Origin of the sequence: Nostoc sp. (genome assembly GCF_036917655.1) — a bacterium.
Taxonomy (GTDB): Bacteria; Cyanobacteriota; Cyanobacteriia; order Cyanobacteriales; family Nostocaceae; genus Nostoc.
The window spans coordinates 57,485-163,526 of record NZ_JBALCY010000005.1 but is presented as its reverse complement, the minus strand read 5'-3'; the positions used below and the strand labels follow the sequence as shown (position 1 = coordinate 163,526).

Annotated in this window: 89 protein-coding genes, 2 tRNA genes and 2 pseudogenes (1 of these 93 only partly in view); 53 read left to right on the top strand and 40 right to left on the bottom strand. The window is 42.7% G+C overall.

What is annotated here, in order from left to right; translation table 11 throughout:
- Positions 1-261 precede the first annotated feature (261 nt).
- Positions 262-765, bottom strand: coding sequence for a DUF4385 domain-containing protein (locus tag V7K30_RS04160; protein WP_334997383.1), 504 nt, complete (start codon positions 763-765; stop codon positions 262-264).
- Positions 766-842: 77 nt separating this feature from the next.
- On the opposite strand from V7K30_RS04160, the gene V7K30_RS04155 reads away from it, so the two are divergent.
- The 3 genes from V7K30_RS04155 (at position 843) to V7K30_RS04145 (ending at position 2,281) form a co-directional block, all read left to right on the top strand.
- Positions 843-1,310 carry a VOC family protein gene (locus V7K30_RS04155; protein ID WP_334997381.1) on the top strand — a complete coding sequence of 156 codons (468 nt, stop codon included), beginning with the start codon at positions 843-845 and terminating at the stop codon, positions 1,308-1,310.
- Positions 1,311-1,346: 36 nt separating this feature from the next.
- Positions 1,347-1,925 carry a Uma2 family endonuclease gene (locus V7K30_RS04150; protein WP_334997379.1) on the top strand — a complete coding sequence of 193 codons (579 nt, stop codon included), beginning with the start codon at positions 1,347-1,349 and terminating at the stop codon, positions 1,923-1,925.
- 80 nt (positions 1,926-2,005) lie between these two features.
- Positions 2,006-2,281 (top strand): hypothetical protein, encoded by a 276-nt coding sequence (locus V7K30_RS04145; protein WP_334997398.1) that lies wholly within the window; start codon positions 2,006-2,008, stop codon positions 2,279-2,281.
- Positions 2,282-2,373: 92 nt separating this feature from the next.
- On the opposite strand, the gene V7K30_RS04140 is transcribed toward V7K30_RS04145, so the two are convergent.
- Positions 2,374-3,096, bottom strand: coding sequence for a class I SAM-dependent methyltransferase (locus tag V7K30_RS04140; RefSeq protein ID WP_442941043.1), 723 nt, complete (start codon positions 3,094-3,096; stop codon positions 2,374-2,376).
- 45 nt (positions 3,097-3,141) lie between these two features.
- Here V7K30_RS04140 and V7K30_RS04135 point away from each other — a divergent pair, with 45 nt between their 5' ends.
- Positions 3,142-3,960, top strand: coding sequence for a class I SAM-dependent methyltransferase (locus V7K30_RS04135; protein ID WP_334997375.1), 819 nt, complete (start codon positions 3,142-3,144; stop codon positions 3,958-3,960).
- Between the two features lie 161 nt (positions 3,961-4,121).
- Positions 4,122-6,383 carry a cation:proton antiporter domain-containing protein gene (locus V7K30_RS04130; RefSeq protein WP_334997373.1) on the top strand — a complete coding sequence of 754 codons (2,262 nt, stop codon included), beginning with the start codon at positions 4,122-4,124 and terminating at the stop codon, positions 6,381-6,383.
- A 228-nt stretch (positions 6,384-6,611) separates the two neighbouring features.
- Here the strand turns inward: V7K30_RS04130 and V7K30_RS04125 are convergent, their stop codons facing one another.
- The 7 genes from V7K30_RS04125 to V7K30_RS04095 form a co-directional block, all read right to left on the bottom strand.
- Positions 6,612-6,833: a hypothetical protein gene (locus V7K30_RS04125; RefSeq protein WP_334997371.1), complete on the bottom strand. Its 222-nt coding sequence runs from the start codon at positions 6,831-6,833 to the stop codon at positions 6,612-6,614.
- Between the two features lie 31 nt (positions 6,834-6,864).
- On the bottom strand, positions 6,865-8,301 hold the full coding sequence (locus V7K30_RS04120; RefSeq protein WP_334997396.1) for a TolC family protein: 1,437 nt from the start codon (positions 8,299-8,301) through the stop codon (positions 6,865-6,867).
- A gap of 116 nt (positions 8,302-8,417) precedes the next feature.
- On the bottom strand, positions 8,418-9,089 hold the full coding sequence (locus tag V7K30_RS04115) for an ABC transporter ATP-binding protein (RefSeq protein ID WP_334997369.1): 672 nt from the start codon (positions 9,087-9,089) through the stop codon (positions 8,418-8,420).
- Positions 9,090-9,650: 561 nt separating this feature from the next.
- Positions 9,651-10,931, bottom strand: coding sequence for an ABC transporter permease (locus tag V7K30_RS04110; RefSeq protein WP_442941042.1), 1,281 nt, complete (start codon positions 10,929-10,931; stop codon positions 9,651-9,653).
- Positions 10,932-10,953: 22 nt separating this feature from the next.
- Positions 10,954-12,546, bottom strand: coding sequence for an efflux RND transporter periplasmic adaptor subunit (locus tag V7K30_RS04105; protein WP_334997367.1), 1,593 nt, complete (start codon positions 12,544-12,546; stop codon positions 10,954-10,956).
- A gap of 413 nt (positions 12,547-12,959) precedes the next feature.
- The gene (locus V7K30_RS04100) at positions 12,960-13,610 is read right to left on the bottom strand and encodes a hypothetical protein (protein ID WP_334997365.1); all 651 of its coding nucleotides are present in this window, start codon (positions 13,608-13,610) and stop codon (positions 12,960-12,962) included.
- Between the two features lie 304 nt (positions 13,611-13,914).
- Entirely contained in the window at positions 13,915-14,553 is a 639-nt protein-coding gene (locus tag V7K30_RS04095) for a TetR/AcrR family transcriptional regulator (protein ID WP_334997363.1), read from the bottom strand.
- Positions 14,554-14,698: 145 nt separating this feature from the next.
- On the opposite strand from V7K30_RS04095, the gene V7K30_RS04090 reads away from it, so the two are divergent.
- Positions 14,699-15,586, top strand: a complete 888-nt coding sequence (locus tag V7K30_RS04090) for a tetratricopeptide repeat protein (RefSeq protein WP_334997361.1) — start codon at positions 14,699-14,701, stop codon at positions 15,584-15,586.
- A 248-nt stretch (positions 15,587-15,834) separates the two neighbouring features.
- Here the strand turns inward: V7K30_RS04090 and V7K30_RS04085 are convergent, their stop codons facing one another.
- Positions 15,835-16,239 (bottom strand): response regulator, encoded by a 405-nt coding sequence (locus V7K30_RS04085; RefSeq protein ID WP_334832516.1) that lies wholly within the window; start codon positions 16,237-16,239, stop codon positions 15,835-15,837.
- Positions 16,240-16,702: 463 nt separating this feature from the next.
- Between V7K30_RS04085 and gyrA the strand changes: the two genes are divergently transcribed.
- Both gyrA and V7K30_RS04075 read left to right on the top strand, forming a co-directional pair.
- Positions 16,703-19,258, top strand: coding sequence for a DNA gyrase subunit A (gene gyrA, locus V7K30_RS04080; protein ID WP_334997359.1), 2,556 nt, complete (start codon positions 16,703-16,705; stop codon positions 19,256-19,258).
- Positions 19,259-19,677: 419 nt separating this feature from the next.
- Positions 19,678-19,863 carry a chlorophyll a/b-binding protein gene (locus tag V7K30_RS04075; RefSeq protein WP_300414870.1) on the top strand — a complete coding sequence of 62 codons (186 nt, stop codon included), beginning with the start codon at positions 19,678-19,680 and terminating at the stop codon, positions 19,861-19,863.
- Between the two features lie 138 nt (positions 19,864-20,001).
- Here the strand turns inward: V7K30_RS04075 and rpoD are convergent, their stop codons facing one another.
- From rpoD to gyrB, 4 genes and pseudogenes are all read right to left on the bottom strand, one after another.
- The gene (gene rpoD, locus V7K30_RS04070) at positions 20,002-21,171 is read right to left on the bottom strand and encodes an RNA polymerase sigma factor RpoD (RefSeq protein WP_334945872.1); all 1,170 of its coding nucleotides are present in this window, start codon (positions 21,169-21,171) and stop codon (positions 20,002-20,004) included.
- Between the two features lie 1,508 nt (positions 21,172-22,679).
- A pseudogene (locus V7K30_RS04065) lies at positions 22,680-22,799 on the bottom strand (fasciclin domain-containing protein); the annotation flags it as partial.
- A 53-nt stretch (positions 22,800-22,852) separates the two neighbouring features.
- On the bottom strand, positions 22,853-22,993 hold the full coding sequence (locus V7K30_RS04060; protein ID WP_334997353.1) for a hypothetical protein: 141 nt from the start codon (positions 22,991-22,993) through the stop codon (positions 22,853-22,855).
- A 254-nt stretch (positions 22,994-23,247) separates the two neighbouring features.
- On the bottom strand, positions 23,248-25,185 hold the full coding sequence (gyrB, locus tag V7K30_RS04055; protein WP_334997351.1) for a DNA topoisomerase (ATP-hydrolyzing) subunit B: 1,938 nt from the start codon (positions 25,183-25,185) through the stop codon (positions 23,248-23,250).
- Positions 25,186-25,366: 181 nt separating this feature from the next.
- Here gyrB and miaA point away from each other — a divergent pair, with 181 nt between their 5' ends.
- Complete coding sequence (gene miaA, locus V7K30_RS04050) at positions 25,367-26,281, top strand: tRNA (adenosine(37)-N6)-dimethylallyltransferase MiaA (protein WP_334997392.1); 915 nt, start codon at positions 25,367-25,369, stop codon at positions 26,279-26,281.
- Between the two features lie 56 nt (positions 26,282-26,337).
- Here miaA and V7K30_RS04045 read toward each other — a convergent pair whose 3' ends face one another.
- Positions 26,338-27,066, bottom strand: coding sequence for a Uma2 family endonuclease (locus tag V7K30_RS04045; RefSeq protein ID WP_334997349.1), 729 nt, complete (start codon positions 27,064-27,066; stop codon positions 26,338-26,340).
- Between the two features lie 447 nt (positions 27,067-27,513).
- Here V7K30_RS04045 and glcD point away from each other — a divergent pair, with 447 nt between their 5' ends.
- The 6 genes from glcD (at position 27,514) to V7K30_RS04015 (ending at position 35,556) form a co-directional block, all read left to right on the top strand.
- Entirely contained in the window at positions 27,514-28,986 is a 1,473-nt protein-coding gene (glcD, locus tag V7K30_RS04040) for a glycolate oxidase subunit GlcD (protein WP_334997347.1), read from the top strand.
- 335 nt (positions 28,987-29,321) lie between these two features.
- Positions 29,322-30,560: a glycoside hydrolase family 10 protein gene (locus tag V7K30_RS04035; protein ID WP_334997345.1), complete on the top strand. Its 1,239-nt coding sequence runs from the start codon at positions 29,322-29,324 to the stop codon at positions 30,558-30,560.
- A complete protein-coding gene (locus V7K30_RS04030; protein WP_334997343.1) occupies positions 30,560-31,144 on the top strand; it encodes a hypothetical protein in 585 nt (194 codons plus the stop codon). The genes V7K30_RS04035 and V7K30_RS04030 overlap by 1 nt, the downstream gene beginning before the upstream one ends.
- A 362-nt stretch (positions 31,145-31,506) precedes the next feature.
- Positions 31,507-33,756, top strand: a complete 2,250-nt coding sequence (locus tag V7K30_RS04025; protein WP_334997341.1) for a sensor histidine kinase — start codon at positions 31,507-31,509, stop codon at positions 33,754-33,756.
- Positions 33,757-33,819: 63 nt separating this feature from the next.
- Positions 33,820-33,891, top strand: a tRNA-Lys gene (locus tag V7K30_RS04020).
- A 993-nt stretch (positions 33,892-34,884) separates the two neighbouring features.
- The gene (locus V7K30_RS04015; RefSeq protein WP_334997339.1) at positions 34,885-35,556 is read left to right on the top strand and encodes a hypothetical protein; all 672 of its coding nucleotides are present in this window, start codon (positions 34,885-34,887) and stop codon (positions 35,554-35,556) included.
- A 203-nt stretch (positions 35,557-35,759) separates the two neighbouring features.
- On the opposite strand, the gene V7K30_RS04010 is transcribed toward V7K30_RS04015, so the two are convergent.
- On the bottom strand, positions 35,760-36,179 hold the full coding sequence (locus V7K30_RS04010; protein ID WP_334997337.1) for a hypothetical protein: 420 nt from the start codon (positions 36,177-36,179) through the stop codon (positions 35,760-35,762).
- Between the two features lie 223 nt (positions 36,180-36,402).
- A complete protein-coding gene (cobU, locus tag V7K30_RS04005; protein ID WP_334997335.1) occupies positions 36,403-36,975 on the bottom strand; it encodes a bifunctional adenosylcobinamide kinase/adenosylcobinamide-phosphate guanylyltransferase in 573 nt (190 codons plus the stop codon).
- Between the two features lie 149 nt (positions 36,976-37,124).
- Here cobU and V7K30_RS04000 point away from each other — a divergent pair, with 149 nt between their 5' ends.
- From V7K30_RS04000 to V7K30_RS03975, 6 genes are all read left to right on the top strand, one after another.
- Positions 37,125-37,277, top strand: a complete 153-nt coding sequence (locus V7K30_RS04000) for a hypothetical protein (protein ID WP_334997333.1) — start codon at positions 37,125-37,127, stop codon at positions 37,275-37,277.
- Between the two features lie 104 nt (positions 37,278-37,381).
- The gene (locus tag V7K30_RS03995) at positions 37,382-38,209 is read left to right on the top strand and encodes a hypothetical protein (protein WP_334997331.1); all 828 of its coding nucleotides are present in this window, start codon (positions 37,382-37,384) and stop codon (positions 38,207-38,209) included.
- A gap of 158 nt (positions 38,210-38,367) precedes the next feature.
- Entirely contained in the window at positions 38,368-39,300 is a 933-nt protein-coding gene (locus tag V7K30_RS03990) for a glycosyltransferase (protein ID WP_334997329.1), read from the top strand.
- Positions 39,301-39,323: 23 nt separating this feature from the next.
- On the top strand, positions 39,324-40,280 hold the full coding sequence (locus V7K30_RS03985; protein WP_334997327.1) for a glycosyltransferase family 2 protein: 957 nt from the start codon (positions 39,324-39,326) through the stop codon (positions 40,278-40,280).
- Between the two features lie 81 nt (positions 40,281-40,361).
- The gene (gene hpsU / locus V7K30_RS03980; protein ID WP_334997325.1) at positions 40,362-40,943 is read left to right on the top strand and encodes a hormogonium polysaccharide biosynthesis acetyltransferase HpsU; all 582 of its coding nucleotides are present in this window, start codon (positions 40,362-40,364) and stop codon (positions 40,941-40,943) included.
- A gap of 177 nt (positions 40,944-41,120) precedes the next feature.
- Positions 41,121-41,609, top strand: coding sequence for a hypothetical protein (locus V7K30_RS03975; protein ID WP_334997323.1), 489 nt, complete (start codon positions 41,121-41,123; stop codon positions 41,607-41,609).
- A 147-nt stretch (positions 41,610-41,756) separates the two neighbouring features.
- On the opposite strand, the gene V7K30_RS03970 is transcribed toward V7K30_RS03975, so the two are convergent.
- A complete protein-coding gene (locus tag V7K30_RS03970) occupies positions 41,757-42,155 on the bottom strand; it encodes a nuclear transport factor 2 family protein (RefSeq protein WP_334997322.1) in 399 nt (132 codons plus the stop codon).
- Between the two features lie 171 nt (positions 42,156-42,326).
- On the opposite strand from V7K30_RS03970, the gene V7K30_RS03965 reads away from it, so the two are divergent.
- Entirely contained in the window at positions 42,327-42,782 is a 456-nt protein-coding gene (locus V7K30_RS03965; RefSeq protein WP_334997320.1) for a RidA family protein, read from the top strand.
- On the opposite strand, the gene V7K30_RS03960 is transcribed toward V7K30_RS03965, so the two are convergent.
- Positions 42,779-43,786 (bottom strand): zinc-binding dehydrogenase, encoded by a 1,008-nt coding sequence (locus V7K30_RS03960; RefSeq protein ID WP_334997318.1) that lies wholly within the window; start codon positions 43,784-43,786, stop codon positions 42,779-42,781. The genes V7K30_RS03965 and V7K30_RS03960 overlap by 4 nt on opposite strands.
- 166 nt (positions 43,787-43,952) lie before the next feature.
- Here V7K30_RS03960 and V7K30_RS03955 point away from each other — a divergent pair, with 166 nt between their 5' ends.
- A complete protein-coding gene (locus tag V7K30_RS03955) occupies positions 43,953-44,075 on the top strand; it encodes a hypothetical protein (protein ID WP_334997316.1) in 123 nt (40 codons plus the stop codon).
- A 157-nt stretch (positions 44,076-44,232) separates the two neighbouring features.
- Here the strand turns inward: V7K30_RS03955 and V7K30_RS03950 are convergent, their stop codons facing one another.
- Positions 44,233-44,913, bottom strand: coding sequence for a uracil-DNA glycosylase (locus V7K30_RS03950; RefSeq protein WP_334997314.1), 681 nt, complete (start codon positions 44,911-44,913; stop codon positions 44,233-44,235).
- Between the two features lie 191 nt (positions 44,914-45,104).
- On the opposite strand from V7K30_RS03950, the gene V7K30_RS03945 reads away from it, so the two are divergent.
- Entirely contained in the window at positions 45,105-45,803 is a 699-nt protein-coding gene (locus tag V7K30_RS03945; protein ID WP_334997312.1) for a phosphoribosyltransferase, read from the top strand.
- A 28-nt stretch (positions 45,804-45,831) separates the two neighbouring features.
- Here the strand turns inward: V7K30_RS03945 and V7K30_RS03940 are convergent, their stop codons facing one another.
- From V7K30_RS03940 to V7K30_RS03930, 3 genes and pseudogenes are all read right to left on the bottom strand, one after another.
- A complete protein-coding gene (locus V7K30_RS03940) occupies positions 45,832-46,932 on the bottom strand; it encodes a tetratricopeptide repeat protein (protein ID WP_334997310.1) in 1,101 nt (366 codons plus the stop codon).
- A gap of 232 nt (positions 46,933-47,164) precedes the next feature.
- Positions 47,165-47,440, bottom strand: a pseudogene (locus V7K30_RS03935) (ISKra4 family transposase); the annotation flags it as partial.
- Positions 47,441-47,496: 56 nt separating this feature from the next.
- Positions 47,497-47,703, bottom strand: a complete 207-nt coding sequence (locus tag V7K30_RS03930; protein WP_334997308.1) for a tubulin-like doman-containing protein — start codon at positions 47,701-47,703, stop codon at positions 47,497-47,499.
- Between the two features lie 452 nt (positions 47,704-48,155).
- Between V7K30_RS03930 and V7K30_RS03925 the strand changes: the two genes are divergently transcribed.
- From V7K30_RS03925 to V7K30_RS03915, 3 genes are all read left to right on the top strand, one after another.
- A complete protein-coding gene (locus V7K30_RS03925; RefSeq protein WP_334997306.1) occupies positions 48,156-49,235 on the top strand; it encodes a M4 family metallopeptidase in 1,080 nt (359 codons plus the stop codon).
- 172 nt (positions 49,236-49,407) lie between these two features.
- The gene (locus V7K30_RS03920) at positions 49,408-49,707 is read left to right on the top strand and encodes a protealysin inhibitor emfourin (RefSeq protein WP_334997304.1); all 300 of its coding nucleotides are present in this window, start codon (positions 49,408-49,410) and stop codon (positions 49,705-49,707) included.
- Between the two features lie 58 nt (positions 49,708-49,765).
- On the top strand, positions 49,766-50,590 hold the full coding sequence (locus V7K30_RS03915; protein ID WP_334997301.1) for an alpha/beta fold hydrolase: 825 nt from the start codon (positions 49,766-49,768) through the stop codon (positions 50,588-50,590).
- Positions 50,591-50,594: 4 nt separating this feature from the next.
- Here V7K30_RS03915 and V7K30_RS03910 read toward each other — a convergent pair whose 3' ends face one another.
- Positions 50,595-52,064, bottom strand: coding sequence for an amidohydrolase family protein (locus tag V7K30_RS03910; protein ID WP_334997299.1), 1,470 nt, complete (start codon positions 52,062-52,064; stop codon positions 50,595-50,597).
- 248 nt (positions 52,065-52,312) lie between these two features.
- Here V7K30_RS03910 and V7K30_RS03905 point away from each other — a divergent pair, with 248 nt between their 5' ends.
- Positions 52,313-53,113, top strand: coding sequence for an aspartyl/asparaginyl beta-hydroxylase domain-containing protein (locus V7K30_RS03905; RefSeq protein ID WP_334997297.1), 801 nt, complete (start codon positions 52,313-52,315; stop codon positions 53,111-53,113).
- A gap of 213 nt (positions 53,114-53,326) precedes the next feature.
- Here V7K30_RS03905 and V7K30_RS03900 read toward each other — a convergent pair whose 3' ends face one another.
- Positions 53,327-53,866: an SH3 domain-containing protein gene (locus V7K30_RS03900; RefSeq protein WP_334997295.1), complete on the bottom strand. Its 540-nt coding sequence runs from the start codon at positions 53,864-53,866 to the stop codon at positions 53,327-53,329.
- 288 nt (positions 53,867-54,154) lie between these two features.
- Between V7K30_RS03900 and V7K30_RS03895 the strand changes: the two genes are divergently transcribed.
- Positions 54,155-55,036 carry a TauD/TfdA family dioxygenase gene (locus tag V7K30_RS03895; protein ID WP_334997293.1) on the top strand — a complete coding sequence of 294 codons (882 nt, stop codon included), beginning with the start codon at positions 54,155-54,157 and terminating at the stop codon, positions 55,034-55,036.
- Positions 55,037-55,261: 225 nt separating this feature from the next.
- Here V7K30_RS03895 and V7K30_RS03890 read toward each other — a convergent pair whose 3' ends face one another.
- The 3 genes from V7K30_RS03890 to V7K30_RS03880 form a co-directional block, all read right to left on the bottom strand.
- Positions 55,262-56,770, bottom strand: a complete 1,509-nt coding sequence (locus V7K30_RS03890) for a UbiD family decarboxylase (RefSeq protein ID WP_334997291.1) — start codon at positions 56,768-56,770, stop codon at positions 55,262-55,264.
- A 348-nt stretch (positions 56,771-57,118) separates the two neighbouring features.
- The gene (locus V7K30_RS03885) at positions 57,119-57,334 is read right to left on the bottom strand and encodes a hypothetical protein (RefSeq protein ID WP_334997289.1); all 216 of its coding nucleotides are present in this window, start codon (positions 57,332-57,334) and stop codon (positions 57,119-57,121) included.
- Between the two features lie 292 nt (positions 57,335-57,626).
- Positions 57,627-58,349 carry a carbonic anhydrase gene (locus tag V7K30_RS03880; RefSeq protein WP_334997287.1) on the bottom strand — a complete coding sequence of 241 codons (723 nt, stop codon included), beginning with the start codon at positions 58,347-58,349 and terminating at the stop codon, positions 57,627-57,629.
- A 313-nt stretch (positions 58,350-58,662) separates the two neighbouring features.
- Between V7K30_RS03880 and V7K30_RS03875 the strand changes: the two genes are divergently transcribed.
- Positions 58,663-59,967: a hypothetical protein gene (locus V7K30_RS03875; protein ID WP_334997285.1), complete on the top strand. Its 1,305-nt coding sequence runs from the start codon at positions 58,663-58,665 to the stop codon at positions 59,965-59,967.
- An 872-nt stretch (positions 59,968-60,839) separates the two neighbouring features.
- On the opposite strand, the gene V7K30_RS03870 is transcribed toward V7K30_RS03875, so the two are convergent.
- The 7 genes from V7K30_RS03870 to V7K30_RS03840 all read right to left on the bottom strand — a co-directional run bounded on the left by V7K30_RS03870 (position 60,840) and on the right by V7K30_RS03840 (position 66,275).
- Positions 60,840-61,568, bottom strand: coding sequence for an ABC transporter ATP-binding protein (locus tag V7K30_RS03870; RefSeq protein WP_334997283.1), 729 nt, complete (start codon positions 61,566-61,568; stop codon positions 60,840-60,842).
- 70 nt (positions 61,569-61,638) lie between these two features.
- Positions 61,639-61,863: an indolepyruvate ferredoxin oxidoreductase subunit alpha gene (locus V7K30_RS03865; RefSeq protein WP_334946780.1), complete on the bottom strand. Its 225-nt coding sequence runs from the start codon at positions 61,861-61,863 to the stop codon at positions 61,639-61,641.
- Positions 61,864-62,052: 189 nt separating this feature from the next.
- Positions 62,053-63,264, bottom strand: coding sequence for an ATP phosphoribosyltransferase regulatory subunit (locus V7K30_RS03860; RefSeq protein ID WP_334997281.1), 1,212 nt, complete (start codon positions 63,262-63,264; stop codon positions 62,053-62,055).
- Positions 63,264-64,220, bottom strand: coding sequence for a J domain-containing protein (locus V7K30_RS03855; RefSeq protein ID WP_334997279.1), 957 nt, complete (start codon positions 64,218-64,220; stop codon positions 63,264-63,266). Before V7K30_RS03855 ends, V7K30_RS03860 begins: the two co-directional genes overlap by 1 nt.
- Positions 64,221-64,295: 75 nt before the next feature.
- Entirely contained in the window at positions 64,296-65,108 is an 813-nt protein-coding gene (locus V7K30_RS03850; RefSeq protein ID WP_334997277.1) for an inositol monophosphatase family protein, read from the bottom strand.
- A 227-nt stretch (positions 65,109-65,335) separates the two neighbouring features.
- Entirely contained in the window at positions 65,336-65,917 is a 582-nt protein-coding gene (locus V7K30_RS03845) for a thermonuclease family protein (protein ID WP_334997275.1), read from the bottom strand.
- Positions 65,907-66,275 (bottom strand): 2Fe-2S iron-sulfur cluster-binding protein, encoded by a 369-nt coding sequence (locus V7K30_RS03840; RefSeq protein ID WP_334997273.1) that lies wholly within the window; start codon positions 66,273-66,275, stop codon positions 65,907-65,909. The genes V7K30_RS03845 and V7K30_RS03840 overlap by 11 nt, the downstream gene beginning before the upstream one ends.
- A gap of 107 nt (positions 66,276-66,382) precedes the next feature.
- On the opposite strand from V7K30_RS03840, the gene V7K30_RS03835 reads away from it, so the two are divergent.
- The 3 genes from V7K30_RS03835 (at position 66,383) to V7K30_RS03825 (ending at position 68,194) form a co-directional block, all read left to right on the top strand.
- Positions 66,383-66,467, top strand: a tRNA-Ser gene (locus V7K30_RS03835).
- A gap of 401 nt (positions 66,468-66,868) precedes the next feature.
- Positions 66,869-67,549: a HEAT repeat domain-containing protein gene (locus tag V7K30_RS03830; protein WP_334997271.1), complete on the top strand. Its 681-nt coding sequence runs from the start codon at positions 66,869-66,871 to the stop codon at positions 67,547-67,549.
- Between the two features lie 75 nt (positions 67,550-67,624).
- On the top strand, positions 67,625-68,194 hold the full coding sequence (locus tag V7K30_RS03825; RefSeq protein WP_334997269.1) for a phycobiliprotein lyase: 570 nt from the start codon (positions 67,625-67,627) through the stop codon (positions 68,192-68,194).
- A 198-nt stretch (positions 68,195-68,392) separates the two neighbouring features.
- Here the strand turns inward: V7K30_RS03825 and V7K30_RS03820 are convergent, their stop codons facing one another.
- Positions 68,393-69,913 (bottom strand): site-2 protease family protein, encoded by a 1,521-nt coding sequence (locus tag V7K30_RS03820; RefSeq protein WP_334997390.1) that lies wholly within the window; start codon positions 69,911-69,913, stop codon positions 68,393-68,395.
- A gap of 193 nt (positions 69,914-70,106) precedes the next feature.
- On the opposite strand from V7K30_RS03820, the gene V7K30_RS03815 reads away from it, so the two are divergent.
- From V7K30_RS03815 to V7K30_RS03795, 5 genes are all read left to right on the top strand, one after another.
- Entirely contained in the window at positions 70,107-70,841 is a 735-nt protein-coding gene (locus V7K30_RS03815) for an MBL fold metallo-hydrolase (protein ID WP_334997267.1), read from the top strand.
- 210 nt (positions 70,842-71,051) lie between these two features.
- Positions 71,052-72,431, top strand: a complete 1,380-nt coding sequence (locus V7K30_RS03810) for an amidase (protein WP_334997266.1) — start codon at positions 71,052-71,054, stop codon at positions 72,429-72,431.
- Between the two features lie 193 nt (positions 72,432-72,624).
- A complete protein-coding gene (locus tag V7K30_RS03805; RefSeq protein WP_334997264.1) occupies positions 72,625-78,948 on the top strand; it encodes an ATP-binding sensor histidine kinase in 6,324 nt (2,107 codons plus the stop codon).
- Between the two features lie 75 nt (positions 78,949-79,023).
- Entirely contained in the window at positions 79,024-84,402 is a 5,379-nt protein-coding gene (locus tag V7K30_RS03800; protein WP_334997262.1) for a trifunctional serine/threonine-protein kinase/ATP-binding protein/sensor histidine kinase, read from the top strand.
- 73 nt (positions 84,403-84,475) lie between these two features.
- A complete protein-coding gene (locus V7K30_RS03795) occupies positions 84,476-90,031 on the top strand; it encodes a trifunctional serine/threonine-protein kinase/ATP-binding protein/sensor histidine kinase (RefSeq protein ID WP_334997260.1) in 5,556 nt (1,851 codons plus the stop codon).
- Here the strand turns inward: V7K30_RS03795 and V7K30_RS03790 are convergent.
- Positions 90,003-90,194, bottom strand: coding sequence for a hypothetical protein (locus V7K30_RS03790; protein WP_334997258.1), 192 nt, complete (start codon positions 90,192-90,194; stop codon positions 90,003-90,005). The two genes, V7K30_RS03795 and V7K30_RS03790, sit on opposite strands and share 29 nt — an antisense overlap.
- On the bottom strand, positions 90,191-91,435 hold the full coding sequence (gene ctpA, locus V7K30_RS03785) for a carboxyl-terminal processing protease CtpA (RefSeq protein WP_334997256.1): 1,245 nt from the start codon (positions 91,433-91,435) through the stop codon (positions 90,191-90,193). Before ctpA ends, V7K30_RS03790 begins: the two co-directional genes overlap by 4 nt.
- A 523-nt stretch (positions 91,436-91,958) precedes the next feature.
- Between ctpA and petB the strand changes: the two genes are divergently transcribed.
- Positions 91,959-92,606: a cytochrome b6 gene (petB, locus tag V7K30_RS03780; RefSeq protein ID WP_334997254.1), complete on the top strand. Its 648-nt coding sequence runs from the start codon at positions 91,959-91,961 to the stop codon at positions 92,604-92,606.
- 257 nt (positions 92,607-92,863) lie between these two features.
- The gene (gene petD, locus V7K30_RS03775) at positions 92,864-93,346 is read left to right on the top strand and encodes a cytochrome b6-f complex subunit IV (protein ID WP_334882991.1); all 483 of its coding nucleotides are present in this window, start codon (positions 92,864-92,866) and stop codon (positions 93,344-93,346) included.
- A gap of 162 nt (positions 93,347-93,508) precedes the next feature.
- Here the strand turns inward: petD and V7K30_RS03770 are convergent, their stop codons facing one another.
- Positions 93,509-93,745: a hypothetical protein gene (locus V7K30_RS03770; protein WP_334997252.1), complete on the bottom strand. Its 237-nt coding sequence runs from the start codon at positions 93,743-93,745 to the stop codon at positions 93,509-93,511.
- 254 nt (positions 93,746-93,999) lie between these two features.
- On the opposite strand from V7K30_RS03770, the gene V7K30_RS03765 reads away from it, so the two are divergent.
- The 4 genes from V7K30_RS03765 (at position 94,000) to V7K30_RS03750 (ending at position 97,630) form a co-directional block, all read left to right on the top strand.
- Positions 94,000-94,443, top strand: a complete 444-nt coding sequence (locus V7K30_RS03765; RefSeq protein ID WP_334997250.1) for an ATP-binding protein — start codon at positions 94,000-94,002, stop codon at positions 94,441-94,443.
- A gap of 547 nt (positions 94,444-94,990) precedes the next feature.
- Complete coding sequence (locus V7K30_RS03760) at positions 94,991-95,959, top strand: GDP-mannose 4,6-dehydratase (RefSeq protein ID WP_334997248.1); 969 nt, start codon at positions 94,991-94,993, stop codon at positions 95,957-95,959.
- 52 nt (positions 95,960-96,011) lie between these two features.
- Complete coding sequence (locus V7K30_RS03755; protein WP_334997246.1) at positions 96,012-97,193, top strand: glycosyltransferase family 4 protein; 1,182 nt, start codon at positions 96,012-96,014, stop codon at positions 97,191-97,193.
- Between the two features lie 65 nt (positions 97,194-97,258).
- Positions 97,259-97,630, top strand: a complete 372-nt coding sequence (locus tag V7K30_RS03750; RefSeq protein ID WP_334997244.1) for a hypothetical protein — start codon at positions 97,259-97,261, stop codon at positions 97,628-97,630.
- Between the two features lie 35 nt (positions 97,631-97,665).
- Here the strand turns inward: V7K30_RS03750 and V7K30_RS03745 are convergent, their stop codons facing one another.
- Positions 97,666-98,100 carry a hypothetical protein gene (locus tag V7K30_RS03745; protein ID WP_334997242.1) on the bottom strand — a complete coding sequence of 145 codons (435 nt, stop codon included), beginning with the start codon at positions 98,098-98,100 and terminating at the stop codon, positions 97,666-97,668.
- Between the two features lie 390 nt (positions 98,101-98,490).
- On the opposite strand from V7K30_RS03745, the gene V7K30_RS03740 reads away from it, so the two are divergent.
- From V7K30_RS03740 to V7K30_RS03700, 9 genes are all read left to right on the top strand, one after another.
- The gene (locus V7K30_RS03740) at positions 98,491-98,835 is read left to right on the top strand and encodes a hypothetical protein (RefSeq protein ID WP_334997240.1); all 345 of its coding nucleotides are present in this window, start codon (positions 98,491-98,493) and stop codon (positions 98,833-98,835) included.
- A 189-nt stretch (positions 98,836-99,024) separates the two neighbouring features.
- Positions 99,025-101,181, top strand: coding sequence for a pentapeptide repeat-containing protein (locus V7K30_RS03735; protein ID WP_334997238.1), 2,157 nt, complete (start codon positions 99,025-99,027; stop codon positions 101,179-101,181).
- Positions 101,182-101,316: 135 nt separating this feature from the next.
- On the top strand, positions 101,317-101,808 hold the full coding sequence (locus V7K30_RS03730; protein ID WP_334997236.1) for a hypothetical protein: 492 nt from the start codon (positions 101,317-101,319) through the stop codon (positions 101,806-101,808).
- Positions 101,809-101,952: 144 nt separating this feature from the next.
- Positions 101,953-102,159, top strand: a complete 207-nt coding sequence (locus V7K30_RS03725) for a hypothetical protein (RefSeq protein ID WP_334997388.1) — start codon at positions 101,953-101,955, stop codon at positions 102,157-102,159.
- A gap of 223 nt (positions 102,160-102,382) precedes the next feature.
- Positions 102,383-103,621 (top strand): GNAT family N-acetyltransferase, encoded by a 1,239-nt coding sequence (locus V7K30_RS03720; RefSeq protein WP_334997234.1) that lies wholly within the window; start codon positions 102,383-102,385, stop codon positions 103,619-103,621.
- A 1-nt stretch (position 103,622) separates the two neighbouring features.
- Complete coding sequence (ruvX, locus tag V7K30_RS03715) at positions 103,623-104,099, top strand: Holliday junction resolvase RuvX (protein WP_334997232.1); 477 nt, start codon at positions 103,623-103,625, stop codon at positions 104,097-104,099.
- Positions 104,100-104,240: 141 nt separating this feature from the next.
- Positions 104,241-104,813, top strand: coding sequence for a DUF3727 domain-containing protein (locus V7K30_RS03710; RefSeq protein WP_334997230.1), 573 nt, complete (start codon positions 104,241-104,243; stop codon positions 104,811-104,813).
- A 242-nt stretch (positions 104,814-105,055) separates the two neighbouring features.
- Positions 105,056-105,673 carry a hypothetical protein gene (locus V7K30_RS03705; protein ID WP_334997228.1) on the top strand — a complete coding sequence of 206 codons (618 nt, stop codon included), beginning with the start codon at positions 105,056-105,058 and terminating at the stop codon, positions 105,671-105,673.
- 62 nt (positions 105,674-105,735) lie between these two features.
- On the top strand, positions 105,736-106,042 hold the 5' portion of the coding sequence (locus V7K30_RS03700) for a YqeG family HAD IIIA-type phosphatase (RefSeq protein WP_334997226.1). It continues 233 nt past the right edge of the window; the window shows 307 of its 540 coding nt (coding positions 1-307); its start codon is at positions 105,736-105,738; its stop codon lies beyond the right edge, outside the window.

The window sequence follows — 106,042 nt, the reverse complement described above, 5'->3', positions numbered from 1 at the left end:
ATCAAAGACTCATTCACGAATATCAAAGACTCATTCACGAATATCAAAGACTCATTCACGAATATCAAAGACTCATTCACGAATATCAAAGACTCATTCACGAATATCAAAGACTCGTCAGCGAGTATCAAAGACTCATTCATCCACCTCAGATACTCGCCCTGGCGAATGGAATTCGCAGCTATACAGATAAAACCCACCTCCATGGGTTTCAAATTCCTGAGTCCGCGCAGGCGGACTTAGTTTGTGTAGCCGCGATTTCTAATCGCCAGGTATATTTATTTGCAATGGTGAGATGCTCTCATACATCTGTTTATGTTTGGCTAAAAGCTCTTGATATTTCTCGTTTGTCTTCGCTTCTACCCACTTGGCTTTAAATATTGCTGCTGATTCCGCTTTCACTGAGTCTACTTCATAAGGAAGAATCTCTTTTTTATCACCTGAAGTATCTGAATTTTGTTTATATTTCCTGCCACTCTTATGATTAGCATAACGGCGGGAGCGAGTATAGCCCATTTGGATAAACTTTCGTGCCATATCTGCGCCGACAAAATCATCTTGTTCTAGATATGCAAGAAAAAGCTCGTAAATCTTCTCGCTCGACTCTCTAGCAATATCAGGAGTTTTAAACCGCCAGTAGGGAAGAATTTCTGATTTGTATGGTTCAACCAAAAGTACACCCTGCTCACCCTTGCCAACGCGATAGAGTTCAGGATGTTGGCGAAAATCAATAATTTTAAAGTCTAAAGAATAATCAAATGCCATGCGAAGTGTTTATTATGAATAATAAACTTTAATAAAAAAGTCGAGCTTCTATCTCTGTAGGGAAATTTTATTTTATTATGCTATCTAGCACCCAAACCGTGAACAGTGTCCTTGCTCCGGGCAATCTGCGTAAAGTGCATCACATTGCCCTCAACGTCCAGGATATGCAAGCTTCCCGCTATTTTTATGGCACAATCCTGGGTTTGCATGAACTTACAGGCGACGAAGTACCCGCAACTCTGGTGGAACTTGTCGCATCTGGGAAAGTAGCCAATTTCATTACCCCGGATGGGACGATACTGGATTTATTTGGGGAACCAGAGTTATCACCACCAGATTCCAATCCAGAAAAGACTTTTACTAGAGCCTACCATCTAGCCTTTGACATAGATCAGCAGTTATTCGATCGCGCGGTGACAGTGATCAGAGAAAATAAAATAGCGATCGCACATGGCCCAGTCACTCGTCCTACTGGTAGAGGTGTGTATTTTTACGATCCAGATGGCTTTATGATTGAAATTCGTTGCGATCCAGATGTCCATTAAATAATTATTTGTCAGCAAAAAACCGGAAATACTTCTATGACAGCACTGACATTAAACCTTAATTCAATTCTTAAACTGACAACAGATCAGTTTTATCAGCTGTGTGAAGGAAACCCCGATTTACAACTAGAACGCAATGCCCAAGGAGAATTAATCATAATGCCACCAACGGGAGGAGAAACTGGAAAAAGTAACGTTAATTTAATTCTGCAATTAGCATCATGGAATGAACAAAAGCAACTAGGCGAAGTTTTTGATTCTTCCACTGGATTTACTTTACCAAATGGTGCTGACCGTTCTCCTGATGTTTCGTGGGTAGAAAAATCTCGTTGGGATAGTTTGACTCAAGAAAAAAGAGAAAAATTTATTCCTTTATGTCCTGACTTTGCAGTTGAAATAATGTCGCCATCTGACACTTTGAAAAAAGTTCAAGAAAAAATGCAGGAATATATATCAAATGGTTGTCGTTTAGGTTGGCTGATAAATCGAAAAAAACAGGAAATTGAAATTTATCGTTCTGGACAAGATGTGGAAGTTTTAAAATCACCTCAAACTATTTCTGGAGAAAGTGTTTTACCTGGTTTTGTACTCAGCCTCAAAAAAATTTGGGGATAATAATGTTTAAAAATGCCCGAATGGATAGAACACACGGTAGTTAAAAGGATACTAGTTAATCTACTATGACCGCGAAACTCATGCAAATATTTAAAGTAATCGAAGATGCGATCGCAAAACCGCCAATTCCACACGAACCATACAGGCAATCATTGAAAGCTTGGGCGATGTATTGTTTGCGCGACAAAGGTTTTATAGTCGTTTATGCTCAAAATGCCGACTTTGCTATTGAAAGAAAGGGCGAAGAAAAGCTATATTTTAAAGTTTCAAATAGCCCCGATGATTTAGATGATTCTATTAGCTGGATTGTTTGGGATAGTGCAACCAAAAGCGCCAGTCTCATCCCCAAAAAATAGACTGATATCAAAAAATCTTACTCCCCTTCCCTTGTAGGGAAGGGGAGTATTCAAAGCCTCTCTCATGCAAGGAGACAGGAATGGAAGTGAGGTCAGAGTAAACTAGAAGCGCTAGAATCAGGTTTCTCAAATACCATTAAATGCTGTTGAGGTAACAAGTTTTTAGTTTCCCGCCAAACCAAACCAACAGCTTGCATTTCTTTACGGACTTGCTTTTGAGTCATCTTGTGCAGACGTTTAATCATGATAAAGGGATTTTCACCCCGATACTCAACCAACACCACTCGACCACCTGGTTTAAGTGCTTTGACAATTCCTTGCATCACTTCTTGGGGATACTCAAGTTCATGATAAGCATCCACCATCAACGCCAAATCGACACTTTCAGGTGGTAGATTTGGGTCAGTAAGGGTTGCCAAAACAGGCTCAACATTGGTGACATTTTTCTCTTTTTTGAACAACTCAATGATTTCCAACATTTCTGGCTGAACATCTACAGCCAACACCTTACCTGCTGTTAATAGCGGCGCGATGCGAAAGCTCAAGTAACCTGTACCAGCGCCAATATCCGCCACCAGATCATTAGGTTTCAAATTGAGGACGTTAACTACCTTACTTGGCTGTTCCTCTCCCTCTCGGCTTGGACGTTCTAGCCAGCCAGCGCCCGTATATCCCATAACTTTGGCAATTTCTCGCCCCATGTAATATTTGCCGATCCCATCTGGATTATGGATTATCCGTTGTTCGTAAACTGTGGTGGATGAAGACGCAGCTTGTGCTGTCAGGGTTGGATTCAGCAGCAAGCAACTCAACATCACAACAAGAGTTACTATAAAGTGGAGAAAATTTGACATTTGGTTATGACTGATCAGGATAGTTATAAGCAGCAACTAAGAGAATTTTATGGTAGTAGAACAACTTATGACCATGAGGAAGGTACTCGCCATCCTCTAGAAGCGAAGATTCTACTTGAATTTGTGCCGCTAAATTCGGGACAGAAAATCCTTGATGTGGCGACTGGAACAGGTTTAGTTGCAATACCCGCAGCTGAAAAAGTTGGTTCAGAGGGCTATGTGATTGGGATTGATATGACCCGTGGAATGTTGCATCAAGCAAGACTTAAGATTGCAGCAGCAAGATTACAAAACATCGAGTTGATTGAAGCAGATGCAGAAGATTTCAACTTTAGTGATAGTAGTTTTGATGTTGTCTTTTGCTGTGAGGCAATTGTACTTTTTCCTGATATCCTTGCTACTTTGCAAAAGTGGTATCGCTTCTTGAAAACAGGAGGGTTTGTGGCATTTACCTGTCCTCCCGAAACTGCTTTTATGGCATCTCTTCAGCAAAGGATCTTTGCTAGAGTTTTGGGCGTATCATTACCACATATCCTTCAACCACTTGGAACTCCAGAAAAATGTCGAAATTTGCTCAATCAGGCAGGTTTTAGAGATATCGAAATTAAGATTGAGCCATCAGGACGTTATCGCCCTCTTAGGGATAGCAGATTATCTAGAACAATAATTAATATAAATTTTAAAGGTAATCCCCTGTTGTCAAAATTATCACAAGAACAATTAAATCAGTTGCAAGTTGAGTACAGTACAGAAATTGAGAAACTAGCAACTGCTCAAGGTGTTTGGGAAGACACTACAAAATTCTTTGTTCGCGCTCGAAAATAAGTTGATGAGCAAAGCTTTACTCCTGAACTGACAGCTTCGGGCGATCGCGCATGATAATCTTGCCGTTGATAATGACAGTTTAATCTCCTAGGCCGATGTGGAAGTAAATATTTTCAGGATTTACTTGAACAGCCCCTAAAAATTTATAATCCAACCTTTATATGCAAAACCTGTCCCTGATGTTAATGCCTGTACTCGCTGCACAGAAAGCAGCAGGTGACGGTTTAATTAAACCTCTCGGTCATCATGAGCTGCTGTTGGTGCTGGTGCAACTGTCACTATTGCTTCTCGTAGCGCGGGGATTAGGTGAGTTGATGCGCCGGATTAACCTCCCGCCTGTTGTTGGGGAATTACTAGCAGGTGTGTTGCTTGGCCCTTCTCTATTTGGTTTGCTTCTTCCAGACTTACAGGCGCTCATCTTTCCCAAAAGTCAAAATCAGTCGGATCTACTTTCGGTGATTTCTTGGTTAGGCGTGTTATTTTTGCTGATTGTGACTGGGTTGGAGACGGATCTCAAGCTGATTCTTCGTAAGGGTAAAACGGCTCTGCTGATATCACTGGGCGGAATTATTGTCCCGTTTATCACCGGATTCGGATTGGGCTGGTTATTGCCAGATAGTTTTTTAGCCGATCCAGATAAGCGACTGGTATTCAGTCTGTTTATCGCCACAGCAATGAGTATTTCGGCAGTACCAGTGATTGCTAAGGTGCTGATGGACTTAAACCTGATTCGCCGTGACATAGGTCAAGTCACCTTAGCAGCTGGGATGACTGACGACACCATCGGCTGGATTTTACTTTCTGTGGTTTCAGGTTTAGCTACTAGCGGCAAGTTTGACTTTGGGACAGTTTTTCACTCCGTGAGTGCGGCAGTATTGTTTTTAGCGATCGCTTTCACAATCGGGCGTACCATCGTAGACCAGATTTTGCGCTGGGTTGATGACTACGTTGGCGGAATCTCCGCTAGTATATCAGTTGTGCTAATTCTTTCGCTCTCAGCAGCAGCACTTACCCACGCATTAGGTCTGGAAGCAGCATTAGGTGCTTTCGTGCTGGGGATTCTGGCAGGTCAATCCCGCCGCTTTAGCAATGAAGCTGGACATCTTCTAGAAGTCTTCACAGCAGCCTTTCTAGCGCCAATTTTCTTTGCTTCAGCTGGCTTGAAAGTTAACTTGCTAACCCTGTTAGTCCCCCAGACGTTGATATTTGGCTTGATTGTTCTCGCTGTCGCCTGTATTGGTAAATTTACAGGTGCTTACATTGGTTCTCGCGTCGGCGGCTTGAGTCATTGGGAAGGTTTGGCGATGGGTTCCGGGATGAATGCTCGCGGGGCGATGGAAATTGTCGTTGCCACCATTGGTTTATCTTTGGGAGTGCTGAATCCCCAGATGTACTCGATTATTGTCATGGTAGCGATCGCAACTTCCTTAATGGCTCCACCTCTTTTGCGCTGGTGTTTGTCGAAGGTGGTTATGAGTGAAGAGGAAGCTCGACGTTTGGAACAAGAAGAACAAGATAGCCAAAGCTTTATCAAGCAGATCCAGCGTGTCTTAATACCCACTAGCGGTGGTCCCAACATCCAACTCGCGGCGCAACTAGTGGGTTACATGGCTCACCAAAACTCGATAGAAGTTACATCTCTATATGCCCTGAGTGACAAGCAGCCCCAAAAAAAATCCCGTCGAACGGCAACCCAGGTAAAAGACACCGCCGCCGAGGAAGCTCTGGCTTCTGTTGCTGAAGAAATGCAGCTACCTGCTGATACCATCTTGCAAACAAAAACGGAGTCTGGGCGTAATAAGGCGGAGGTCATTCTGAATGAAGCGAACAAAGGCTATAACTTGATCGTACTGGGAGCTTCTGAACAGATCCGCCCCCAGAAAGCATTGTTCAATTTGCTTGTAGACAAGGTAGTACAAGAAGCGCCTTGTGCAACGATGGTGGTGAAGTCGCACCTACCCCAACCCAAAGGCGAGATATGCAAAATCGCTCAACAACAGCTGAAAAAAATTCTGGTGCCAACGGTTGGGACAGAATATAGCAAAAATGCTGTAGAGATGGCAAGTACGATCGCGGCTCAAACAGGGGCATTAGTGATGATCGTTAACGTGATTAATTTGCCACAGGTTGAGTATATTCTTTACGAACAGCGATCGCTAGCTCCAGTGAAAGAAATTGCCCATGATTTGCTCGAACAGCAAGCAGCAATTGGCCGCAATCTGGGTGCTGATGTCAAAACCTATATTCTGCAAGGAACCAGCCCAGAAAGGGAAATCCTCAAGTTTGCCCAAACCAAAGAAGTTGACCTAATTATTCTCGGAAGTAGTATCCGAATGGTTACAGGTCGCGTTTTCTTCGGTCACAGAGTCGATGCAATTTTGAATAGAGCACATTGCCCAGTAGCGGTAATTACTACGCCATAGTCGTTCTCAGCTTAGATGCATTTAGTTTGCTTGAATATAGCGACACTCACGTAGTTCACCAATCTAAGAATCTAAGCAAACTTTTCTTTAATGATTTGACCTTAGGAACGTGGATTAAATAAAATACAAAACTTTATCCTATCTCACGATCCCTCTCCTTTATAAGGAGAGGGATTGAGGGTGAGGTAAGCCAGGGATATAAATTGGATGTTATTTAATTCTTATTCCTTAGTACAGCATTTCATTAATTCGTAGCAAATTAAATTTTGCAATATCCTGCAATGCCAATGCATCCCAATACAATGTTAATGTGTTCCCCTGCAATGCCAATGCGTCCCGATGCAATGTTAATGCGTCCCTTTGCAATGCCAATGCATCCTGATGCAATGTTAATGCGTCCCTTTGCAATGCCAATGCATCCCGATGCAATGTTAATGCGTTTCTCTGCATTAAAAAACTACATTTTTACACAAAGCTGTACTTAGCGCGAAGCCCTGTAAGTGACTGATATTTGCAAATTAGCTAGAGCGATATTGTAATTCAAAATAGCTGTGACTCGATTACCTTCTGCTGTTGTCAGGTCATTTTCAGCAGCAATCACTTCTGTTTGAGTGCCCACACCAGCTTGAAACCTCAGCCTTGCTAAATTCAGAGCTTCCCTGGCTTGATTTAAAGCCACACCGGAAGTTTGCACATTATTTAAATTCGATTGCAACTGAGAATAGTACTGTTCTACATTAAAGCGAATTTGGTCGCGCTGGCTAGCAAATTGAGTCTCTGCGATCGCAATATTAGCTTTCGATTGAGCCGCACTCGCTCTTGCTGCGCCCCCATCAAACAAAGTTAGACTTCCTTGAATTCCTGCTGAATACCCATCAGTAACGCTGACGCCATCATTATACCGATCTAGCAGGTTGTAGTTGCCTACCAAACTAATTTGCGGCCCTAGCTGTGAAAGTGCCTGTCGTCGCTGTTGCTCGTAAATATTACGTTGTGCCAAATACTGTGGCAATTCTGGACGATTTTGAAACGCTTTGATAATAGTTTCTTCCAGTGTTGGCTGCCAAAGACCCGCTAATTCTACAGGATCTGCGGCAGTGATATCAACTGACTGCGACAAACTTAACAGAGTTGCAAGCTGACGACGGGCAATTAGCTGCTGCGAGATCGCATTAGTTAGGAGTTGTTGGGCATTTGCTAAATTCACCTGAGCTTGCAGCACATCGAAGTGCGTACCCACTCCAGCATCTTCTCTGGCTTGAGTATCCCGCAAACTAGCCTGGGCATTCTCCACAGCAGACCGATTAATTCTTACTTGTTCATCGGCTTGTTGCAAACCGTAGTATTGAGTCGTGGCATTCAACCTAATTGTAAGAGACTGAGTTTCAACATTAAATTCATCCACACGTAGTTGTTCTTCAGCAGCTCGGATAGTTGCCTCTCGATTCCCGGAGGTATAGAGGTTATAATTCAGTTGTGCTGAACCATTGAAAGAACTGCTGCTTTGAGATGAACTGTTGCTAAAACCATTGCCATTATTAGTCACATTACTGCTGATTCCCAGAGTAGGAAATAAGGCAGCTTGAGACTGACGTACGGCTGAACGACTGCGTTCTAGCTGCAATATAGCTACCTGTAAGTCTCGATTGTTGCGTTGTACTAGTTCCAAAGCTTGTGCCAAACTGATTGGCACAGTTTGCTGAATCCTTACTTCCTCCGGTTTGGTAGGAAATTGCAGAGGATTGGGATTGGGGTTGAGATAATCGGGAACCTGTACAGAGCTTGAGGAATTCTGCGGTTTTAGGGGAGTTGCTCCACTTGCTAAAGTTGGAAAAAAAATAGCGATGCCTGACGGCAAGGCTACCGCCAACGCGACGCTAACCCAGGTAGAATGCACGAAGATTAAGCTGAAATTCATAATTGATGTAGTCATTAATCGGGTTTCTTTGAGGATACAATCAAAAGTTTTCATCCTGATTGACCTGACAATGCTTTAAATTTTAAATTCCTCCTCAAGTGGTTGATGTTAACAAATTAACCTACGATCAAGCCATCCTGAACTCGAATAATCCTATTGGTTTGAGCAGCAATATCTGATTCATGGGTGACAATCACAATCGTGATCCCTTGGTCATTAAGTTCTGTCAGCAAACTCATCACCTCACGCGAAGTTTCAGTATCTAAAGCTCCTGTTGGCTCATCTGCCAAAACTAACGCAGGTCGGTTTACCAAAGCGCGAGCGATCGCTACCCGTTGTTGTTGTCCACCAGACAGTTGACTAGGACGGTTAGCTATGCGTTCCGCCAGTCCTACCTTTTCCAAGGCTTCTAATGCCCTTTCACGGCGTTTTGGCTTAGGCAAGTTAGCGTAAACCATTGGTAACATGACGTTTTCTAGTGCTGTCGCCCGTGCCAATAGGTTAAATTGTTGGAAAACAAAACCTATCCTTTGGTTGCGGATATAGGCTAATTCATCATCATCAAAAGTCGTCAAGTTTCTGCCTTCAAAAATATAGTCTCCAGTTGTGGGACGATCCAGACATCCCAAAATATTCATCAGCGTGGATTTACCCGAACCTGACGCACCCATAATCGAGACATATTCCCCTTCCTCAATGGAAAGTTGAATTCCCTTGAGTATTGGAACACTAACTTCTCCCAAGTAGTAAGTTTTAGTAATAGATTCCATCCAAATCATCGTTGGCATATTGATTTTGCCTTAATAAATTATTAGTTGTTAGTTGTTAATTTTTCCGAAATTGATTTACCGTAGGGGCAATTCATGAATTGCCCCTACAGCGTGTAGCTTTGCACAAGTAAGTCGGCGAGAAAAATTCAATGTATATGAAGAAATCTAAATTCTTAGTAGGGGAGCCACTGCGTTCATAGGTGTCAACTTAACCTGAAAACCTGCCTAGAAGCAGCTTTTAGATTATCTCGTTCCCAGTCTCCGACTGGGAATGCCGTTCTAGAGGCTCCGCCTCCCTCGCTGGCGGCAGAGCCGCCAAGAGCAGCATTTCCAGCCAGAGGCTGGAAACGAGGGTTTAAAGGAGTTTTACCTTAAGTTGACACGCATGCACTGCGTTGCGCGGGTTTCCCGCGTTGAAGCAAGTGGCGTTGTATTACGCCGTAGGCTAACGCACCTTGAATCGTTGACGGTGCGTTACGCTGCGCGATAACGCACCCTACATTTAAATTTATTAACATAACTTGAAATATTATCACCGACTTACTTAAGTCCTATTTTAAATTTTCCAGTTTTAATTATTTAGTCGCTTCGTAAAGCGTTGATTGGATCTAATTTAGATGCATTCCGTGCTGGAATCACCCCAGCAATTAAGCCAACGGTTAAAGAGAGTACAAAGCCAGCAATGATCGACAAGAAAGAAATTACAAAGGGAAATTTGAAAATGTTTGCAGCTGCAAAGGCTAATAAAATACCAGTCGCCATCCCAATACATCCGCCGACAATGGAAATCACGATCGCTTCGGCTAAAAATTGATTAAGTATTGCCGAATTGGTGGCTCCTACGGCTTTGCGAATCCCGATTTCTCGCGTCCGCTCAACCACGGAAACTAACATAATATTGGCAATACCAATTCCACCAACCACCAGAGAAATTCCGGCGATCGCTACCACCATTACTGTAAATAAACCCACAATACTAGTGAAGGTACTAACAATATCAGCTTGATTAGTCAGCCGAAAATCATCAGCTTGCGGCGGATAAATGTTGTGACGCAGCCGTAAGAGATTGGTGACTTGAAACTGAGCGGCTTCTAACTGCTCCTGATTCGCGCCTTTGACTAAAATTCCATTTACAGAAACGCCTACCAGGGCATTGTTACCAACCAGTCTCTTCGACATAGTAGTTAGAGGGATGAAAATCTGGTCATCTCGATCCATCGGGCCTTGAGCGCCTTTAGGTTCCATCACTCCAATTACTTCATAAGCCTCTCCCTGAATCCGAATTCGCTCGCCGATCGGATTTACACCCTTTCCAAAGAGTGTGGTTTGGACTGTGGGGCCAAGAATGGCAAACTGTGCAGCAATATCTAGTTCTTCCTGAGTAAAATATCTCCCTTGCTGGGGATGGGTATTTCTGACTTCTGGGTAATTTAAATCTGTGCCATAAATGGTTGTTGAGGTGTTCTGTCCTGCATATACAACTTGGGCGCTGCGTTGAAGATAAGCCGAAACCATCTGGGCTGATGGCGCTTGTGTAGCGATCGCGTTAGCATCTTCCCAAGTCAAGGTGCTGCTAGAACCTACTCCTTGACGGACATTTCCGCTTCTTGCAGCACCCGCTAAGATTTGGATCACATCTGTACCCAATGCTTGTATCTGTTGCTCAACCCCCTTTTGCACTCCCTGACCGACAGAAGTAATCGCAATGACTGAGGAAATCCCAATAATCACGCCCAACATAGTTAGACCCGTGCGTAATTTGTTACTCCACAAAGTCTCTGCCGCCATTGTCAAGATTTCCAGCAACGGTACTGTGCGGGTATTCTTAGCTTTGTAAAAGCCCTTAAATATCTTAAACATAAGGTTTTATTTAAAACTAACTTTAAGGGGAACCACCGCCGGAACGACCACCAGCAGAACCACCACCTGAACGACCGCCACCGCCGCCTCCACCTGCTCCCCCGCCTCCTCCTAGACCAGGAAAAACTCCTCCTCTTGGTGTTGATTGCGGACGTGATCCTGGTGGGAAACTGAGTAATACTCTCTCGTTTCCTGTCAATCCAGACTTAACTTCGGTAAAGTTATTCGCGGTAACGCCAGTCTCGATGCGAGTAAACACAGGTTTGTTATTCTTTCCTGCCACAAACACACCTGTGGCATTTTCTTGCCGCACCACTGAGGCCGTTGGCACTACTAAAACATTTTCAACTTGACCGACTTGAAAATCAACTGCCACATTCATCCCAGACCGCAGTAGCCTTTGAGGGTCCAAAAGTGATACTCTCACTTCAAAACTGGTGACGTTTTGCTCTACTACTGCTTGGGCAGCAATTTGGCGGACTTTACCTTCAAAGGTTTTTCCTGGGTAGGCATCTGCTTGAATCGAGACTTTTTGACCAAGGCGGATTTTGGAAATATTTGTTTCCGCCAAACTTGCGACAACTTCATTTGTTGAAGCTAGAGACAAGATTGAAGAAGAAGAAGAAGAAGCTACTTCACTACTGGCAGTTGTCGGTGTCACGAAAGCGCCTGGATCGGCAAACTTCTTTGTCACCACACCATCAAAAGGGGCGCGAATGATCGTGTCATTGATTTCGGCTTGGATGTTTTGCAGCGAACCACGAGCAGATGTTACCTGGGCACGGGCTGCGTCAATATCTTCTTGGCGTGTTCCGGCTTTCAGAAGTGCCAAAGCTTGCTGTCTCTGCTTCACCACAGCTCTTGCTTGCTGGATGTCTTCTGGACGTGACCCAGCTTTTTGCAACCCCAATGCTTGCTGTACTTCATTTACACTAGCTTGGGCGCTGTCGCGAGTGGCACGGTTTTGGTTAAGGGTCTGAAGGGAAATACCGCCTGCATTATAAAGCTGTTGATTACGAACAAAATCATCTTCTGCTTGGCGAAGGGTGGCTTGAGCGCTTTGCAAGCGTGCCTGTGCTTGGCCAATATCTTGAGAGCGATTACCTGCTTGTACCTTTTGCAGATTCGCTTCGGCTTCGTCTAATACTCCTTGTGCTTGGGCAATATCTTGAGGACGATTACCTGCGATCGCTTTTTGCAAATTCGCCTCGGCTTGTGCCAATTGTCCTTGAGCAGAGGTGAGTTGCCCCCGCAGGTTGGAATCATCCATGTAAGCGACAATCTGTCCTTGTTTGACGAGATCCCCTTCTTTCGCCAGCAGGCTTTTCAGGATGCCGGAATTTTTCGGGCTGAGGTTGATTGACCGCTCAGGCTTCACCGTTCCGTTCGCTGAAACTGTGATTGTTAAACTCTGCCTTTCTACAGGCTTTGTCAGCACCCGGCGACTAGCTTGTTGACGGGAAACAACCGTTACTTGGTAATAAACTGCATAGCCAATTCCACCCAAAAGGCAAAGAGCAATTAGCCAAGAGAGCCAATTACGTCTGACCTTTTTTTTCTTTACCTCTGGAAGCGAAATTGATGAATCTACGGTATTTGGTGTATCAATCTTCATATCCACTTTGTCTAAAAAGAATGGCTACCGAGCTAGTTATTCACGGTTAAAACTATAGCCTGGTAGCCTTATACTGATTTAGTGTTTTCACAAAAAAGAATTCAGGAGCAAAGCCGGAGACGTTTCTGTTGCTCCGGTCAGAAAGAGCCAGTCCGATCTTCTCCCTTGGCGATCTCACCGAATTTTAGATTTTAAATTTTGGATAATGGAAAAGAAAATTCAAACATCGTAAATTTAATGCATTGTCTCTTAGCAAGCGAATTTAAACGTGAGAATAAATCTAAAATCCAAAATCCAAAATTACTTGACAAGCCTCTGACTTTAGGCATGGGGTCAATCTAAAATCTAAAATCTAAAATCCAAAATTGATTGACCTCTTTTTTAGGAGAAGGGGAGACATCAAGGGCGATAGTTTAAAGGTTTATTTGCAGCACCAGTCCACTAGGAAGTCTGAAGTAATCATCATGCACTCTCACTAATCTTCCAGAAGGAACAATTTCCTGATTGGGAAGAAGAATATCTCCATTGGGAAGTCTGAAGTAACCTTGATTACGCAATCTGGCTATGTTCCTAGAAGGAATAATTTGCCCATTGGGATATCTAATGTCACCATTACCAAGTCTGACTACTCTGCCATTGCCTCTGCCGTCGCGGTTCCAATTACCCCGATCGCTAGAGTTTCTAACATCTCCAGTATTGCCTCTGCCGTCGCGGTTCCAATTGCCCCGATCGCTAGAGTTTCTAACATCTCCAGTATTGCCTCTGCCGTCGCGGTTCCAATTACCCCGATCGCTAGAGTTTCTAACATCTCCAGTATTGCCTCTGCCGTCGCGGTTCCAATTGCGATCGCTAGAGTTTCTAACATCTCCAGTATTGGTTCTACCGTCGCGGTTCCAATTGCGATCGCTAGAGTTTCTAACGTCTCCAGTATTGGTTCTGCCGTCGCGATCCCAATTGCGATCGCCTGAAGGCGTCTGGGCATTTGCAGGCGCAGCCAAGAGAGCGGGAACAATGATCAGGGCAGCAGCAGCTAAGACTATTGATACACGGTTTGGTTTCAGCATATAATTGATTCCTTGTTTAGATTAAAGTTCTATTCTGCTTAGATTCGGATTTAGTAATTTAGACAGTTGCTTTTGTTTTGGCATCAAGATGTCTAATATTTACGCTATCGTATAAATTCGTACATTCTAATTATGGCTCAAAAATTCCCAACCGATGTATGACCAAAGTCACTAGTAATTCCAGACTGATGTATGGCCAAAGTCATCAGTTTTTATAATGGTTGCTGGGGAAGGCTAGAAGCGGGTAAATATTTCTAAAAATCTCTTTGCTTCTCCGTGTAAGAGCCTCCCCACGTCAGTTTACTTAATCCTGGCTTGGTGCAATTCCTTGCCAGACAATATCGACTAGATTAAGTACAAATACTGATATTTCCGTGGCAGGATCTCCATAATTTAAGTAAGTTCCTATTCCTGATTCGGCAGTTGGCATACTGACTTGGGACGACATCTGCTCTAAGAAAACGTAATTCATCACCGATCCTACTAAGATATGAGCCACTGTCTGGGGATCGCAAGGGCGAAGGCGATCTTGGTTGATCTCACGCTCTAAGAAAGCAGTCATTACTTTGACATCTAGCATCGGTCTTGACTCTTTACCTCCAAATTCTGGCATCGCATTGCCTCGCGATCGCAGCATCATGATTCGAGGTAATATCTCACGATAGAATTCCATAATCTCAAAGCAGACCTTGATCAGGTTTTCTTTGAGATTGCCTTTCCCACAGAGAGATTCCAACTCGTTTACCCAGAGGGGTTTTTCTGGAATTCCCATCGCCGCAAAAAATAATTCTTCTTTCGTTGAGAATCGCTTGAAAATTGAAGCTTCAGAAATACCAGCCTGTTGAGCAATTTCTAAGGTTGAAGCACCAAATCCTTGTTGTAGGAAAACTTGACGAGCCGCTTCTAAGATTTGCTGATTGGTGATTCTGGGTATACGAGCCATAAATAAGTAAGTGGATACTTATTAATATATTGCCCTTGTGATGGGGATGTCAAGAGCTAATCACGTCAGATTTTGCTACCGTCAAGAGCGGAGATCGTTTAAGCTAGCTGAAAGATTCTTTGATTAGTGGCTTAAAGGCGGTAGTGTGCCTAAATATGTTCGTTTGATTTCTTTTCTAATGGTTTGTAGTTTGTGGAGTATGCCAAAAGCCGCTAACGCGCAGGCATTAATACCCCATACATTGCAACTAGATGCGACAAAGTTAGAGAAGCAGGGGTTGAGCTTGGCACAAGAGGCGGCTCAACTAGCTCAGTTTCAACAGGTTGATTTAGCTTTGCCACGAGCGCGGCTGGCTAGTCAACTGGCTCCTGGGAATGATAAGGTGTGGTTGCTCTTAGGTGGATTGCAACTGCAAACCAAAGATTTTGACGGAGCGATCGCTAGCCTGAAAAAAGCGCAATCTATCAACCCCAAAAATGGTGATATTTTGTTTGCTTTGGGTTCAGCGAATTTTCAGCAGAAAAATTATCAGGCTGCTCTTGTCAATTACCAAGATGGTTTGAAGTTAAAACCCAATGATCCAGAGGGGTTGTTTGATTTGGGGAATGCTTACTTTCTGCTGGGTAAATTGCCAGATGCGATCGCGCAGTACGATAAAGCCGTCTCCCAAGATAAAAAATTCTGGCCGGCGCTCAACAATATTGGCTTAATCAACTACGAACAGGGTAATATCCCCGAAGCGATTAAGCGATGGCAATCTGCTGTAATCCTTGATAAGCAAGCCGCAGAACCTTTATTGGCCTTGGCAGTGGCACTGTATACTAAAGGCGATCGCCAACAAGCACTAACCTTCGGAGAAGCAGCACTCCGCATCGATTCACGCTATGCTAGTTTGGATTTCCTCAAAGAAAATCTCTGGGGCGATCGTCTACTGTCTGATACGAAAAAATTCCTAGAATTACCCCGTATTCAAGCTGCCCTCCAGCAACGAGAAAATTCATCATCAGCCCCTGGAAAACAGCCTACTCAATAGGAGTAGGGAGTGGGGAGTAGGGAGTGGGGAGTAGGGAGTGGGGAGTAGGGGAAAGAGGTGAAAGAGGTAATTTTTCATTTTTCCAACTCTCAACTCCTGATTCCCCATTCCCCATTCCCCATTCCCCACTCCCCACTCCCCTCTTGCCTAACAGCACCTTTTCGTAGTACATATATACTAAATAAATACAGGAACTAGTCGCCCAAAAACATTGGCGGGCGAGTATTCCTGAAATAAGTCGTTAATTCTCAATGGTCGTCTGTGGGTAGAAGTGCGATGATTTGGTCAACAAACTGTTGATGGTCAACAACTGGCTTAGAAATGTAGCCATCAGCACCGCTTTGCTTGAGAAAATTCTCGCGATCGCCTTCCATAGCATGTGCCGTCACCAAAATAACAGGTAATTTTGCTGTTTTTGGATCAGATTTTAACATTTGTGTAATCTTGATTCCATCAACAGACTTACCTTGATAAACACTTCTAGACAGAGAAACATCCATCAAAATCAGGTCTGCTTCTCCTGATTGGGCAATTTTTATGACTTCTTCGACATTTTCAGTGTGTTTCACACCCAAGCCACCACGCTTGGACAAAATTTTGGAAAAAACACGAGCATTAATTAGATCGTCTTCGACAATTAAAACAGTTTTCATGAGAATTTTAGTTATAGAGGTGAGAGGATTCAAGAATTGCAGAATTCAAAATTAACAAATGCAATCATGATCAGAAGGAGTCAGAAGACAGAATTCAGAATTCAGAATACCCCAGCAGTCAAGTCAGGGGTAACAGTCACGGAAAGAATTTTTTCTTCTCCATGATTAAAATCGCTTGCTCTAAACTTCGATTCTCTATCCAGTCCCACAGAATCCAGAATGGATTCTGTCTCCTGAATTCTTCTTCGGTACGTATCATGGCTACTAAGTTTATGTAGATTATAGTCGTCTGCATCCTTTTTAATAGTGAATGTGCATCCTCGTTATCAAGGATGATACTACTGCTTTTTATTCTATGACCATCAAAATTTTGTTATGAATCCTATTTGATCCGTTATGCTGTGGTTGCCGCAGTGTTGAGTTCCATCGGCTTTTGTGTAGTTAAATTTCAGGGAAAAAACTCATGGCAAAACAGTTAAACCTGCTCTCAACGGGACAGGTAATTCCAACAGCCCTGCACACCGAGATGCAACGGTCTTATCTTGAATATGCCATGAGCGTGATTGTCGGGCGAGCGCTACCAGACGTGCGTGATGGCTTAAAACCAGTGCATCGCCGCATTCTCTATGCAATGCACGAACTCGGTTTAGTACCAGATAGACCCTATCGGAAATGTGCCCGTGTAGTGGGTGATGTGTTGGGTAAATACCATCCCCACGGCGACCAATCAGTTTACGATGCCTTAGTGAGGCTGGTGCAGGATTTTTCTAGCCGCTATCCTTTACTAGCAGGACACGGTAACTTTGGCAGCGTCGATAATGACCCGCCAGCAGCGATGCGCTACACAGAAACACGCCTCGCACCCATCAGCCATGAGGGAATGCTGACAGAAATTGGCGAAGAAACTGTGGAATTTGTCGGCAACTTCGATAATTCCCAGCAAGAACCAACGGTGCTACCTGCTCAATTGCCGTTTCTGTTGCTTAATGGCTGTTCTGGTATTGCCGTGGGAATGGCGACGAATGTTCCACCGCACAACTTGGGGGAAATTGTCGATGGGTTAATTGCCTTAATCGACAACCCAGATTTGCCAGATGAAAAATTATTCGAGTTAATTCCAGGGCCAGACTTTCCCACTGGTGGAGAAATAATTGGTCAGGTGGGAATTCGGGAAGCATACACCACAGGTAAAGGTGGGATTCTGCTGCGGGGAGTTGCGACTCTGGAGGAAATTCCAGCTAGCAGGGGAAGCAAGCGACGGACGGCAATTATTATTACAGAATTGCCATATCAAGTGAATAAGGCTGGCTGGATTGAGAAGGTAGCGGACTTAGTAAATCAAGGTCGTTTGCAAGGAATTTCTGATCTTCGGGATGAGAGCGATCGCGAAGGGATGCGAGTGGTAATTGAACTCAAACGCGATACCAATCCCCAAGAAATTCTCCAACATTTATATCACCAAACTGCCTTACAAATGACTTTTGGGGCAATTCTCCTAGCAATAGTGGATGGACAACCCCGCCAGTTAAGTTTGCGTCAAGTGTTGCAGGAGTTTTTGAGTTTCCGAGAACAGACGCTGAACCGTCGCTATAATTACGAGTTGGGTAAGGCTCAAAGTCGCGTGAATTTGGTAGAAGGTTTGCTGAAAGCGTTGTCTAATTTGGATGAGGTAATTAGAATTTTGCGCCAAGCTCCCGATGGCAGTACGGCAAAAATTAACCTTTGTAGCCAACTAGATTTGAGTGAGGAACAAGGAGATGCAATTCTGGCTATGCCGTTGCGCCGCCTCACCAGTTTAGAACAGCAAAATTTGCAGCAGGAATTTGAGCAGATAAGTCAACAAATTAATTTGTTGGAGCAATTACTCAACGATCGCCGGGAATTACTCAAGGCGCTAAAAAAAGATTTGCGATCGCTCAAGCGCAAGTACAACGATCCCCGGCGGACAAAAATCGGAGAGGAGCAAAAATCTAAAGCAGAAGATCACAAGAACAGAGGATCAGAGGATGATGAAGACAATCCAAAATCCAAAATCCAAAATCCAAAATTAGAACAGCCAGCAGAGGCAGCGGTTTTAGAATTTACCCAACGGGGTTATGTCCGCCGCATCCAGCCATCTGGGAGAAAGTCAAAAGGTGAAAATGGTCTGCATGATAATGACTTCATTATTCAAACTGTGTTGACCAACACCGAAAAAGATTTGCTAATACTAAGCGCTAGCGGCAAAGTCTATCCGGTGAATGTGGGAGAAATTCCTCCAACCACTGGACGTTCTCCACGGGGAAAACCTTTGATTACTATGCTCAGTAGTACTGCTCAAGGCGCTCAAGAAGCTGTGGTCAGCCGCTTTTTGCTGCCGGAAAATCTCGAAACTAGGCAGATGATTCTCGTAACAAAACAAGGAAGAATTAAACGTCTGTCTTTGGAAGAATTTACTAACCTGACTCGGCGCGGAATCACGATTTTGAAGCTGAAAGAGGATGATGAATTGTCATTTACCCAGTTCACCGCTCCAGGGGAGCATCTGATTTTAGCTAGTTCCGGTGGGCGACTGTTGCGCTTTGCAATCAATGATCAACAATTACCGATTATGGGTCGCACAGCAATGGGTTTACAAGCATTTCGGTTATTGAAAAATCAGCAAATGGTTGGCTGTGTCACTGTCGGTAAAGATGACCAACTGCTGCTAGTTACTCAAGAAGGATATGCCAAGCGGATGGCTGCGAGTCAGTTGAAAGCGGCTAATCGCGGCGATTTAGGCACGCAAGCGCTGAAATTTGCCAGCAAAACTGACAACTTAGCTGGTATGGTCATAGCGATGCCAACTCTTGGAGACGCTACGCGAACGGCGGGCTACGCCAACGCATCTGGTGAAATAGCTTTAGTGACGAATAAAGAGCGAGTAGTGCGGATACCTGTGGAAACAGTGCCGCTCTTAGGTAAAGATGCCAAAGGTGAAAGCATTCTCCAACTCAACCGCGATGAAAAAATCATCACCGTTGCCGAAGTGCGATCGTAAATTATGTAGGGCTTATCTCGTTCCCAGTCTCAGACTGGGAATGCCTTTTTATGAGGCGGAGCCTCATAAAAAGGCAGCTTAAGTAAGTGTTTTAGATTCTGAATATCTCTATTAATTATCAATAATTTTTAATCGTAAAATAACAAACTCTATGGAAGATAAAGCAATGCAAATAACCAGTTGATAATTAATTTCAATAAGCTTATATTGTCTTTAACGCTATAAATCTAGATAATATTTCTTCTCCCTCAGTAAATCTAACTTCAGGACGATGTTTTAATGTGTATAAATAGCTATCTATATTATTTATGTCAAGGTATGGAAACAAAAGTATAAAAAATGTTGCATTGAAAAAAATATTTGTTATATTAGTTTACATAAGGCAATAAACCTTAACAATTAAATTTGGAGTCCCAACCATGACAAATGTAAGCACAACAAAAGTTACTACTCCCGTAATTGAAGATCGCAACGCTTGGCGTTGGGGCTTTACCCCACAAGCAGAAATTTGGAACGGTCGCTTGGCAATGATTGGCTTTTCAGCAGCCATTTTGGTTGAGCTTTTTTCTGGTCAAGGCTTCCTACATTTTTGGGGTATCCTGTAAGTTTTTATATCTAAGATGACCTATAAATAAAAAAACCTGGAGTGCTAATTCACTACCAGGTTTTTTATTTTTTGTCATTAGTCAGTTGTCATTTGTCCTTTGTTTATTTACTAATGACCAATGACCAATGACTAATAACTACCGAATATATTCCTTGAGAACGCTGTTACGATTTGGGTGTCGTAACTTGCGGAGTGCTTTCGCCTCAATTTGACGAATCCGTTCGCGGGTAACGTTGAAAATCTGTCCGATTTCCTCAAGGGTCTTCATCCGACCATCATCCAAGCCGTAACGCAGTCTAAGAACATCCCGTTCACGAGGACTGAGACTATCGAGGACTTTTTCGAGGTCTTCGCGCAGAAGATTTTTGGAAACTTGGTCTTCTGGTGTCTCACCATCGGATTCAATAAAATCGCCCAATCGAGAATCTTCTTCTTTACCAATGGGCGTTTCTAGTGAAATAGGTAGCTGGGCGGATTTAGCAATAAATCGCAACTTCTCAATGGTCATTTCCATGCGAGTAGCGATTTCTTCTTCAGTGGGTTTGCGACCCATTTCTTGAGATAGCAGCTTGGTAGTTTTCTTAATCCGAGAGATGGTTTCGTAAAGGTGAACTGGAAGGCGAATCGTGCGGGATTGATCGGCGATCGCGCGGGTAATTGCTTGACGAATCCACCATGTAGCGTATGTAGAGAACTTATAGCCTTTTTCGTGGTCAAACTTTTCAGCCGCACGAATCAAACCGAGACTGCCTTCCTGAATTAAGTCTTGGAACGACAAACCACGATTCATGTACTTCTTCGCAATTGAAACCACAAGACGAAGGTTAGATTGCACCATCTTGTCTTTGGCCCTGCGACCAACATGGAGGCGATAACGAAAGGCTGGTAGTGGCAGTTGTACTGCTTCTGCCCATTCACTATCACGAGGATCGCGATCCAACTGCTCTGAGAGTCTTTCCCGCACCCTCTCTAATTCCAGCAAATCGGCGATTTTCCGCGCCAATTCAATTTCTTCGTCTGCCCGCAACAGCCGAATTCTACCAATTTCTTGCAAGTAAAGCCGAATTGAATCTTCGGTATAGTGCTTTTTCTTGCTTTGTGTCCGACGACGCGATTTAGCGGCTTTTCCAGACTTTGCGTCGTCCTCATCAGTCTGAGGCTCTAAAAATTCCTCGTCACCTTCATCGATGATCAGCAAGTCCTCTTCATCGTCTATTAAGAGTTCTTCTAACTCGAGCTCAGGCTGATTCATTATTTCTAGGTCAGGCTGATATATGCTTTCGAGTACGTTGTTAGCCTGGTTCATGCCGCGTTCCTCATGCTCCTTGCAGAATCAATTACTCAAGATGTGTTTACTGCTCTTTTAAACGAGCTAGTTGTCAACCGAAAATAAGCTTTTTGGCAGATTTGCCAGAGATATTTTCGGACGTTTTACACCTCCGGTCGGAGGGTTTTACTTTAGTTTAAGCGATTACTAAAAGTGACTTGCTCACCTTAGTAAATGTTATATGTGTTGCTATCACATTTTGCTTTCAACTAACTGGTCAAAAAAAAGACTCGCCTTTATCAAAAAATTTGCCACTCTATACAAACAGATTCAGACTGTTGGCAGATTTTCCTATAAAGACTCTTCCGATTGTAGCCTGTTTCACAGAAATTGCACTCTTTTTGTGTATTAATCATGAACTCCCACAGCAACTGTTAGCCACCATTACCAAAAAGACATTAAAAACGGGAGTTATACCCTGAAAATTTTTCTCTACTTTTCGGAATAGCAGTGACGCTCTTATTACATTACGAAGTAAGTACGCTTGCTTTTGCCGAATTTCATGTATTTTACACAACCTTAATTACTTAGAAAGAGTGCATTGTATGTTAACTCAGACGATTAGTCTTAATCTACCCATTTTTACATTTCCTTCATAAATTACGCATTCCTTAGACTAAAGCAGGTCTTGACCTTGGGTAAATACAACAAGGGTGATGGTGCTTGCCTTAAAGGAGTTAGCCTTCTGCGTACTAATTACCTTAACTGAGGAGTTGAGGCTGTGGCAGAATCGATCTGATAGCAGACCGATTTAGGTTTAACTAATTTGGCCTTATTCACACGTTAGCGCACTGTGGCGATTTCAGCCCTATGAAACTTGACAAACTCTTCTTATTGTATACAAGGATATTTTAATCAATTCAAAAACAATTTGCCCTGCGAACTTGCCAATGTAGTCATATTTAAGGCAAAAGTTCATTAGATATATACGATACAATAGCGATCGCCACGGCAGTTCATGAAGATATTAACAAGTTTGCTGCCTGATGGTGTCTGCTTCCAGTAGGCATTACCTCGAATAAAGAGAAGCCAGGAGATTGCCTGATAATTTGGTTACAAAGGGGACTTGCGTAAGTATTTTGTAAAGTTCAATACTTTTATTTCGGTAAGTTTTTGTCATCTTATTATGAGAAATCCTCAAGATACTTATTAATTACTGTTTGATAGATGATATTTAGTTATTTGGTTAAAGCATAACAAATGTGTTTCTAGCTGGTGGGCAAAATTAATTCGCCAGTCAGTGCAAAGAATATTATCTTAACTAAATTTCCAATAAGGTTGGTAGTTTTGCTAACAATAAAATATTGAATTTTTGTAAAATATTGACAATAAGCAAATTATATGATTGTCGCTAACTGAAAAATTTAGAATTTTTGTAGTTATGTAGCACTGACCTACCACTTGTGTGGTAAGCCAACCTAAATTTTTTTAATTGATTGTTAACATCAAGTTCAAAGTCAGGGTGGCTTTCAAACTTACCCCTAGTTTGGTAAAGCAGAGAAAGCGGCGTCACTAGGTGCAAATACTGTGTAAGGGCCTGGTTCCGCCAATTGTTCAGTTAAGCCTGCGGCTTGCACTGCTAGGATGAGAGTTTTAAACTGTCCTATGACTAGCTGCTGATTTTGCCAGTTCTGCTAAATTTTGGGTGGCAATTGTGCTACTAGGAGTTGGCGTGACGCGAGGGACAGTTGCTGTAGGAGTTTCGTGTAGTAGGTTGAGCGCAGGCAGACAGAGCAACCAAGCTACCTATGCCAACAATATTAAACAATACTTTTTCTACTATGCCTTTACTCGCTTTCATAGCTTTGTGTAGAATTCAGTTAAATAGGGAATTATTGACAATAGTTAATAAATTTATGGATATAGTCACTCATCTAACGACATCCTTTATAGGATGAAAAATATTAATCCAAAAGATTTATAAATTTCTTAGTTGGTCATCAGCCAAAAGAGGTATTTTATATAGCAATTTTGGATATAAAAAAGGTAATGGGTGAAAACGTATTACCCATTACCTATATCACAAATTATTGGATTACTGTCAGGGAATTGATATTAGATATCTAAATCGGTGAAATTGAGTTTAGAACCATAGGTTTCGATGAATTCTCGTCTGGGTGCGACCCGATCGCCCATTAAAATTGTGAAAATGCGATCGGCTTCTGCGGCATCCTCAATTTCGACTTGCTTCATTTTGCGGGTTTCTGGGTTCATGGTGGTGTCCCAGAGTTGTTGTGGCATCATTTCACCCAAACCTTTGAAGCGTTGGATGGTATAGTTGGCGTTAGCAGGAAATTTGGCGATTACTTGATTTTTTTCGCGATCGCTATAGCAGTACTCATGATTACGTCCCCGTTCTACCTTAAACAGTGGGGGACAAGCAATATAAATAAAGCCTTGTTCGATGAGCGCTCGCTGATATCGATAGAAGAATGTTAACAACAAAGTCCGAATGTGCGCTCCATCTACGTCAGCGTCCGTCATAATGACTATCCGGTGATAGCGCAGCTGAGTGGAATCGAATTCATCACCTTTAACACCTAAACCAAGTGCTGTAATTAACGATTGAACTTCGTTATTTTTATAGATTTTGGCGTCGTCGGTTTTTTCAATGTTGAGAATTTTACCACGTAGAGGCAAGATCGCTTGAGTGCGGCGATCGCGTCCTTGTTTTGCACTCCCACCTGCGGAATCGCCTTCCACGATAAATATCTCAGATTCGCTGGGGTCACGAGAACTACAATCTGCCAATTTACCAGGTAGTGGCGAAGATTCCAGTACCGATTTGCGTCGAACTAATTCCCGCGCATGACGGGCTGCTTCTGCGGCTTTGAAAGCTTGGATAGCTTTATCTAAAATTGAATCTGCTATGGCAGGATGAAATTCTAGATACTCGGTGAGGACTTCTCCCACCAAAGAATCAACAATTCCCCGCACTTCGGTATTACCGAGTTTAGTCTTGGTTTGTCCTTCAAATTCTGGGTCAGGGACTTTAACGGAAATTACGGCAGTCAGACCTTCGCGGACGTGTTCGCCACTGAGATTAGGTTCATTCTCTTTAATTTTATTGCGCTTGCGGGCGATCGCATTTAATGTCCGAGTCAGAACCGCCTTCAATCCTTCTAAGTGCGTACCACCATCCACGGTGCGAATATTGTTAGCAAAACCCAGCACATTGTCTGTGTAAGCATCAGTACACCATTGCAAGGAAACTTCCACTTGTACGTTGTTGCGTTCCCCCTGCACATAAATAATTTCTTCATGCAGGGGTTGCTTCTCACGGTTCATGTAGGCGATATATTCTTTAATACCACCCCTGTACTCGTAGGATTCTACCTTGGGCGTATCGCTTTTTAGTAATTCTAAACGGTGGTCAGTAAAGGTAATTTTGACACCTGCATTCAGATACGCCAATTCCCGTAGGCGACCTGATAAAGTGATGTAATCAAACTCAATGCTAACAGTGAATATTTGGGTATCTGGTTTAAAAGTAACAGAAGTTCCGGTTCTAGCTTCTTTGTAAGGCTTGACTTGCAGTTCAGTAACTGGGATACCCCGTTCATAGCGCTGGATATGAACTTTTTTATCTCGCCAAACTGTAACTTCTACAACCTCAGATAGGGCATTAACAACAGAAATACCAACCCCGTGCAATCCTCCAGAAACTTTGTAGCCACCGCCGCCAAACTTACCACCGGCGTGCAGTACCGTCATCACGGTTTCCAAAGCCGATTTCCCGGTGCGCGAGTGAGTATCGATGGGAATACCGCGACCATCATCTGTTACAGTCACCGAACCATCAGCGTTGATATCCACCTCTATATGAGTGCAATAACCCGCCAAAGCCTCATCAACTGAATTGTCTACCACCTCGTAAACTAAATGGTGGAGTCCTCGCGGCCCAGTGGTACCGATGTACATTCCTGGTCTTTTGCGGACGGCTTCCAGACCTTCCAGAACTTGAATCTGATCGGCACTGTAACTGCTCGTCATGTAAACTCTCCTGATGCGTGGGGTTGAAGTCGCCGAAAGGCAAACAAAAGTAAAAACACTCCAAAATTGTAACACAAAAGCCTTGCTGGCGTCTGTAGGGCATTTTCAAGAGAAGTTTATACTGGGGTTGCAGTACCGTGGAAGAGGGGAAGATGAGCGGGATAAGGGATATGGGCAAGAAATGACTAAATTAATTGTGATTTGTGGGGCGACGGCAACGGGAAAGTCGAGTTTAGCTTTGACTTTAGCGATTCGGTTGGGTTTTGTAATTCTCAGTGCTGATTCTCGTCAAGTTTACCGTGAGTTTGATATTGGGACAGCGAAACCAACTGTGGCTGAACAAAAATTGGTGCCACACTATTTAATAGATATCTGCGATCCAACAGACACAATGACGGTAGCAGACTATCAACAACAAGCACAAGCCTTAATTAATTCTCCCCTATCTCCCTCATCTCTCCCACTTCTAATGGTTGGTGGCACTGGTTTATACATCCGTTCCATTGTCCAAGGCATGAGAATTCCTAGAGTCGCACCGCAAATAGAATTGCGATCGCAACTTGAATCTCTCGGTCAGCCTCAACTCTACGCAATGTTACAACAAGTTGACCCTGTTGCAGCACAAAAAATTCATCCTAATGATTCAGTACGAACTTTAAGAGGATTAGAGGTATATTATGTTACTGGATATCCCATTTCAGAACAACAAGGGGAGAATCCACCAAATTATCCAATTTTGCAAATAGGTTTGGATTGCGATGTTGAAAAGTTGAGGAATCGGATTAAACAGCGGACTGAGCAAATGATAGCAAATGGTTTAGTTGCTGAGGTGGAGTATCTTTGTCAAAAATATGGCGCTAATTTGTCTTTGTTGAATACTTTGGGCTATCAAGAAATCAAGCAATATTTGGCTGGGGATATTTCCTTAGATGAAGCGAAAGAATTAATAATTTTGCATACGCGGCAATTTGCCAAACGACAACGCACTTGGTTTCGAGGCTATCCCAAAATTGAGTGGTTTGATGCCGAGAATCCTGAGTTATTAGAGAAGGTTTCGCATCGGATAAATGAGTTCATAAGTTGCACAAATAGGTGAGAATTTTTTGCTCATGTAAAGACGTAAAAAAACTTTGCGTCTTTACAGCGAGTCTTCTAGAGAGTGTCGGGATCTACACCCATAGCCCGTAGCCTATCTGCTAGTAATTGGGTGCGTTGTTCGGCTTGTTCAGCACGTTGTCGTTCCTGCTCGGCACGTTGTCGTTCTTGTTCAGCACGTTCATCTCCAGTCAGCAAAACATTACCATCTTGGTAGCACCAGCGTAACCAATGATCCTGTCTGCCTTCAAATTCACCTTCCCACGAAGTTACACCTAAACCAACTTGTTCTAACCAATTTTCTGAAGTTTCAAAGTAGCGTGTTCCTCTAAGTTCATAAACACGCAGTACTTTTTCTCTTAACTGCTGATTTGGGTCATATACGATGTAGTAACTAGCCCGCATATGTTCATAAATTTGCAGCTTTTTGCCCAGTTCATCACCTTCTTTATTAGAGACAATTTCGAGTACAACTTCTGGAGGTTTGCCAAAACGCCAAACCATATAACAACGATTTTGTTTTTCCCACCAATTTTCAGGTACTTGAACATCGAAGCTAAGAAAAACATCAGGTACAATGGGGGGCTGAAGGTCTGTGTAGTAAATGCCCACATTAGCTTCAGCTAAAAAAGTCTGGCTTTGTAGAGAACTGTAAAGAGAACTCACTAAAAGGCGTTGTTGTTTAGCAGATGCAAAATTATCCACAGGTGTATCATTTTCAGTGACTAGCTGGTTGGCATCTGGGACATAGTAATCATCATCATTGATTAGAACTTGCTGAACCATGATTTGATCAAGTCTTTGAGAGCGTTATTTCTAGATTAGTTGATTCAAGCTAAGAGGGTGCAAAATAGCTTTATCTATTGTAATTGAAAGTTTGCTTAACTCATATCTCAGTTTAAATTGTATAAAGTTTCATTTAAGAGGTAGGACAGGAATCGCAATTAACATAATATCTTCAGTAGATAATGTGCTTTTACTCCTTTAGTATAACTAGTACGAGCGCCTGATATTATTTGTAGTAAAATAGCCCATTTTGTAGAGTGTGTTTACAATTAATCAAGTAGCCCTAAATCTTGCAACAATGGGTTGTATCCATTCCATCAAGCCTGCAATCCGCCATGACACACACAGTCGTTAGAGTAATCCAAGCCTATATTCAAGCCATTGAGCAGAAGAAGTAATTTCAATTTTAAGCAACTTGTAAACATCTACCTTGAACTTTAAACAACTATGCTTACCCAAGATAAAAAGCAACGCAACTGGAAACCCATTATCAAAGCATTCGAGGCTGTCCTTGGTAAAAATGGTGTGGTGCAACGCCGTGAAGAACTCATTACCTATGAATGCGATGGTTTAACTGGTTATCGTCAACGTCCGGCTGTGGTGGTGTTACCCAGAACTACAGAACAAGTTGCAGAAGTTGTGAAGATATGCAACCAATACTCTATACCCTTCATAGCACGCGGTTCTGGCACTGGTCTATCTGGCGGGGCTTTGCCAGTGATAGACTCTGTTTTAATTGTCACTTCCTTAATGCGGCAAATCCTTAGCATTGATTTAGAAAATCAACGGGCAATTGTGCAACCAGGAGTGATTAATAGTTGGGTAACACAAGCCGTTAGTGGTGCTGGTTTTTACTATGCTCCTGACCCCTCCAGTCAAATTATCTGCTCTATTGGGGGCAACATTGCCGAAAATTCTGGTGGCGTACATTGCCTCAAATATGGCGTCACCACTAACCACGTTTTGGGATTAAAAATTGTCACGCCAGAAGGGGAAATTATTGATTTAGGCGGACAAATTCCCGAAATGCCTGGTTATGATTTAACAGGTGTGTTTGTTGGTTCTGAAGGCACTTTAGGAATCGCCACAGAAATTACTTTGCGAATTCTCAAAAGTCCAGAATCAATTTGTGTGCTGTTGGCAGATTTTACTAGCATTGAAGCTGCGGGAGCAACTGTTTCTGACATCATCAGCGCTGGAATTATTCCTGCTGGGATGGAAATGATGGATAACTTCAGCATCAATGCAGTTGAAGATGTTGTAGCAACTAATTGTTATCCCCGCGATGCTACTGCTATTTTACTAATAGAAATTGACGGTTTAGAAGTGGAAGTTGCAGGAAATAAGCAGCGAGTTACCGAAATTTGTAAAAAGAATGGGGCGCGTAATGTAACTTCTGCTACTGACCCAGAAACCCGATTGAAATTATGGAAAGGACGCAAAGCTGCTTTTGCTGCCGCTGGGCATTTAAGTCCAGATTATTATGTACAAGATGGTGTAATTCCTCGGACTCAGTTGCCTTATGTTCTGCACGAAATTGAGACATTAAGTAAACAATACGGTTATCGTGTTGCTAATGTATTTCATGCTGGCGATGGCAATCTCCATCCGCTAATTCTTTATGATAATTCTGTGCATGGAGCATTAGAGCAAGTAGAAGAAATGGGTGGAAAAATTCTCAAACTTTGTGTCCAAGTCGGTGGTAGTATTTCTGGCGAACATGGCATCGGTGAAGAGAAAAAGTGCTATATGCCACAGATGTTTAGCCAAATTGATTTAGAAACTATGCAATGGGTGCGGCAAGTTTTTAATCCTAAAGGGTTAGCAAATCCTGAAAAGATATTCCCGACACCACGAACTTGTGGAGAGGCAGCAAATGCATCGGCTATCAAGCAATTTGAAGGTGTGGAAAGATTTTAATTTTCTGCAAAGGTGCATTTGCAGTTACTCTCGTTCCCTGGCTCTGCCAGGGAATGCACTTATATGAGGCTCTGCCTCAAGTTAGTATAGGAGGCGGAGCCTCATTGCCTGCATTCCCAGCCGGAGACTGGGAACGAGAACTTGCGAACGTGGGAAACTACGCACATCATGGCCTCTTATATTTCAGAGAATTAAAAATAGTGAGAATAGTCTGCTAAGGCACATTTATTAATTTATACTTGGGCTTAAAATCATCATTTCTTTACATCATCCGGAGGATTAGAACTTTATTTTGTAGTTATATATATTCCGATCGCACTAGGTCACACTTACAAATGAATCGGGTTGCTCGCCGTTATGTTTATTACTTGCTGTGTTTGGGATTAGTAGTCACTTTAACAGTTTTTTCATCCTCTTCACTCCCAGTTTATTCCCAAAAAACAAGTCCTTTAACTACGGAAATTCGCGGCGTTTGGCTCACTAATGTTGCTAGTGGTGTACTATTTGTCCCTTGGGGTATTGACCGTGCTATAAATCAATTATCGGCTCTCAACTTTAATACAATTTATCCTGTAGTTTGGAACCGAGGACATACTTTTTATAAGAGTGCTGTAGCTAAAATGACTACAGGCTCGGATACTCAACCTTTGCTCAACTTCATGCACGGTGGACAGGATGTTTTAGCAAAGATAGTGACACTTGCCAAAAAGAAAGATTTGAGAGTCATCCCCTGGTTTGAATATGGGTTCATGACGCCGCATTATTCACAATTAGCAAGGCGTTATCCCGACTGGTTAACAATTGGCCAAGAAGGTATAAACTCTATCCAAGATGCCCCACCGGAAGAAATCAATAATGTTTTGGTAAGTAAACTGGCTTGGTTGAATCCCTTACATCCGCAAGTGCAAGAGTTTATTCAAGAGCTAATTTTGGAAGTAGTCAGAGATTACGATGTGGATGGTATTCAACTTGACGATCATTTTGGGATGCCTGTACAGTTTGGCTACGATCGCTTCACTATTGAACTCTACCAGCAAGAACATCAAGGCAAAAGTCCCCCTATCGACCCTTTTAACTCAGAATGGATGCGTTGGCGAGCAGACAAAATTACTGATTTCATGGCAGAAATCTATCAAGCTGTCAAGGCGGTTAAACCCAAAGTCAAAATATCTTTGTCTCCTAACTATCAAGCTTTTGCCTACAAATACTATTTGCAAGATTGGGAAAATTGGGTAAAAAAAGGTCTAGTCAATGAGTTAATTTTGCAGATATATCGAAATGACAAAAACTCTTTTATCAGTCAACTGGAACAACCATCTGTGAAATTGGCTCAAAGTCTAATTCCTGTAGGAATTGGTATATCAACGGGAACGGTGCGTCATCCTGTGAAAATGCCACAGATTAGACAACAGGTTCAGGTAGTGCGCGATCGCCATTTTGATGGGATCTCCTTTTTCTACTGGGAGAGTCTGTGGGGTTACATCGTACCGGAATCACCCCAACAGCGACGCAAAGCTTTTTTTGAGATGTTTAATGCTAAAACTGTCAGACTATTACAAACAAAGAAACTTTGATGCCATTCGCGCCTGCAAATACTAGATTTGGCTTTACATTGCTGTGGACTTTAGCTACTTTTGGCGGTTTTTTATTGAGTTTACTCTTAATTGAAGTCGGCGAAAAGCCCGATATTGGCGTAGTAGAAGCAGCTATCGGCGGATTGGCGATCGCACTTCCTCAAGGTTGTCTTCTTAAAGAACCTATATTTTGTATTAGGTGGATTTTGTCAAGTCTTTTGGGTTGGAGTGTGATCACCGCTATCGGTATTGGTGCCGTGGGTTGGATTGTCCCTAGCACTCACATTCTTCCGCTGAGAATCCTGTCTGGGGTGATTTATGGAGCGCTTGGCGGCTTGGGGATTGGATTGGCACAATGGTTGGCAATTTCCCAGCCTATGGCGTGGCGATGGATATTTGTCTCTTCGGTAAGTTGGGCTGTTGCTGTCCCCGTGGGTTCTGCTGTAGGGATGATCTTGCGCCACTTGACGCAGTTATTCTTCGGCGAAGTCATGGGATTAGCTATCACTTGGCTGCTAGTTGGTATCCTCACCGGAATGAATGCTCATAAATTGCGATGCCTGCGGCGGGCTACGCCTACGTAACTTCCCACTCCCCTGCTCCTTTCCTCGGAATATTAAACAAAAACTTATTAAGAATTATAAAATTAATTGATGTATACTAATTGTTGCACTTAGATATATGCAAACATCTTAAAAAACTGTTAAAAATAAATTTTAGTAAGTTTGCCCTAACCTGCAAATGTATTTTCGCCTTCAAAAAGCAGGATTTGTTAAGCTGACTCCTATTAGCTTTGCTAGATTTCTGATCAGAAGTAGAGAAAGATCCAAATTTCGATGAGCAACAGCTGACAAGACTTTGCTATAGGCGCTAAAGTGCATCTACTACAAGCATAACTACAAGAGAGCGCCTAGAAGAGTCAGTAATACCAGAAAGGGACTCTCGCATGAATATAAATCCAGCAGAATCAACTATGAAGTTGACAAAATTATCGCCTCCTCAGATTCTCTTCGGCACAAGAGTAGATGATAAAAGTAGTAGTGAGCAATTTCTACTGAGCATGTACGATTCTGTGCAGGCATCAATATTTGTAGTAGATGTTCTAGAGGATGGAGATTTTCAGTATGTGGCACTTAATCCCACTCATGAGCGGTGGATAGGCATTCGCTCAGATGATCTTCGGGGCAAAAAACCAGAGGATATTCTCTCTGCCATCGATGCTGCTAGGGTGCGTCAGCATTATACTGACTGTGTGCTATTTGGCGAAACTATTTCTTACGAACAATGTTTGCAATTCCAAGGAATTCCTACTTGGTGGAGTACGACTCTCACCCCATTAAGGGATACTAACTCTAGGATTTATCGACTGATTGGTACTAGTAGCAATATCACCCCTGTTAAGCAAGCAGAAGAAGCAGTCGGACTCCAGGTTGAACGAGAGCAACTGCTAGAAGCGATCGCCGGAAGAATTCACCAATCTGTAGAATTAGAGACAATTCTACATCAGACAACAAAACAACTTCGGCAGTTTTTGAATTGCGATCGCGTCCTAATTTATCGCTTCCAGGCTGATGGCAGTGGAGTAATCATTGCCGAATCAAGTGTGGCTGCCGGTGATCCACTGTTGGGAAAAAATATCACCGATCCCTGCTTCAGTGGCAAACATCGAGAACACTACGGGCGAGGTTGCATTCAAGTTGTCGAAGATATTTATGCAGCCGGGTTGCATCCTTGCCATATAGATTTTCTGGCATCTTTGCAGATCAGAGCCAATCTAGTCGTGCCAATTTTCAAAGAGCAAGATATGTGGGGGCTATTGATTGCCCAGCATTGCCATGAATCGCGTCAATGGCAGCAAACAGAAACTGACTTACTCAAACAGTTGGCAGCTCAAATCGGCATTGCTGTCCAACAGGCAGAACTTCGTCAGCAACTCAAGGATCTCAAAGCAAACTTGGAGTTGCAAAAACAGAAGCACATCAATCAGTTGCAGCAGGTGCGAAACTTTGAAGCCTTGGTGCGACGGATGACAGAACAAATCCGTGACAGTCTAGATGAAACTCAGGTGTTGCAGACAGTGACTCAGGAATTAGCAGAGTTACTGAACCTTGATCGTTGCCAAATCGAACTCTATAGCAACAGCGAAACCCTGGTTACTATTACCTACGAATACAGCACGAACCTACCCCAGTGTAAAGGATTGACCAGACAGATTGCAGACCGTCTTGAAGTTTATCAGCCGCTGTTGCAAAAACAACCTTTGCAATTTTTGGAAATTGTGCCTGGATGGCAACCAAAGTTGTTGGTTATGTCCCAGATGGCTTGTCCAATTTTCGATACTCAAGGGCTTTTGGGAAATATTTGGTTGACAAGACCATCACAAGAGGCTTTTGATGAATTTGAAATTGACCTAGTGCAGCAAGTTGCAAATGAATGTGCGATCGCTATTCGTCAAGCTCAACTTTACCAACAAACCCAGGCACAGGTAAAAGAATTAGAAAAACGCGATCGGCTCAAAAACCAATTTCTCCGAAACCTGTCCCAAGAACTACGAACACCAATAACTAGCATTAGCCTTGCAGTCCAAACCCTCGAAAGTGTCCTCGCACCAGAAGAAATATTAGATATAGAAATAGTTCCACAACTCTTGCAGATTCTGCATAACGAGTGTGCGCGAGAAAGCAAGTTAATTAACGATCTACTGACACTCACATATCTCGAAGCCGAACCCGATCCCCCAACTTTGATTGCCATTGACTTACAAAGCTGGCTTCACCCCATTGTCGAGTCTTTTCGGGATCTCACTAACTGCCAGCGACAGCAGTTAAACCTGAGTATTGATCATGCACTCCCACCTTTAGAGACAGATATCACAGATATGGAGAGGATTATCACCGAACTCCTCAACCATGTCTGCAAATATACCCCAGCAGGTGAGTCCGTCACAGTCTCTGCTCACCTGATAGCAGACGTAGTAGAGCTTAACATTAGCAATTCTGGACTAGAGCTTACCAGCAACGAACTGTCACGGATTTTTGAGCCTTTCTATCACCTTTCCAAACATGATCCTTGGAAACATAGCGGCACTGGACTGGAATTGGCATTAGTGCAGAAAATGGTCAAACATTTAGGCGGCTCAATTTATGTAGAGAGTGGAGCCGGTCAAACCACCTTCACCCTCAATTTTCCCATTTAATTCCTTTTTTGGGCGCGGCACTAGCAAATCTGTCAGAAGTTGTGCTATGATTGTTATTGGTGTGGGTGACTAGCTCAACGGTAGAGCAGTAGACTCTTAATCTATTGGTTGCGGGTTCAAATCCCTCGTCACCCACCTTTTCAGCCCGACAAATTTATCCTTGACTAATTCTTGCCTAATTGAAGCAAACGCTATCCTCTGAAACTCTTGTTCATCAAGGATAAACAGCACTAAAGCTTTTACTAATTTAGATAAAAACGCTTACCGCCCAGTGGTATGTCTAGCGTGTCCATTCGACGCTTAAAATGTTCAGATTCCACTTTGTTGGATCAGAAAACATTTCTAAGCCTTGATTTTACTCAGAGTTACCCACTAACTACCATACCCTTGCTTAAGGTAAATTCTTGATTAATTTCGTTAATTGCTTTATTACAAGCTATTACAGACTTTTTATAGTTATACTTCTCAAATGCTACTCAAAAGCAGCATTTTAAATCTGATTTTGAGCAATTGCAACGTGTGATGGCGCTACTTATTTACTAAGTTAATCGTCATTCATTTTTCCAGAATGATTCGTTTGTAGTAAGCGTCTCCAGCCGTGCTTTTATGCAACTTAAATGCTCATTAGCTTACTCAAAGTCTGTCACCAGTTCCCGGTAATTAGCGGACATCTCTTCAACTAGTGGTTTAAGAAGTACAGGCAATCGGGTAATGAGTGGATTGATAGGGATCTTTCTTCCCGCGCCCCCCTTCGCAGGGCTATCCATAAAGCTGTTATCAAGTAAGCAAGTAAATAAGCAATACATGGTAACAGGTTTATTGCAGATATAATTTTTGTAATCCAAAAATTCCCGTTGAGCCGTGGTAGCCACTACGCCTATGGGGGTTGAGTGCATGTTAAGTGTAAAAAATTACATTAACCGTACTCTTAATACTTAAGAATAGTCATTAACTTTAGCTAAATTTTAAATTAATTCAGCTAAACTACTCTAGGTTTTTGGAAAAGCTTTAGCTTATAAAACATATTAGTAGGAATTGCGTTGAGTCGGGATAAATGTAAGAATGGATTCACATTTTCTTCATTTAATTTTTACCCATAATTTTTTTCGATTTTCAGGAGTTAAAACCATGCAGAAGCTAAGATTACGGTCATTCTTTTACTCAGGAATTTTATTGTTAAGTACAAGTATCCCAAGTACAGCACAATTCCAACCGTTGCTGATTTTTAATGCTCCACCAACGCCAGTTAATGGTAATGGCTATGATACAACTTTTGAAATAATGGCAGATGATTTTTCATTTCCCCAAAATGTTACCTTACAAAAAGTTAGTTTTTGGACGACTGACCAAAACAATTTAAGCGGATGGGATGGTAGTCTTAAATACTACATCTTTTCTGACGTAAATGGTAAACCTAGTTCGGTTCCTTTATACCAGGCAAATGTTTTCAATATAAGTGTGAAAAATACTGGTAAAAAAGTTCTACAGACATTTACAGAAAATCAATTTAGTTTCACTTTTCCTACTCCAGTTAAATTAAAGGGTAATACAAAATATTGGTTAGGTATTCATTTGAATAATACTTATGTTCTAAAAAATATCTTTTGGGAAACTACGGATCAAGCTTTTGGCATACCATCATATGCTGCTTATCAAGGAAATTTGAATAATTGGATGCTTAATTATAATAATAGCAATCTAGCATTTAAAATCAACGCTATCCCTCTTAATGAAAGGGTAGTGCTGAGGAGAAAATCTGCTAGCAGTAGTCAGAGATTCTTGGTTTTCTCAACTAAATAAAACTTGTCAGCAACCAATTTAATCATCACCCATTCGCGAACGCTAGATGTTATAAAAGTCATTAAGCGCCGCTATAGTGACGTTTAGTTCTGCGCCCCTAACACAGCCATAAAAAAACCTGTGGTGAGACTAAAAACCACTACAGGAGAAATTAAAATAATCAAATAATTAGAAAAAACTTGTCAGATTTACAAATTGTTTGTTTATGCAATATTATCCACAAGCCGATCGCGAATTGTTTGGAGTTGATCTTGAGTGTTAATTGGCTCTCGCGGTGCTGGTAATTCGGTATTAGGCCAGTTAGGTAAATCATTGCAGGGGCATAACAACGCCGGCATCCCGACGTTTCGCTTGGCTACTGGCATACTACATCGGCTGCAAGGTAGCATCTCCCATGCTGATGTCAACAGTTCAGCAATGGTTTCATGTGTACCCTCCAGGTAACAATCACCCGATTCCGGTGAGATAATTTTCTGCCAGCACTCTTCAAATTCTTCACTATAGCGATCGCCATTTAGCACCGACTGGGGCAAAAAGCTTGCCTTACCGTTGCCCGTAATCACTTTCTTACCCAACTGAAACCAGTAGGCAAGGTATCCTCTAACTTCTTGTTTGGTTGCCATATTACAATTTTAGATTTTAGATTTTAGATTTTAGATTTTAGATTTTAGATTTTGGATTAATTTAAATTAATAGACCTCTTGCAAAAGTCCCAAACACCCCAGCTTTAATCCCCTCCTCGCTTGCGGGGAACTCGGGGCCCCCTCTGGGGATTAGGGGCAGGGAGACAAAGCGTAGCTTTGGCGGGGTGGGGTTCAAATTTATTGATTTATGCAAGAAGTCTAATTAAGAATCTTGATTCCTCACTTCTCCTTCCCGTCTATTTGGCAATGGCGAACCAAGGACGCCCAGATTGAGAACATGACCACCAGTAACTAAATAAACAGTTTCGCTGAGTACACCTAGCTGGCGCACTAAAGAACCCAGGCGATCGCGGAATGTCCTCCCAAGGGGATAAGCTGGTACTACACCCCAACCCGTTTCTTCTGCGACAAACACCATATCAGCAGCAACCAAATCCACTGTCTCTAACAACTCTGCAAGGATGTTTTCCCAGCTAGATTCATCCTGTTCCAAGAGATTAGCAACCCAAGTTCCTAAAGAATCAACTAAAAGGCAGGTATAGGGTTTGGCATCGGCGAGGGTAGCAGACAGTTCCACAGGTACAGATAGAGTTACCCAGTCTTGGGGACGACGTTGTTGATGTTCTAAAATGCGTTGATGCCACTCTTGGTCATCTAGATTATCAGTGGCTGTTGCGACGTAAACAACTGCTTTTCCTGACTGCATAGCTAAAGTCTCCGCCCATTCACTTTTACCAGATCGGGCTGGCCCTGTTACTAAAATGATTTTACCCAAAGTTGTTTTCTGAGTATTTTAACTCTGAGTATTTTAACAATATGCCTACGGTTGTAATTTATCACCGCAGTTTTTTCCTTCATCCTTCATGGGTGAGATTTTTGGTTTCAAATAACTTTTAAGGGATAAAATTAGCACCAGCATCATTGATGCCACAACTGGCAAAAGCCGAAAATCCCAACAACCCCATTCTTACTCCTATCTGGCTGGAAGAATACCTAAGTTTTTTTAACGAACCGCCTTTCCAACTCTTGGAGAGGCTGCGCCAACGGAACGTTACGCGAACCTCTCTAGTCTCGTAGAGAAGGACGCCAAGCAGGGAAAAGAAGAAGAAATAGGTAATCTGATCGCGGGAACGGAGTAATTATTCAATACCACTGGGGACAGTAAACTTTAGGATGTCTTTATGAACGCAGGCTTAAAACGCATTGAAGCAACTCTACACGATTTAGGGAATCGCGGCACTGCCTCTGCCGCTGAAACAGCTGATTCGACGACAAAACGGCCTTTCTCTTTTAGAATCAGCGTCGGAGCCAACGAACCCACAGAAAGTACACAAACTCCATCTTCTCAGGATGGGCAACTAAATACACAAGGACAAACAGTTGACTTGGGCGTAGATACTGAGAGTGATTATCCTCATGAGCAAAATTTCTTTCCTCACCATGACTCTGTGCAGACCTTTCAAGCAGAAGAGAATGGTAGTAAAACACCCAGCCTACCCAAGTTAAAAACTCCAAGCTTTAGTAGCCATCGCCACGGTGCTAATCCAGCATTGGCGATGAATCTATTGCAAGAAATTCAGGAAACAGTCGCCGGTTGGCAAATAGAATTGCAAAATATTTTGAAGCAAATTCAGGATATTTACTTAGAAGGCCCAATTGTCAATGGCTGGTTAGAATCCAATCCCCAAGAACCAGAACCGGCAGGAACCGCAACCCTGCGCCATGCAGAAGTTGACCGCTTGATGAACTACGTAGAAGAAATTTGCGCCACTGGTGGGAAAGTATCTTATCAATCATCTATTACTGGCTACCGCCTCTGTGGTGTGGACGATACTGGTAAAGTCTGGTCGCGGCCATGTCCATCAGATCAGGTTCCCAATGTTAGCATGGCGATCGCGCGTTACCAAAAGTTACGTCAACTGTTGGGGCGGAAGCAATCTTTGGAAACTCGTCTGAGTCAACTGGCCCAAACTCTTGTAGTTTTACACAGTCATATTCAACAATCGTGAAGTTTTAAAGATTATTTCCGAAGAAACGCGGTTGGTGGGTCGGTAATTTTTGGTTTAGATTAACTCTCAGCAGGTATGCGTTGGATTTAAGATTTTTATCTAAAATCGTTCGACTGAGCGTAGCCAAAGTCCCAAATCTCAAATCCAAAATTAAATCTATGCCAGACACTCAAATCTCTGCCATTATCTGTACCCACAATCGAGATACCTATTTAGGGGCTGCAATTGATAGTCTTTTAGCGCAGGATTTTGCTGCTGACTTTGAAATTGTGGTAGTTGATAATGGATCTAGCGATCGCACCCGTGAGGTTGTAGAACAAAGGGCCCACAATCCGCGCCTGAAGTATGTATTTGAACCCACCATTGGTTTATCTGTCGCCCGCAACACGGGTGCAAAAGTAGCCAGTGGTGATATTCTTGCTTATCTGGATGACGATGCCGTAGCGAGCAAGGGCTGGCTGCAAGTTTTATATTTTGCCTATTACAATAACTCTAAACTTGCGATCGCAGGTGGCAAAGTCACTCTCATCTGGCCCCCAGGAATCCAACAACCACGGTGGCTATCTCCAGGGCTAGCTGCAAATCTGGGTGCATACGACTTGGGTGACAGTAACATCTATATTGAGCAACCTGGCTCAACACCCAGAGGCTTAAATTACTCCATCCGTCGCAGTTTTCTAGAAGAAATTGGCGGTTTTGATCCTCATCTCGGTCGAGTGGGGAAAAATCTATTATCAAATGAAGAACTGCAAATGACTGAATTTGCCCTACAGCGTGCTTGGCAAGTCGCTTATCTTCCCGAAGCACTAGTCGCTCACAATGTTGCTCCAGAGCGTCTCCAACGCTCCTGGTTTTTAAACCGAGGCTGGTGGCAGGGGATCAGTGAGTGCTATCGAGAACAACTCGCTGGTAAAGCCGGTATCGCTCAATTGCAGCGAGGTAGCGAACGCTTTGTGCGCGGCTTGTATAAGGCATTACAATATTTCTCTGATCCAGCAGAACGGTTTGACAAACTTGTCTATGCTTACGGTCAGATTGGTTACTTAAATGCTGCTATTCAAGGTCTTTTATCCACATCAAATAAGAAATAATCAATAACATAATTTATAATCATATGTCATCTAAAATACCAGTTTCAGTACTAATTCCGGCAAAAAACGAGCAAGTAAACTTGCCTGCCTGCCTCGCCAGTCTAAGTAGAGCAGATGAAATATTTGTAGTAGATTCTCAAAGTAGCGACAAGAGTGTTGAAATTGCTAAAAGTCACGGTGTAAATATCGTGCAATTCAACTTCAATGGCCGCTGGCCTAAAAAGAAAAATTGGTCTTTAGATAATCTCCCTTTTCGCAACGAATGGGTGCTAATTGTAGATTGCGATGAGCGCATCACCCCCGAACTTTGGGAAGAAATTGACCAAGCAATTCAAAACAAGGAATATGCAGGTTATTATCTCAACCGCCGAGTATTTTTCTTAGGAAAATGGATTCGTTATGGTGGGAAATATCCCGATTGGAATCTCCGTTTATTTCAACATAAAAATGGTCGCTACGAAAATCTACATACTGAAGATATTCCTAATACTGGCGATAACGAAGTTCACGAACATGTGATTTTGCAGGGAAAAGTTGGGTATCTCAAAAATGATATGCTGCACGAGGACTTCCGCGACCTTTACCACTGGTTAGAACGACACAACCGCTATTCCAACTGGGAAGCTAGTGTTTACTTTAATATTCTCACAGGTAAAGATGATAGCGGTACCATCGGTGCCAATCTATTTGGTGATGCCGTGCAACGCAAGCGATTTTTGAAAAAAGTGTGGGTACATCTGCCATTTAAACCCATTTTGCGGTTTGTTTTGTTTTATATTATTCAACGCGGTTTTTTGGATGGCAAAGCAGGATATATATATGCCCGCTTGCTGAGTCAATATGAATATCAAATTGGGGTTAAACTTTACGAGTTACGCAATTGTGGTGGTCACTTAAATACTGCAACTACCCCGAAGGAGGGAGATGGGGAGCAGGGAAGCAGGGGAGCAGAGGGAAAGCTATTGACCATTGACTCCTAACTCTGCCAATTTTAGATTTTGAATTTTGGATTGAAGAAAAAATTTAAAATCTAAAATCTAAAATCTAAAATCTAAAATTGAATGACAAATGATCAACCTTTCGTAGATTTACGCAAATATGACCAATCTTGGTTTGACCGGGGTCGTCCAGCTTGGTATATTTTATTATGGTGGTTTGTACAAGCGATCGCCTTTCCCCTCACTCCTCAACCGTTAAATATTCTGCGTTGCGCTTTGCTACGACTATTTGGCGCTCGTATCGGCAAAGGCGTATTAATTCGACCCACCGCCCGCTTCACTTACCCTTGGAAAGTTACCATTGGCAACTACAGTTGGATTGGAGATAACGTAGTTTTATACAGCCTCGATCAGATCCACATCGGTGAACACTGCGTAATCTCCCAAAAAAGTTACCTGTGTACTGGTAGTCATGATCTCCAAGACCCTGCCTTTGGGTTGAAAACAGCGAGTATCACCATTGACAATGGTGCATGGGTGGCGGCAGATTGTTTCGTTGGGCCGGGAGTGCAAATCGGGGCTAATGCTGTGATTGGCGCTCGTAGTAGTGTTTTTACTAATATGCCCTCTGGACAGGTTTGTTGGGGAAGCCCCTGTCATCCCAAGACGGTTCGCATAAAACTTGATCCCCCCACAAACCCATGATTTTATAGATAAACATGAGACTATCCCAGTAATGTCAAAATGTAGTAATCTATTTCTTACTTGAATTGGGTGTATCACTATATCGCTGGGCGTTCTCCCTCTGGATTTTGAATCTCCAAGCAAGACGGTAAGAGCAATGATAATATATTTTCACGGCTGCTCTAATCCTTGCTATTGATGAACAAACTATTGGATGAAACGCTGTCAATCAAAATTGCTGAAGAAATAAACAGCAGAGCTAGTACTCCGTTTGATAATGCTTACAAAGCAGCATTGTCCACTGAGGGAGCAAGATATATTCAGGGATTTTTAGCTTTTGCTGGGAAGCCATACAAACCGATTGAACACAGTTGGATTGAGCTAGGCGATACCTCAGACAATGACTCCCTTGTCCGCATTGTCGATCCCACATTACCGCATCTGAACAAAAATCCCCAAGAACTCTGGTATTTTGCAGCACAAAGGCTAACCGTTAAAAAACTGAAAGCCATGATTGAAGAATCGAAAGAAGATTATCCAGAAGATGATCCATTGCCAATCTATGGTGATCCACCTTATGAATATTACGGTGATGTAATGTTGGGTGGTCAAGACTATTTAGCAGCATATCAAGCCGCAGAGGCTAAGTGCCGAGAAATCAACGAACTCAACCCTGAGATTAACTAAGGAGAGGGAATTAAATAATTCGTAATTCGTAATTATAGCGTTTCCAAATCAGATGAGGTACATCATAGCCCCCTCCTCGCCTGCGGGGAGGGGGTTGGGGGTGGGGTTCTTGTACCTCACTCAACCGAGAACCGCTATACGAATTATTTAATATGATTTCCCATCGCTGCCAAAGTATTCCCTATAGCCACAAATTTTGTCTCCACGCACATCAAAGGAAACCGCTACCCGATTTTTGTAAAGCTGTCCGAACAAAAGTCCCTCATCCCGAAACTCAAAGACAGCCGTTGTTTCATTACTAGTAACACGGTCTAGACCAGTCAAATTCAAACCAGGACTAAAGGATTCAAAAACGTAGTCGAAAAATTCTCTAGATCGCTCTTTTCCCACATTCAAACCGTGGAATTTACCGATTGGAAACCAAAAGGTAAAATCTTCTGTGAGCATATCTAACAATGGTTCCCACTCTCCTGTTGCCATACCATGCGTAAGATTCTCAAATGCCTGCCGAGCAACTTTTAAAGTATTTTCTGACTCTTGTGTCATTATGGCTCCCCTTTAATATCCAACTTTTATACAATTTTGCTTTTGAGGTTGTAAAATTACTACCATTAGTGAGTTTTCCTAATTCATCTTGCAAAAATTATACATAATTTAATTAATCGTAAAAGTATTTGTGTTGTTGAAAGTCTGTCAATTACCAAATTAAGGAGATGAATGATGTCCTCTCGTGAAGTCATTATCCCAAAAGGGATGGAAATTCTTTTTGAAAAGTTTCATTATTGTCCTGGTATTAAAGTTGGGAATACCTTATATATTTCAGGACAAGTAGGCAGAGATGAGAATTTGCAAGTTGTTAAGGGAATAGAAGCCCAGTTTGTTCAGGCTTTTGAGAATGTTAATCAGGTGCTAGAAGCAGGAGGAGCTACATTCGATAATGTAGTTGAGATGATTACATACCATGTCACTGGAGCCGGACTAGGGGAACTTCAAAAAGAAGCAATAGGTTCTGGTCAATCACCTGATATCATTCCATTTTTGCCAATTTTTATGCAGATAAAAGACCGCTATTTCAGCAATAACTTTCCTACCTGGACTGGTGTGGGGGTAGTCGGACTATCTACCCCAGGACTAATCGTTGAGATTAAGTGTACAGCAATTGTTGACAGCTAAAACCTGACAACTACTTTACCGCAATTTTTGCCACTAAGCAGATATTCGACAGCAGCAGGAATGGATTCTATGCTGTTAAACTCGGTTGGGTCAACGGCAACTTTGAGTTTCCTAGAGTAGAAGAGGTTTAAGATGCGATCGCGTGCTTCTGGGATATGTTCTTTATAATGAGGCATGAGAAAGCCTCTCACAGAAGCTGCTTTCCAAAATAACTGGTAATAAAGGCGTGGTTGTGTAATTTGTTCGACATTATTTGCGTATTCTGATATAAAACCAACCACTACTAACCGTCCCCGCACCGCCAAGTTTTCAACGCAGGTATCAAATACGGCTTTACCTACGCACTCAAAAATTAAATTAATCCCATTAGGGTATTCTTGCTTGAGGATTTGGTTGAGATTTTCTGTACGATAGTTAATAATGCGATCGCACCCTAATTCTCTCAGCAACTTTGCCTTCGCCTCAGAACTACAAGTACCAATGACATGATTACCAGCTAACTTTGCCAATTGCACCGCAATATGGCCAGTTCCCCCTGCTGCTGCTGTCACTAAAACCACTTCATTACTTTTCATCTCCCCGACTTGTTCCAATGCAACCAAAGCTGATACACCTGTAGGTATTAGTGTTAGCAACTCTGGTGTTGCTTCTGGCACCTTCAGCGCTAAGTTTGCATCGATAACCTGATATTCTCGATAACCGCCACCACGTAATGTAGTTATGACAGCATCACCTATTTGAAAATCTTTAACATTTTCACCGATAGCGACAACTTTTCCCACAGCTTCCACACCTAAATCAAAGGGAGGAATTGAGTTAATATAGGGAACATCACCACGACAAAGTAAGGTATCAAAACCACCGTTAACGCCAGCAAATTTGTTTTGAATTAAAAGTTGACTACCAGCAGGTTGTGAAATAGGAATCTCGACAACTTCAACAGCAAATTTAAAATCTGGATTCAGTTGCTTTGCTATTAACTTTCTGTAGGTTGTTGCGTTCATATCTAAATCTTAGGTTTACCTTACTCCTTAATTATTAGTTTTCACGTAGATAGCAATCTTTACTCACTAAATAAAAAGTGGGATGCTCCCTTGTTGAAGTTCCTTGGGCGAGGCAGTTTCAACAGAGTGAACATAGTGCAGAGCTTTGCTCGACAAGAATTTAGACATGGCAAAACATTATAAAAACTACAACAACTGGGCAATTTATTTTTTGGTCTTCCCTAAATTCAGCATTGAGCGTAAATGCGATCGCTTCCACTTCAATCAAAACAAGCGATCGCAATTATAGAACTCATATTTGATTTTTGAAAAAACTCAGTACAACTCAAAGAGGCTTCTTCCCTACTCCCCACTCCCCATTCCCACCCTACGCAAATAATTTCAGAAATCAAATCGGATTGCTATAGTTAAATACGATATAGGATATTTTGGATAATTCTACCAAACTAGCTGTTATTTTGGATTGCGTCTAACTTAGCCCGCACTGCCTGGATATCCTGCCACATCAACCATTTAGGCGCACCTTGTTCCTTAGAAGGGTTACGCAGCAAGTAGGAAGGATGAAAAATTGGCATACATAAACGCCCTTCCCACTCCAACCACTGCCCGCGAATTTTCGTAATCCCTCGCTTATCGCCAGTGATCCCTTTGACAGCAGTTGCACCTGTTAACAGGATTATTTTGGGGTCAACTAGGCGAATTTGTTCTAATAAGTAGGGTAGACAAGCCGCCACTTCCACAGGAGTAGGAACTCTATTATCTGGTGGACGACATTTGTTGATATTAGCTATGTATACATCATGGTCAGTAGTCAGATTCACAGATGCCAGAATTTTCTCCAGCAACTGCCCCGATCTGCCGACAAATGGTAAACCCGTTTCATCTTCATTTTGACCAGGCGCTTCCCCTATAACCATAATTGGGGCTTTGAGATTGCCACGTCCGACAACAGCATGAGTCCGAGTGTCTCCCAATGGACAACGGTGACAGCGATCGCAATGCTGTGTCAACTCCGTTATGGTAGGATAAGTTCCGGGAGCGATCGGAATTTTCGCGTCTGTGGGAATTAGTTCTCGTTGGTTAAAGGTTGAGTCGTCGAAGAGACTGAGTTGGGTTTCGCTGCTCATGAAAATCAGGATTTTAGCATCAGCACCAGCTGTCTTATCTGAGTTAAATACTACTCTGGTTGGAGATTTATCAGAATAAATAGACTTTTGCTGAATACTTATTATTTATACAAATCTTATTGTATCAGTTAATTTGAGACAAAATTCAGTCATCATAAAAGCAGTGCCGTCCTAAGATGCTGGGGGAAACCATGCCACATACCCCACTTTTTGCCGATCGCACCCATGCGGGTGAGGAATTGGCGCGAGTGATTCATGATGTTTTAACTCAGCAAACTATTGATTCTGGGGTAAAGCCTGTACCAATTGTTTATGCTTTGCCAAGAGGGGGTATACCAATAGCAGCACCAATAGCACGTCTTTTGGATTGTCCGTTGACAATTGTTGTGGCGAAAAAGATTAGCCATCCAGAAAACCCAGAGTTAGCAATTGGTGCGGTGACTACTTCGGGAAATGTTCTTTGGACTGATCAAAAGCTATTTTGGTCTAAACATGATGCGCGGTGGCGGGAAGTGGCTTTAAATAAAGCGATAAACCTTGCTAAGTCTCTTGAGGCTCAATTAATTCTTGCTTGTCCGCAGGTGAATGCCAAGAATGCTACGCTGATCTTAGTTGATGATGGCATTGCTACAGGTATGACAATAGCGGTAGCGGCAACTGCCATCAAAGCGCTTTCTCCAGCAGCAGTTTGGCTATGTACTCCAGTAGCACCACAAAAATTGCTACCCTGGTTAGAACAGTGGGGCGATCGCACAATTGTCTTGGAAACACCGGAACCCTTCTGGAGTGTGAGTAATTTTTACGCCCAATTTCCCCAAGTAGATACATTAGAAGTTCTCAGATATCTCCAGCAACAAAAGACAATGGGAGAAATTGACCTGTGCGAGTAATTTTAAATTGTTTTCCTTCTCTTGCTTTTTAACTATTTGGAGATGTTCCCTGCTGGTATTGCATAGCTTTGGCATAATCACCCAAGGCGTAGCAAGCGACTCTCAGACTGGCAAGAGTTTGTTCTTCACTGCGACGGTCTTTGATATTCCTAGCTAACAGCAAACGTTCTTCATAATATCTAATTGCTTTGTTATAGTCACCCAAAGCTTCACAAGCAACTCCTAAACTACCTAAAGACTGTTCCTCGCTCCGCTTGTCTTGAATTTCTTTGGCTAATTGCAACCGTTCTTCATAATACTTAATGGCTTTAGCATAATCACTTAAGGCATAACAAGCATTCCCCAGATTCTTTAACACCTGAGAAGCACTGCGAACATTTTTTAAGGAGCGTGCTAGTACTACACACTGCTCATAATAAGCGATCGCTTTTGGGTAATTGTCCAAAGCATACCAAGCATTACCCAGATTCTTAAGTACCTGTTCCTCGCCCCAATTATCTTTGAGTTCCCGGACAATTTCTAGGCTTTGCTGCTGATACTCAATTGCCTGTGTAAAGTTGCCGGAAGCTTTATAAACCAATCCTAAATTATTCAGTGCTGCTACTTGACTCCGTTTGTCTTGCAGTTGCTGGGTTATTTTCAAACATTTTTCTAGAAACTCAATTGCCTTTTTATGGTCATTTAAGTGACGGTATGCATTGCCTAAATGGGAAAATGCTTGCATTTGCACTGCTAAATCTGAGGTGTTCTTGAGCAAAGACAAACACTGTTGGGAGTAGGAGATAGCACCTTTGTAGTCTCCAGCGCTGTAAGTTACCAATCCTAAAAAAGAAAGTACCTGTGCCTGTTTTTGCAAATCCCCAACTGCCTGAAACAGCCCCAAGCATTGTTGTAAAGACTTCATCGCCGCTATTAATTCACCAGCTTGCTGCTGTTGAATTCCTTGCCGTAATAGCTTGGACGCTTCCAATAAATTGTCGTCACTTTCTTGTGGAGGTAGTATTTCTGCTTGTGAACCAGAGTCAAATTCATGGGTAATTGTATTACGCTTCACTGGTTTTAAGTATGTTATGGGTAATTGCAGGGGAACTGTATTTTTCGATCTATTATTCCATTCGCCTTTAGACATCAGATCCTTCCTGTTTAGTCTGGTGCTAAATCTAGTGTTCCCAAAACCAGAATATATCTTTCATCAGGCTGGTTTAACACAGCGTAAGTTAAGCAGGGGTGAAAGTTTATCAATAAAGCGATCGCTTCGCTATTGAATCGTTGATCGAGGCTTTCAGATTACCACTCATGAAGAGTAATAACTATAGTTTTTAGTTAGCCAATATGCAACTTTCAAATATAAATACGTTTTAGACCGCAGAGTGCCAATCCCCTTGCCATAGGAGATTTTTTGCCTTGTTAACTCTTTGAATTGAACCACCAACTTTATGTAGATTTTCCATGAAATGGAACAAATATTGTATTTCACGGCGCTCATGTTCTGGGGTAAACTCACGGATAATATTCCAAATTCCGTCGTGTCCGTCTCCAAGACAAGTGAGTATGGGAGCTAGAGGTTGATTATTTACCCAATTGATTACGATACTATTTTCTTGGAATGAAGCAGCGATCGCAGCTAGGTTGTGCAATCCCATCAAAACGATCGCACGGATTACACCTCTACCATCTCATGTTTAATTTTTATTTATCGGAATAATAAAAAGCGGGATGCTCCCAGTTGATTGAGCATTGCCAAGGCAATCTCTACCTTAGCCCAGACTTGCTCAGAAGGTCTAAGAAAAATATTTTGCTTGAGAACAGTTTGGGCTTCTGAAGCTTTGGCATTCTGCTCTGTATCTATATATAAAAAAGACACAATAGGCAAAGCATCTAAAGAGCCATAAGACTCCACGGAAATATTATGGTCTGGCGGTGTTTGGTGGCTTATGAAAATTTTAGGTTTTGGATACCTAGATTTGGAACTTAGCTGTCCCCAATCGGTATTTATAAGATTAGCAGTCTTATAGTAACAAAACAGCAATAAATAAGATTATTTCCCGTGATAAGAACTAATATATAAACGCATTGGGTCTGTAAAGGAGGTCTTGCTAACTCACGCAAGGATTTTGGCTAAAACTTGCGATAATTAAGCTGTCCTGGTATTTTTATGCAATATTTCCACATCAGAAGTACCCGTGAGGGTACTATCAATCCTCTACAGACCTATCCGAAAATACAGAGTAGAAAGTTTTATTCAGAAAGAAATCAGGGGCACGCAATTTTGATTCGTTTTTCTGCTCCTTTCAAAAGTGGAGTTAAAGCCACTGTTTGCCATCACTTAGTTTCAAAAGGAGAATATCTTGGATGGCTCGAAATAAAAAGAAATCAGCCGGGTTCAAGTATGAGCATCAACTTGACTCTAGATGCCCGATTTGTTGTATTGTCCCGCCCCACATGCTTAAAAATGTCGTGGTGAATGGCAATCCCCAGCAGCGGACTTGGGCTTTTCATACATTAAATATTTCGGCACAATTTCTGGGACGGAGAAACGTCGTAGGTAATATCTCATTTGCACCTTCTCCAGGTGAAAAGCGCCGCACCATCTACGATGCGAAATATGGCCAGCAACTCCCTGGTACGCTGGTGCGTAGTGAGGGAGGCCCTCCCAGCAGTGACGTAGCAGTGAATGAAGCCTACGATGCGGCTGGTGCTACTTATGACTTGTTTCATGAGATATTCGATCGCAATTCCATTGACGACAAAGGACTACGTTTAGACTCCACCGTGCATTATGGCGTCAAATACGATAACGCCTTTTGGAACGGCGACCAGATGGTTTATGGTGATGGTGACGGAGAACTGTTTCAACGCTTCACGAAGTCAATTGATGTGATTGGGCATGAGCTAACTCATGGTGTAACCCAGTATCAAGCTGGTTTACAGTATTTTGGCGAACCAGGGGCACTGAATGAATCGTTTTCTGATGTCTTCGGTTCTCTGGTGAAACAGAAGATCAAAAATCAGACTGCACAAGAGGCAGACTGGCTGATTGGGCAAGGTCTTTTAGCGTCCACTGTCAAAGGTGTTGCCCTCCGCTCCATGAAAGCACCGGGAACAGCATATGATGATCCAGTATTGGGTAAAGATCCCCAGCCAGCCCATGTAAAAGATAAATATACTGGTACTGATGATAACGGCGGAGTGCATATCAACTCAGGAATTCCTAACTATGCTTTTTATCTAGCGGCTGTGGAAATTGGAGGTTATGCCTGGGAAAAAACTGGTAAAATCTGGTACATAGCTTTACGCGATCGCTTGCGTGCCAAAGCAGATTTTAAAAAAGCTGCCAGCGTCACCATTCAAATTGCTGGCGAACTCTACGGTAATGGTAGTAATGAGGAGAAAGCCGTGCAGAACGCTTGGCAAAAGGTAGGAGTTATTTAGAGACGCGATTAATCGCGTCTTTACAGGAGAGACGCGATTAATCGCGTCTGTTTTTTCTTAACTTGTAACTTTTTAGATGTATTGTTTGTTATTGCTAAACTGGGAGGTGAAAACTATCATCTCCCAGTTTTTGTATTTATCCCAACTAAATAATACAACGGAGAGCAAATAAATGCGGGTATCATTTGAACGCACGGGCGGCTTTGCTGGGATTACCAAGAAAACAACCGTTGATACAGACACTCTCCCGCCAAATGAAGCCGCCACACTTCCCCGACTGGTGGAAGCTGCTGATTTATTTAGACTACCTGAACAAATTACTTCGCCAAATCCCCAGAGCGATCGCTTTCAGTATAAGTTAACAGTAGAAGATAACGGTAAGCAGCATACAGTGACTGTCAGTGAGTCAGCATTGCCAGGAACCTTAAGACCCCTAATTGAATGGCTACAGAACATAGCACAGAAAAGGTAATTTTTTACTGAACAAGTTAAATAAAGGCTGATATAAATCCTAAATTTATCAGGGTACTATGAATCAACCAATCAAGCGAGCTTTTTTAGACACTGAAGATGGACAGATTCTTTATCGAATCGGTGGTGAGGGAGAGCCTTTGTTACTACTGCATATGAACCCCCGCAGTAGCGACGAATATCGGGAATTAATGTCCATTTTGGTAAAAAAGTACCGCGTGATAGCGATGGATTTCATCGGTTTTGGTGAGTCTGATAAACCGCCAAAATTGTATTCAGTGGCGGACTACGCTAAAACTGTTATTGCCCTGTTGGATGAGTTGGGTATTGAACAAACAAACATTCTGGGGAACCATACGGGCGCTTTCGTTTCTGGAGAAGTAGCCGCAGCTTATCCAGAACGGGTAAATAATTTAATTTTGTGTAACGTTGCTGGTTTTGGTGAAGCTGGAAAAGCAGATTTAATGAAGCGGTTTCAGGAAGGTTTTGTTATTCAAGAAGACGGTTCGCACCTAATGGAAAGATGGTTAGCCCGTTCTAGATATGTGGGTTCTGCTGATTTGAATCATCGTTGGGTTTTAGATGATTTGAAATGCTTTGGCTATCCTTTGTACGCAGTTTGGGCAGTAGGAAATTACTGTATAGATGCCGCCCAAAGGTTTACTTCAATTAAATGTCCCACACTGATAGTCTGGGGAATTGATGATGTAGAAGAATTCCAAAAATTAGGTTTAGCACTGGCAAAAGACCGATATTTCTTATCACAAGCAATTCCCCACGCTCAGGTTGTGGAGTTACAAGATGGAACCATCTGCATGATGAACCAAATACCTGAAGAAATATCAAAGGTAGTTATAGAGTTTCTGGACAATACAAATGTTTAAAACTCTATCCTCTTTTTAAATAGCGCCCAGTAGGAGAACCCAAAACCTGTCCATTGTTGTAAATCAAATTTCCCCGCAAAAAGGTACTCTTTACTCGCCCAGTTAACTCCACTCCTTCAAAGGGTGTGTAACTTTGTTGTGACTCCGACTCAGCAGCACGTACCACAAAGGTTTCATTGGGGTTTACCAACACCAAATCAGCATCATAGCCAATGGCAATATCACCTTTTTCTAACAAACCAAAGCGCCGGGATGGGTTCCAAGATAGCAACTTAGCCATTTGGTTGTAGGACATTCCTCGCTTGCTACCTTCACTAAATACACCAGAAAGTAAATATTCTGTACCGCCAAAACCAGATTTTGCTAACCAAATATTATTCGGGTCTTTAGCACTTCTTTTTTGTTCAGCAGAACAGCAAGCGTGGTCGCTAACTATCCAATCTACCTGATTGTTAAGTACTGCTTGCCATAAGTATTCCACATCAGCACGGGGACGAATAGGAGGGTTGACTTTTGCCCAAATTGTATTAGGAGTATCGACATCTAATAGCAAATGTCCAACAGTGACTTCTCGCCGAAAATTGATATGGGGAAAAGCAGTTTGCATAGTCAAAGCTGCTTCCATTGCTTTACGCGAACTCAGGTGCAACAAATTGATATTTGCACAGTTCGTCTCATGTGCCAAATAAGAAGCAATGCAAATTGCTAAACCTTCAGAATGAGGAGGACGCGCTGCACTATATGCGTGTAATCCGCTAAGACTAGAATCGTTTTCAACTATTTTGGTATAAGCGTTGAGAATTTCTGCAACTTCGCAGTGCAAACTCAAGCTGATAGTATCTCGCGCTTCTGGATGTTTTTCTATCAAGCGAGTTAGACCGCGCATAATAAATTCAAAATGGGCGAAGTCGTACCGTTCCTCTTTATTAATCATTAAAAAAAGGTTTTGCTGGTCTGACAAACCATGCAAGCCATAGCCGCCATAAAACATAAAGATTTTAAACGAAGAGACACCGTGTTCTTCAAACATTAGAGGTATTTCATCGATATGCTGGCTAGCTATAGGTGCGATGTGATAGCTGTAATCCACAAAAAAATTACCTGCGGATAAGGACAACACCTCTGGAAAAAAATCGCGGTAGGAGCCGCCTTTGTTAAGATAATACTGCCCTGTACGGATGTAATTTAAGCTGGTAGTCACGCCTCCCATCGCGGCTGCTTTGGTTTCAGTTACAGCATCTTTGTCGAGGGATTGGTAGATACCGATGTGCATATGGGCATCCACAACCCCAGGAAAGGCTAGCAGGTTTTTGCCATCAAATACCTCTTTGCCTCTGTCTGGGCTAATATTAGGGGCGATTTGAGCAAATTTCCCATCCTGAATTCCTAAATCAAGTAGTTCGATTACATCCTGATGGGGACGAACTACCCGCACATTTTTGATAATTTGATCTAATAGGGGAGTTTCAGACACAGTAGACCTCACACTAAAATGAGTACATAACCCAAAGTTTTAATGCTAAAAAATGATATCAACACAGATGATATTATTCCATCCAACCATTCTACAAGTTCAGATCCAGAACTCTGGGCACTTGTTTTTAGCTAATGATGGATGAATGCCCTGGTTTAGTCAGGAATTCCAACATTGAATCGGGACGAAGACCAAATCCCATGATTATATAACGGTTTTTTAGGAAATCATTTTCAGGAGAAAAGACAATGGAAAGTTTTAATGAGTATCATCTAGACCCAAATGAATTTACTTTTCTCAAAACTTTTCAAGATAACTGGCAAGTGATTAGAGATGAGTTTACACGCTTTATTAAGCAGGCATCTAATGAGGAGTTAAAACTGACTTATGATATTTTGGGGCCTAAAAGTAAAACCATTAAAACCAAAGGTGATGCAAAATATAGTGCTTTTGGTATCTTATTTCAAGGGAACTTTATTGAAAAATATATTCAGGCGCATCAAATACAATATCCTGATTATGGGCCAGATGATGCATCACAAAAAGCACTTGCATTAAGAGATAAATATTTCCCAAACTTAGCTAAAGTAATAGGAAAAGTCAACTTTATCGATGATGAGATCATCAGAAATGTGTATTTTGGTACATTCCATCCCGGCTTGGACATCAAGCTGCATGTGAACTATAACCCTCATATGAATCGTGGCTATCTAGGATTGATTGTACCAGAGGGGGATGTGGCTATGAAAATATGCCATGAGCAGCTTTATTGGCATGAAGGAAAATTTCTGGTTTTAGATCACAGCTATCCACACTGCCCGCACAATTATACCAATTATGACAGAACTGTCTTGGTTGTAGACTTTTTTAAACCGGATAAACCTAGAGAAGAAATTATCCAATTTGAAAAAGAGCAAGTCACACAACGGATGCAAGATAATCCTTATAGCTTAGGTGTTTTTGGTAAAAGCGATAAAGCTAAAGAAGAAGATTTTATCAAGTATGGTTTAGCTCATCAATTAGAGTGGGATAAAGCCTTAGAAGCCTAGAGGATATCTGAGAAGGGGGACTAGAAGCATTAGTGTCAACTTAAGCGCAAACCCTTTTAAAACCTCGTTTCTAGCCTCTGGCTGGAAATGCTGATTATTACCCAAGTTGCGGGTTATTAGTCTCCCATGTACTCCTGGCCATAATTCAGGATCTTAAAAAGTAATTCTCATAGCCCCCTCTCGAAGAGCGGGGAGGGGGTTGGGGGTGGGGTTCTAAGAACAACTAGTAAGGGCTGCACTACATTGATCTTCCCTTGTCAACCAACCCTTAACACCTTGATATTCCACTTGCGCCCAATCTCCCTGGCAGCCTAACAATTTGACAGGCGTATTAGCAGGAATTCTTCCCACTTTTCGGCTTTGTTGACTGGTACTAGCATATAAATGCACGCCATTAGTACCGTAGCCCCGCGTTGTTAAGCCTAACTTTGGCACAAATACCCATCCAGTTCCTTTAAAACCATCACTAGCATTAGTAATCTGCACCCAATCTCCAGCAGCACCAATAACCTGAACTGTTTCGTTAATAGGTATTTGTCCTAGAATTGTGTTGTTTGTACTTGCACCACTCCGCACATTTAAACCTTGCGAATCTGTATCGGTGACGTAGGCAAGAATATCGCACTTTTGAGGATTAGTTGATTTCGCTAAAGCTATTTGATAAGCTATACCTGTATTGAGTATCACACTAATACAACTGAATGCCAATCCTATCAGTAACTTTGATGCTGGATTTTTCACTTTTTTTGTCATAATTGGTTCAATTTTCTGGCATCAGTACCTAAGATTGGAGTCTTATTTGTATCTCATCATCTACCCAAATAAATTAGGGTTAACTTTGTAACGTAGTTGCCTAAAAGGGATTTTAGTACTGTAATAACACTTTTAATTCTACAAAATTTAGTCCTGCGATGTCTACGACGGGCTACGCCTACGCAGATGGATGCAACACAACGACATGATTGAGTATTAAAATATCAGTATATGGTGTAGTTAACGCCAACAGTGAGTTCAAATTTTGACAACTTTTTATTAAGTTATATGAATATCAACATACAGCCCATATCAGATAGCATAGTTAAAGAGATTATTAATCTCGATAATGTCAGTATTTTAGAATTAGACAAAGAAGAAATTATTAGCCTGTTTAAATCTAATGGAATTTTACTTTTTAGAGGATTTGATGTTGATACTGGCATTTTTAAAGAATTTACCAATCTCTTGAGTATCGATTTTAGAAATTATGCTGGTGGTGCATTCAGTAGAAGGGTAATTAATGGAGATCAGACTATTTTAAGCGTAAATGATTTTAAGTCTGAGATTAAGTTGCACGGCGAAATGTATTATCAGAAAAATATCCCACTTATGTTGTGGTTTTTCTGTGCTAATCCGCCATTAGAAGATGGTGAAACTACAGTATGTGATGGCAGACAATTTTTTAATGAAATTAGTAGTTCAACCAAAGAGTTATTCAACAAAAATAAGTTAAAATTTACTGTTCGGGTATCTAAAGAGGACTGGCAGAAAAAATACCAAACAAATAACTTGAATACACTAGAAGAAATGTGTCAGAAGAATAATACGCATCTAACGATAAATGATGATCAATCGATTCTGCTTGAATACATTTGTCCAGGCATTATCCCTAGCAGATGTGGAAAATATCAAGTGTTTATTAATAGTCTATTGCCCACAAAGCAGTTAAATCCAAAGATTCTTAACTTTGAGGATGATTCAGAAATTTCTGATGAGGTTGTCTTTGAACTTAATGAAATTGCTGAAAAAATCACCACAGAAATTTCTTGGCAAAAAAGCGATATTTTAATGATTGATAATACAAGAATACTTCATGGTAGAAGAGCTTTTACTGATGATCAAAGAGATATTTATATCAGGCTATGTTCCCCAGCTTTTTCTTTCTAAATGTGTTAATTATTGGTCAGTTTTACTGATATAAGTTAGATAAGGAACATGGATTGAGCAGAATAGAAAACTTATCTTTTGTAGGGTGTGTTAGCGACAGCGTAACGCACCTAAACCATATTCAATGGTGCGTTACTAACGCACCCTACGAAATTTGTAAGTTATTAAATCTACGTTCCTAAGCTGATAGCCAACATAGAGTTTTACCAGTTTCTATCTAACCCGTTACCTCATATCATAACCAAACAAATTTGGGTCTACTTCTGGTAACTGCAACTCTGCTAAACCATACTCCGCCCATCGTCTCTCTACCATCGCCGCCACATCTGGATCAGATTCCAAAGGCAAACCCCATTCATGGTCTGTTTCCGGCGGAATTTTTGTAGTTGCATCAATTCCCATGCGTCCACCTAAGCCAATCTTTTCACTGGCAAAATCCAACGTATCAAAAGGTGTATTCGGCAAAATAAATACATCCCGCACTGGGTCAACTTTGGAACTAATCGCCCATACAACTTGACGCGGATCGCGAATATTTATGTCTTTATCCACAACAATTACAAATTTTGTGTATGTAAATTGTGGTAAAGCACTCCAAAATGCTAAAGCTGCCCGTCGCGCTTGTCCCGGATATGCTTTATCAATGGAAATAATCGCCGCTTTATAACTCAAAGCTTCCATTGGTAGGAAGAAATCGACAATTTCTGATACTTGTTGCCGCAGAATGGGGGTATAAATGCGATTTAGCGCGATCGCCATCATCGCTTCTTCTTTAGGTGGACGGCCGCTAAATGTTGTTAAATAAATCGGATTTTTCCGGTGCGTCATACACTCAAACCGAATCAATGGCGAATCTTCCACGCCGCCGTAATAACCCATATGGTCGCCAAAAGGCCCATCTGGTAAGACTTCCCCTGGTGTAATCGTCCCTTCCAAGACAAACTCGGAATCTGCGGGAACTTCCAAATCTACAGTTTTGCATTTTGCCAACTGCACACCCGAACCGCCGTACAGTCCAGCAAACAGCCATTCTGATAAATCTACAGGTATGGGTGTGGCAGCTGCCATAATAATTAGAGGATCTACACCAAGTGCGATCGCAACTTCTAATTTTTTCCCACGTTCAGCCGCTTTTCGCAAATGCCTCGCCCCACCCCGCACCGATAACCAGTGAACCGTCATCGTATTCTGAGATTGTAGTTGCAAGCGATACACACCTACATTTGGAGTACCCGTCTCACAATCTTTGGTAATTACCAGTCCCAGCGTGATAATCTTGCCAGCATCACCAATATAAGGACGTATCAAAGGCAACTTGTTTAAATCTAAATCATTACCTTGAAGGACAACTTGCTGACAAGCAGGGAAAAAGTCCCGTCCTGGTTTCGCTTTTAGCACGTCAAACAGTACTTTTCCAAAATCTATCGCCTGGGAAATCTTCTTCGGTGGTTTTGGCTGTTGCAGCATACCCAGTTTTTTCCCCAGAGTTTCCAACTCCTCTGGATGCTGCATATTCATCGCCCAGCAAATTCTTTCCACAGTACCCATCAAATTCACCGCCACCGGGAAGGAAGCGCCTTTGACGTTTTCAAACAACAACCCTGGCCCACCTTTTTGCAGCATCCGGTTGGAAATCTCAGCAATTTCTAAATCTGGGTCAACTAAAGCTGAAATCCGCCGTAATTGTCCCTTCTGTTCCAAAATTTTAATGAATCCCCGCAAGTCTCTCGCCATTGTTCTAATAAAGCTGATTATTTAAGAAGTGTGAAGCGCGTTCTTATATTATGGGGCATTGGGCATTGGGCATTGGGCATTGGGTAGGGACAAGGAAGGAATTTGTTCAATAATTCTCCCTTGTCCCCTGCTCCCTCATCTACCCATTCGGGAAATTGTTGGTTTTAATTGGAAATTAACCTATTTAGTAACTTTTCTTAACTGTGTTTTCCAAAGTATTTAGTTATTGTATCTGAGGATACGCAATTATTTTTTATAAATAAGTGCTAACCAAATCAAACATGGCCAGAATATACTATACCTTCCTGGCAGGTGGACTTGTTATATGTCCCCTGCTAGGTTTATTTGTTACAAATGAGATGTGGGTGCGTACAGATGTACACTCATAACAATATATACAGCGTTTGTCAGGAAAATGAGGTACACAGGTAGGGGCACAACATTGTTCATTGGTGTCAACTTAAGCTCAAACCCCTTTAAAACCTCGTTTCCAGCCTCTGGCTGGAAATGTTGATCATTGCGGCTCTGCCGCAAGTCTTGAGGCAGCAGCCCCACATTAGGCATTCCCAGTCTCCGACTGGGAACGAGATAACCTATAAAAGCTGGTTCTAGACTGGCTTTTACGTTAAGTTGACACCAATGAACATTGTTGTGCCCTTACAATAATCTGTACCTCACTAAGTTGCAATCTGCTGTATATAACAGGTATTTTGTGAAATGGTATGAGCAGTATTTTTCTAAGTTGAGCAATGAATTTGATTAATTTTCAAGATTATCAATAAAAAATATTTTATAATTAGTGATTTTTGGTAACATCATTAAACTAATAATCCTCCGCCTAAAAGGTGTGAGATGTTTAAGTAATAATGTTGACTTTACCAGTGTCAATATCGTAACAAGCGCCAACAATTTTTAGTTTACCTTCACGGAGTAATTTGGCTAGAATCGTTGAGCTTTCCTGCAATTTTTCAGTCTGATATTGAATGTTGGCAATAACCGCATCTTGCATATTATCACCTGTTCTTAACTTTACCCTTTCTATAGATGGTTTGATACCCTCAATAATCAAACCAATTCTGCCAGGAAGTGGTTCATTTTTGATTGCTTCTGCTACTGCACCGCATCTTCTATGACCCAAAACCACAATCAACTGCGAACCCAATACTGTTGTAGAGTATTCCAGACTACCTATAACCATGTCACTGACGACATTACCAGCAACTCGCACGACAAATAAATCTCCAAGTCCTTGATCGAAGACAATTTCCGCTGGTACTCTGGAATCTGCACAACCCAATATAGCGGCAAAGGGATACTGAGCTTTAGCAACTAATTGTAGACGTTCTAGTGATTGATCAGGATATTGACGTTTTTGATGGATAAACCTTTCATTACCATCCAGCAAGCGTCTGACGGCTTGATTAGGACTAATGGGATTAGGGTTAACTGGGTGAATATCAGCAATAGCAGTTTGCTCTGGATTCCAAAAGCTATCACCAAAAGCAGTAGCCGCAATACCTACCACACTTGCGAATTTTAAGAAATCACGTCGCCCTACAAATCCATTAATTCGACTCATCAATCTACCTGACAACAACAAAGCTGTTTTCAGGAAGATATCAGATTAAAGCAAGATGCAAGAGTACCCTTTTACACGATTTAAGAGTCATTTAATCTTCACATTGCATCGTAATTTAGAACTTAAGTAAGTAGGCATAATTAAACATAGAATAAAATCTCAGTTCGTAGTGAGCGATTCATCGCTCATAGCAAGTTTGCTCAGAACTAAAGTCCTTACTACAAACTTTAATTTATTTACGCCTATTTATTTATTTATTGTATGTATTTCCTGTGTTTTTTTGGGAATAATTAACACAGTACTGACTATATTTATGCCTTTTTTAGACAAAATAAACTGGAATTTGCTACGTAAAAATGCTCCAAATAGCTCTGGGATAGATCCGTTTATCTCCAGCCAACAATCTGTAACACCATCAACCCCCAAAAACCTAGCTAAATTAGAGCATGAAATGGAGCTAGAGAGGCGAGTTCTCAAAACATCCCCTCAGCAACCGCATAGCAAAGCCAAGCGGGGTATAGGTAGTAGACTTATTTGGATAGCAATACTTATAGGCATTCCGGTTGGTGTAATTTGGGTGGCGAACCAGCCTTACCCAGTGATTCGCCATTCGGTGATGCTTCATGCGCCTTTTTTGTTGCTACCCAGCTACATCAGTATGGATAGTCACTATCGACAGGCGTTGGTATTAGTCGAGCAAGCTGAACAATTGATTGAAAAAGCTACTAGTCCCGCTGATTTGGCTTTGGGAGAACAGAAGCTACAAGAAACACAAAAACATTTAGATCAATTACCAACTTCCTTTGTAAACGATTGGTCTGAATACAAATATTGGTGGTATGACTCGCGCTTTAGCATCTACGGTTTTAATGCATTTCGGAGTAAAGTTGGGCAGCTAGAAGCTCAGGTTTTTCAGGAAAAGAATGCTCAGTCTTTGCTTACCGATGATATGCAGACTCTATTAAATGCAAAACAGCAATATGAACGGGCTACAACAGCAACTGATAAACAGACTGCAACAGCTGCTTGGCAAACGGCGCTGAATCAATTTGAGCAGATTCCTGGTGAAACTCTGGCAGGAAAAACTGTACAAAATCAACTAGATAATTATAAGCGTGAGTTTCAGGAAGTTGTTGGATTGGCAGCTGGGAACGATCGCATCAGTGCCTTAATCACCGCAGCGCGGCAATTTTCCTGGCAAGCTGCCAAAGCTGGTCAAAATCCGCCACACGCCGTAACTGAATGGCGACAGATAGAAAATTTGTGGATAGAGGCAATTGAACGGCTCAAAGAGATTCCTTCAAAAGACGTGGCGGGTTATACCGAGGCACAGAAGTTATTAGCAATTTATGAGGCGAATTTAGGTCAAGTTAGGGTAAGGCGGCAAGCTGAAACAGATGCTGTGGAAGCTTTGGAGGCAGCACAACAAGAAATTGGAAGGTTGCTGGCTTCAACTCCTACTGATGCTCATGATGGGGAGCGCAATCGGGTGTTGAGCCAATTGCAAAGTATTATTAATCAATTAGAAAAGGTGCAAAATGGCACAACAGCCTATCTAAAAGCTCAAGAGTTACTACTGTCGGCAAATAATAAACTTAGGCAGCTACAGATTAAATAAATGGTGGCGATCGCTTTGGTATGATCCACTTGGCTAACTAACTATGTGTTTTCTGTTTGATTTCTAGCCAGTTGTGGTGAAGCGGTGACACTTGCTCTGCTTGTTTACTGCAACCACCATTTAAGGTGATTCACAGAGCGCGGGCGTCAACAACTGGCCATTGGGTGGGATTTTTGAGACGGGAATCGATCCCTTGTAGAATTTTCTCAATGTCCCAGTAACCCTGCTGATATATCAATTAAAACTGCAATAGAAAAATTTTGGATGCCAAATTGCCAAAAGCACTCAATTAGTTTTGATTGGGGCAAACATAGGCGTTTTTATACCATGAAAAAATGCCCCAGGTTTCCTCTGGAGCGGCTTTGCAGGAGTTGTTGTGACTCAGCAGTACATCAAAAAGTGATGCAGAGCTTTATATATAGGAAGTTGAGTACGCCTTCCTGTTCAATCGGGGTTCTGGCAAATCCGGGTAATTTAGGTTTTGGTCACTTTTTCCTGAATGAATGTCCTGTTTTACCTTTCTACTCGCTGTAGATGTGATTAAGAAACGCAAGGATTATTGGGGAGAATTCTTTGAGCATCGAAAACGACGGTCGCGGCAGTGGCAGAAAGTATTATAGCTTTTGTATTAGTTATAGATAGCGTAGGCGCAGCCCGCCTTCGGCATCGCTATCGCTTGGTAAAGCTCCCTTATTAAACTGGTGTTATGTTGAACGGGAAAAACTCGAAATACCACAGGATGTGCAATTGTTAACAACAAAATTGACATTCATGCATTCGAGTCGCGGTAATTTACTGTTATTGCCACTAACGGCACGCCCCAAAGCACTACCGTCAAAATGCTTTTTGGTTGCCCATTGGTGGCACAGGACTTAATGTCTCTTACCTGCTCCCAGATATAGCTCACCCACTTTCGGGTCATTCAACAATTCTTCACCAAGACCGGAGATCGCATCGCGTCCCGACTCCAAAACATATCCGCGATTAGCCATCTCTAAAGCTTTACGGGCATTTTGTTCTACTAGTACGATCGCAGTTCCCGCCTGATTAATTTGTTTAATCTGCTCAAACACTTGTGTCACCAAGATGGGGGATAAAGCAGCAGATGGTTCATCCAAAATCAGCAAATTAGGTTCCAGCATCAAAGCTTTGCCCATCGCTAGCATCTGGCGTTCTCCTCCAGAGAGAGTACCAGCGCGTTGACGACGGCGATCGCTTAGTCTGGGGAACATGGTAAATATTTTATCTTTAATTGGTTTCAGAGGAACGTTAAGCACAAAAGCACCCATCTCCAAGTTCTCTTCAACACTGAGGGAAGGGAAGACATTGGCGATTTGAGGTACGTAGCACATTCCTCGTTGGACGATTTGATTGGACTTTAGCCCCACGATATTTTCACCTTTGAAGGTAATTGTGCCTGTGTGGGGGATCAAAAGCCCAAAAATTGCTTTTGCCAAAGTAGATTTACCCGCACCGTTGGGGCCAATCACTGTTACCAATTCCCCTGGTGCAACCCGGAAATTCACACCTTGCAGGATATCTACATCTTTGATGTATCCAGCATGGACATTTTGAACATCTAGTAAATAGTCATTTGTCATTGGTCATTTGTCATTGGTCATTTGTCAACAGTCAAGTCAAGCATAACTATTGACTGTTGACTATGGACTATTACGGAGTTTTTTGCAACTCTGGTCGTTCTTCTGGAAGAATCGCCCCTTCTACTGGGCAAACTTGGAGACAGATGCCACAGTCGATACAAGTGGCAAAGTCAATCCAGTACCAATCGGTTCCCTTGGCATTTTTGCCTGGGCCATCATGAATGCAAGCTACTGGACAGGCACCTACGCAGTCAGCGACGCCTTCACAGACTTCTGTAACAATTGTGTGCGGCATGTTCTCGATTCCCTCTCTTCTGTATCGGCTATTTCTAGCCTAGCAGGGGACTGGGGACTGAGGGAGTGGGGACTGGAAGGAGCAAGAATTTTAGATTTTAGATTTTGGATTTTAGATTGAAATTTAATCCAAAATTTAAAATCCAAAATCTAAAATTGAATTGCCCTGTTTGGCCCATTCCCAACTCACTTAACGCAATGATTCAATGGTTGGTGAGCCATCAGCTTTGATCCAAGCAATTTGGGCAATGCTGCGATCGCCTGCATATTGGCGAATAGCTTCTGCATCCCTTCCCCCCAAATCAATTTCTACCCGCACCAAATCAGTAGAATCTCTGAGTTTTTGCGCGTAGGCAAAGGCAAGGGCATTAGCACTCGGCGTCTCTGGTGCTACTAACCAGTCACTCGCTGGGGTTGCTTGTGGTAATTGCTGAGTAGACAACAGAACTTGGTATAAATCTTCGATATTGAGTCCAAAACCAATTCCGGGGATGTTTTCTCCTTGAGGATGATATAGCCCTAAAAGCTGGTCATAGCGACCACCGCGCCCTAAAACCCTGGCTTGGGACTCGGTATCGTTGACAACCTCAAAGACGATGCCAGTGTAGTAATCTATGGTCTGGATGAGGCTGAGGTCAAGGATTAACGGAAATTTTTTCTCGGATTCTAGTAATTCTACTAGGGATTTGAGGTTATTTACTGCCTCTCGCTGTTCTTCATCTAGATCCAAACTACTGACTTTTTGCAACACATCTGCACTTGGCCCGCGCAAATCCAGGATGATTTGGGCCCGATCGCGTAGTTTGTCACTTAGGGGTAAAGTATCTATAGTAATGCGGTCGAGATGGGCGATCGCACTGCGAACTTTATCCTGTAAATTAGCAGGAAAGGCACTCAGGAGCGATCGCGTAATTCCCGCCTCACCTAAAATTAAATGCCATCCCTGCAAATCCAGTGCTGCCAAACAATCTGCTACTAACAGCAGTACTTCCGCATTCGCCAGCAATCCGCCAGCACCTAACAACTCCACCCCAGCTTGATAAAACTCTTGCTGGCGATTATGCCTACTTTCCCAAGTGCGGCGAAACACATTGGCATTGTAGTACAGCCGTTGTGGATAAGTTACGCCTGCCATCCGGGTGACAACAGTACGAGCAATAGATGCTGTTAATTCTGGACGTAGCCCTAATTCATCATCTTCGCCATTTTGTAGTTGAATCACCATCTGACGCTGGATTGCTTCCCCCGCCATCAGGGTATCCATGCGCTCTAAAGTCGAGGTGATAATCCTGTGATATCCCCAACGGCGAAACACCTGCTGTAACCGATCTTCAATCCAGCGTTTTTTCTCTACATCCAAGGGTAATAAATCCCTGGCTCCCGCTGCTGGTTGATACACCATTATTTTTTCTTCCCACCAAACAAACCACCGAACAAACCACCACTACCAGATTTATCTGGTTGCTTATCTCCATTATTGTGGGATGAAGTCACCTTATGATCACTGGGTTGTTGTCCTAAAGCCTTATCTATTTTAGGTTTCCAATGCAACGCTGTTTCGTCATTAGGGTCTAATTTTAGAGCGTTGTCGAAGTGGATTTTTGCCATTTTTAGCTGATTTTGCTTCAAATACACCATTGCAATTAAGCTATGGCAGCGACTATTTTTAGGTTCTAGCTTTAAGGCATCTTGCAACTCTACTTTGGCTTGGGCCAATTGGTTTTTGTCAATCAAAGATTGAGCGCGACGAACATACTGTTCTACAGCTGAGTCTTCTTTTGGTGGTGCTGGTGCTAGTGGTGGATTTTTTGGTGTATTTGGCTGAGGCGTCCCTGATTGGACTTTGGGTTGAGCAGTTGGTGGCGGCGCTGTGGATGATTTGCCCGCACTCCGCATTAAATACACTAAATTCAACTCACTAACTTGGGCAATGACTTGTAGCGCTTGCTCTAAAGAATCATATTGAGTTTGGGCTAGTTTAGCGATCGCACTTTTATAGAAATGATCGACATTAGAGGCATCAGCTAACTGTTTAGCCAAATCGGTGTTTAGAGTCACCGAAGTAGACTCTTGTACTAGGCGCTTGCCAATTTGCGACAAAATTAGAATATATTCCGCGCGAGTGCGATCGCTAGAAAGTTTTTCGTAAGCTGGGTTAACCAGCTTTGATAACAATTCGTTCCCTAGCTGTTTTTGAGTAGCAGTTTTAGTAAAACTACTGTCCGGGTGTAAGCGGCGGGCGATTTTTAGATAACGTTTGCGAATCTCTTTGACATCCGCATCAACTGGAATGCACAATACTGCGTGATGATCTATGAAATCATATTTAAATAGTCCACGATCTATTTTGAAAGACATATAGACGTTTTGCACCAAAGGAGCAGTTAGATTCTTTTTAGTAGTTTACCCAAAGTCAGGGGGAAAGCCCCCACCTTACACCCAGGCTGACAGTGGCGGAACTTGTAAAAGTTCGTTACTTAGGGAGTCGTGAATATAACTATTTGTGGCGAGAATTCTCCCTGACTCAATTTTGACAGGAGTGCCATCGTAAGCGGTAACTTTGCCCCCAGCTTCTTGTAACAAAATTATCCCGGCGGCAATATCCCAAGGAGAAAGCCCTCGTTCCCAGTAACCATCGACACGTCCACAGGCAACATATGCTAAATCTAGCGATGCAGAACCACTACGTCTGACTCCTTGGGTAAGATGGGTGAGGTGACTAAATTCTGCGTAGTTGTTATCAGAGGTTTCGCGGCGATCGTAGGCAAATCCTGTCACTAGTAGGCTTTTACTTAGTTCAGATGTTACCGAAACCTTGATGGGATGACGGTTGCGCGTTGCTCCCAAGTCAGTAGCGGCACGGAAGAGTTCATTGTGAAAGGGGTCATAAATTACACCAACTTGTGGAACGCCATTAATTAACAACCCGATGGAAACGGCAAAGAATGGGTATTGATGGGCGTAGTTGGTTGTGCCATCTAGAGGATCTATTGCCCAAAGGTATTCATTCTCTTGATTACCTAATTTCCCTGATTCTTCCGCGAGGATAGAATGTTGGGGAAAGTGGCGACGCAAAATTTCTAAAATCAACTTTTCTGAGGCTTTATCAGCAGCAGTGACTAAATCACCAGGGCGTCCTTTTTCAATAATTGCGTCTTCTAACTTACCCAAGTAACCTTGCAAAATACCACCAGCAGCTAAGGCAGCTTCGGTAGCAATATCTAGAAAAATTTGTAGATTAGTCATTTGTTATGGGGCATTGGGCACTTGTACCGAGCGAACGCGAGTGCGTCTGGTAGAGAAGCCGTAAAGCCTGCGGCATAGCTTCGCTTAAGGCGCAGCCTCTCCAAGAGTTGTATTGGCCAAACAGGGTAATTCAATTTTGGATTTTGGATTTTAAATTTTGGATTAAATTTCAATCTAAAATCCAAAATCTAAAATCTAAAATTCTTGCCCCCCCCACTCCCCACTCTTCAAAGATTTTGGCGGCGAAACTCACCGGGGGTGAGGCGCATGGGTTTTTCTGGGTTCCAGATTCCTTGCCCCATGAGTCTAGCCCATTGTTGGGCACGTTCTAAACGTTGGTCATATTTGTGGTTAGGCGATCGCCCCACAAACATTGCATTCCCTTGTTTGACTAATTCTTCATTCAACAACACCTTATCTTTCCACACATAAGCTAGAGTTCGCCCGATTTTGTCTTTTGCTTCTAAATCAAACTCCAGCGTTACCGATTGTTCTGCACCACCAATTAGATTCTCTAACTGTTCTTTTGCTGCTTCCCCCCAAGGCCGCTGTCGCAAATCTGGTGCATCAACACCCACTAACCGCACTTGGGAAATCAAATTTGGTTGTTCAGCCATGCCTAACACTTCCAAACTTTGCCCACTAACTACCCGCGCTACTTTCACCTGGGCCTGATTGTCTGGCAGCTGGTTTTTACCTTGACAACTCACCAAGAGCAATAAGCAAGCCAAAATGGCTATTTTTCGCACCCAGTCACCAAGACGCACAGGCATCAAAAATTCGGGGATTTTGAATTGTTTATTCCTCATCTAACGGTAAACCAGCTTTAACTCTCCCCCTAGCAAAATAGCGGCCAAACTGGAGTTCATAGACTTCATCTTCGTCTTGCGTTTCCACCTCCAAGTCAGAACGGGCGTAACTCACACACAACAAGGCATAACCTTGCCGACGTAAATGTGGCGACAATCCGATCGCCTCTGGTTGGTAAATTTCTCCCGACAACACTCTCACCGCACAAGTGGTGCAAGCCCCGTTGCGGCAGGAAAACGGCAGTTCCACCCCTTGTTTTTCGGCAGTGTGCAGAATGTAGCGGTCTTCTGGCACTTGTAGGGTGTATGTTTTGCCAGTGGCGCGATCGCGAACTCTAATTGTGTATGTACGGGACATCTGGATTTGCATTTTGGGATTGGGACTTTCAGATTCAATCTAAAAATATCTTTCTTTATCTTTGCATTTTGTGGGATTCTATAGTATGATCGTAACTCGTGGCACCTGGAGAGGTGGCCGAGCGGTTTAAGGCGCAGACCTGGAAAGTCTGTTTAGGGAAACTTAACGAGGGTTCGAATCCCTCCCTCTCCGTTTTCAAACCTAGTCTAAATATATAGTTTGAACCAGACTTCTACAAATAGTCTGGTTCAAAAAAAGCAGGATATTTCCAAATAAATTCTTAAAATTGCTTTGAAAGTGCCTTAGCGTGACCCTTTTCTTAAGCAAGCTACGTGCAGCGTTCCCCAAGAAAGGTATCGTACAAACCAGAAAACAAACGAGGCACTTCTGATTTAGCCCACTACACCAGTGGGTTACACAAAATCAACGAAACCTATTAGCACCCACACAATCTAGCGGGAAGTAACATTTGTTTATTTTTCACTCATAATCGAGGCATTTTGTAAAGTCGCCAAACTCCTACTTCAGTATGGCGACAGCCTGATGAACGGATCAGGTAAATTAAGATAAGTAAAGAAAACGCTTTGAACTAAATGGCAACTTTAAGTTTACAAGAAATTTCTACTCAGTTAGAAAGTCCGAATTTACGCGATCGCATGGTAGCTCTTGCCAATCTGCGTCATGTTTCTCCTGAAGATGCAGTCCCTTTAATTAAAAAGGTACTCGACGACGAATCTTTGCAACTGCGATCGATGGCAATATTTGCCCTTGGAATCAAGCCGACGCCAGAATGTTATGCAATTTTGGTGGAAATTCTAGTAAATGACCCAGATTATGGTATACGCGCTGATGCCGCTGGTGCCTTAGGATATTTGGGTGATGCCAGAGCCTTTGAAGTGCTTTCACGGGCTTTTTATGAAGATACTGATTGGCTAGTACGCTTTAGTGCAGCCGTTTCTCTAGGTAACATTAAAGATCCCCGTGCCCGTGAAATTCTTCTTCAGGCATTGGATAGCAAAGAAGTCGTGTTGCAACAAGCTGCAATCTCTGCACTGGGAGAAATTAAAGACATTGAGTCTGTCGATCAGATCCTGCGCTTCGCCCAATCAGATGATTGGTTAGTAAGGCAGCGTTTGGCAGAAGCCTTGGGAAATCTTCCCACTCCCAAGAGTATCTCAGCTTTAAAATACCTGGAAAAAGACAATCATTTCAACGTTGCTGAGGCAGCCAGAATTGGCCTCAAGAAGCTTGAGGAAATAGGCAATCAAGCTTAATATTAAAGCCTCCTGCGACCTTTTAATAATAATTAAGTGGGAATTTTAGCATTTTGATGCAGGGTAATTTCATTCATGAATATTGAAGAGTTTTTTCAATTAAGTGCTGGTAAATGGTTTTCTCATCGCACTAGTCAACATTTGGCTTTTAACGAATCTGAAAATAGCAAGTCAGACATCATCATTGAGACGCTGGCAATAGATCATCCAGAGGTGATCAAAGTGTGTCAAAATTACAAAGTTAATCCTAGTTCTGCTTCCTGTGCTACCAAAATTACCTGGAACGGCACAATGGATAAGGATCAAGCAAAACACAGTGGTTCAACTGTGTTAGTTTCGGTACCTGATGCGAATAATCCGGCCCAAGGCAAGTTCTTACGAGAAATAGTTGATGCCAATAAAACTCCAGTTGCCGGACACTATAAATTTGACAGTGATGGTGCTTTAATCTTAACTATAGAGGATGAAACCATGAGTTCTGAGGAGCGCCTGTGGTTTGCTAGCCCCAATTTGCGAATGCGGGTAAATGTCCTCAAGACTTTTGGTGGATTTAGTATTACTTCCTTCACTTCTGAGATTCGCATGGGTGGTTCTCCACCACCAGCCGCGAAGGCTTCGGAGGCGGCTAATTCAGTATCTAGTTAGTTGGATAACAAAATATTCCCCCCTTGTTTCTGGGGGGAATATTAATTGCTGGCAACTGAGTTGTGGACAAAAAGACATTTTCCAAGAGAACTTATTGTTGAATATTGTTTATAATCTCAATCACAAAATACCATGCTGTGGTTAGTACCATAGTTGGGAAAAAATTTAGATATATTTCTCTCTCTGCGTTGAGACTTTTTAAATTTGTAAAAAGTTAGCGATCGCCTGCGGTAATGGCAGAACAATTACAATCAACAAAGCTAGTGCCAGTAATCCCCAAATGTCACGTCCGTTATCCAATTCGCTGACATCATTCAGTGCAGGTTCATCAATCAACGGCATAAATAATAAGATAATCGCCCACAACAAAAATTCTTCCCGAACTAAAGAAAGTAATAGCAACAGCACGCGAGCAATTTGACCAATTATGATCGCAGTTCGTTGTCCAAACATCGCATGGACAATGTGACCTCCATCTAGTTGTCCCACAGGCATTAGATTTAATGCTGTGACAATTAGTCCCAGAAAACCAGCCAGTGCCACTGGATGTAAGTCAAGGGCTGATTTGGCCGTTAACTGACTTCCCAAGGCTAACTTCGAGAGTAGCGCTAGTAAGATGGAATACTTGGGATTGAGGGCATCAGGATTCAAAAGTCGGGTTTTTTCACTCAGGGAAACCACGTCAGAATGAGCCAAGCCCCATATTAGTAATGGCAAGGTAACAACAAAGCCTGCAATTGGCCCAGCGAAACTAATATCAAATAAAGCTTTGCGGTTGGGAATAGGACTACGCATCTGAATAAATGCGCCAAAAGTTCCCAAGAAGAAAGGCACGGGAATAAAGTAAGGTAACGTCGAGCGAATATTGTAAAATTTGGCTGTCAAATAATGCCCAAGTTCATGAATGCCCAAAATAGTCATCAACCCTAAGGCATAAGGCAATCCTTTTAATAGAACATCTGGGTTAGATAGAAGTTTGAACAAAGATCCAGTTTCCCAGATAGATGGAAAAGAAACACCAGCATTTTGCACTCCCACCAAGGTAGTAGTTACCAAAGTAGCTGCTAGTAGTAGAAGCGCTAATCCTGGGCGAGTTAACCGTTCCTGGTTGCGTCGTGGTGTATTTGTCTGTTTAGCAGCTTGAGTATTGGGAACCAGCACAAAGAAAGGTTGGCCATTGAAACCTTCTTGAAAGATCAGCACGAAGCGATCGCCAAATTGGGCTTCAATATTAGTCTTAATCTGCTGGTAGGCGTTGCTGGCTTTAGTTCGCAACTGACCACGGCAAATCACAGCTTGTGGTCGATACTCAATATTTTGAACGTAGTATACAGACCAAGGAAAACAATTTCGCAGTTGAGTTTCTTCCGTTGGCTCAATAGGACGCACTATTGGTTCTGCGATAGGCTGGATAGTCGGCTGTGATTCTGAGGCTTGAGCTTGAACTTGAGTCGGTGTATCTCTTGGCGCTTGACGCCCCCATTGAAACAATGTCCAGTACAACAGTGTGCAGACAAATAACGACCAAATGATCAGCGCTGGTGGCGGAGGTTGTTTCGCCCCGTAGATCAGCGTCCATCCACTCAACAGAAATGCTGGTGTCATTAAAATCAGCCACAACAACCATACTGGCGTCCGAGTGATGTGAGCGACGCTGTGCTGCACCATTAGATAAGTAGCTAGCCCCAGTAGGAGGATAAATAGAAACCAAAATGCCATGTTATCTTCAGTAATTTGGACAAAACACCCCACCAGTAGCTTCAGCACCATAGCATTAACTACAAGGCAGACCTCAAACCCCAATTTTATTCACAATGGTTAACAGTGCTGGTTAATGCTCAAGTTTCAATTCTTCAGAATTTCCACACTGTAACCAGATTGTCCACAACTCCTCAGTTTCGGTTCTTTGATTATGTGCCCTTTACCTCAAGTGCCGAGTCATACAACTAAGCCACCACGGGCTGTCTTCCCTGACGAAGTTCCTAGCGGAAGTTCTCTGCAATCGGACTTCGCACAAGAGAGCATTTTTGCCTTTCCACCCAATCGGGACACATTAGGGGGAACCTCTTATTTTATTGTAAGAAATGAAGGCAATATCCTCATAGATTGCCCTGCCTTAGACCAAACAAATCAAGATTTTTTGCGATCGCATGGAGGCGTGCGTTGGTTATTGCTCACCCATCGAGGCACTATTGGCAAAACCGCTGAAATTCAGCAAATCTTTGGCTGCGAGGTGCTGATTCAAGAGCAAGAAGCTTATTTATTACCAGGCTTAACCGTAACTACCTTTAGGCAGGAATTTATTCTCGATGCCGCAACACAAGTGATTTGGACACCAGGTCATTCTCCCGGCTCATCTTGCCTATACTACAGTGAACTTGGAGGTATATTGTTTTCTGGTCGGCATTTAGTCCCTAACCAGCAGGGTAAACCAGTACCATTACGGACAGCGAAAACTTTCCACTGGCCAAGACAAATTAAAAGTGTTGAGTTACTACTAGAACGTTTTACACCAGAAACTCTCCAGTATATTTGTCCTGGAGCTAATACAGGCTTTCTCAGAGGTAAGCGTGTCATAAATCAAGCTTATCAACACCTCGCCTCTCTTGATTTACCAGCTTTGCTGCGGATACAGCCTCTACTTTAAAGCAATTCGCAATGGGCTGCGCCCCGCTACGCTAACGCAATTACGTTTTGTGACGGGGATTTTAATTAGGCATTCAATTCGTGCTGCTGCTATAGGCAGGGGAATTAAACTGAACATACTTTGTTAATGAGAGAAGACTGCTACCTCAATAGAGTTAGAAGCAGGTCTTGACGCGTTCAGAATTAAAAGAAGTACCTCAAATTAACATGGATGATGAATGATTTAGTCTTTTTAGCTGCTCATCAATTGGCAAAAGCAATCCGCGATCGCCAAGTCTCTTCAAAAGAAGTAATAGAAGCTTATCTAAGTCAGATTGCTCAACACAACCCAGCACTAAATGCCATTGTGACTTTAGATGCGGAAAATGCGATCGCTCTGTCGAAAGCGGCAGATAAAGCATTGGCTCAAGGAGAAAATTGGGGAGTCTTACATGGAGTACCCATAACTATCAAAGACACCCTCGAAACCAAAGGATTACGGACAACGAGCAGTTATGAACCTCTAGCTAATTATATCCCAGAGCAAGATGCTACCGTTGTCGCTCGACTACGCGCCGCTGGAGCGATTATTTTGGGCAAGACGAATACACCACAGTTGGCTGACAACTTCCAGACTAACAGTCCCCTGTTTGGTAGAACAAACAATCCCTGGAACCATGAGTGTACCCCAGGCGGTAGTACTGGAGGTGGGGCGAGTGCTATAGCTGCTGGGTTATCCCCTTTAGAACTTGGTAGTGATATTGGTGGGTCTATCCGCGTTCCGTCTCACTTCTGTGGCATTTTCTGCTTGAAACCAACCGAGCATCGAGTCTCAACATTTGGACATATTCCAGAACTGCCAGGAACACCGAAAACCATCTGGCACTTGCAGACAGTAGGGCCTCTTGCCCGCTCTGTAGAAGACTTGCAATTGTGCCTGTCACTGATTGAAGGCCCAGACCCGCGCCAGCCAGAAGTGTTGCCGATACCCATACAAGGCAACCCAGTTACCACACTACAATCCTGCCGCTACGCTTGGACAGAAGGTTTTGATATTCCAGCAACAACCGAAACTAAGGCCGCTCTAGAGAAACTAGCATCATCCCTAGTCGAACTAGGGTGCTATGTAGAGCAACACAACCAGCCACCGAATTTTGAGAGCAATGCAGTAGGGGATACTTACCTGAATATTTATGCTTTTGAATTGGGTTTATCACAGCCAGACCTGACGCAGACTCAACAGCAACAACGGTATGTCACCGCCCTCGCCGAGCGCGATATTCTGATTGCGAATATGGAACGCTTCTTCTCTGATTGGGATGTTTGGCTGTGTCCAGTGGTGCCAGTACCTGCCTTCACCCATCGTCAGCCAGGAGAACCCATTCAGGTAGATGGTCACGAGTTCTCTTATTTGATCGCAATAGGTGCTTACACCACAATTTTCAACCTAACTGGCAACCCTGCCGTGGTACTGCCCTTTACCCAGTCACAAGAAGGATTACCCATTGGTGTGCAGGTGGTAGGGCGGCGGGGAAGTGATATGAAGCTGTTAGAAATTGCTCAGAAATTAACTCAAGTAACTGGTTGTTTTCAACGCCCACCAGGGTATTAGGTGGCTCAATCCAGTTAAAATACTCGTTAATCAAGTTCTGATACTACTTTGGGAAGTCATCAAAAAGCGATCGCCACATCTACTGAAGGTGCCCTGTTGCCCTAATCCCCAATGCAACTTTTGTAACGTTTGTTAACCAACATATTGTCCAGGGAATTCTAACCTTAGTACATAGGAATTTTCGTCAAAATTTATGAGCGCAAATGTTGATGGAACTTTAACGATCGCTGGCTACCAAATTATAGAGCAACTTTATTCAGGTTCTCGGACTCAAGTGTATCGGGCAGTTCGAGAAGGCGATCGCTTACCAGTTGTGATCAAGCTCTTAAAACAAGAATACCCAACCTTCAGCGAATTAGTACAGTTTCGCAACCAGTATGCGATCGCTAAAAACCTAGATATTCCCGGTATCATCAAACCCTACAGCCTAGAAGCCTATAACAACGGCTATGCCCTGGTAATGGAGGACTTTGGTGGCATTTCCTTGCGGGAATTTACCCAAGGAAAAACACTGACATTAGAGCAATTCATCCCCATTGCTCTGCAACTGCTAGACATCTTACACCAGTTACATCAACAGCGCGTTATTCACAAAGATATTAAACCAGCCAACATCTTGATTCACCCTCACACGAAACAAATCAAGTTGATTGACTTTAGTATTGCCTCACTCTTACCACGAGAAACCCAGGAGATTCAGAGCATCAAGGGACTGGAAGGGACGCTGGCATATCTGTCACCAGAGCAAACCGGACGGATGAACCGAGGCATTGACTACCGCAGCGACTTCTATTCATTAGGTGTGACTTTCTTTGAACTACTGAGTGGAAAACTGCCCTTTGAGTCTCGTGACCCGATGGAGTTGGTGCATTGCCATATCGCAAAGCAACCACCCTTCGTCTGGGATTTCAACCCCGATCTGCCCTTGATGCTGGGCGAGATTGTCCGCAAACTGATGGCGAAGAACGCCGAAGACCGCTATCAGAGTGCGTTAGGACTTAAATATGACCTTGTTACCTGCGTAGAACAGTGGCGAGAAACAGGCAAGCACACCTGGTTTGAATTGGGACAGCGCGATATCAGCGATCGCTTTCTCATCCCCGAAAAACTCTACGGACGGGAATCGGAAGTGCAGACATTACTGGAGGCATTTGGTCATGTTGCCAATGGTGGCTCCCAACTGATGCTGGTGGCAGGTTTCTCTGGCATTGGCAAAACTGCCGTCGTCAATGAAGTGCATAAGCCGATCGTCCGGTGGAACGGCTACTTTATCAAAGGGAAATATGACCAGTTCAACCGCAACATTCCTCTGTCTGCTTTTGTGCAAGCCTTTCGTGATTTGATGGCACAGTTGCTCGGTGAAAGCGATACTCAACTGGAGCAATGGCAGAGCAAGATTTTAGCGGCAGTTGGAGAGAACGGGCAAGTTTTGATCGAGATGATTCCTGAACTGGAGCAGATGATCGGCAAACAGCCTGCGATCGCTGAATTATCGGGCAGTGCGGTACAAAATCGCTTTAATCTGCTGTTCCAAAATTTCATTCAAGTCTTCACCACAACAGAACATCCGTTGGTGATGTTTCTCGATGATTTGCAATGGGCAGATTCGGCATCGCTGAATTTGCTGAAGCTGTTGATGGTAAGCAATCGCGGTTATCTATTCATTATTGGCGCATACCGCGATAACGAGGTGTTTGCGGCTCATCCACTCATGTTAACGCTAGATGAAATCGAAAAAGCATCCTCTTGCGTCAACACCCTGACTCTAGTTCCCTTGAGTCAAGCAGATGTAAACCATTTAATTGCCGACTCGCTTAGTTGTGCGACTGAAATGGCATTGCCGTTAACAGAGTTGGTTTATCAAAAAGCCAAAGGCAATCCCTTTTTCACGACTCAGTTTCTGAAAGCGCTGTATGAAGATGGGCTGATTACCTTTGATTGGGAAGCAGGTTTTTGGCAGTGTGATGTCGGGCAAGTGCGATCGCTGGCTCTCACCGATGATGTGGTGGAATTTATGGCCCAACAGCTTCAGAAATTGCCCAACATCACTCAAGATGTTTTGAAACTGGCAGCTTGTATTGGCAATCAGTTTGATTTGGCGACGCTGGCGATCGTCTCTGAAAAGTTGCAGACGGAAACCGCTTCAGACTTGTGGAAAGCATTGCAAGAAGGATTTATCATTCCGATCAATGAGGTTTACAAGTTTTATCAAACTGAAGCATCAGCCGCCACAGTTCAAACATCAACACAGAAGGTTGACACCTGTGTTTACAAGTTCTTGCACGATCGCGTCCAGCAAGCCGCTTATTTCCTAATTCCAGAAGAACAAAAACAGATCGCTCACCTAAAAATTGGGCAACTATTACTGACTCATAGGCTCGTTGCCAAACAAGACGAAAAACTGTTTGAAATTGTTAACCAACTTAATATCGGCAAATCCCTGATTGTCGATCTATCTGAGCAAATAGAACTCGCTCAACTCAATCTGAAAGCTGGACAAAAAGCCAGAGCCGCAACTGCCTATACAGCTGCATTTGAATATTGCACTACAGGCATTGCCTTGTTAGCTAAGGATATGTGGCAAACGCAGTATGAGTTAACCTTAGCCCTCTACGAAGCTGCCACTGAAGCCGCTTACCTGAGCGGCAACTTTCAGCAGATGACACAATTAGCGGCAGTCATTACAGAATACTCTAGAAACCTGTTGGATACAGTCAAGGTCTATGAAGTTCAAATTCAAGCTGCTCAAGCCCAACATCAATTTATAGAGGCAGTGCAGATTGCCCTGAAGATTGTAGAACGTCTAGGAACGAGTTTTCCTGAGCAACCCAGTCAATTGGATATTGCACAGGCATTTGAGGCGACTAAATCGATCCTGGCTGGTAGGCAACCGTTGGACTTAATCACTCTGCCCCAGATTGTAAACCCTAACAAATTAGCAGTTATACGGATTCTTGCCGCTGTCTCTTCTGCTGCCTTTGTCGTCACTCCAGCGCTCTTACCATTTATTACTCTTGAGCAGGTAAATTTATCCGTTCAATATGGCAACACCTCATTTTCGGCAATTGGCTATGCCTACTACGGACTAATACTTTGTGGGATGGTAGGAGAGATTGACTTTGGCTATGAGTGTGCAAAACTTGCACTTTTATTGCTCGAACATTTCAATGCCAAAGAACTGAAATCGAGAGTTTATGTCGGAATTCATTGCAGTGTGTGGCATTGGAAAGAGCCGCTCAAGAACACCTTACCGTTTCTTCGGGAAGGCTACGAAGTTGGATTGGAAACGGGAGATTTAGAATCAGCGGCTATTTGCGGATTCATTTATATCTCGTACTGTTGGTTTATGGGCAAAGAACTAAGCGAACTCAGCCGACAAAGCGCTGCCTTCCGAGATCAGCTGGCGCACCTCAAGCAAGAAGGTCTTACCAGTCATCTGACAGTTTTTCAGCAAGCAATTTTGAATATGATCGGCGATTCTGCTGAACCTTGGCAGCTGAGTGGAAATGCCTTTAATCGAGAGGAAATTGTGCCAGCCCTCCAGCGATCGGGCGATCAGACTGCGTTGTACTATTTCTATGCCAGCCAATTGGGTCTATGTTACATGTTTGGCAAGTTTGAATTGGCGGTGGAAAACGCGATCGCATCTGAAAACTATATCGGTGGCGCTACAGGCTTATTCATCGTTCCGCTCTGCTACACCTATGATTCTCTAGCCCATCTGACAATCTATTCTCAGGTTTCCCAACCACAACAGCAACACATTCTGCAACGGGTGGCTAAAAACCAGGAAAAGATGAAAAAGTGGGCTGGCCATGCTCCAGAAAATCACCTGCACAAATTTTATTTAGTTGAAGCCGATCGATACCGAGTTTTAGGGCATAAATCAGAGGCATTAGAATTCTACGATCGCGCCATTGCTCTTGCTAAAGAACACGGCTACATCCAAGAAGAAGCCCTGGCTAATGAACTAGCAGCTAAATTTTACCTCGACTGGGGCAAAGAGCGCATTGCTCAGGAATACATGACGAACGCCTACTATGGCTATGCTCGTTGGGGCGCTAAAGCCAAAGTCGCCGACTTGGAACGACGCTATCCCCAACTCCTCGCCCCCATCCTCCAGCAAACCCGTTCTCCCTTCTCAACTAACGAAACTATCTTCACCTTGGAGAGTGTCACCTCCACCACTTCCAGTAGTAGCACCGTCTCTGTTGCTTTAGATTTAGCTACCATTCTCAAAGCTTCTCAAACCCTTTCTGGAGAAATCGAACTCGAAAAACTGCTCTCGGTATTGCTGCATATCGTCATTGAAAATGCCGGAGCAGATAAATGTGTGTTCATGCTCTTGGAGTCAGGTCGTTTGCTGATTCAGGCGCTAGCACAGCTTTCTCTTGATGTCACATCTGGACAGAACAAGGGAATTGCCCACATCGATTTTTACCCAATGTTGCTCAACCCGCAGCCCGTTGAGGACTCTCTTGATGTGCCAGTTGGCTTAATTAATACCGTTAAACGCAGCTTAAAACCAGCAGTGATTGTTGATGCCACGGTGCAGCCGCAATTAATCAATGACCCCTATATACAGCAACAGAAGCCCAAGAGTATTTTGTGCAGCCCGATTTTGCATCAAGGTAAGTTGCTTGGCATATTGTATCTGGAAAATAACCTGGCAACCGGAGCTTTTAATAGCGATCGCGTCGAACTGCTCAACTTACTTTGCGCTCAAGCTGCAATTTCTCTAGAAAACGCCCGACTTTATCGAAATTCCCAGAACTATGCTCAACAGTTAACACAATCTCTAGCAAAATTGCAGGCTAATGAAATTCGCTTCCAAAATTTGGCGAATAATATTCCTGGTATGGTGTACCAATTCCGGATCGCGGCTGACGGTTCAACTTCAACACCCTACGTTAGCTCTGGCTGTCTCGACTTGTATGGGTTAGAGCCAGAGTTGGTGATAGCAGGAACCCATAGTCTTTACGCCATGAATCATCCTGACGATCAACCAGCTATTGTCCAAGCGATCGCTTACTCTGCCCAAACTCTGACACCGTTTGACCTAGAATGTCGGATTATCCTGCCTTCAGGAACCGTCAAATGGATTCAATCTCTTGCTCGGCCACAGCGACAAGCCGATGGCGCAATCTTATGGGATGGGGTGATGATTGATATTAGCGATGTCTACGAGGAGCTTCGCTTACGCAAACAGGCCGAAGCATCTCTAGCCAAAGAACGAGAGTTTTTGAATGCCATCATTCACAATATTACCGATGGGATTGTTGTTTGTGATGCTAGTGGCAAGTTGACCTTATTCAACAACGCAACTCGTGAGTTTCATGGCTTACCAATAGAATCATTACCACCTGAACAATGGGCAGAACACTTCTCACTCTATCAACCTGATGGGCAAACACCCCTATTAACAACGGAAATCCCTTTGTTTCGTGCCTTGCAAGGAGAAATAGTCGAAAATGCCGAAATAGTAATTGCGCCGAAGCATGGTTCTACGAGAATTTTGTTAGCAAGTGGACAAGCAATCTTCGATCCTTTGGGTAACAAAGTTGGTGCAGTAGTTGTGATGCGAGATATTAGCGAAAGGGCGCGGCTTGAAGCCGAACGCAAACTTGCTGAACTTGCTTTGCAGCAAAAATCACTTGACTTAGAACAAGCGCTAACTGATCTGCAAAACGCCCAATTACAAATGGTGCAAAGTGAAAAAATGTCAGCATTAGGTAACTTAGTTGCTGGTGTGGCTCACGAAATGAATAATCCTTTGGGTTTTATTGCTGCGAGTCTCAAACAAGCTAAACCTACCTTCGCTGATATTATCGAACACCTGAAACTCTATCAAAAAAGTTTCCCCAACAAAAGTGATGAAATCAAAGACCATGCCGAAGAAATCGACTTGGATTATAGCTTATCAGACTTGCCGAAGATGATTGATTCCATGACGATGGCGTGCGATCGCCTCAAAAATATCAGTACCAGTCTCCGCACTTTCTCCCGTGCTGATCAAGATTATAAAGTACCATTTAACATTCACCAAGGCATCGATAGTACAATTTTAATTTTAAAACATCGTCTCAAGGCGAATGAACAACGTCCAACGATTGAAGTTGTCACCAACTACGGTAATTTACCTCAAGTCGAATGTTTTCCGGGTCAATTAAATCAGGTATTCATGAATATCCTGGCAAATGCTATTGATGCATTAGATGAATCTAATCATGGATGTAGCTTTGAAAAAATAAAAGCCAATCCTAACGGGATTACAATTACAACCTCAGTCGAAAATAATCTAGTTAAAATTGCCATTGCTGATAATGGTCAGGGGATGAATGAACAAGTCAAATCAAAAATATTTGGCCATTTATTTACGACAAAAGCTGTTGGGAAAGGAACAGGATTAGGACTTGCGATCGCTCGTCAAATCGTCGAATCAACCCATAGCGGCAAATTGAGTTTTAACTCTCTTCTAGGTAATGGTACAGAATTTATCATTGAAATTCCGGTATAATTTTTACCTCTTCTTGGTAAACAACTTCAGATATCTGGGAATACTAAATCTGAAAGCCTCTTTTGATTTAGCAATATGGTCAGTATTCCCGGATATCGCATCAGTGAAGAACTCTACAATGGTTCTAGAACTCTGGTTTTTCGAGGGGATCGAGAAACCGATTCATCAAGAGTAGTGATTAAACTGCTGAAAAATTCTTATCCCAGTTTCAGCGAACTGGTGCAGTTTCGCAATCAGTATACCATTGCCAAAAATCTTAACTCACCCCTAATCATCCAAACCTACAGCCTGGAACCCTACCAAAATGGCTATGCGTTAGTGATGGAAGATTTTGGCGGGATTTCTCTAAAAGATTATTTCACCCATGTAGAGGCGTTGTGTGCAACGTCTCTACAGGAGTTTTTAGAAATAGCGATCGCACTGTGCAATGCCTTAGATATACTCTATCGGGAGGGGATTATTCATAAAGACATTAAACCCAGCAATATTTTAATTAATCCCGAAACCAAACAAGTTAAATTAATTGACTTTAGCATTGCATCTTTACTACCACGAGAAACCCAAACCCTCATCAACCCCAACGTATTAGAAGGAACACTTAGTTATATATCCCCAGAACAAACAGGAAGAATGAATCGGGGGATTGACTACCGGACTGACTTCTATTCTTTGGGTGTCACTTTTTACGAATTACTTACAGGTGAGTTACCATTTTCGTCAAATGATCCGATGGAATTGGTACATTGTCATATTGCTAAACTAGCGCCTTTAGTATCTGAAATTAACCCACAAATCCCATCTGTACTCTCAGAAATTGTCAGCAAATTGATGGCGAAAAATGCTGAATCCAGATATCAAAGTGCGTTAGGACTGAAATTTGATTTAGAAAATTGCTTACATCAACTACAAGTTGATGGTAAGATTGAGAGCTTTCAAATTGCGCGACGGGATGTGTGCGATCGCTTCCTCATCCCTGACAAACTTTATGGACGAGAAACCGAAGTAGAAACGTTACTCCAAGCATTTGAGCGTGTTAGCCAAGGTGCAACAGAAATGATGCTGGTAGCGGGGTTTTCGGGAATTGGGAAAACGGCAGTTGTCAACGAAGTTCATAAACCCATTGTGCGGCAACGCGGTTATTTTATCAAAGGGAAATATGACCAATTTAATCGCAATATTCCCTTAAGTGCTTTTGTGCAAGTATTCCGTGATTTAATGGGGCAGTTGCTCAGTGAAAGCGATACCGAATTACACATCTGGAAAACTCAGATTCTTCAGGCTCTAGGGGACAATGGGCAGGTAATCATTGAGGTGATTCCCGAATTAGAACGCATCATCGGTAAGCAAGCACCCGCGACAGAATTATCAGGAACAGCAGCACAAAATAGATTTAATTTACTGTTCCAAAAATTCATTCAAGTCTTCACAACTCAAGAACATCCCTTAGTGATGTTTTTGGATGATTTACAGTGGGCTGATTCTGCCTCACTCAATTTGATGCAGCTTTTGATGAATGAGTCGGAAAGTCCCTATTTATTGATGATCGGGGCTTACCGAGATAATGAAGTTTCACCGGCGCATCCCTTAATGTTAACCTTAGATGCGATCGCCAAAGCCAACGCCACCATCAATACCATTACCTTACGTCCCCTCAGTCAGGGTAGCTTAAACAAGCTAGTCGCTGACACGCTCAACTGCCATATTTTGACCGCTCAAGCCTTGACAGAACTGATTTCCTTGAAAACAAAAGGCAATCCCTTTTTTGCTACCCAGTTTCTCAAAGCATTGTATCAAGATGGATTGATTCAGTTCGATCTCAACCTGGGACATTGGCAGTGCGATCTGGCAGAGATTCGCACTGTGGCCATGTCCGATGATGTCGTGGAATTTATGGCATCACAGTTACAAAAACTGCCCTCTTATACCCAAGATATTCTCAAATTAGCCGCTTGTATTGGCGCACAGTTTGATTTGAATACGCTGGCGATCGTCTCCCAAGAATCGGAATCTGATGCCGCCGTCGCCCTCTGGAAAGCCTTGCAGGAAGGACTAATCCTCCCTCAAAGTGAAATTTATAAGTTCTATGTGGGCGAATTGGACACAACGCAAAACCCAACAGATGAATCGCTCAATTATAAGTTCCTCCACGATCGCGTCCAACAGGCTGCCTATTCTCTCATTGCTGAGGATCGAAGACAAATAACCCACTACCATATCGGACAGCTACTACTGCAACAAATTTCGCCCGAAGCCAGAGAAGAACGCATTTTTGAACTGGTCAATCAATTAAATCACGGAACTTCTCTAATTACTCAACTCACCGAATGCAACGAACTTGCCCAACTCAATCTCATCGCCACCCGCAAAGCCCGAAGCGCAACCGCTTATCAAGCGGGTCGCGAATATGCCAGCATTGGGTTATCTCTGCTGGGCGAAAAAGCTTGGCAGCAGCAATACGAACTGACACTAGAATTTCATGAATTAGCGACTGAGTTGGCTTTTCTATGCGGCGATTTTGAACGGATGGAACAGTTCGTTAATATTGTCATCGAACAGGCTCATACCTTACTAGAAAAGGTCAATGTTTACCGTATTAGGATTCAAGCTAATGCCTCCCAAAGTCAACTCGATGAAGTGCTAGCGATCGGCATGGATCTCTTACAACAATTAGGGATACCGATGACCGAATCACCCACAATGGCAGATGTTCAGCAATCCATCCAAGAAATTAGCAAACTCATTGGAGACCAGAAAGTTGAAGATTTTGCCAATCTCCCCATTATGACAGATGCGAACAAAATAGCTATTACCCAAATTGCTAGTAGCATCATGGGAGCAGCTTACACCTGTGGCTCTCTTTTGTATCCATTATTAACGACCTTGCTCGTCAAATTATCTCTGCAATACGGTAATACATTTGTTTCTGCGACTAACTATGCTTGCTACAGTTTGGTTCTCTCGAATATCCAAAAAGATATAGATTTAGCGGCACAGTTTGGTCAGTTGGCATTGAATCTCGCTTTAAAATTCGATGATAAAGCCACTAAACCTGAAATATTTTTGCTGCTAGGCGGTTTTATTCTCCACCGCAAATCTCACATCAAAAAAACATTACCCCTCTTGGAGGAGGGATACACGCTTGGGCTAGAAATTGGCAACCTGGAATATGCCGGATATTGTGGTCAAAGTTTCTGTCGGAATTCTTTTTATTGCGGTCTACCCCTTTCTGACTTAGAGCAAAATACACGCACTTACTACCATGCTTTAGTTGCACTAAAGCAATTGGGATCAGCTAATTACTGTCTGGTCTATTGGCAAATAATTTTGAATTTATTGGGTTTTGCGGAGTATCCCACTATTTTGTCTGGATCTGCTCTACAAGAAACAGAATTTCTTCCCCTGTTGCTGTCTGCCAATGATTGGCATGGACTATATATATTTTACGTATATAAATTGACCCTGTGCTTTTTATTTGGGGAAGTTGAGGAAGCAAACAATCATGCACTTGAGTGCAGAAACTATTTCATGGGAGGTGCAAGTACAGTTGGTGAACCTGCATTTTATTTGTATGATTCTTTAGTTACCATAGCACAATTGACTCAACGCTCAGGCGAAGTATCAACTACATTAGAGCGCGTGACCCAAAACCAAACTCTTTTACAGCAATGGGCGCACCACGCACCAATGAATCATCAACATAAATACGATTTGGTGGAAGCCGAAAAATATCGGGTTTTAGGAAAGCATTATGAGGCTGGGGATTGGTACGATCGCGCCATTTCTGGAGCAAAAGAACATGAATATATCCAGGAAGAAGCTTTAGCAAACGAACTAGCAGCCAAATTCTATCTCAATTGGGGTAAAGAGAAAGTTGCCGCAGGTTATATGCAAGAAGCCTATTACTGCTATGCCCACTGGGGAGCTAAAGCTAAAACTGATGACCTGGAAACCCGTTATCCAGAGTTGCTTTGCCCGATTTTGCGGCAGTCCGATCCCTCAGTGACAATGTTAGGCACATTAGCGACGATCGCATCTCCCGCCTATTCCCTTCACTCCAACAACCACAAAAGTTCTAGCAGTTCCAGCATCAATACAACCCTCGATTTTGCTGCCATTCTCAAAGCCTCCCAAGCACTTTCGCGGGTGATTCAGTTAGAGGATCTGCTCCACCAACTCACCCAAGTTATTCTGCAAAATTCGGGGGGCGATCGCTGTGCGTTAATCTTACCCAACGAGAATCAAGTCTGGGAAGTGCGGGCGATCGCCACACCCACCGAAACTAAACTCTACTCCGAACCCCTGGAAAACAATCCCAATGTCCCCGTCAAACTGATTCAATATGTCAAAAACACTCAACAAGTCGTGGTCATTGACGATTTAAAAACCGATTTACCCGTAATTGAGGATTATTTGAGACTACAGCAGCCTAAAAGTGTCCTGTGTTTACCCATTCTCAATCAAGGACATTTGGTTGGTATTTTGTATCTCAAGAATCGCTTAACCAGTGGTGTATTTACCAGCGATCGCATCATTATTCTCGACTTCCTCTGCACTCAAGTGGCGATTTCTCTAGAAAATGCCCGGCTTTACAATCAAGCCCAGCAGACCCTCACCGACTTGCAAAATGCTCAATTACAAATAGTTCAAAGTGAAAAAATGTCGGCGCTAGGTAACTTAGTCGCCGGAGTTGCCCACGAAATCAACAATCCCGTCGGCTGTATTATTGGCAACGTTAGTGCTGTCCAAGATTACATCAATGACCTATTTGGGCTGATTGACCTCTATCAAGAGGAACTCCCGCAACCCAGCCCCACCATTGCAGAGGAATTAGAGACAATCGACCTGGAATATTTACGGGATGATTTACCCAAATTAATTAGAGCCATGAAAGATGGTGGCGATCGCATCAAGTCTATCAGTAAGAGTCTCCGTACTTTCTCCCGTGCCGATAGCGACCAAAAACAAACCTTCAATCTCCACGAAGGGATTGATAGCACCATCTTGATTTTACGCCATCGTCTCAAGGCTTCGGAGACTCGTCCGGCTATTGAAGTTGTCACCAACTACGGTAATATCCCGGCGATTAATTGCTTTTCCGGTCAATTAAATCAGGTATTTATGAATATTTTGGCGAATGCTATTGATGCATTAGATGAATCAAATAATGGTCGCAGTTTTGCAGAAATTAAAGCCAATCCTAACTGGATTACAATTACAACTTCAGTCGAAAATGATCTAGTTAAAATTGCTATTCTGGATAATGGTAAAGGAATGAACGAAGAAGTGAAACACAAGATTTTTGACCATTTATTTACGACGAAAGCTGTCGGGAAAGGGACGGGATTAGGGCTGGCGATCGCTCGTAAAATCGTCGAAGAAACTCATAGTGGCAAATTGAGTTTCAACTCTGTTATCGGTGAGGGAACAGAATTTTTAATCGAAATTCCTTTGTAGATTTTTGCTCTTTTGGTAAACAGCTTCAGATATCTGGGAATACTAAATCTAGAAGTCTTCAGGATTTAGCAATATGGTAAGCACTCTAGCCAATATTCCCGGATATGGCATCAATGAAGAACTCTACAATGGTTCTAGAACTCTGGTTTTTCGAGGGGATCGAGAAACCGATTCATTAAGAGTAGTGATTAAACTGCTGAAAAATTCTTATCCCAGTTTCAGCGAACTCTTGTCGTTTCGCAATCAGTATACCATTGCCAAAAATCTTAACTCACCTCTGTTCATCGCCACCTACAGCCTAGAACCCTACCAAAATGGCTATGCGTTAGTGATGGAAGATTTTGGCGGGATTTCTCTAAAAGATTATTTCACCCATGTAGAGGCGTTGCATACAACGTCTCTACAGGAGTTTTTAGAGATAGCGATCGCACTGTGCAACGCCTTAGATATACTGTATCGCGAGCGAATTATTCATAAAGACATTAAACCCAGCAATATTTTAATTAATCCCGAAACCAAACAAGTTAAATTAATTGACTTCAGTATTGCGTCTTTACTACCACGAGAAACCCAAACCCTCATCAACCCCGATGTATTAGAAGGAACACTTAGTTATATTTCCCCAGAACAAACAGGAAGAATGAATCGGGGGATTGACTACCGGACTGACTTCTATTCTTTGGGTGTCACTTTTTACGAATTACTTACAGGTGAGTTACCATTTTCGTCAAATGATCCGATGGAATTGGTACATTGTCATATTGCTAAACTAGCGCCTTTAGTATCTGAAATTAACCCACAAATCCCATCTGTACTCTCAGAAATTGTCAGCAAATTGATGGCGAAAAATGCTGAATCCAGATATCAAAGTGCGTTAGGACTGAAATTTGATTTAGAAAATTGCTTACATCAACTACAAGTTGATGGTAAGATTGAGAGCTTTCAAATTGCGCGACGGGATGTGTGCGATCGCTTCCTTATCCCTGACAAACTCTATGGACGAGAAACCGAAGTAGAAACGTTACTCCAAGCATTTGAAAGAGTCGCTAACCCCCCTGAATCCCACGCTAGTTGCTACAACGGGGAAGACCCTCGCAACGCACTGGTTCCCCTTAATAAGAGGGGACATCGGGGGGTAGAAATGATGTTGGTGGCTGGTTTCTCTGGGATTGGTAAAACAGCAGTTGTCAACGAAGTTCATAAACCTATTGTGCGACAACGCGGTTATTTCATTAAAGGGAAATATGATCAATTTCAACGAAATATTCCCTTCAGCGCCTTTGTGCAAGTCTTCCGAGATTTAATCGGACAATTGTTAACAGAAAGTGATGCCCAAATCCAGCAATGGAGAAATAAAATATTAGATGCTGTAGGTGAAAATGGGCAGGTAATTATTGAAGTCATCCCGGAATTAGAAATAATTATTGGAAAGCAATCACCAGCACCAGAATTATCAGGAACTGCGGCACAAAATAGATTTAATTTATTATTCCAACAATTTACCCAAGTCTTTACAAGTGCTGAACATCCATTAGTGATGTTTTTAGATGATTTGCAATGGGCAGATTCCGCCTCACTGAAGTTAATACAGTTATTAATCGCTGATACAGGTCATCTTTTCTTAATTGGTGCATATCGTGATAACGAAGTCAACCCAGCACATCCATTAATGTTGACTTTGGGTGAAATTGCCAAAACACAAGCAACGATTAAGACAATTACTTTAGATCCCCTAAGTCAAAAGCAAGTGAATCAATTAGTTGCCGACACACTTAAATGTTCAGAAAGTTTGGCTTTATCTCTTTCTAAATTAGTCTATCAAAAAACTCAAGGTAATCCCTTTTTTACTACGCAATTTCTCAAAGCATTGCATCAAGATAAGCTGATTCAATTCACCCCCCCTTACCAAGGAACAGCTACGGGAGGGTGGGAATGTGATATTACACAAGTGAGTCAGCAAGCGCTCACAGATGATGTAGTTGAATTTATGGCATTGCAATTGCAAAAGCTCCCATCCTCTACACAGAATGTTCTCAAATTAGCCGCTTGTATTGGTAATCAGTTTGATTTAGAAACTTTAGCAATTGTTTCCGAAAAATTAGAGCTAGAAACAGCTACTAATTTATGGAGAGCCTTGCAAGAAGGATTGATTTTACCGATTAGTGATGTTTATAAGTTTTATCAGGGAGATGATCGGCAAGAATCGATATTGGCGGGTGAGAATAGCCATAAAAAAATAGCTAAATATCGGTTTTTACATGACAGAGTTCAACAAGCTGCCTATTCCCTGATTCCTGATCAGCAAAAAACAGCAACACATCTGAAGATTGGACGGTTACTTTTGCAAAATTTCTCTGAGATAGAGCTTGAGGAAAAAGTATTTGATATTGTTGGGCATTTGAATTTAGGACAAAAGTTAATTACTCAACCAAAAGAACAGGAAGAATTAGCTCAACTGAACCTGAAAGCTGGAGTGAAGGCGAGAAATGCTACAGCTTATGGGGCAGCAAGGGTTTATTTACAAACAGGGATTGAGCTATTACAGCCAGACTCCTGGCAACATCAGTACGAATTAGCTTTGAACCTCCATGTGGCAGTAACAGAAGCCAGTTATTTGAATGGTGATTTTGAGCAGATGCAACAGCAAGTTGATTTGGTATTGCAGGAAGCACAGACGATTTTAGATAAAGTGAAAATATACGAAATTCAAATCGCAGCACAAACGGCTCGCAGCCAAATATTAGCAGCGATCGCAGTGGGCACAGAAGCACTGAGTCAATTAGGGGTAAATTTACCCGATGCAACCAATGAAGCCCAAATCGGTAAAGCCCTGCAAGAACTGAAGGAGCAACTCGAAGGTAGAGAAATTGCTGGGCTAATTGATCTACCTGTGATGAGCGATCCCACAGCGATCGCTGCTATGTCACTGTTAGGAATGTTGTTTGCCCCAGTGCTTCTGGGAATACCCAGTTTAATGCCTTTTTTGAGCGCCACGATGGTGAGGTTGTCGCTCCAGTTTGGTAATGCCCCCGCCTCGACGGCAGGATATGCAATTCATGGCATGGTGCTGTGTGCCTTTTTGGGGGAAATCCAAACGGGCTATGGATTTGGTCGGTTATCGCTCTCGTTGGTGGAAAGGTTGAATGTTCAGAGTATGAAGTGCTTCACTCATGCCCTGTTTGGGAGTTTCATCCAACATTACCAGGAAGCTTTAAGGGCAGTACTTCCGATACAGAAAGAGGGCTACACGGCTGGGATGGAAACCGGCGATTTCCTCTACGCTGGCTACAGCATCCAAGGGTACGCCCATACAGAGCTATGTGCAGGAGTAGACTTGGACAGATTATCAGCCGAATTGCCTGCTTACAATGCTGCTCTGGCGCAGGTGAAACAAGATTCACCGCGTATTTATTTGGAAATAATACAGCAAACGGTGCAAAATTTGCGTGAATCGGTGAGCCAACCCCATCTCTTAATTGGCCAATTCTACGATGAAACAGTTATGCTGCCAAAGCACCAGCAGGATAACGATCTCACAGGTATCGCTTTTGCCTACACCTACAAACTACAGCTTGCCTACACTTATGGCAATTATCCGGCTGCCCTCAACTACATCACCCAACTCAAGTCATATTTGATGGCAGCATCGGGAACGGTTCAGATTCCCGTTTTGCATTTTTATGCTGCCCTTACCCACCTAGCACTATTGCCCAGCCAGCCCGAACCAGAACAAGGAGAACTGCTAACCCAAGCCGTTACCCATCAAACTATTCTGCACCAGTGGGCGAAAGATGCCCCGATGAACAACTTGCATAAATGGTATTTAGTGGAGGCTGAAAAGCATCGAGTTTTGGGGGAAAAAGCCGCCGCTATTGATTGTTACGACCAAGCTATAACTCTGGCTAAGGACAATCAATTTATCAACGAAGAGGCGTTAGCCCACGAACTAGCGGCTAAATTTTATCTTGATTGGGGTAAAAAGCAATTTGCTCAAATTTACCTGACAAATGCTTACTACGGTTACGCTCGTTGGGGAGCAAAAGCTAAAGTTGCAGACTTAGAACAACGCTATCCCGAACTCTTAGCTACCATACTCCAGCAGCCACAAATCAGCCTAAACCTAGACAATCCCATCGTCACTTTGGCTGATAAAACTGTTTTTTCTAGTGGTACAAGTATTTCAAATAACCTAGATTTAGCAACTATTTTTAAAGCTTCTCAAGCCCTCGCCAGTGAAATTCAACTGGAGCAACTGTTATCAACTTTGATACAAGTACTCATCGAAAATGCTGGCGCAGATAAATGTGCTTTGATGTTATGTAAAGACAATAATTTAACCGTAGAAGCAATTGCTGTATCCCAAGCAAGTAACACAACAATTCACACCACTTTACAGCCATCCATACCCGTAGAATTAAGTCCAGATATTCCTATAAGTGTAATTAACTATGTCTCTCGTACCAGTGAAACTCTACTGATTGATGATCCAATAGTTAAAAATTCCCTAGTATCTGACCCTTATTTTCAACAGCAGCAACCCCAAAGTTTTTTGTGTACACCCATCATCAGCCAAGGAAAATTGATTGGTATTTTGTACCTAGAAAATAATCTGACCGCAGGAGTATTTACAAGCGATCGCTTACAAGTTCTCAATCTCCTCACTACTCAAGCCGCTATTTCTCTAGAAAATGCCCAACTTTATCGCCAATCAGAGGAATATTCCCATACTCTAGAGCAAAAAGTCAAAGAACGCACCCAGGAACTAAACCATTATTGCACTCAATTAGAATCAACACTAGAAAAACTTTATTCCACTCAAGCGCAACTCATTCAATCTGAAAAAATGTCTGGATTGGGACAGTTAGTTGCTGGTATTGCTCATGAAATTAATAATCCCATTAATTTTATTTATGGCAACTTAGAACCAGCGAGTGCATACGTTGCGTCCTTAATTGAATTAAATAATTTATATCAGCGATTCTATCCCGAACCATTGCCAGAGATTACAGAAAAAATCGCCGAGATGGAATTAGATTTTCTGGTAGATGATTTATCAAAACTGCTGTCATCAATGAAAGTGGGAGCAGATCGCATCTGTCAAATTGTGCTGTCACTGCGGAATTTTGCCCGCTTGGATGAAGCCGAAGTCAAACCAGTAGATATTCATTCTGGTATTGATAGCACTCTTGTGATTTTGCAGCATCGATTGAAAAATAATAGCAAACATCCAGAGATTAAAGTAATTCTTGAATATGGTCAATTGCCTTTAGTTAATTGTTATGCTTCTGCTTTGAATCAGGTGTTTATGAACATTCTCAATAATGCCATTGATGCCTTGGAAGAATTAGGTGTCACTCGTCAACCTACTATTGTGATTCGGACTGAATTCCTGAAACCCCAAAAAGTACTGATTCGCATTGCAGACAATGGTGTGGGCATAAGTGAATCAGTAAAAAATAAGATATTTAATCCATTTTTTACTACGAAGTCGATAGGTAGTGGCACAGGTTTGGGATTATCAACTAGCTATTCGATTGTGGTAGAAAAACATGGAGGACAGTTAAGCTGCATTTCTACACCAGGAGAGGGGACAGAATTTATCATTGAAATTCCGGCAGCGATCGCATGATAAACAAGAAAATGGCAGTTGTTGTAGGATAAAAATAAATTGTTGCTGCCCTAATTATGCCTGATTCCTCGCTTTGGCGTTTGACAGTTCCCCCGTTGGAAAACGGCGATCGCTTATATTGAAGATAGCGTCTAGGCGGAAATTTGAACTCAGCACTCTTCATGCCTTTCCCGCCACCATCGAGTTTTTAACCAAAAGTTCCACCGCAGCTTGATATTGCAGATCCGCTTCAGTACCAATTTGTTCGCGGTTAATGGCTGCTTGGGAAATCACTTTATCCGGCTTAATACCTAGTTTGTTAATATCCCGATGTTGAGGAGTTTCATACTTAGCAATTGTGACTGCCAAGCCCGAACCATCTGATAATCCAAACAAGGATTGAATTAAGCCCTTACCAAAGGTGGTTTCGCCTACTAACTGGGCACGACCATTATCTTGGAGTGCGCCGGCGAGAATCTCACTGGCACTAGCAGTTCCTTGATTCACCAAAATCACCAGAGGATCATTCGTCAGGGCTGGCCCAAGGGCTGCAAAGCTACCCTGAATGCCTTGTCGGTTGACAGTATAAACGATAGTGCCGGAGTCTAACCACAGACGGGCGATTTCAATTCCTGATTGTAAAAGTCCCCCAGGATTATTTCGTAAATCCAAAATGTAGGCAGCAGCGCCTTTTTTTTCTAGACTAGAAATAGCGTGCGCCAATTCCGTTGAAGCGTTGGCATTAAATTGTGTGAGACGTAGGTAGCCAATGGGTTTACCCTCCGTGGAAACACGTAAATCGGAAACCACAGGGTTAAGAGCAATGCGATCGCGTGTCAGTCTAATTTCCGTTTCTGCTTCTCCGTCCCGTTCGATCACAAGAGTGACAAGGCTGCCACTCGGCCCGCGCATTTTAGTCGCAGCTTCATCAAGGGTGAGATTTTCTGTAGAGACGCCTTCAATTTTGAGAATGCGATCGCGTGGTCTAATCCCCGCTTTATCTGCTGGTGAACCTGCTATAGGAGCCACTACTTCTAACTTCCCAGTCTCAGGGTTCAGGGCAATTTGCAATCCTACCCCAGTCAGTTCCCCAGAAGTATTGACCTGCAAGCTGCGGTACTGTTCTGGATCTAAAAAGCGGGTAAAAGGATCGTCGAGGCTCTTGAGCATCTTCCCAATCGCCGCATAACTGGCATTTGAGTCGGTGAGCGGCTTCTGGAGAACCTTTTGCCGGACAGCCGCCCAGTTTTGATGATTAAACGTCTCATCTAGATAAGTGCGATTAACAATTCGCCAAACTTCCGAAACCAGCTTTTGTTCCGTCGTCAAAGCCACCGCAGGCTGGGTGAGCGTACCCAACGCCAAACAAAACGCCATTAACAATGAAAATCCAACCCGAAAGACTTGTTTGTTCATGAACCCCATTATCAATTCCACCTCAACCCAAATTGCCTAGAAATGCCCACTTGCCCTGTTGTTGATGAAATCTATCTCTCGATTATGTTACTTTTTTTATAGAAGTGGTGCATTCCTCTCATTAAGTTGTTCACTCAACTGATGCGTTGTATCCACTCACCAAAGGATAAAATCTACTTTGTGTCCACCATTTTCTGTGCAGGGGCGTAAAGAGATCGCAATATATTCCATCTTTACAGAGTGTAAAGTTTCTGAAGACTCTTAGCACGCTGAAAGCTGACAAGCTTTCCAAAAAACTCCCCTTTACTAAAATCCCAAAACTGCTAATTGGGAGAGAAGTCTGAGCGGCGGCTTATGAGAAGTCCGTAGACAATTCTGCTGCTACCCTAGCCTGTGGCAACCCCTTTGTCGAACGGGAAAACCTAAAGGCAAACCGCAGGATGCCCAGGCTAGGAAACATTAGAATTTTGGTCGCCGATTTAGAACTTCGGGATTTATCAACCGCAACCGACTTTTAGGAACTTGAGATTGTATGGCCAACGTTTCCGACTGGTTTGAGGAACGCCTGGAGATTCAGGCACTCGCTGAAGACGTAACTAGTAAGTACGTCCCTCCCCACGTCAACATCTTCTACTGCCTGGGTGGAATTACTCTGGTTTGCTTTCTCATCCAGTTTGCCACTGGATTTGCGATGACCTTCTACTACAGGCCAACAGTCACTGAAGCTTTCTCCTCAGTGCAGTACATCATGACTGAAGTGAATTTCGGTTGGCTAATTCGCTCCATCCATCGCTGGTCTGCCAGCATGATGGTGTTGATGATGATTTTGCACACCTTCCGGGTTTACCTGACTGGTGGTTTCAAAAAGCCCCGCGAATTAACCTGGATAAGTGGTGTCATCCTGGCTGTGATTACCGTTTCCTTTGGAGTCACCGGCTATTCCTTACCTTGGGATCAAGTTGGCTACTGGGCTGTGAAAATCGTTAGCGGCGTACCAGAAGCAATTCCCGTGGTTGGCGTTCTGATTTCCGACCTGCTACGCGGCGGTTCAAGTGTTGGTCAAGCAACACTGACTCGTTACTACAGCGCCCACACCTTTGTGCTGCCTTGGTTGATTGCAGTCTTCATGCTGTTTCACTTCTTGATGATCCGCAAGCAAGGCATTTCCGGTCCTTTGTAATCTTAGCTATTAGCGAAAGGCAACATTTATCAGTTTTCAGATGAAGTTGTTTGTTCTAAACTTATGAAACACAAAAAATTAATTGCATATAAGTTTCAAAAAACAAACACTTGTATCTGAAGCCTAAAGCTATAAAGATCCTCCAGGCGGCTGACCGTAAATAGAAAAACGCTGTTTGCCGCCTGCTAGGATTGCCTAGTAGCTGATAGCTTTCACAAATGCTTTAATTTAACTTAAGCAGGAGAGCACATTTCAAAATGTCAACACAAAAAAAACCTGACCTGAGCGATCCTCAGTTAAGAGCCAAACTAGCTAAAGGCATGGGTCACAACTACTATGGTGAACCCGCTTGGCCTAATGACCTACTTTACGTCTTTCCAATCGTGATCATGGGTTCGTTCGCTGCGATTGTGGCTCTAGCTGTGCTAGATCCCGCTATGACCGGTGAACCAGCAAATCCTTTCGCCACACCATTGGAAATTTTGCCGGAGTGGTACTTGTATCCAGTCTTCCAGATTTTGCGATCGCTTCCTAACAAACTTTTAGGAGTGTTAGCAATGGGTTCAGTACCAGTAGGGCTAATCCTCATTCCCTTTATTGAGAACGTCAATAAGTTCCAAAACCCCTTCCGTCGTCCAGTTGCAACCACAGTATTCCTCTTTGGTACCCTTGTCACCCTGTGGCTGGGTATTGGTGCTGCCTTGCCATTGGATAAGTCTTTGACCTTGGGACTATTCTAAATTAGTCACCAGAAAGTGCTTTGACGCCTGTGAGTTTCAAGAGCATATGCAGATGTGCTTTTGAAAGAAGTCTACAGGCGTCAATTTTAACAAAAAAGAATTCATTAACTCTTGGAGAGACTGCGCCAGCGAGTCATCAGCCAAGGGGAGCTACTGCGCTACTCATGTTACCAAAGTTGTAGCAAGTGGCCAAGGGCGATAGTGCAGCCTCTTCAAGTCTTTCAGCGTCACCCGTACCCCTACGGGCAAGCAAGCTACGTCTAGAGAAGGACTCCTGAATAAGCGGTACAACACCACGCTAAATTGAAAATTTGGTACAAAACAATTTAGTGGCGGGTCTAAATCCTCCACTAAAAGATTGCTGAGTTCTAGATTCTTTTTTAATAGTCCAGCTTGCATTTTGGATTTTAAGTTTTGGATTGAAAAGCTATTCCAAAATCTAAAATCACCAAAAGTCACCAAATACAAACATTTTTCACTTACTTAACGTAAGTTGCTAGTTACAACCCCCGGAATGCCAAAATCGATCATGTTTTGTATTTTGGTAAACAGAATATCTCAATTTTAATTTTTCTATGTTCAGATAAACTTTGCGCTATTCGCCAAATTTAATAACTAGCAACTTGGGTTTACTTATATTTAAGTCACAGTTAATGCTTAGCATAGTGCAGCAAGACCATCTGACGGTTAAGAGCGAACTCAGTCTCCTAAACCAGGTGCAAGAATGGTTCGAGCAATTTTGTCTGCAACATTTGTCTCAACTTGGCTGGTCAAAAACCCAACTAGATCGCCTCAATTTAGCATTAGCAGAAGGCTTTACCAACGCTGTTCGTCATGCTCATCATGCTTTACCCCCAGAAACAACCATTGAGATTAACGTTTATCTGTGGATTGACCGACTAGAGATTAGAATTTGGGATTATGGAAAACCTTTCAATCCTGATGCGATCGCAGAGCCAGAGCCAGGTACTCTACAAGTAGGCGGGTATGGATGGTTTCTCCTGCGGCGGTTGGCTGACCGTGTTGTATACGAACGTGGTACAGATGGTAGAAATTGCCTTCTCATCGTCAAATACTCTGTAGAAGCACAAAAGTAAAAGTCAAACAGTCAAGGGTATAAGGAAGGTAAGAATACTTCTGATGCCAATTTTAGGTTTTGAGTGGAGATGGAGCGTAGGCAAAAAGTACCAGCAGCGGGCGAGGGCTTATGTTCTCTACCAGACGCTGCGCGTAGCTTGATTATAGTTAAGGAGTACGACAAACAAAACTTATCCTATCAAAGACCCGCAAGGCAAGGAGACTTTGCCCAAACTTGAGCCACTCACTTTAAAATAAAAGCGCGAGTGGAAGAAGTCTTTACTCAAATATATAGTCATTTGATTGATAAAAGTATACTCCTTTTTCAATAATATCTGGATTAGGGTAATATTTTTTTTATGTGAATTTACTTAGTGATGATGATTGTTTTGTAAAACCTTAAAGGATATTGTTGTATAAAAAGAATTAATGAATACAGTAAAGATAGCATTCGAGTTACACTAGCTCCCTTGTTAAGATTTGTCAGCAGTGTTGAGAGCCTTATTTTTTGTTCTCCAACAAGTGCCATTTTGTGCTTAAAGAGATAGAGGGAATAGGGGACAAAATATGACTAAGACAGCCCTAATTACAGGAATTACTGGTCAAGATGGCTACTATCTCAGCCATTTGCTGCTCAACCGTGGTTATCGAGTTGTAGGATTAGTACCCCCACATCGACAACCTAATCTGACAAAACTGGGAACACTAGCAAATCAGGTAGAAATTTTTACGGTTGACTTGAGGGATAATGCGGCGCTGTTGACCGCAGTTGAACAGCTGCGTCCCCAAGAAATTTACAATTTAGCGGCTCCCAGTTTTGTACCCGATTCTTGGAACGACCCATTGGGAACCCTGGATCTGATAACTGGTACGGCTACCAGGCTCTTGGAAGCAGTACGAAAGGTTGGTTTATCTACCAGATTTTATCAAGCCAGCAGTTCAGAAATGTTTGGCGATGTATTTATTTCGCCTCAAGATGAGGATACTCCTTTTCGTCCCAAAAATCCCTATGCTGCGGCCAAGATGCACGCCCACTGGACGATGGTGCATCACAGACAGCGCTATGGACTATTTGCCTGTAGTGGAATCTTATATAACCATGAGTCTCCTCTACGGGCACCTCAGTTTGTCACACGCAAAGTTTCTTTGGCAGCCGCATCAATTAAATTGGGTTTAACTGACACCTTAGAAATGGGTAATCTAGATGCCAAACGCGATTGGGGTTATGCGGGAGATTACGTAGAAGCGATGTGGTTAATGTTGCAAGTTGATGAACCAGAAGAATATGTGATTGGCACAGGGAAACTACACAGTGTTAAAGATTTAGTTGCCACAGCCTTTGAGTCTGTAGGATTGGATTGGACGCACCATGTAGTCCTAAATACCAGCTTATTGCGAAAAGATGAGCATTTTCAACTAGTAGCTAACCCCAGTAAAGCTAAAAGAAACCTCGGCTGGGAACCCCAAGTTAGCTTTGAGGAACTTCTAGAAAAAATGGTAAAAACAGATTTAGAGCGGTTACAAAGCGGTGCGTAGGCGTAGCCCGTCGTAGACATCGCACCCTTACCGCGAGTGTAAATAATCTAATATGCACATCACTACAGTGACAGAAAACCTAAAGTTAGGTGATAAAGTTAACAAAAAAACTAATCATGTCTTCGTGTTTTTAGAAATTTTTGCCCACGAAGGTGGTATTCAATCATATATAAAAGATATTTTTCGCGCCTATCTGGGATTGAGCCAAGACTATAAGGCAGAAGTCTTTTTACTGCGAGATAGTTCAGATAGCTTAAATGCGTTTGAAGACGAAAACTTAAAATTTCATTACTTTAAAAATCAGTCTCCCCAAATAGGGAGGCTACAAATGGCAGCAGCTTTACTCAAGTGTTTGTTGCAAAACCGTCCGCAGCAAGTTTTCTGCGGTCATATTAACTTAGCAGTATTAGTACAAACTCTTTGCCAGCCCTTGGGGATTCCTTACAGCGTGCTAACTTACGGCAAAGAAGTCTGGGAACCGCTGAAAAATCAAGAACGTCGCGCCCTGACATCAGCAGAAGGAATTTGGACAATTAGTCGCTACAGCCGCGATCGCGCTTGTGTTGCTAATAGTTTAAACCCGAAAATTGTACAGATGATGCCTTGTGCAATTGATGGGGATAAATTTACTCCTGGTTCCAAGCAGCCAGAATTAATCCAGAAGTATGGCTTAACTGGTGCTAAAGTGCTAATGACAGTAGCGCGGTTATGGTCAGGGGATATTTACAAGGGTGTAGATGTGACGATTCGGGCATTGCCACAAATCGCTCAAGTTTTTCCAGAAGTCAAATATTTGGTAATTGGTCGTGGTGATGACCAACCACGATTGGCGCAGCTAGCTGCATATTTAGGTGTGAGCGATCGCGTTGTGTTTGCTGGTTTCGTTGCTACAGAAGAATTAATGGAACATTACCGCCTTGCTGATGCCTATATTATGCCTTCGCAAGAAGGCTTTGGCATTGTTTATCTAGAGGCAATGGCTTGTGGAGTGCCGGTGTTATCCGGTGACGACGATGGCTCCGCTGACCCCTTGCAGGATGGTAAACTCGGATGGCGAGTACCACACCGCAGTCCTGATGCTGTAGCAGCGGCTTGTATAGAAATGCTTCAAGGGGATGACCAGCGATGTGATAGAGAGTGGCTGCGAGAACAGGCGATCGCTCTGTTTGGCATAAATGCCTTTCAGCAGCACTTGCAAAAAACGCTTCTATCCTCAGCAATCAAGTCCAAATGACCAATGACAAATGACCAATGACTAAAATCGCTATCCTAGAAGGAGAGCAGGACGACATTTAAAAAATGAGCTTTAAGTCATTTCAATTGAATCTTTTAAATCTCCGGCCTTGGCTCACCCTGCTGGCAGTTATTTGGTTGCTGGCATCACTGGGCTTGGGTTGGTTGGTTAATTCATTGCTAATTATTGTCGGGTTGCTGTTTTTGGCACCCATTGTGGCTTTTTTTGGCTTTCGTTGGTGGCTGCAACGCAACTTAGTTGCTGACCAGTGTCCCGTCTGTGGATATGAATTTACAGGTTTAAATAACAGTCAGTTGCAGTGTCCTAACTGTGGGGAGTCGCTGTTAGTACAAAATAGTCATTTTCAGCGCTTCACACCAGAAGGCACAATTGATGTCACTGCTGTTGAAGTTCCAGCCCAATCACTGGAAGATTAGTCAAGGGTCATTAGTCATTAGCACAGGACAAATGACTAATGACTATTTATTTGCGAGATTGAGAGGGTGTAACTATATTCTCGTTTGGATAGTTCGCCCACATACAGCGAGTATTTTCCTGCCTTCCAGAAACCAGAAAGTTCTGGCTTACCTCCAGAGTAGCTATCTGCCATTACACAAAAGCGCCCTCCTGGCCCGTCGATCAACAGCGTTGGCTTCCCTTGGCTCTCTACTGTTAATCGCAAATAAGGTAGTGACTCTGTAACCTGGATAACTTGATTAGGTTCAGTGGTAATATTGCCACAATTACTTTTGACAGTTCCCCCAGACTTTCCGTTCAAAACCAGTGGATCTGGTTGGAAATTCCGATTAATTTGGATTGTTGGTGTCTGTGCCAAATTAGCCTCAGTAAAAACCAAACTCATCGCCAAAGCTGTGGGAACAATTGCAAGTAGCCTAAGCGTTTTCATTTTAATTAATGCTCCAGATTTTTTCTAGAGCAATATTGTTATATCGTCTGATTTCATCGACGACAGCAAACCGTCTTGGTTCCAAAAGCTGCCGTATAAACAAATACCATTCCTTTAAGGATTCTTTGTGAAGATTTGATGGGTGGAGAAACCATCAATCGTGCAAATTATCTATGTTCAGTGGCGCTTTTGCACCAAAATATTTCACCCGACATTCCGCACTTCAATTCCTAACACGCTAGTATTCTAAAAATCATCATAATAAATTTTATCTGCCCAGAAAGTTCTTGTACGCACAGACATTAGCTAAAATCACTAAGACAACCACCAAAAATAGAATTTTGTTGGTCTATTGTTGAATAAGTGTGCTAGCTGAGGTAGAAAAGATTGATGAATCCTCAAAGAGAAGAAGACTTACAGCGTCGCCTCGATAAGCTAGAGGCAGAGATTAATTCCCCACCTGGGGTGGTTTCCCAACCACACGAACAAAAACAAACGCCTCAGTCTGTTTTTGCTAACTTGAACTTGCAACTGGAGCGATTTCAGATTTGGTTCAACAGCTTATCTAGGGCGAAAAAGCTGGTAGTTTTGGGTGTGACGGTGCTATTGGGCTTGGCGATGCTGCAAGCAGTGTTTAAACTGGTTGCATCTGTAATCAGTCTGGCACTTTTGGCAGCGTTAGTGTATGTTGGATACAAATTTTTTGTGTCTAATAGCTTTCAACGTAAGCAATAAGTTGATATGCATTTACTTTGCACTCTGCCCGTAGTTATAAGAGTCAGGAGCCAGGAGCCAGAATACAAAAGGCTCCTGACTTATGACTCCTAAATTCTATTTCAACATGCTTTTCTTTTTGCCGATTAGCTTAGTCTATTTTAATTGTGCCGATCGCGGCGTAGAAATAATATCAAAGGGAATTATCCGATGACGTCACCAATTGTCAGGAGAAGTAATCAATCGGGTCAGTCAAAAGAACCGGAAAGAGCCAATTCGCTGTTGCTAGCAAGTAGGCGTTTTGCTGCGTGGGCGGCTGAAATCACACTAGTGGTTGCCAGTGGGTTGATTCCCTTCGGCATTGGTGTTTATGCCAATTCTAGAAGCGATCTGAATCGAGTGCCGCTTAACCCCGTGCTAGTAGTCACGGAAAGAGCGATCGCAAGACCCCTGGCTCTGCCTGTGAGCTATGGCATCCGTAACGTAGCATGGCCGACTAATATTTTGTGGACAATCGCCCTGTTAGCGCCTGTAACTCTCTCGTGGTGGGAATTGTATTTACTAGCTAAGACTGGTAGCACAATTCCTAAACGTTGGTTAAAAGTGCGGGTTGTCAACGAGCAAGGGACGCCGCCCGGTTTGGGGGCAGTTGTGATTAGAGAAGGAGTTGGGCGTTGGACTGTACCTATTTCCATCGCCTATCTGCTGTGGCGCTACAGCTTTGCTTTTCCTAATTTAGGATTATTTACATTTTTGTCTTTGTTAATGATTGTGGGTGAAGGGATAGGTTTACCATCGCGCCGGGGGCGTCGCGCACTACACGATCAACTTGCAGGCACTTATACAATAGATGCGACTCGCCCCTTGCAATCCTCACTCTTAGCTAGCAATAGACAAGCTCAGTCTGCTGGCGATAATAATGAAGCAGAAGAATGGCAGGAGGGAGAAGAATTAGCGGTAGCCCAAACCAACCAGTCATCTAATCTGTGGCGGCGGATACAGCAAAATCCTAATCTGACTTTGTTCGGGGTAGGGCTTGCGAGTATGACTGCTGTGTTGGCAACTTTAATAGGTACTCAAGTTTATATCCAAATTCAACAATCCCAGCGAGCAACTAAGCAAATCAACAGTCAACAGTTTCTCGAACTTGTCAAACAATTGAGTCCCAACTCTGGGGCGACTAATGAACAACGCCAAAGTGCAATTCTGGCTATGGGTGGTCTTAATGACCCACAGTCCATTAAATTTCTGGCGGATCTCTTAGTTAGCGAAACCAACCCCACTCTCCTGGATACGATTCAACAAGCTTTGACAACTGTCGGCCCCCAAGCCATCCCGGAACTAAAAAATAAGAATCAGTTTTTGGTAGGTGAACTGGAGTCTGTGGGTAGCACTGCAACCCAAGAACGGGAATTACGGCAAGGACGGCTACAAAGAAACCAGATGACGATCAACAAGATTCTCTCTGTTTACAGCGGTAAAATCGAGGGCGTTGACCTTAGTGGCACCCAATTAGGTCAAAGCGGTACTCCAGGAAATTCCTTCTTCAACTTGGTATTAGACAACGTTGATTTATCTGGAGTTAAGTTAAAATCTGCAAATCTTAACCAAGCCAGTTTGAAGGGTAGCCGTTTCCGGGGCGTGGGTGAAGATGGACGCTGGGATACCTACGACGATGCGATCGCTGATTTAAGCCAAGCTCAGTTGCAGCAAGCCGATCTTACTGATGCTAACCTCAGCCGCGTCTTGATGAACCGTACCGATTTGAGCCGTGCCACTCTCAACAGAGCCAACTTATCCAACGCGCGTCTATTTGACGCTAAACTCAACAGCACCCAACTAGTAGGAGCCGATCTGCGAAACGCAGTCTTGGAAAGAGCCAGCTTGACTGGAGCAGATTTAGGTGACGCTAAATTGAACGAAGCCAATCTCTACGCTGCGCGTTTAGGTCGCGTCAGTGCGATCGGAACGCAATTATCCTTTGCCAACTTAAGTAACACTGATTGGCAAGGGTCAGATTTATCAGGAGCCTATTTGGATCGTGCTAATCTCAGCAATGCTAATCTCGGCGCTACTCGTCTGACTGGTGCTGTTTTGCGTTCTGCCCAAATGGAAAACGTTAACTTGCAAAATGCCGACCTGAGTCTTGCAGATTTACGAGGGGCAAATGTGGCAGGAGCAGATTTTAAGGGGGCAATTCTCGCCCCTAGCAAACAAGATCCAGCAGATCAATTTGTCCAAACCCCAGATTTAGGCTCAGTATCTGCCGTAGTCCAAGGCGTTGATTTTTCTAAAGCCAAAAATTTAGATGCCAAGCAATTAGCATACATTTGTACTCAAGGAGGCATTCATCCCCGTTGCCCGTAGAATGAGATGGGGAATGGGGAATGGGGAATGGGGAATGGGGAATGGGGAATGGGGAATGGGGACTGGGGAAGAGTTTTCCTAACCCAATACCCAATGACAAAAATCAAAAATCAAAATGGTGTGAGGAGTTCGGTTATGAAGTATATTCCATATTTGGTTTCAGTTTTGGGGGCTGGCTTGGTTTTGAGTCTGGCGAGTAATCAAGCAGCGCAAGCTCAAGTAGCCTATGGCAGTTATATCGGTATAGGCCCCGCTATTGGTTTTACTGATGGTATCCAAATCGGGGGGGTGATAGCGGGCCGCTACAAGCTTTTGGAAGCACCGATTTCACTCCGCGCTCAAGTGTTAATTGGTAATAATACGGCAGTTGTGCCAACGGTTTCTTACGATTTACCCCTTAACTGGCAAGCTGATGCCTACCTGGGTGCTGGGTTAGTGTTGGCTGGTGGTGGTGGATCTTCTCCTGTGGGCGACAAAATTAGTTTTGCTTTACAACCAGGCATTGATTATATGATCCCAAATAGCAATACTGTCCTTTTTGGCAACGCCATCATCGCTTTTGATGCCTACCGAGATAGCAGTGGTACAGCTATCTCCGTACAAGGTGGTGTTGGTTTGAGATTTTAATGGGCAAATGAAAACCCGACAGCGATCGCTATCCCTAAGAAGCATTAAACTTCATTGCAAATTCAGAAGTTAGTCCAAACAACATGATAATTTTTGGTCATGAAGAGAGACAGCACAGGATTAACACAGGAGAACACGGTGGCAATGGAATCAAATTTATTAACAGATGCGGGCGCAGATGAAGTGAATCAAGATTTCAGTGAATATGTCGCCAACCTGCAACTTCACATGACTCTGCAAGCTCGCAATCTTGTTCCATCCCTGAAGCAAACACTGCTAGATAGTCGCCAGCAATTACTCCATCAAACTCAAGCCCACTTTGAAAAGCTAGTTTCTCGACAAGGGCTGTAAATATATATAAATTTTAATCAAAATTCCAATAAAATAAAGGCAGATGTTGTTGGGTTAATGCCAATGGTATGCTCACAAGGTCTGCTTTTTCTGCTTTTTTTAAGTATTGAGTGACTAAAATTACCCTTTTAGCACAATAGTAAGGGGCAGAAAGCAGTTAATATTATTGCAGCAGTTCCTTTGAAGAGCAGTTAGTTAAGGCTAAATAGCGGCTCGAATAAAAATGACTTCATTACTTCCTCGAAACCTCAGCGTTGTTATCCGACCAGTCCAATACCGGGATCTGGACGGAATTGAGCGCATAACTCAAGAGTCATTCGCAGCCCTCACTCCCAAGGGAGCAGGTTTTGCCATCAGCCAGATGCTCATGCTGCGTCGCTGGTATGGATTACTCAAATTTTTGAGTTGGTTTCCTAACCCGCTACAGTATCGCCTCTGTGCCTATGTCGCAGAGCAAGGGCGGATGCTTCTAGGAATGATTCAAGTGTCACCCTTTAACCGGACACGTAGCACTTGGCGGATTGATCAAGTGCTACTAGAGCGTGGTGTCGATAAACAAGGAATTGGCTCGCAACTTTTGCGTCATTGCTTTGAATCGATTTTGGAAGCTCGCACTTGGCTACTGGAAGTTAACATCAACGACATAGAGGCGCTGGCACTATATCGGCAAAATGGATTCCAGCGTCTGGCAGAAATGACGTACTGGGAAATTGGGCCAGAATTACTGGTTGAATTGGCACAAGCAGAGCCAGACTTGCCCAACCTCTTGCCAGTGAGCAATGCTGATGCCCAATTGCTATATCAGCTAGATACGGCATCTATGCCACCTTTGGTACGTCAGGTTTTTGACCGCAACACCCGCGATTTTAAAACCAGTTTGTTCGGCGCTTTAACTGATGCAGTGAAGCAATGGCTAACCAAAACAGAAGTAGTGAGTGGTTATGTATTTGAACCGCAACGCAAAGCTGCGATCGGCTATTTTCAGGTGCAACTTGACCGTAAGGGTGAAGTTCCCCATGCTGCAACGCTGACGGTTCATCCGGCTTACACCTGGCTGTATCCAGAATTGCTATCTCAACTGGCTCGGATTGCCCAAGATTTTCCCCAGCAAGGGTTACAACTAGCTTCCTCAGACTATCAGGCAGAGCGAGAAGAGTATTTAGAACGAATTGGAGCAAAACGCATAGAACATACATTAATCATGTCTCGCTCTGTGTGGCACAAGCTACGGGAGTCTAAATTCGTCTCCTTAGAAGGAATCCAGTGGACTGATATGCTGCAAGGTTTACAACCGGCACGTAAACCTATACCAGGTGGGATGTCATGGGTACAACCAGGAAAGTTGCCATCATCAGATAAATCACTGCCAAGCAAGTCAGAACCGATTAACTTTTCGGGAAAAAACCCTAGTATGGAAGCATCGCCGATTCCTGAATCAGCAGATGCACAGCAGGAGAATTAGTGTGATATCCCAGGAGCAACCAAAACCGTTTATTTCAGCGTTGGGACTAGATTTCGGTGGCAAGCGGATTGGAGTGGCAGGGTGCGATCGCACGGGTTTAATTGCCACGGGGATCACCACAATTGAGCGCACATCTTTTGAGCAGGATGTCGAGCAAATCCGACAAATAGTTAATGAACGTGAGGTGCAAATCCTGGTTATGGGCTTACCTTATTCAATGGATGGCTCACTAGGATTTCAGGCGCGTCAAGTTCAAAAATTTACTACAAGACTTGCTAGAGCACTGAAACTGCCTGTGGAATATATGGATGAGCGATTAACTTCATTTCAAGCAGAGCAACTGCTGATAGCTGAAAACCGCTCCCCGTCACGCCATAAAGGTTTGATTGACCGCAAAGCAGCCGCTTTGATTTTGCAACAATGGTTGGATGTTAAGCGTGCTAGCTCCCGCAGTTCAGTGGCAGCTATTGAATATTGATACCTTTTAACATGATATTCTGAAAACGATTAGCCAGCAGTTGTATCTACGTGTAAAGCTATTTGGTTGGCATAATATGTCATTAAATAGTTAAGCGATTTCCAAACTTGCTGGTATTTATTAAATTTCTACATTTCGGCTATGTTTTCCTCTCCATTTCCTGAAGAAAATGATAACGCTCATGCGGGTTCCATCACTTTAACCGATGACAAAGGGCGATCGCTCGAATGTTATGTAGAGCATTCCCTAGAGGTCGATGGGCAAGAATACGTTTTACTTCTTCCTGTAGATTCACCTGTAGAAATTTTTTCTTGGGAAGGTGACGGTGAGGAAGAAGAAGCAGTTCTGGTAGAAGACGACACCACCATTGAGCAAATTTTTGCTACTGCTCAAGCTGTACTATCTGAGCAGAACCTAATATTGAAGAACACAGCCTATGCTCTGACTGTTGCAGGTGATTTGCCGCCAGTTGAAGAATCAGAACTCTTCACCTTAGAAATCGAAGACGAAGAAGCAGATTTAGAGCCAGAGCAATTACAGCTACTCGCTAGCTTCTATGATGAAGATCAGGAGTATGCAATTTATACACCCCTCGATCCCCTGTTGTTTTTTGCACGGATAGCGAAAACAGGTCAACCTGAATTACTTTCTCCAGAGGAGTTTCGCGAAGTGCAACCTCTATTAGAGGAACATCTTTTTAATGAAGTGGAATAAGATGAAAAATTCAAAATGTAACATTTTCATTTTGAATTTTTTAATTGGGAATTTTCATTGTCAGCATAATCTACTTAAACCTTTTACCAGGTCTCATTAAATGTGGAAGCAATGAAACATTGACACCAAATTAGGATAGTTGGTATTTTGTAAGATTCTGAAAAAAGCATTTTGGCAAGGATTTTCAATCTAAAATCCAAAATCTAAAATCCAAAATCCAAAATTGGTATGAGGTGCTGAAAATGGCTTATAGCGACTTTACATTAAGTAAATTTAAAAAGTCATTCAGCATCCGCATTGATGAAGAAACTGATTTATGTGCCAACATAAAACCTTTGCAGGCAAGTGAGAAACTCAAAAGTTCTTTAGAAGAAACTACAGAACTGGCTTTAGCAATTAATACTGAAAAAGCTCGTTCAGAAATGATTATCACTCCGATATTGTTGGAGGTAAGACGCAGGGCTAATTATCCAATTAGTTTATTTTCAGGAACAGACTTTAATGTAGATGCAGAAAAAGGTCTGAATAGGTATTGTGACTTTATCATCAGTCGTTCTAAAGAGCAACTAACAATTAATGCACCCGTGGTGGTTATTATTGAAGCAAAAAATGAAAATATTAAAGGCGGATTATGCCAATGTGCGGTCGCAATGTTGGCAGCACAATTGTTTAATCAACAAGAAGGAAATGAAATTAGGATAATTTCCGGTGCTGTAACAACGGGGGATATTTGGAAGTTTTTGAAGTTAGAACAAAACGATATATTTATTGATTTGAATAATTATTATATCAAAGAGATAGATAAAATTTTAGGGATTTTATCTCAAAATGTTCAAGGAGATATTCCAGGATGGAGTTAGACTAACTAAACTATATTGGGTTATGCTCATTTGTCTGAGCTACTTAAATTTGACTGTTGACTATGATCTGGAACAATCTTTTACAGCCTGACTTGATTTTAGAAGGTTCAGTATTAAATCTAACACTGGATATGATCCAACAATACGGGCTGAAGGGGCTGGTATTGGATGTGGATGAAACTTTGGTACCCTTTACAGTAGGGATAGCTTCCCCAGAATTACAACATTGGGTGGAGCAAATTCGCACCTGTACTGCATTGTGTTTGGTCAGTAACAACCTTAGTGAAGCGCGAATTGGTGGAATTGCCCGATCGCTCAATCTACCTTACTATTTGGGTGCAGCCAAACCCTCTCGACGCAAAATTAGGG

Coding starts and splice junctions, on each gene's coding strand:
- V7K30_RS03770 (WP_334997252.1), bottom strand. CDS start 93,745: ATGCAAGCTGGACTATTAAAAAAGAATCTAGAACTCAGCAATCTTTTA.
- V7K30_RS03865 (WP_334946780.1), bottom strand. CDS start 61,863: ATGCCGCACACAATTGTTACAGAAGTCTGTGAAGGCGTCGCTGACTGC.
- glcD (WP_334997347.1), top strand. CDS start 27,514: ATGCTTACCCAAGATAAAAAGCAACGCAACTGGAAACCCATTATCAAA.
- V7K30_RS04115 (WP_334997369.1), bottom strand. CDS start 9,089: ATGCCAACGATGATTTGGATGGAATCTATTACTAAAACTTACTACTTG.
- V7K30_RS04035 (WP_334997345.1), top strand. CDS start 29,322: ATGAATCGGGTTGCTCGCCGTTATGTTTATTACTTGCTGTGTTTGGGA.
- V7K30_RS03925 (WP_334997306.1), top strand. CDS start 48,156: ATGGCTCGAAATAAAAAGAAATCAGCCGGGTTCAAGTATGAGCATCAA.
- V7K30_RS03830 (WP_334997271.1), top strand. CDS start 66,869: ATGGCAACTTTAAGTTTACAAGAAATTTCTACTCAGTTAGAAAGTCCG.
- V7K30_RS04015 (WP_334997339.1), top strand. CDS start 34,885: ATGCAGAAGCTAAGATTACGGTCATTCTTTTACTCAGGAATTTTATTG.
- V7K30_RS03895 (WP_334997293.1), top strand. CDS start 54,155: ATGAATATCAACATACAGCCCATATCAGATAGCATAGTTAAAGAGATT.
- V7K30_RS04010 (WP_334997337.1), bottom strand. CDS start 36,179: ATGGCAACCAAACAAGAAGTTAGAGGATACCTTGCCTACTGGTTTCAG.
- V7K30_RS03750 (WP_334997244.1), top strand. CDS start 97,259: ATGAGCTTTAAGTCATTTCAATTGAATCTTTTAAATCTCCGGCCTTGG.
- V7K30_RS03710 (WP_334997230.1), top strand. CDS start 104,241: ATGTTTTCCTCTCCATTTCCTGAAGAAAATGATAACGCTCATGCGGGT.
- V7K30_RS04120 (WP_334997396.1), bottom strand. CDS start 8,301: ATGAATTTCAGCTTAATCTTCGTGCATTCTACCTGGGTTAGCGTCGCG.
- V7K30_RS03820 (WP_334997390.1), bottom strand. CDS start 69,913: ATGGCATTTTGGTTTCTATTTATCCTCCTACTGGGGCTAGCTACTTAT.
- V7K30_RS03940 (WP_334997310.1), bottom strand. CDS start 46,932: ATGTCTAAAGGCGAATGGAATAATAGATCGAAAAATACAGTTCCCCTG.
- V7K30_RS04125 (WP_334997371.1), bottom strand. CDS start 6,833: ATGCAGAGAAACGCATTAACATTGCATCGGGATGCATTGGCATTGCAA.
- V7K30_RS03950 (WP_334997314.1), bottom strand. CDS start 44,913: ATGAGCAGCGAAACCCAACTCAGTCTCTTCGACGACTCAACCTTTAAC.
- V7K30_RS03920 (WP_334997304.1), top strand. CDS start 49,408: ATGCGGGTATCATTTGAACGCACGGGCGGCTTTGCTGGGATTACCAAG.
- V7K30_RS03810 (WP_334997266.1), top strand. CDS start 71,052: ATGATGAATGATTTAGTCTTTTTAGCTGCTCATCAATTGGCAAAAGCA.
- petD (WP_334882991.1), top strand. CDS start 92,864: ATGTCAACACAAAAAAAACCTGACCTGAGCGATCCTCAGTTAAGAGCC.
- V7K30_RS04075 (WP_300414870.1), top strand. CDS start 19,678: ATGACAAATGTAAGCACAACAAAAGTTACTACTCCCGTAATTGAAGAT.
- V7K30_RS03740 (WP_334997240.1), top strand. CDS start 98,491: ATGAATCCTCAAAGAGAAGAAGACTTACAGCGTCGCCTCGATAAGCTA.
- V7K30_RS04105 (WP_334997367.1), bottom strand. CDS start 12,546: ATGAAGATTGATACACCAAATACCGTAGATTCATCAATTTCGCTTCCA.
- petB (WP_334997254.1), top strand. CDS start 91,959: ATGGCCAACGTTTCCGACTGGTTTGAGGAACGCCTGGAGATTCAGGCA.
- V7K30_RS03720 (WP_334997234.1), top strand. CDS start 102,383: ATGACTTCATTACTTCCTCGAAACCTCAGCGTTGTTATCCGACCAGTC.
- V7K30_RS03705 (WP_334997228.1), top strand. CDS start 105,056: ATGGCTTATAGCGACTTTACATTAAGTAAATTTAAAAAGTCATTCAGC.
- V7K30_RS03875 (WP_334997285.1), top strand. CDS start 58,663: ATGCCTTTTTTAGACAAAATAAACTGGAATTTGCTACGTAAAAATGCT.
- V7K30_RS03795 (WP_334997260.1), top strand. CDS start 84,476: ATGGTAAGCACTCTAGCCAATATTCCCGGATATGGCATCAATGAAGAA.
- V7K30_RS03970 (WP_334997322.1), bottom strand. CDS start 42,155: ATGACACAAGAGTCAGAAAATACTTTAAAAGTTGCTCGGCAGGCATTT.
- V7K30_RS03965 (WP_334997320.1), top strand. CDS start 42,327: ATGATGTCCTCTCGTGAAGTCATTATCCCAAAAGGGATGGAAATTCTT.
- V7K30_RS03890 (WP_334997291.1), bottom strand. CDS start 56,770: ATGGCGAGAGACTTGCGGGGATTCATTAAAATTTTGGAACAGAAGGGA.
- V7K30_RS03850 (WP_334997277.1), bottom strand. CDS start 65,108: ATGACTAATCTACAAATTTTTCTAGATATTGCTACCGAAGCTGCCTTA.
- V7K30_RS03840 (WP_334997273.1), bottom strand. CDS start 66,275: ATGTCCCGTACATACACAATTAGAGTTCGCGATCGCGCCACTGGCAAA.
- V7K30_RS03900 (WP_334997295.1), bottom strand. CDS start 53,866: ATGACAAAAAAAGTGAAAAATCCAGCATCAAAGTTACTGATAGGATTG.
- V7K30_RS03805 (WP_334997264.1), top strand. CDS start 72,625: ATGAGCGCAAATGTTGATGGAACTTTAACGATCGCTGGCTACCAAATT.
- V7K30_RS03880 (WP_334997287.1), bottom strand. CDS start 58,349: ATGAGTCGAATTAATGGATTTGTAGGGCGACGTGATTTCTTAAAATTC.
- V7K30_RS03800 (WP_334997262.1), top strand. CDS start 79,024: ATGGTCAGTATTCCCGGATATCGCATCAGTGAAGAACTCTACAATGGT.
- V7K30_RS03745 (WP_334997242.1), bottom strand. CDS start 98,100: ATGAAAACGCTTAGGCTACTTGCAATTGTTCCCACAGCTTTGGCGATG.
- V7K30_RS04030 (WP_334997343.1), top strand. CDS start 30,560: ATGCCATTCGCGCCTGCAAATACTAGATTTGGCTTTACATTGCTGTGG.
- V7K30_RS04145 (WP_334997398.1), top strand. CDS start 2,006: ATGCAAATATTTAAAGTAATCGAAGATGCGATCGCAAAACCGCCAATT.
- gyrA (WP_334997359.1), top strand. CDS start 16,703: ATGGCAAAACAGTTAAACCTGCTCTCAACGGGACAGGTAATTCCAACA.
- V7K30_RS04110 (WP_442941042.1), bottom strand. CDS start 10,931: ATGTTTAAGATATTTAAGGGCTTTTACAAAGCTAAGAATACCCGCACA.
- V7K30_RS03860 (WP_334997281.1), bottom strand. CDS start 63,264: ATGGTGTATCAACCAGCAGCGGGAGCCAGGGATTTATTACCCTTGGAT.
- V7K30_RS04150 (WP_334997379.1), top strand. CDS start 1,347: ATGACAGCACTGACATTAAACCTTAATTCAATTCTTAAACTGACAACA.
- V7K30_RS03990 (WP_334997329.1), top strand. CDS start 38,368: ATGCCAGACACTCAAATCTCTGCCATTATCTGTACCCACAATCGAGAT.
- V7K30_RS03885 (WP_334997289.1), bottom strand. CDS start 57,334: ATGCCTAATGTGGGGCTGCTGCCTCAAGACTTGCGGCAGAGCCGCAAT.
- V7K30_RS03855 (WP_334997279.1), bottom strand. CDS start 64,220: ATGTCTTTCAAAATAGATCGTGGACTATTTAAATATGATTTCATAGAT.
- V7K30_RS03725 (WP_334997388.1), top strand. CDS start 101,953: ATGGAATCAAATTTATTAACAGATGCGGGCGCAGATGAAGTGAATCAA.
- V7K30_RS04025 (WP_334997341.1), top strand. CDS start 31,507: ATGAATATAAATCCAGCAGAATCAACTATGAAGTTGACAAAATTATCG.
- V7K30_RS03945 (WP_334997312.1), top strand. CDS start 45,105: ATGCCACATACCCCACTTTTTGCCGATCGCACCCATGCGGGTGAGGAA.
- V7K30_RS04135 (WP_334997375.1), top strand. CDS start 3,142: ATGACTGATCAGGATAGTTATAAGCAGCAACTAAGAGAATTTTATGGT.
- V7K30_RS03755 (WP_334997246.1), top strand. CDS start 96,012: ATGCACATCACTACAGTGACAGAAAACCTAAAGTTAGGTGATAAAGTT.
- V7K30_RS04085 (WP_334832516.1), bottom strand. CDS start 16,239: ATGAAAACTGTTTTAATTGTCGAAGACGATCTAATTAATGCTCGTGTT.
- V7K30_RS04060 (WP_334997353.1), bottom strand. CDS start 22,993: ATGAAAGCGAGTAAAGGCATAGTAGAAAAAGTATTGTTTAATATTGTT.
- V7K30_RS04130 (WP_334997373.1), top strand. CDS start 4,122: ATGCAAAACCTGTCCCTGATGTTAATGCCTGTACTCGCTGCACAGAAA.
- V7K30_RS03790 (WP_334997258.1), bottom strand. CDS start 90,194: ATGAAGAGTGCTGAGTTCAAATTTCCGCCTAGACGCTATCTTCAATAT.
- hpsU (WP_334997325.1), top strand. CDS start 40,362: ATGACAAATGATCAACCTTTCGTAGATTTACGCAAATATGACCAATCT.
- V7K30_RS03845 (WP_334997275.1), bottom strand. CDS start 65,917: ATGAGGAATAAACAATTCAAAATCCCCGAATTTTTGATGCCTGTGCGT.
- V7K30_RS03975 (WP_334997323.1), top strand. CDS start 41,121: ATGAACAAACTATTGGATGAAACGCTGTCAATCAAAATTGCTGAAGAA.
- V7K30_RS03960 (WP_334997318.1), bottom strand. CDS start 43,786: ATGAACGCAACAACCTACAGAAAGTTAATAGCAAAGCAACTGAATCCA.
- V7K30_RS03915 (WP_334997301.1), top strand. CDS start 49,766: ATGAATCAACCAATCAAGCGAGCTTTTTTAGACACTGAAGATGGACAG.
- V7K30_RS03735 (WP_334997238.1), top strand. CDS start 99,025: ATGACGTCACCAATTGTCAGGAGAAGTAATCAATCGGGTCAGTCAAAA.
- V7K30_RS04155 (WP_334997381.1), top strand. CDS start 843: ATGCTATCTAGCACCCAAACCGTGAACAGTGTCCTTGCTCCGGGCAAT.
- V7K30_RS03760 (WP_334997248.1), top strand. CDS start 94,991: ATGACTAAGACAGCCCTAATTACAGGAATTACTGGTCAAGATGGCTAC.
- V7K30_RS04000 (WP_334997333.1), top strand. CDS start 37,125: ATGCCACAACTGGCAAAAGCCGAAAATCCCAACAACCCCATTCTTACT.
- V7K30_RS03985 (WP_334997327.1), top strand. CDS start 39,324: ATGTCATCTAAAATACCAGTTTCAGTACTAATTCCGGCAAAAAACGAG.
- V7K30_RS04140 (WP_442941043.1), bottom strand. CDS start 3,096: ATGTTGAGTTGCTTGCTGCTGAATCCAACCCTGACAGCACAAGCTGCG.
- V7K30_RS03815 (WP_334997267.1), top strand. CDS start 70,107: ATGTGCCCTTTACCTCAAGTGCCGAGTCATACAACTAAGCCACCACGG.
- gyrB (WP_334997351.1), bottom strand. CDS start 25,185: ATGACGAGCAGTTACAGTGCCGATCAGATTCAAGTTCTGGAAGGTCTG.
- V7K30_RS03825 (WP_334997269.1), top strand. CDS start 67,625: ATGAATATTGAAGAGTTTTTTCAATTAAGTGCTGGTAAATGGTTTTCT.
- V7K30_RS03765 (WP_334997250.1), top strand. CDS start 94,000: ATGCTTAGCATAGTGCAGCAAGACCATCTGACGGTTAAGAGCGAACTC.
- V7K30_RS04100 (WP_334997365.1), bottom strand. CDS start 13,610: ATGCTGAAACCAAACCGTGTATCAATAGTCTTAGCTGCTGCTGCCCTG.
- V7K30_RS03870 (WP_334997283.1), bottom strand. CDS start 61,568: ATGACAAATGACTATTTACTAGATGTTCAAAATGTCCATGCTGGATAC.
- V7K30_RS04160 (WP_334997383.1), bottom strand. CDS start 765: ATGGCATTTGATTATTCTTTAGACTTTAAAATTATTGATTTTCGCCAA.
- V7K30_RS03955 (WP_334997316.1), top strand. CDS start 43,953: ATGGCAAAACATTATAAAAACTACAACAACTGGGCAATTTATTTTTTG.
- miaA (WP_334997392.1), top strand. CDS start 25,367: ATGACTAAATTAATTGTGATTTGTGGGGCGACGGCAACGGGAAAGTCG.
- V7K30_RS03730 (WP_334997236.1), top strand. CDS start 101,317: ATGAAGTATATTCCATATTTGGTTTCAGTTTTGGGGGCTGGCTTGGTT.
- V7K30_RS03905 (WP_334997297.1), top strand. CDS start 52,313: ATGGAAAGTTTTAATGAGTATCATCTAGACCCAAATGAATTTACTTTT.
- V7K30_RS04095 (WP_334997363.1), bottom strand. CDS start 14,553: ATGGCTCGTATACCCAGAATCACCAATCAGCAAATCTTAGAAGCGGCT.
- V7K30_RS03995 (WP_334997331.1), top strand. CDS start 37,382: ATGAACGCAGGCTTAAAACGCATTGAAGCAACTCTACACGATTTAGGG.
- V7K30_RS04045 (WP_334997349.1), bottom strand. CDS start 27,066: ATGGTTCAGCAAGTTCTAATCAATGATGATGATTACTATGTCCCAGAT.
- ctpA (WP_334997256.1), bottom strand. CDS start 91,435: ATGGGGTTCATGAACAAACAAGTCTTTCGGGTTGGATTTTCATTGTTA.
- rpoD (WP_334945872.1), bottom strand. CDS start 21,171: ATGAACCAGGCTAACAACGTACTCGAAAGCATATATCAGCCTGACCTA.